The organism is Pseudoxanthomonas sacheonensis (genome assembly GCF_031455975.1).
Lineage (GTDB): Bacteria > Pseudomonadota > Gammaproteobacteria > Xanthomonadales > Xanthomonadaceae > Pseudoxanthomonas_A > Pseudoxanthomonas_A sacheonensis_A.
The window spans coordinates 910,425-1,015,000 of sequence record NZ_JAVDTT010000002.1; the positions used below are offsets into that span (position 1 = coordinate 910,425).

The window sequence follows — 104,576 nt, forward strand, 5'->3', positions numbered from 1 at the left end:
ACGAAAGGCCGGACGGATTAGGTCAACCGAGCTCGGTCAGCCAGTCCCGGGGGCGCAGGTAGCCAGCCAAGCGCGATTCCGGGCTGCCGTCCTCCGGTACGAATCCGTACTCCCAACGCACGCGGGGCGGCAGGCTCATCAGAATGCTTTCGCTGCGGCCGCCGCTTTGCAGGCCGAATAGGGTGCCGCGGTCGTAGACCAGGTTGAACTCCACGTAACGTCCGCGCCGATACAGCTGGAACTCGCGCTCGCGTTCGCCATAGGGCGTGTCCTTGCGACGTTCGACGAGGGGCAGGTAGGCATCGAGGAAGCCATCGCCGACCGCGCGCTGATAGGCGAAGTCGCGTTCGAAATCGCTGCCGAGATCATCGAAGAACAAGCCGCCGACGCCGCGCGTCTCGTTACGGTGCTTGAGGAAGAAGTAGTCGTCGCACCAGCGCTTGTGCGCGCCGTAGCGCTCGGCGCCGCCGAACGGTTCGCACAGCGCGCGCGCGGTGCGGTGCCAATGCAGCACGTCCTCGTCGAACGGATAGAACGGGGTCAGGTCGAAACCGCCGCCGAACCACCACGCCACGGTTTCGCCATCGCGCTCGGCGCGGAAGTGGCGCACGTTGGCGTGGGTGGTGGGCAGGTAGGGATTGCGGGGGTGGAACACCAGCGAGACGCCGACTGCGCGCCATGACGCGCCAGCGAGTTCCGGGCGGGCTGCGCTGGCGGAAGGTGGAAGCTTGGTTCCGGAAACATCCGAGAAACCCACTCCAGCCTGCTCGAACACCGTGCCCTCGCGCAGGATGCGCGTGCGGCCGCCGCCGCCTTCGACGCGCGTCCAGTTGTCTTCCACGAAGCGCGCACCGCCATCGGCAGTCTCGATGGCGCCGCAGATACGGTCCTGCAAGCCGGTCAAATAGTCGCGGACGTCTTCGATATCGTTCATGCGCACATTCTAGCGGTGCGTGGACGCGGCTGCCTTGACCAGAATCATCGGCGAGAGGGCGTAGCTCGAATTGCCTCTTAAACAGATACTGCTTGGCGTCAATCCTTGTTGGGTTTGTTCCCGTCTTCGCCGTCTTCGGTGGGCAACTCCGCTTCCATCGAATCGCCCAACTGCTGCAAAGCGTGGGCCATTCCCAGCATTTCCCAGTTGCTGGTTTCGCGCACGTCGCAGGCGACATGCTTGGGATCCGCGTCGCACAACTGGTCCAGCGAATCGATCACCGATTCGTCGCCGGCGTTGGCGTACACCTGGGTCAGGTTCTCGCAACCGGTGCGCACGCCCTGCGCGCAGACCTGCTGGTAATAGACCTTGGCGCCGGTCCAGTCGCCCTGCAGCGCACGCTGGTTGCCCAAGGCATTGCAGCCCTGCAGCTTGCCCGCATCGCAACAGGCCTTGGCGCCGCCTTCTTGCATGATCGCCGGACAGTCCTGCTCCAGCGGCTTCTCGACATAGGCCACCGGTGCGCTGCAGCGGTCGGCGCCTCCCTGACGTTGGTACAGAGCGAACTCGTTCCAGCTGTCGATGCCCAGCATGCGTTGTGCGTCGAGCACGCGGAACACGAAATCGCCGCCCTTGTCGTGGCGCATGCGCACCAAACCATTCTCCAGCCGCGCGCGCATGCGGCCGCCCAGGCCGGCTTCGACCATGCCGCGGTCGCCGAACTTCAGTTCCGACATCAGGCCGGTAGCGGCCGCATAGTCGCCGCAGGGCAGCTGCGTAGCCGACACGAAGCGCTGATCCTGATCGCTCAAGCCGAGCAGCGGTTCGGCCTTCTTGCAGGCGTCCGGGTCGCCGCCTTCGCTGCATGCGGTCTGCAAGGCGCTGCGCGCCTGCAGGTAGCGGCCGGCGCCCCACAATTTTCCGGCGGCGTTGTTGCAGACCACCGCCGAGCGGGTACGGTTGCACATGGCGATGCTCTGATCCAGGCGCGGAGCAGGCAACACCGCAGCATCGGCGTACATCGAGCCGAGCGCGCCGACCAAACTCTTGGCGATCTGCTCGCCCAGGATTTCCTTGGCCGCGGCCACGCATCCTTCCTCCGAGAAAGTCGGCGTGCCTTCCTGGCAGACGGGCGGCTTTTCGATCTCCGGTTCGGTCGGCCCCGACGCCTTGGCCTGCGTCTGATACAGATCGATCAATTTGTCGCAGGCGAAGGGCAGGGCTTCCGTCTCGCACCATCGCTGCAGGGTGGTTTCGTCGGCGCCGTAGGCGTTGTCCAGGCACTGCGGCAGATCGGCGCGGCAGGTGCCGGCGGCTGCCGCGGGCAGCAAGGGCGCGCAGGCCGCGGATTCGGACAGCACATACTCGTGGAAACCAAGGTCGTCGCTAATGCGGTTGTCGGCGTCGACCTTGTACTTGGAGATATAGCCCGCCTCCAGGTCCGCCATCTGCAATTCGGCGCCGGTGCGGCGGTACTCGAAGCGGCGCGGCGCGCTGCCGGCCGACAGTTGCCGTGCCTGCGAGTCGCTCTCGATCAGCAGCCGGGAGTCCTCATTCTTCTGATCCTGATAGACGCCGCATGCGAGTTTCGCGGCATAGGCATGGTCGGCGACAAGCAATAGCGCGGCCAGCAGGCCGAGCCTTCCAATTCCGTTTGGCATGGAGCACTCCGTAACTAACGTGGGGACAGCGCGACATTATCCATGATCGCCAGGCGCCAGCTGCTCGATTTGGGCCGGCGACCCGAATGAAGCGTCAGACGTCTTTCGACCACATCGGGGTCAGCGTCGTGACTTGCGGCGGACCGGACAGCAGCGGCTCGACTTCCTGCAGATAGGCAGCGTAGCTGTCCGTCTTCAGGAATTCGCCAGCCGCCTCGGCGCTGGCGTACTGCTGAAACGCCACGATCGCATCCGGGTCGGCATTATCGAAGCAATAGAAATAGGCGAGATGGCCGGGATTGGCCGAAACCGCCGGCGCCATGTGCCGTTCCCATACTTTCCTGACTTCATCCCGTTTTCCGGGCTGGGTCTTGTGTTTGATGATGAGTGCAAGAGAGGTCATTGAAGTTCCTTCTGTGGATCGATTAGGCGCTGTTATCGACGATCGAACTCGGCGCGCACCGCCGGCGTGCATAGTTTCCAGATGATCCAGGCGTGCAGGGCGGCGAACACCACGGCCACCAGGCCGCCCATTAGCATCGCCGCGGTCATGAAGGTCTCGAACTCCGGCGGCAGGGTCTGGCCCTGCGGAAGCGCACCGGCCTGGATGGCCAGCATGCCTTCGGTGAACTGTGGGATGGCCAGCACGCAGGCGAACTGCCACAGCGCGCCGAGCACCAGCACCGCGATGAATCCGACCCTGCCCCATTCCTTCCGCTTCAGCACGCCCCAGGACACCCATAGGAAGATCGCCGACAGCACCGTCATCAGCAGGCCCATCAGCAGGGTGTGGGTGTAGATCCAATGCATCAGCGGCGGCAACTGCGGGAGCTCGCCGCCATACGGATTGAGCATGCGCAGGTAATAGTCCTGCGGCATCACCAGTCCCATCACCGTCTGCACCAGGCCATACAGCACGCCAAGCAACGCCAGCGCGATCGAGATCCAGGCCAGCACGGTCACGAAGCTGTTGACCGGGCGCGCGAGGTGCGGAATGGGCGGCGGCAGGTTCATGTCAGGCAGGCTCATTTCAGGTTTTCCTCGAACAGCTTGAGCACGCGTTTGTATTCGTCCAGCCAGGAATCGGCGCGGGTGAAGCTGTGGCGCTCCAGCGGATAGGGCGCGATTTCCCAATTGTCCTTGTGCAGTTCTATCAGTTTCTGGGTGAGCACCACCGAATCGCGGAAGAACACGTTGTCGTCGATCATGCCGTGAGCGATGAGCAGGTGGTCCTGCAGGCCCGCCGCGTATTCGATGGGGGAGGATTTGCGGTAGGCCTCCGGGTCCAGTTCGGGCGTGTTGAGGATGTTGCTGGTGTATTCGTGGTTGTACTGGGTCCAGTCCACCACCGGACGCAGCGCCGCGCCGGCCTTGAATTTGCCGGGTTCGCGGAATAGCGCCATGAAGGTCATGAAGCCGCCGTAAGAGCCGCCGTAGATGCCGGCGCGGTCGCGGTCGCCTTGCTTGTTGGTCACCAGCCAGTCCAGCCCATCGAGGTAGTCGTCGAGTTCTGGATGGCCCATGTTGCGGTAGATCGCGGCGCGCCAGTCGCGGCCGTAGCCTTCGCTGCCGCGGTAGTCCATGTCCAGAACGATATAGCCGCGCTGCACCAGCAGGTTGTGGAACATCTGCTCGCGGAAATAAGCGGGGTAGCGTTCGTGCACGTTCTGCAGGTAGCCGGCGCCATGCACGAACATCACGATCGGATAGCGTTTAGCCGGATCCAGCGTCACCGGCCCGTAATACTTCGCCCACACCTTGCCGGCGCCGTGCTGCGAAGGCACCTGCACGAACTCCGGTTCGATCCAGGCGCGCGATTTGAACGCGGGGGTGCGCGTATCGGTCAGGGTCTTCGCATCGCCGCCCTTGCTGTCGACGACGGCGAGTTGCGACGGCAGATAGCTGCCGGAGCGATGCAGCAGCAGTTTCGATCCGTCCGGGGAGAGGGTGAAATCCTCGACTCCGCCCAACGCGGTCAGCTCGCGCACCTTGCCGCCGTCGACGCGGCAGATCTCGTAGGCGCCGGGTTTCTTGCGGTTGCACAGGAAAAAGAAGCCGCCATCGGTGGCCGGAACCGGCGATGAAACTTCCCAGTGGCCCGAGGTGAGTTGTTTGGGTTTGTCGGCGTCGCGCTGCGTGTACAGATGCGAATAGCCCGTCTGTTCGGACAGGAACCACAAGGTGCGGTTGTCGTCGAGCCAGCCGAAATCGTTGAAGCCCCAGTTGATCCATGCCGGGTCGGTCAGGCGGTGGCGCGGCTGCAGCTTGCCGCTGGCCAGGTCCACGCTGGCGATCCAGCGATCCTTGTTGTCGATGGCGCGCACCATCACCGCGACGTTGCGACCATCAGCGCTCCAGCGGAGGGTGGCGCCGTCGCCGTTGTCGCCGCTGGTCGCCACCTGCACGTCGCGGTTGCCTTTCAACGGGTCCTTGCCTGCGGCTTTGCGCAATGCCGCCAGCGGATCGTCGGCGATGCCAGGCAAGACATCGAACTTCAGTTCACGCGCGCTCGCGTTCGCCAGATCCACCAGCCACAGCGCCTGCGGCAGCGGCGCGTTGCGGCCGACTCGAGTGCGCACCTCCTGGAATTCCTCATAGCCCGATTCGGTCACGTAGCGCGGCAGTTTGCCGGCCTGCCCGGCATCGGCGCCTTTCTTCTGGGTTACCACCAGCAGCCAGCGCGCATCGGGCGACAGCGCGCTTTCCATGATCTGCACTTCATCGCCCAGATAGACCGGCGCCGGGGCGCGACTGGGGTCGGCTTTGCGCCAGCTTTCGTTCTGCGCCTGCAGAGCATCGCGCTGGGCCTTGTCGCGGGCCAGGGTCTCGATGGTGCGCAACTGCTGTTCCCGCAGCGCATCCGGCTTGGGCTTGGCATTGGGGTCTTTTTCGGCCTTGACGATGGCCGCCTGGGTCACGCCTGTGCCCTGGTTCCACCGATACCACTGGTTGGCCACGCGCCAGATCACCCCGCCATCGGCGGCGAACTGCGGTTGCGTGTCGTCATCGTTGCTGCGCGTCAGCTGGGTCAGTGCGCCGTTGCGCAGATCGCGCACGAACACGTCGCCGTTGCGCACGAACGCCATGCGTTGGCGCTGCGGGTCGTAGACGGGATTGTCCGCATCCAGGGTGTCGCGTTCGCTATCGCCCACGCGTTGTGCGGCGGCGCCGGAGACGGATTGCTGGAACGTATCGCGGATGGGGCTGTCCTGGCGCTTGAGCTGGTACTGCACCTGCTTGCCGTCCCACGCCCACCAGGCGGCCTCCACCGGTGGCCCGATCCAGTCGGGGTCGGCCATGACCTGTTCGATGGTCAGGGCCGGGGCGTCCTGCGCGGCGGTGGTGCCGGCGAAGGCGAGGGGAAGGGCGAGCAGCAGGGCGTTCAGGCGGGGGCGCATAAGGTTTTCCATGGCATACGCGAATCCGCAAGGTTACCAGCCGCCCTAGGTTAGACGAGCTTGGGGTGGACGACCCGGCCAGTGGTCATGCCCGGCCCGCGCGCGCAATTCCTTCGGCCAAGAATTTCCTCCACAATCGGCCACCTGTCGTTGATCGATGCGCACGCAAACGGGGCCAAGCGCGTCCAGGGAAGCCGTACCGTCACCAGGAGATCGCAGCACCATGTCGGCAGTCGTCAAAACTCCCATCGGATCGGCCGCGCGGCAACCGCTGGTCGTGGGCAACGGGGATCGCACCGTCGCCCTGGACGGCCGGCAGCGTATGGATCTGGAGACGTTCCTGGCCCAAGTGCGCGGGGTCGCGGCGATCCTGCCGGCGGGACAGCATGCGGTGAATCTGTGCGAAGACCGCTACCGGTTCCTGGTCGCCTTCTGCGCAGTCGCGCTGCGCGGGCAGGTCACGCTGATGCCGCCTTCGCGCGCGCCGGAAGTGGTGACCGACGTGCTGGCGCAATACCCGGAAAGCTACAGCCTGGGCGACGGATTGCTGGCGGCGGTGCCGTCGGACCACTGGACCCTGCCGGAGCTGCTGCCGGAGTTACAGGGAGACGTCCCGATGATCGATGAGGCGGCGGTCGTGGCCATCGGCTTCACTTCGGGCAGTACCGGCTCGCCCAAGCCAAACCCCAAGACCTGGTCCGCCTTCCGCGCCAGCACCGGGCAAAACCGTGCCGCATTGGAAAGCCTGTGGCAGGGATATGCGATGCCCCATGTGGTGGCCACCGTGCCGCCGCAGCATATGTACGGTATGGAGCTGTCGGTGCTGTTGCCCTTGCTGGGGCCGGCTGGATTGCATACCGGACGCCCCTTCTTCCCCGAAGACGTGTCGCGCGTGCTGGCGGAAACGCCGGAGCCGCGATTGCTGGCCACCACGCCCGTGCATTTGCGCGCGCTAGTCGAATCCGGCGTGGAGTTGCCGCCGTTGTGCGGAATCGTTTCGGCCACCGCGCCGCTTTCGCAGGAACTGGCGGCGGCGGCCGAGGCGCGCTTCGGCTGCGAGGTGCGGGAGGTGTTCGGTTCCACCGAGACCTGCGTCATCGCGCGCCGCCGTACCGCCCGCGAAGCCGCGTGGACGCCGTTGCCCGGCGTGCACGTGCATCCCAAGCCCGACGGCACCCTGATCTACGCCGCCCATTTGCCGTTGCCGGTGGCGCTGGCCGATCTGGTGGAACTGGAGAGCGACGGCCGTTTCCATCTGCGGGGCCGCCAGGCCGACCTGCTGGAAATCGCCGGCAAGCGCGCCTCGCTGGGCGATCTGACCCGACGCCTGCTCGCCATTCCCGGTGTGGTCGACGGGGTGATGCTGCAACTGGACGCCGCCGGCGACCGTGGCGTGGCACGCGTGGCCGCATTGGTGGTCGCGCCCGATCTGGAAGAGGCCGCGATTCTGGCGGCCCTGCGCGAGAGCATCGATCCGGTGTTCCTGCCGCGGCCGTTGAAGCGGGTGCCGGCGCTGCCGCGCAGCGAAACCGGAAAGTTGCCGCGCGCGGAGCTGCTCAAGCTGCTTTGACGCTGTTGTGGGTCGGCACTATGTGGCCGACGGCGTGATGTTTGGCACGCGCAGGACTGGGCCTGTAGGTCGGGGCTACGCCCCCGACGCGAAGAATCCGGATATCCGTGCGTCGGGGGCGTAGCCCCGACCTACCTAGCCGTGCACGCCGTCGATTTCCATGCTGAGTTCGCGCCGGCAGATCGCCGCGTGCAGCAGCAGCCGCGGCACCCGGTCGCCGAAACGCTGGTCGAGCGCCTGCGCCACCACCGGCAGGTCGGCGCGGTCGCGCACGTACACCTTCAACCGCGTGCCGGATCCGAACTGCGCCGGCAGCGACGGTGCGCGCAAGCGTGCCGCGCTCAGCAACGCATCGAAATTGGCGAAGGTCTCCTCGATCTGCGCCAGCAGTTCGCCCACGTGCTGCGAAGCGTGCCCGACCACGCTGGCCGTGCCCGACAGCAGCAGCGGCATCGTCCCGCCCGGCGGCGGCAGCATGGCGCGGGCGAAACTGGGCGATTGCCGGCCGTACTCGCGCGGATAGCGATAAGCGCTGACCTGGCGCGGATTCTCCACCGGGGTGCCGGCTTCGCGCGCGGCCAGCCAGTAGATCTGGATGGTGCGCTCGTCGTCGCAGCGGCCGATCGCGGTGGCGGCGGGCAGGCGCGAGGCGTCGAAGTCGCCCATGCCGCGCGCGCGCCCGACGCAGAACTGGCGGTAGCGTTCCGCATCGCCGTCGCCCAAGGTGATGGCGTCCAGGTAATTCCAGATGCGCAGCAGTTGCGGAGTATCGCTGCGGCGTACGAAATCGATCAGTTGCGCGTAAGCGATCTCGGCCGCGGCCTCGATGCCGATCACGCTCTCGTCTATCTCGATCGCGCCGAACAGCAGCTGTCCGTCGGTGGACCAGGCGATGTCGCCGTCGCGGCCGCAGGTGACCGGGGCGTTGGCGCGCCACACCTCGAACGGCGCGGCGCCGTGCGGCTGCAGCGGTATGCGCAGGTAGCGCGGATCGTCGCTGTACGGCGCATCGTTGCCGAAACCCAGTACGGCGAGCACGTCGTCGCCGGCCAGCAACGCGGCGGGCGAATCGGCGGCCACGTAGTCCACGTCCAACCGTGCGTGCGGGGTCGTGGCAGGCATGGAGGTCATCGGTCGGCTCACGGATTGCCTTCCTGCAGGGTGTCCCCGCCGAAACTTTCGCGCACCTGCCGCTTGCGCCGCAGCCAGCCCTGGAACGCACGTGGCGCCAGCTGCAGCGCGTTGAAGGCGTAGATCAGGCGGAACAGGCGCAGTCGCCGCAGCACCGGGCGATTGTCGAACACGTCGCCGGCCAGCATCGAGATCACCGCCTGTTCGATCTGGAAATCGTTGCGCGGGTTGGCGAACAGCCGCTGCATCACCGGCGTGGTGAAGCGGTAGATGAACCACGAGAAGTGCTTCAGGCCCCGCTTCAAGCGTTTTTCCATGGCCTGTTGCAACGCCGCCTCGCTGGTCGGATCGCGCAACGCGCCGTCGACCACGCTGGCGGCGTGCTCGCCGCTGTTCATGCCCAAATAGACGCCCGAGGAAAACACCGGATCGATGAAGGCATAGGCGTCGCCCACCATCACCCAGCCCGGTCCGGTCATCTGCGCGCAAGTGTAGGAATAGTTGCCGGTGACGTGAACGGGCGCTATGCGCTCGGCCTGCTGCATGCGCGACCACACCGAGGGCGTCGCTTCGAGCGTCTGCATCAGGAAGGATTCGTTGTCGCCCCGACGTTGTTTCAGGTATTCGGGGAAACACACCGCGCCCACGCTCATCACGTCGCCGCGCAGCGGGATCAGCCACATCCAGCCATGCGGGAAGCGTTCGACGGTGATGTTGCCCGCATCGGCGCCTTCGCGGCGGGTCACGCCGCGGAAGTGGCTGAAGATGGCCGCCGACTGGTGCAGGGCGTTCTTCTTTTTCAGTTTCAGCTTGCCGCCCATGAAAGTGTCGCGGCCGCTGGCATCGACCAGGTAACGTGGCGCGAACGCCAGCGTTTCGCCTTCGGCCGTGCGCGCCTGCACTGTGGCCGGACGACCATCGGCGCCAAACTCCACCTTCTCCACCGTCACCTGCATGCGCGCGTCCACACCGTTGTCCAGCGCGTTCTGGAACAGCAGGTGGTCGAATTCCTCGCGCTTGACCTGGTAGGCGTGCGGGAAAACCGGGTTGAGCGCGCGCTCGAACCTGAACACATTGATGCTGTTGGCATTGTCCTGCAGAGGGAAATCGGCCCCCGGCTTGAATACACCGATTTCCTTCACCTGCTCCAGCACGCCCAGACGCTGCAGGATCGGCAGGTTCATGGGCAACAGCGATTCGCCGATGTGGAAACGCGGGTGCACGCCTTTTTCCAGCAAAACCACTTGCCAGCCCTTACGGGCGAGCAGGGTCGCGGCGGTGGTGCCGGCGGGTCCGCCGCCGATCACCAGGACATCGACGGCTGCAGGGACCGGGGCCGACGATGCCGCGACCGGCGGATCCGGACGGGGCTGTGCGCTTGCAGGGTCGGCTTGGGTCATCCTGGCTGAACCATATACGTCGTTCGTTGAAGAACAGGCGAGCATGATAACTCGGGCTTTGCGGGTGACCATCGCCGCCGCCGGTTGCCAAGCGGGCACGGATGCCGGATCGTGTCGCCCCTGTCACTTACGGAAGTCACTGGATGCCCACGCAAACCGCCGCCGAGCGCGAACTCGCCGATCTGCTGGTCGAAAGCCTGAACCTGGAGGATGTCGAGGCCGGCGCGATCGATCCGGAGGCGCCGCTGTTCAACACCGGCCTGGGTCTGGATTCGATCGACGCGCTCGAGCTGGCGCTGGCGATCAGCAAGAAATACGGTTTCCAATTGCGTTCGGACAGCGACGAGAACCGTCGCATCTTCGCGTCGCTGCGCGCACTGTCGGCGCATGTCGAAACCAATAAGGTCGCTTGACCCCGCGCCCGTCGCTCCGGAGGTTTCCGGAGGGCTGCTGATGGGGCTGCGGGTGTTGCTGGCCCTGGCCTATCCGGTACTCGCCCACCTGGCCAGCGCCCGTGGCGATGGCGGCTGGGCGGCGCTGGCCCTGGCCGACATCGTGTTGCTGCTGTTGCTGGAGCCGTTGCTCAAGCGCCGTGTGTGGGCGTTGTCGCTACTGGGCCTGTGCTTGTTGGGCCTGTGGTGGGTCTCGCAGTCGCGCTATGCGCTGATGCCGCTGCTGGCGCCGCCGGTGGTGTTCATCGCGCTAGTGGCGTGGCTGTTCGGACGCACTTTGCACAGCGGCCGGGTGCCTCTCATCACGCGCATCGTGGAGGGCCTGTATGCGCAGGCGTCCATGCCGATGACTCCGGAGTTGTACGTCTACACCCGCCAGCTGACGGTGGCCTGGGCAGTGATGCTGACGGTGCTGGGGCTGTTGAATCTGCTGCTGGCGTTGTGCGCAGTGCCCAGCGGCGTGCTGCACCAGTTCGGGCATACGCCTGCCCTCTCGGTCACCGACGAACAATGGTCGCTGTTCGCCAATGTGCTGAATTACGGCATCGTCGGTGGGTTTTTCACTGTGGAGTACTGGCTGCGCAAGCGACGTTTTCCGCATCGTCCGTACCGCAATGTGGGCCAGTTCATCCAACAGATGGCGCGGTTGGGGCCGCGGTTTTGGAATGAATTGATGCGTTGAGTGGGGGCATGGGTCCCTCGCGCCACCCGCACCACTCTTGTCGTCATCCCAGCGAACGCTGGAAGTGCTCCTCAACAGCCGAATGGCTGGTCATCCATTTTGATCTTGGCTTCTGCACTTGCTTCTGCTTCTACCTCCTCCCTTGCGCGTAGCGCAGGGGAGGATTGAGGAGGGGTGCTCTGGCTTTGCTTTTGCGTCGAAGCATTAAAGCGTTTCGCGCTTTGCGCGAGTCACTTTTCTTTGAACGGCAAAGAAAAGTAACCAAAAGAAAGCCGCCCTAACGGCGCGCCCAGCGATGAAGCCGCTGGGTCCGCAAGCAGGCCAGGAATTTCCGTAAGGCGCTTCCTGCGCCTCCGGAAACGGCGCACATCCATGTGCGCCGCCCCTACGGGGTTTGCCTGGCCTGCTTGCCGCGCCTCACGGGGATAAGCAGAAGCCACGGCGCGTTCACCTTGGCCTCCGGTATCCTTGTGTGCAGGGGACAGTCGGGAAAATGCGGTATGCGGTTCATCATTCCAACGGATCATCCGAGCTTGCCGGGGCATTTTCCGGGCCGGCCGATCGTTCCAGGCGTCGTGCTTCTGGATCGGGTGATCGAGGCCATCGAAGCCGACCACGGCCCGCTGCCGCCGCTGCGCCTGCCGCAGGTCAAGTTCCTCAAGCCGTTGTTGCCCGAGGAAGCCGCGTCGGTGGAGCTGCTGGGCGAAGCGCCGCGCTGGCGTTTCCGGGTATTGCGCGAGCATGAGTTGCTGGCCAGCGGCGAGATCGTGGCCGAAGCGCGGGACGCCGCATGAGCGCCGACTGGAAACAGCGTCCGGAAGGCGGCGGCCGTTTCGCCATCTGGCTCATCCGCGGCATTGCGCGCCACGGCGGGCGTAGCATCGCCCGCGCTTTCCTGTATCCCATCACCCTTTATTTCCTGCTGGTACGCGGCCCGGAACGGCGCGCCTCGCGTACCTATCTGACCCGCGTGCTGGGTCGCAGGGCGGGGTTGTGGTCCGTGGCCAGACATATCCATACCTTCGCCGCGACCATCCTGGACCGCGTGTTCCTGCTCGGCGGTCGCTTCAACGGTTTCGACGTGCGCATCACCGGACTGCCGGAGCTGCACGAGGTGCTGGATCGCCGCCAGGGCGCGCTGTTGTTCGGCTCGCATCTGGGCAGCTTCGAAGTGATGCGGGTGCTGGCGCAGCGGCGCCCCGACTACAAGATCCGCGTGGTGCTGGACCGGGCGCACAACCCGGCGATGACCCAGCTGCTGGACGCGCTGAATCCGGAGATCGCCGCTGGGGTGATCGATGCCGGCCAGGACGGACCATCGATCGCCATGGCGATCAAGCAGGCCACCGACGAAGGCGCGCTGGTCGCGCTGCTGGTGGATCGTGCGCGTCCCGGGGAGCCCGCTCTGAATGCGCAGTTCCTGGGTCGCGAGGCGCCCTTCCCGACCGCGCCCTGGCTGATCGCCTCGGCGCTGAAAGTGCCGGTGGTGCTGGCTTTCGGCCTGTATCTGGACGGCCACCGCTACCACCTGGCGTTCGAGAGTTTCAGCGACAGCATCGCCGTGCCGCGGCAGCAGCGCGCCCAGGCCGTGCTCTCGCTCATCCAGCGTTACGCCTCCAGGCTGGAGCATCACGCCCGTGCCGCACCCTATAACTGGTTCAATTTCTATGACTTCTGGGGCAACGAAGATGAAGGCAGCACGCCATTCACGGCCGGCGCGCCGCGCATCGTGGCGATCGATCATGCCGATGCTGATGCTGCTGTGCAGCGCCGGGTTGCCGTGCGCCGCGGCCCCTGAGGCCGGCGCGGCCGTAGCGGTCGACGCGGGCTGGATCCTGCAGAAGCTGGCGCGGCCTGCGCCGATGCGCACCGCCTTCGTGGAGCTGCGCGGGTCGGCGATGCTGAAAGCGCCGCTGCGTATCGAGGGCGAATACCAGCGCCCCGACCAAGACACGCTGGTGCGCGAAGTGCGCTCGCCGTATGCGGAAACCACTACGCTTCGCAACGGCGAGGCGACCATCGTCCGCGCCGGCAAGACGCCGCGCAAGTTCTCGCTTTCGCGGGTGCCGGAACTGGCGGGCTTGCAGGCGAGTTTCGGCGCATTGCTGTCGGGCGATCGCGGCTCGTTGGAGAAGCACTATCGACTCACGCCGCAAGGCACGCGCCAGCGATGGACGCTGGTGCTCGCGCCTCTTGATGCACAGATGAAGGGCAGCGTGCGCGATATCACCCTGTACGGTCGCGGCGCCGAGTTGCGCTGCATCGAAACCCGTCCGCTTAAGGGAGACTTGCAACGCACGCTGCTCGCAGGCGCCGCCAAGGATGCTGCTAAAGCCAGCTCCGCCGAGGCGTTGGCCGCGTTGTGCCGCGTGGGCGCCACGCGCTGATGTTATCGAAGCGCCCACTGTCGGCGCGCAGCCGCATCGCGCTGGCCCTGCTGTGGCTGGCGGTGCTGGCGTTGGCCGCATGGGCGATCACCCAGCGGCTGCAACTCAGCGGCGACCTGCGCAAGTTCATGCCGGCCGCCGAAACCCCGGCGCAGAAGCTGCTGATCGACGAGTTGGGCGAAGGCCCGGGTTCGCGTCTACTGCTGATGTCGATCTCCGGCGCCGATGCACCGACCCTCGCCGCCCAATCGCAGGCGCTGCGCAGCGCCTTGGCGGCGCGTCCGGAGTTCGCACTGGTCGCCAACGGCGGCGATGCCAGTCTGGATGCGATTCCGCAACGACTGCGCCCGTACCGCTATCTGCTGACCGAGACATTCGATACGCGACCGCTCGATGAAGCGCTGTTGCGCGAGGAGCTCGACGCGCGCGTGCAGGACCTCGGCTCGCCGGCCGCCTCGTTGATCGAGCCGCTGCTGCCTTCCGATCCGACGCTGGAAACGCTGAAACTGGCCGAACGCTGGCAACCGGCCAACGCACCGCAACGCTTGCACGACGTGTGGTTCGATCGCGCCGGAGACAAGGTCCTGCTGGTGGCGCAGACGCGAGCGGCGGGTTTCGATCCTACCGGCCAGCAGGCGGCGGTCGACGCCATCCATTCGGACTTCGGCAAAATCGCCGCCGGCACTAGCAGCAAGCTGGTGCTGACCGGCCCCGGCGCGTTCTCGGTCGAGATCGGCGGACGCACCACCGCCGAAGCGCAATGGATCGGCATGGTCGACACGATCGGCCTGATCCTGTTGCTGGGGATCGCGTATCGCAGCTGGAAGATGCCGATCCTCGGCGCGTTGCCGCTGGCCACCGCCGGACTGGCCGGGCTGGGAGCGGTGGTGCTGCTTTTCGATGGCGTGCATGGCATCACCGTGGCCTTCGGCTTCACCTTGATCGGCGTGGTGCAGGACTATCCGATCCACCTTTTCAGCCATCAGCGCCCCGGCATGTCGCCCTGGGCCAACGCGCGCTCGTTGTGGCCGACGCTGGCGACCGGAGTGGCCTCCACCTGCATCGCCTACGTCACTTTTCTATTCTCCGGCGTCGACGGCCTGAAGCAGTTGGCGGTATTCACCATCGCCGGGCTGGGCGTCGCGGCGATCAGTACGCGTTTCTTGCTGCCGGCCTTGATAGACCCGGCGCCGCGCGACTTCGCCGATTCGCGCGCGCTGGCGAAGATGTGGCGGGGCATCGCGCAGTTGCCACGTCCGAAGGGATCGCTGGTGCTGGTGGCCGTGGTCGCGCTGGGCATCATCGCGCTCGCGCCCGGTCGGTTCTGGCAGAACGACCTCTCCAAGCTCACCCCGGTGCCTGCGGATGCGCTGGCCAATGACGCGGTGCTGCGCGATGAATTGGGCGCGCCGGATGTGCGCTATGTGCTCACGCTCGCAGGAAAAACCGAAGACCAGGTCTTGCAGGCTTCGGAACGCTTACGGCCCGCGTTGGACCGTCTGGTCGCCACGCGCGCGCTGGCCGGTTACGACCTGGCCTCGCGCTACCTGCCCAGCGCGCAGACGCAGCGTGCGCGCCAGCAGGCATTGCCGCCGCGCGATCGCCTGCAGGCGGTGCTGGCGACGGTGCTGGAAGATTCGCCTTTCAACAGCGATGCCTTCGATCCCTTCCTTGCCGACGTCGAAGCCGCCAAGCGCGCGCCGGCGCTCACGCGTGCCGACCTGCAAGGCACGCCGCTGGCGGCGAGCGTCGCGGGCTTGCTGCTGCCCGGCGGCGACCATGTCACCGCTCTGGTGTCGTTGAGTGGTCTGCAGGATCCCGCCGCGGTCGCGAAAGTGGCCATGGGCAACGGCGCGCAATTGTTGGACTTGAAGGAAGCCTCCGAATCGCTGGTGGCCGCCTACCGCAGTCGCGTGCTGGCAGCGCTCGCCATCGCCGCGTTGTTGCTTACCGCCACCGTGTGGATCGCGCTGCGTCAGCCGCGCCGCGTGCTGCGGGTGCTGTTGCCGATGGCGTTGACGACCCTGCTGATCCTGGCGGTGCTGCGCGGTCTGGGCGTCGAATTGAATCTGTTCCACCTGGTCGCGCTGATCCTGGCCGCCGGGCTGGGCCTGGATTACGCCTTGTTCTTCGACCATGCCGGCGACGACCGCGCCGACCAGCTGCGCACGCTGCACGCGCTGATCGTATGCAGCCTGATGACGCTGCTGGTGTTCAGCCTGCTGGCGCTGTCCTCCATTCCGGTGCTGCGCGCGATCGGCAGCACGGTGGCCATCGGCGTGTTCGCCAATTTCGTGCTGGCGCTGCTGGTATCGCGGCAACCGGCAGCGGAGGCGTCCGATGCTGTCGCGTGAGCAGATCGAAGCGATGATTCCGCACAAGGGCGGCATGTGCCTGTGGGACGAAGTGGTGGAATGGGATGCGCGGCGGATTGCCCTGCGCGCCGACAACCATCGCGGCGCCGCGCATCCGTTGCGTTCCCAGGACAGGCTGCGCGCCGTGCATCTGTGCGAATACGGCGCCCAGGCCATGGCCGTGCATGGCGGACTGCGCGCGCGCGCACGCGGCGGCGACGCCAGCCCCGGGCTGCTGGTCGCGCTGCGCGGCGTGCAGCTGCACGTTTCCTATATCGACGCACTGCCCGGCGCGCTGGAGTGCGAAGCCGAGGTGCTGGCCGAAGGCGAGGGCAGCCAGCAGTACGCATTCCGCATCCGCCATGCCGGAGACCTTCTCGCCGAGGGCCGAGCCGCGGTGATGTTGCAGGCCGTAGGAGCTGCGTAAGCTGCGACTTGTTATCGGCCTTCCTGGAACCTCTGCCGGGAAACATCCGGCTCGCAGCTTACGCAGCTCCTACGGGAAAGCGTTGTCGTGCAGAATCAGCGAACCTTGAACGCAAAGGCGACCCAATGAACCAGCCTAGCAAGCGAGCGCTCGTCACCGGCGGAAGCGGCGATCTCGGCAGTGCCATCAGCAAACGGTTGGCTGCGGACGGCTTGCATGTCATCGTCCACGCCAATGGCAATCATGCGCGCGCCGAGGAGGTGGTTGCACAGATTCGCGACAACGGCGGAAGCGCCGAAGCGGTCGCCTTCGATGTCGCCGATGGCGAGGCGACACGCGCGGCCATCGAAATTCTGCTCGAGGGCGGTCCTATACAGGTGATCGTCAACAACGCCGGCATCCACGACGACGCGCCCATGGCCGGCATGTCCGAAGCGCAGTGGAAGCGGGTGATCGACGTTTCGCTGCATGGTTTCTTCCACGTTACCCAGCCGCTGCTGCTGCCGATGGCGCGCACGCGCTGGGGACGCATCGTCAGCGTGTCTTCGGTCGCCGCGGTGCTGGGCAACCGCGGCCAGACCAATTACGCCGCCGCCAAGGCGGCGTTGCACGGCGCCTCGAAATCGCTTGCGCGCGAGATGGCCGCGCGCAATATCACCGTCAACGTGGTGGCGCCGGGGGTGATCGAAGGCAATATGACTTCGGAGCTGTTTTCGGCCGACTCGATCAAGCAGATCGTTCCTGCGGGACGCGCGGGAAAGCCGGAGGAAGTGGCGGCGCTGGTCGCATTCTTGTGCGGTGCCGATGCGGGCTACATCAACGGACAGGTGATCGGGATCAACGGCGGGATGGGTTGATCCGTTCGCGGACGACGACCTTTATTTTGCTAAGCAGCGTCGGCGTACCAAGGTGCTGCTAGGGAGGCTTCGGTGCCGCAGGCATCGACCAGTAGCGCATCCAACCCGTGCCCTTCAATCTCCGGATGCTCGGATCTCGCCCGCGCCAGTATCTCCCGCGCCAGCCACTCCATTCTTGCCACGTTGTCGCCGATGCGTTGTATGAAGCCCGCCTGGTCCAGTTCATCCAGCAACGCGCGATTCATTTCGTGGAACCAGTCCACGTCGTATTGGTTGAGGAAGCGGCCGTCGGGCGTCAGCGGCGCGGTATTGCGTTGGCCCCATTCGCGCAACAGCGCTTGCATCGCCAAATTCAACTCGCGGCCACGCAGGAATTGCGGCCGCAGTTTTCCGATCAGCGAAATATCGGTAAGCCGCTGCCCGAAGAACAACGGCGCCAGCAGCGCCCAGTAGTAGGTGTAGTCCCAGATCACCTTGACCGGCATCACCTGCGCGTCGCCGAATAGCGGGTACTGGTCCTGGTAGAGGGTCAGCGTGTTCTCGTAGAACGAGAAGTAGATCTGCTGGTAGATCTCCGCATAAGGCGCGAACTGTTGCCCTGCGCGGTCTTTGCCGACCAGGTCGCAGATGAAGGTGTTGCTCATGGCGATGAAGTCGCTGCCCGGCGAATAGAACGGATCCAGGAACAGCCCCGCCTCGCCGGTCAGCGCCCAGCGGTCGCCGCTGAACACCTGCTTGCAGCCATAGGAGAAGTGGCGCAGGAACAGGAAATCCTGCAGCCGGTGCTCGGGCTTTTCCAGCGAGCGCACCACCTGCGGCTGATGCTCATGTAGCCAGGCCATCGCCTTCTCGAAAGTGTTCATGGTGTCCAGCGGATGCATCTTCGCGTCGCAGACGATGCCCAGCGAATGCGCGCCCGACGCCAGCGGAATCAGCCAGAACCAGTAGCCGGGTCCGCACATGTGGTTGGTCGAGCGCCAGCGATCCGGCGGGGTGCAGCGCGCCAGCCACTGTGGGTCGTCGGACCATTGGTCGGGATCGACGAAGCCGTCCACGCGCCACCACACCGCATTGGCGTCGTGGTCGTTGGGCTGCGCGAGCCCGCGCTTGCGCTTGATCAGCCCCGCGCGCCCGGCCGCATCCACCACCCAGCGCGCGGCCAGGGTGGTGCTTACGCCCGCATGCTCGAAGGTCACCGCGTGCGGTTGATCCTTTTCGTCGAGCTCGATGCCGCGCACCAGCGCTTCATCGCGGAAATCCACGCCCAACGCGCGCGCTTGTTCGCCCAGGAAGTTCTCGAAGCGGCCCCGATCCAGTTGCCACGACGGCGCCGGCAACAATTCGCTGACGCCCAGCTCGGTGCAATGATCGATATCGTTGCGGCCTTCGGAAAAGAAGAAGCGGAAACCGAACTTGCGGATCTGTTCGGTTTCCAAGTGCTCGCGGAAGCCGAGCACGCTGGAGAAATAATGCGCGCCGATTTCCACCGTCGACTCGCCGACCTTGAACGCGGCCTCGCGGACCGGGTGCGCGCGCCGTTCCAGCACGGTGACGCCGATCTGCGGTTCGCGCTGCTTCAGCTGTATCGCCAGGCTCAACCCCGCCAGCCCGCCACCCAGAATCACGACATCGGTGGCGGCTGCGTTGTTCATGCGGTTTTCCTGATCTCGGAAGGAACAGGCGGGTCACCGAATTCCCCGCTGGGGTCGTCGATGATCGGCGGGTGGGCCTGGATGCTGCGGTAGACCGCGACAAGCCGGCCGTAACGCAGTGCTTGTAGCACTATGTGGCTGGTGATGCGGTAAAGATCCCGCAGCGGCCGGAAATGGCTGGCGCGGAACTGTTCGTCGCCGCCGGCGCAACGATAGCGCGATTCGATCGGCACCGAGATGCAGCGCGTGCCCAGGGTGCGGGCGGCTGAAATCACGATCTGGGCTTCGAACACGAAATCCTCGCCCGGGATATCGTCCAGCGCCATCACTTCGGCCGGATAGAAGCGCTGGCCGCTCTGGCTGTCGGCGATCTGGTAGCCGGTACCCCAGGCGATGCCCCAGTCGCCGAACTCATTGGCCAGCCGGCGGTAGGTCGGCTGCGAGGCGCGCTTGCGCAGGCGCGCGCCGATCACGATGCAGCCGGGATGGCGATTGGCCGCCTCCAGCAGGCGCGGCAGGTCGCTGGCCGAATGCTGGCCGTCGCCATCCATGGTCAGCACGCCTTTGAAGCCGCGACGACGCGCTTCGCGGAAGCCATCGCGCAGGGACTGGCCCTTGCCCTTGCGTTCGTCGTGACGCAACACGGTCACCGGCAGGTCCGCGATGCATTCGCTAGTGCCGTCGGTGGAACCGTCGTCGACCACGATCACGTGCGGGCACTGCGCCAGCGCGCCTTCCACCACTTCGCGGATACGCAGCGATTCGTTCAATGCCGGGATCAGCACCGCGACCTGGCCGCGTTCGAGCCGTTTCGACTCAGTCATAAGCGATCTCCATCCCTAAAATCTTCCCTGATCCGGCTGTTATCGCCGCGTGTGGGCGCAACAGGCCCAGCGCCTCGAACAGAGGCAGCATCGGCAGCATGGCATTGCCGGCGGCCAAGCGCGAAAGCGCGCCTTCGGTATCGATCGGAGCATTCACCCTTGCTTCCTGAATGCTTGCGCGCAGGCGCGGCATGCCCGGCTGCGGATCGGCGACCAGCAGCAGCGCGCCGCCCAGCAGGCCCTCGCTGCGGGAGATCTGGCCCAGCGGGCCCGTCGCGGCGCCGTCGTATCCGACCAGCAATACCGCATCGGTACCGGTAGCCAGTTGCGCCAGCGCTTCCAGCAGGCCCTGGGCGAAGCTGGCGTCGTAAGCGCTGATGGCGGTGGCCGGCGCCATCGCGCCAGCGCCGATGGTCCAATAGCCGGCCGCTGCGTTGTGCACCGAGTTGTGGAAGCGGGTGGGCGAGATGGTGCGCGGTTCGCTGGCCAGGGTTTCGCACATGTAGTCGGTAATGGCCAGATCGCCATGGGTGGAAGCGAACACCGAGGACAGCGTGGCCGGATCGCGGCGGGCGGCGGTGCAGGCAGCCAACGCGACTTCCAGCGCCACCGCAACGGTGTCGGGCGCGCGCCGCCGCTCGTTGGGCGCCAGCAACTGGGCAGAGGGCTTGGCCGGTGCATCGGCGGGCGGCATGCCGTTGGAGGGCGGGCCATCGGCCAGGTAGGCGCGCGCCGCCGCCCACGACGGCAGGCCACGGGTCCAGAAACCGATGCCGGCGATGCCAGCCGAAAGGACGGGCGAGGTCGTGCGTGATCCAATCATGCGTGACCGAATCATGCGCGACCGAACACCAGGCAGGCGTTGTTGCCGCCGAAGCCGAACGAATTGTTCATGGCGAAGCCGATGTCGCGCTGGGCGTTGTCGAAACGGATCTGCGGGCCGCAGGCCGGATCGGGCGTGGCGCTGTTGAGCGTGCCGGGCAGCAATCCGTTTTCCAGCGCCAGCAGCGCGATCACCGACTCGACGATGCCCGCCGCGCCCAGCGTGTGTCCGGTCCAGCCCTTGGTCGAACCAGCGTGCAGGCTGTCCGAAAACATGCCGGCGACCGCTAACGCCTCGATCGAATCGTTCGCCGGCGTGGCGGTGCCGTGCAGGTTGAGATAGCCCACCTCGCTGGCGTCGATGCCGGCGCGCGCCAGCGCATCGCGCATCGCCAGTTGCGCGCCCAGCCCTTCGGGATGCGGCGCGGACATGTGGTGGGCGTCGCTGGATTCGCCATAGCCGCGCAATTGCAGGCCTTCGGTTTCGCCGCCGGCCAAGCGTTCCAACACCGCGAAACCGCCCGCTTCGCCGAGCGACAGACCGACGCGGTTCGCATCGAAAGGCCGGCACGGCTCCGGCGAGACCAGTTGCAAGGCGTTGAAGCCGAACAGAACGCTGCCGCACAAGGTATCCACGCCGCCGACCAGTGCCGCGTCGGCCAGGCCCGCCTGGATCAGGCGCGCGGCCTGGGCGAACACTTTGGCGCTCGACGAGCAAGCGGTGGCGACGGTGATGCACGGACCTCGCAAGCCGGTGGCATGGCGCACGAAATCGCCGAGCGAATGCGGTGTGTGGATGATCGGCCGGGCCAGATCGGCCGGAAAACGGCGGGCCTCGCCGCTGTTTTCGCCCCCGTCCGACAGCCGCGTATAGGCTTCTTCGGTGGCGCCGATGCTGGAAGTGGAGGTTCCCATCACCACCGCCACGCGGTCGGCGCCATGACGGGCGATCGCTTCGGCGACCGCCTCTTGCAGGCCGTCCTGCTGCAGCGACATCCAGGCCAATCGGTTGTTGCGGCATTCCCAGTCCGACAGGGCGGACGGCAGCGGCGACTGTTCCAGTCCGTCCACGCGGCCGATCCAGCAATCCAGGCGTTCTTCGCCGCCGAAATCGTTGCGGCGCAGTCCGCTGCGGCGGCTGCGCAATGCTTCGCTCAGTGCGTCGCGGCCGCGGCCCAAGGCAGTAGTGGCGGTGTAGGCGCGGATCGCCAGGGCGGGCATGGGTGACGACGGCGATGGCTGCACGCGGTATTCCGTGGACTGACGTGGCGGAAGTATAGCCAGTGGGTCGAGCGGGAAATTCGCGCTGCCTTAATAGCGCCCATTGGATTCAGTGTTGTGAGACAAGTCGCGCCGCTCGTTCATCCTCCACTCGAATTGCGCTTTTTCCGCTGGTTCGGCGCGCTTGCATGCCGCGCTGCGGGTTTCGCTATCCCCGCGTTTCCTCCACAATCCATCCACCCCCAAACGCAGGACGCGTCACGCGCGGATGCAAGCCTACGTCTACAAGAGCCAGCGCAAGGCCGACACTTTTGTCTACCTCGCCGCACGCGACGATTTCGAACGCATACCGGATTCCCTGCGTGCGCCGTTGGGCGACCTGGCGTTCGTGCTGGAAGTGGCGCTGACGTCCGAGCGCAAGCTGGCGCGGGAAAACACCGAGACCGTTCGCCAGAACCTGGCCTCGCGCGGCTTCCATATCCAGTTTCCGCCGCAGATATTCGATCTGCAGAACGGCAATGCCGGTCGCTCGGATGGTTAGGAAAGTCTCCCTGGTCCGTGTCGCGCCCTGGATCGCCCTGGCGCTGGGCATGTTGCTGGCCGCGCTCACCGGCATAGACGGTGGCGCGTTGGCCGCACTGGGCGCGCTGCTGGCGCAGCCGGCGCTGGCGCTGGCGGTGTCTTGGCAGCGGCAAACCCGCGCGCGCCCCTCCGGTTCGGCCTGGCGCGGCGAGGCGCTGGCGCTGCTGTCTTTGTGGGCGGTGGGCTTCATCGCGTCCGCGTTGCTGGTGGCATGGCCGCTGAGCGCGTTGCGCCAGAGTGGCAGCCTGCCTGCGGCGCTGGGCTTGAGCGCCGTGGTGGGTGCGTTGCTGATCGGGCTGTGGCGGACCTGGCCGATGTGGCACCTGCTGGAACGCGAGGGAGGTTCGCTCGCCGACCATTGGCGCGGCCTGTCCGAGCGCGATATCCATGCCTGGCATGGGCTGGGGGTAGCGGCCCTGGTTGCCGTGGCCATCGGCTTTGGCGGAGTGCTGGCCTGGCCGGGGCTGGTGCCGCCGCAATTGCGTGTGGGCCTTGCCGCAGCCTACACGCTGTTGCTGCCGGTACTGCATTGGGCCTTGCAACGCGCCGCCGCGGCCAGAACCCTGCCGGTACTGGTGATGACGCCGGTACCGGCCAGTGCAAGTGGCGCTCCCGCCGTCGCACCGCTGGTGATGGAAGAAGACCTGGACGCGGCGCTGTTCGCCGCCGCGCGTGCGGGGCGGGTGGAGCGCGCACTGGAGCTGCTGGATGCCGGCGCCAATCCGCGCGCCGCGTCTTCCGATCCCCGCGACCAGCGCAGCCTCGCCACCCTGGCAGCGGTGCTGCCCGACCTGCGCCTGTTGCGCGCGCTGATCGGTCGCGGCATCGACCTGAATCAGGCGCAGGCAGGGATGACGCCCTTGCTGGCCGCCACCCGCGACAGCTGGCACGGAAGGCCCGATGCGGTGACGACCCTGCTGGCCAATGGTGCGGATCCGCGCGCGGCCGACAGCGAAGGCAACACGCCGCTGCACCACGCTGCGCGCAGTTCCGATCCCGGCGTGGCCGCGCTGTTGCGCGACGCGGCGGCGGAAATCGATGCGCTGAACGGCGAAGGCCTGACCCCGCTGGCGGTGGCCTGCGTTTCCGGCAATTGGCGCCTGGCCAAGTTCCTGCTCGAACGCGGCGCCAAACCCGAGCCGCAAGGTGGACAGCCGGTGTTGTTGGCGGCTGCGGCCACCGAAGAAGACGATCCTGCCGGCGTGCTGCTGCTGCTCAAGCACAAGGCCAAGGTCGACACGCGCGACGGCCGCGGCCGCAGCGCACTGCACGAGGCCGCCTTCGCTGGCCACATCGAAATCGTCGCCGCATTGCTCGGTGCGGGCGCGGATGTGCAGGGTCGCGACGAAGCCGGCCGTACGCCGTGGCTGGAGGCGGCGCGCGGCGGTCATGTCTCCGCGCTGGACGCGTTGGCCGAAGCGGGTTCGCTTGCCAGCGACGACGACGGAGAAGGCCGCAACGCCTTGATGCTGGCCTGCACCGGCGAATCGGTGCCCGCAGCGCTGGTGCGGCGCTTGCTCGAGCTGGGTGTCGATCCGGACCATGCCGACCAACACGGCAGGCGCGCGGTCGACCTGGCCGCCGAGGCCGGGCGCTGGGCCATCGTGTCCGCGCTGGATCCCGCCTATGCCTTGCCCTCTGCGGTAGCGGAGAGCGAGGAAGACCAAGCGCCGCCCGATCGAGCGCCCTTGGGTTTGGTCCGCGATGGTCTGCAAGCCGACCACCACGACGGCTTGGAAGCGCTAGCCAAACTCTGCTCCGCGCAGGAACTGGGTACGCTGCTGCACGATCCGGGCATCGTCGCCTCGCCCGCGCGCGTCGGCTGGTTGCTGGGGCAGGGCGCCGATGGCGAAGCGCGCGACAGCCAGGGCGATGTGCCGGTATTCGCACTGCTGGGTCGCGGGCCCGAAGCGCTGCCGCTGCTGAGGCTACTGCTGCAACGCGGCCTGTCGCCCGCCGGCGCTGGCGGCTTGTCGCGATTCCTGTCGGCTTGCTTGCAGGGGAATCCTTCGATGCGCGGCGCCGAAGCGTTCGCACTGGAATTGCTGGAGCGCGGCGCAGATCCGTTCGCTCCCTCGCGCAACGGCGATCCGCCGCTGTCGCTGGCGGTACGCCTGGGTTGGACGCGTTTGCTCGATCGCCTGCTCGACCTGGGCCTGGATCGCGAAGCGCGCGATGGCCATGGCATGTCCGCCCTGCACCTGGCCACCGCGCTGGGTCGGGAAGCGGTGCTGAAGCAACTGATCGCCAAGGGCGCCTCGCCCGATGCGCGCGCCGCCGATGGCCAAACTCCTCTCGGGGTGGCGCTCGCCAGCGGCCGTCGCGACCTGGCCGATTGGCTGGACTGGCGTGGCTGGCCCCTGCCCAAACGCGCGCTGCGTGCCTCGGACCTGCCGGCCGCGGCGATGGCCGGCGATGCGGATGCGGTACGCCGCCTGCTGGATCTGGGTTTCGCGGTCGATTCGCCCGATGCGCAGGGCTGTACCGCCCTGTTGCGCGCGGCGGGCGGCGGCCATCGCGCCACCGTCGATCTGCTGATCGGCCACGGCGCCGATCCGCAGCACGCGGCCAACACCGGCGCCACCCCGCTGTCGGCCGCGGTCAGCATGCGTCAGGCCGATATCGTCAACGACCTGCTCGCCGCCGGCGCCCAGATCGAACATCGCCTGCCGGGCGGAGTCACCGTATTGATGCTGGCTTCCGCGCTCGGCCTGCCGGATATCGCCGCGCGACTGCTCACCGCCGGTGCCAACGTGCATGCCAGCGACTCGCAGGGGCTGACGCCGCTGCATTGCGCCGCCCTGTTCGGTTTCATCGCGCGCGACAAGCCGCGTCTGGTGGCGTTGTTCGATACCTTGCTGCTGGCCGGCGCGGAACCGGAGCAGATCGCGGCCGGTGCGGTCACGCCGCTGCTGCTGTTGCTGGGCGCGCGTGCCGAACCCGGCACCGCCTGCGACGAGGAAGTGGTGCTGGCCGCGCTGGAGCGCCTGCTGGATGAAGAAGTCTCGTTGGACGTGCAGGATCCGCGCGGCTTCGGTCCTCTGCATCTGGCGGCGCTGCACGGGCTGCTGCGCGTGGTCCAGCGCCTGCTGCGCACCGGCGCCGATCCCGACTTGCGCGATTCGCTGAACCGCACGCCGCGCGAGATCGCGGTGATGCGCGGTTTCGTCGACGTGGCCGCCGAGTTCTCGCCTGCGGTTTCCGGGGCCTCGATGGCCCGCTTCCTGCGCGAACCGCGCTAGCTGGATTTTCCTTCTCCCACCGGGAGAAGGTGGCGCGCAGCGACGGATGAGGGCGTGGAAATGACTTGCCTTCCAACTTTCGCTGCAAGCTGGACTTCCATTCCCTCATCCGCCCTTCGGGCACCTTCTCCCGATGGGAGAAGGGAAGCGGGCAACCGTCCTCGTATCAAGTCTGTTTCGGCGCCTTGGCCACACCCATCGAATCGCTGTCGCTCTGATCCGCCTCGAACAGTTTTTCCAGATCGGCGCGCGCACCGCGCGCGGTTTGCAGCAGGGCCGTCTCATCGTCGTACACCAGATGCTGTTCGCGCAGCAGCTTTTCGTCGTGATCGCGGAAGCGGCGGGCATGATCGTTGGCCACTTTCGCCGACAGGCCCAGCGACACCAACACTTGTTCGCCCATTTCCAGGCTGGCGCTGAAGGTCTCGCGGAACACCTCCGCGCCCAGATCCATCAATCGCCATGCGTGCAGGCGATCGCGCGCGCGCGCGAACACCTTCGCCTGCGGATACATGCGCCGGATCAGGCGGGTGACGCGCACGCTGGTGTCGGGATCGTCCACCGCGATCACAAACACTTTGACCTGCTGCGCTCCGGCCGAACGCAGCAGCTCGGGCCGGGTCGGGTCGCCGTAATACAGGCGGTTACCGAAGCGGCGCAGCGTGTCGACCTGCTCGGCGCTATGTTCCAGCGCCACGAACGGAATGCGCTGGGCCACCAGCAACCGCGCCACGATCTGGCCGAAGCGACCCATACCGGCAATCAGCACCTCGGGATGGTCGTCGGGAATGGCATCGAATTCCCGCGTCGCCGGCCGTTCCGGAAAGCTGGCCAGCAGCCGCGCCATGCCGATCAGCAACAGTGGCGTCAACGCCATCGAAACGCCCACGATCGCGACCAGGCGGTCGTGGTCGGCAGCGCTCAGCAACCCCACCCGGGCAGCGTCGCTGAATACCACGAAGGCGAATTCGCCGCCCAACCACAACACGCTGCCCAGCATCAGCGCATCGCGTTTGATCAACCCGCCCGGGCGCAGGCCGACCAGGAACAGGATGGCGAACTTCACCAGCAACAGCACCACCACGCCACCGGCGATCACCTGCGGTTCGGCGATCACCCGGTCCAGATCGATGCCCATGCCCACGGCAATGAAGAACAGGCCCAGCAGCAAGCCCTGGAAGGGACGGATCTGCGCTTCCAGCTCATGACGGAATTCCGAATCGGCCAGCAGCACGCCGGCCAAGAACGCGCCCAGGCCCGCGCTCAACCCGGCCAGTTGCATGAACCAGGCAATGCCCAGCACCACCAGCAGCGCGCTGGCGGTAAACACCTCTGGCATGCGCGTGCGTGCCACCACCCGGAACACATTCCGCAACAGCACCCGTCCGCCCAGCACCACCAGCGCGATCGCGCCCACCGCTTTGGCCACGCTCAGCCAGTTGACGCTGGCGTGCTCGGTGCTGCCCAGCAGGGGAATCATCGCCAGCAGCGGAATCGCCACCAGATCCTGGAACAACAGGATGGCGAAGCCCAGGCGACCGTATTCGCTGGCCAGTTCCTTGCGCTCGCCCAGCAATTGCAGACCCACCGCGGTGGACGACAAGGCCAGGCCCAGGCCGATCACCAGAGCGGCCTTCCAGTGCAGATTGGTCGCCAGGACCACGCCGCCCAACACCAGCGCGGTGAGCGTGACTTGCAGGCTGCCGGCGCCGAACACCGGCTTGCGCATCACCCGCAGCCGCGATGGCGACAATTCCAGGCCGATGACGAATAGCAGCATCACCACACCGATCTCGGCCGCGCTGAGGATGCGCTCGGTGTCGTTGACCACGCTGAAGCCGTCCGGCCCCAGCACCACGCCGGTCACCAGATAGGCCAACACCGCGCCCAATCCGAACTTCTTGAATATGGGCACCGCCAGCACCGCGGCCAGCAGGAAAACCAACGCCAGTTCCAGACCACCACCGTGCATGCGCGCACCTCCGTGCCGGCATTATGCGTCGTTGACCGTTCACCGGTCCGATCCGCGTACGCTTGGATAACGAACGGCCGGGCCGAAGCGATGACGATGAAACGGATTTTCCTGATGGCCTCTCTTTTCGCGTCCTTATGGTCGATACCGCAGGCGGCTATCGCAGCCGGCAACGCCTCCGGTTACTTCCGGCTGGGCGAACAGCGCATAGAACCGCGCCATGCCGTCGCGGTGCAGGCCGACAGCGAAGCCGCGCCCGGCGAGGCCGAAACCTGGATCTACCTCAGCGTCTCGCCATTCGATGCCGCGCCGGTCGCCGCGGCGTTCGATCCCGACGACGGCGTGCGCGAGCAGGCCTCGGACGAACCCTCCGGCAGTTACGTGAAATTATGCGTAACCGCCGATGGCCACGAGTGCGGAATCGATTTCGCCCATCGCGGCCCCACCCGTAACTTCAGCAGCGGCGGCCATGGCGAACTCGCACTCGTCGCGCAAACCCCGCAGCGCATCGCCGGCACCTTCAAGCTGCCGGAGGCGGAGGACTTCTTCGAGGAGACCTACCAGTTCGACCTGACCTTCGATGTCGGCCTCACTCCGCCGCCCGGCACGGCATTGCCTGCAGGCGGCGGCGAGCCGGGCAAGGCCTATCAGATCTACCTGACCGCCTTGGCGCAGGGCGATTTCGACGTCTTGCGCGAGCTTGCCGGTGAATCGGGCGCGTATCGGTTCCCGCAAGACGATCCGACTTCGGCGAAGGAAACCCTCAAGTCCCTGCGCGACGAGCAACCCGTGGTCGCGGAGATCGCGCGCGGCCGGGTGAATGGCGATCAGGCGGTGCTATGGGTCAAGGGCGAAGATCGCGACGACATCATGCGGGCGGGCAGGGTGTTGATGAAGCGCACCGATGCGGGATGGCGCTTCGAGGAGGCTGAGCTGGATGCGGTCGATTAGTCGAATTCCCGCATGGCGTGAAAGCAAGCTTGGCGATATCCTGCTTTCTCGAACATCTACTTAAGGAATGGGGAAATGATTCGTGCCGTGGCGATACTGTTGGGGATGCTGCTTTCATTTTCCTGCTACGCGCGCGGCCCGGGCGTCGTACGCAAGACCGTCGAAGCCAGCATGCAGGTGACGGGGCAGGTAGTTATCGCGCCTGATGGCGCCTTGCGATCCTATGTTCTCGATAATCCCGGGGCGCTGCCGGTGGAGGTGAGGTCTTTGCTGGAGCTTTACTTGCCGGCTTGCGAATTCAATGTCACCACTGCAAGCGGAAAACCGGAAGAGGTAACGGCAAAGATGTCCTTGCAGGTGCTTGCCAGGCAAAATGGGAAGGGTGGCTCCGTACTTACGATTAACGACAGCAACTTCATGGATCCGGATACACCTGATCCTATCAGCATCGTGGACATGTCGCCTCCGCAGTATCCGATGACTGCGCTCCGACTCCGACTTGGACTGTCCGGAACGGTTTATGTCGTGCTGCGTCTCAACCCGGATGGGAGCGTCGCCGACACCCATGTTGAACAGGTGAACATGACCGTAATAGGAAGTGAAAGTGGGCTAGCGTCAGGTCGCAGCATCCTTGCTAAGGCCGCGCTGGCCAAAGCCCGTCTGTGGCGTTTCAAGGTCAGCGCGGCGGCGTTGGCGGAAGGCGAGCCGATCGATGTGCGAGTAGCGGTTGATTTCAAGTTCGACCCCAAGCCCCTGAAAAACCGGTCGGAATACGGAAAGTGGCAGGCTTACGTGCCGGGGCCGCACGCGCCGATTCCATGGCGGCCAGAAGCTGTGGTCAGCGAAGGTCTGGGTGCAATGTCGGCGGGCGGACTGTATCCGTTGGACCCAAAGATAAAACTTCGCCGTCCGCTCGCTGGAATCTGATCTAGACACGCTATACAGCAGACATTGCCCTGCAATGCAGCCGTTTGCCTTTACGAAAAAAATGGAAATCAGCGCTTCACCGGACTAAAGACTCTTTGCTGGATACGGCTTACGCCTGTCCATGTCCTTCCGAAGAAACCAAGGAACAGGATATGAAACGAATCATGGCGACGCTGTTCGGACTGCTGGTAGTGCCTGCCGGGCTTGCTAGCGACCCGATTGCGGTACGCACTACAGCCCAAGCGGAAGCGAGCATGCTGATTACCGGTTGGGCGCTGATCGAAACCGACGGTAGCGTCAGCGCGGTCGAACTCGATCAGCGCGAGAAGCTTCCGACAGGAGTGGTCAGCCTTGTGGAGGAAGCAGGACTTGGCTGGCAGTTCGAGCCCGTCGAAGTGGACGGTGTAGCGAGAAAGGCCAAGGCCCGGATGAGCTTGCGCGTAGTCGCCCGTAAAGCCGGTGCCGATGGTTATGAGGTAAGGATCGGCAGCGGATTTTTCGGTGAAGCCGCCACGTCCGAAGATGAGAAACGCCCGGATTTCGTCAAGAGTCTGAAGCGCAGAACCCCTGCTTATCCAGATGTCGTCCTGAAGGCCGGCGTTCGTGGAACCGTCTATGCCATCGTGAAAGTCGGGCGCCTGGGCACGGTCGAAGAGGCTTTCATCGAACAGGTCGACCTACGGGCCTTCCGGACTGGCAACGAGATGAAGCGTCTTCGCGATGCCCTGGCCAGTTCGACCCTCAGTGCGGTGAAAGCGTGGACTTTCCGCCTGCCTGTCGAGGGCAAACACGCCGACGCAGAAAACTGGACGGTACGGATTCCCGTCGACTACGCGTTCTACGGCGACCCAATGCCAAAATATGGCGAGTGGGATGCGTACGTCCCAGGACCGAAACGGAAAGCTCCTTGGATTACGGAGCAGCAGGATGATCACCAAAGTCCTGATTCGCTGGTCGCGGGCGAAGTTTATGGCGTAGGAGATGGCTTGCGCCTGCTGACGCCTTTACAACCCGGGGGTGGGTGAATCCGGAGCTTTTGAGTAAGCGATGATCAAAGGCGCGTTGGCAGTGTGCCGTAAAGAAGCCTGACGGTTTGCTTTCATCCCTCGCCCGCATAGACTGCGTCTACGTCCAGTCCGAGAAGGAAGCAAACATGAAGTTCGCATGGATCGTAGTCGCCCTGCTTTTGTGCCCGGCCATGGCCGGCGCCGCGGAACGTTCGGAAATACTCAAACAGGTCGAGTCCAGCATGCTGGTGACGGGGACGATCGAGACCCGCGCAGACGGCACTGTCAGTTCGACCGCCATCGACAAACCGGAGAAGCTGCCTGCAGGCGTCGTTGACTTCGTCAAGAAGCAGGTGGCTGCGTGGAAGTTCGAACCGGTGGTCATCGATGGCAAAGCTCATCCGACACGCAGTCCTATGAGCGTACGGCTGGTCGCCAAGCGGCTCGATGACAAGAACTACTCGATCGGGATACGCAATGCCAACTTCGGCGGGACAACGCCCAACGAAGGCGAAGTCCTGACCGGCGTCAAGATGACGCCGCCTCCCTATCCGCAAAGCGTAGCCATGCACGGCGCCTCCGGCGTCGTGTACGTCGTGGTGAAGGTCGGCAAAGACGGCCACGTGAGCGATGCGATCGTCGAGCAGGTGAACCTCAAGACCATCGGCCTTGAAAGTGAAATGACTTCCTGGCGCAAGTCCTTGTCCAATGCGGCATTGCAGGCAACCCGCAAATGGACCTTCGCCACGCCGATCAAGGGCGAACTGGCCGACGATGAGTTCTGGCTGGCGCGGGTTCCGGTCGCCTTCTACATGGACAAGCGCTTCGACGTCGCATACGGAAAATGGGAGATGTACATCCCCGGTGTCCGCCAAACCATTCCATGGTCGGATGAGGACCGCCCAGGATTCTCGCCGGATGGGCTGGCCGATGGCGGCGTTTATACGCTCGGCAAAAACGATGGCCCGAAGCTGCTGACGCCGTTGGGCGGGACCTGATTGGACGATGCGCCGCGCAAGAAAAAGCCCCGCATCGCGGGGCTTTTTTTGATGCATGAAGCGCAGGCTCAGCGCTTCATCGAACTGAAGAACTCGTCGTTGGACTTGGTGTTCTTCATCTTGTCCAACAGGAATTCCATCGCCGTGATCTCGTCCATCGGATGCAGCAGCTTGCGCAGGATCCAGATCTTCTGCAGCAGTTCCGGCTCGATCAGCAGATCCTCGCGGCGGGTGCCGGAGCGGTTGATGTCGATGGCCGGGTACACGCGCTTCTCGGCGATACGGCGGTTCAGATGCACTTCGCTGTTGCCGGTGCCCTTGAACTCTTCGTAGATCACCTCGTCCATCTTGCTGCCGGTTTCCACCAGCGCCGTGGCAATGATGGTCAGCGAGCCGCCTTCTTCCACGTTACGCGCTGCGCCGAAGAAACGCTTCGGGCGGTGCAGGGCGTTGGCGTCCACGCCGCCGCTGAGCACCTTGCCGGAGCTGGGCACCACGTTGTTGTAGGCGCGGGCCAGGCGGGTGATGGAGTCGAGCAGGATCACCACGTCCTTCTTGTGTTCGACCAGGCGCTTGGCCCGTTCGATCACCATTTCGGCGACCTGCACGTGGCGCGCGGCCGGTTCGTCGAAGGTCGAGCTGATCACTTCGCCGCGCACCGTGCGCTGCATCTCGGTCACTTCTTCCGGACGCTCGTCGATCAGCAGCACAATCATGTGCACGTCGGGATGGTTGGTGGTGATCGCGGTGGCGATCTGCTGCATCAGGATGGTCTTGCCGGCCTTCGGCGGCGACACGATCAGCGCGCGCTGGCCTTTGCCCTGCGGCGCCATCAGATCCATGATGCGGCCGGAAATGTCTTCGCTGGAACCGTTGCCGCGCTCCAGGGTGAAGCGGCGGCGCGGGAACAGCGCGGTCAGGTTCTCGAACAGCACCTTGCCCTTGCTGGCCTCGATCGGCTCGCCGTTGATGGTGTCGACCACCGACAGCGCGAAATAGCGTTCGCCGTCCTTGGGGAAGCGGATACGGCCGCTCAGGTGGTCGCCGGTGCGCAGGTTGAAGCGGCGGATCTGGCTGGGCGAAATGTAGGTGTCGTCCGGGCCGGCCAGGTAGCTGGCCTCGGCCGCACGCAGGAAACCGAAGCCGTCCGGCAGGATTTCCAGCACGCCGTCGGCGGCGACGCCTTCGCCGTGGCGGGTCAGCACTTTCAGCAGCGCGAAGATCACGTCCTGCTTGCGCGCGCGGGCCACGCCTTCATGGATGCTCAGCTGTTCGGCGATGTCCAGCAGCTTCTGCGCCGGCATGCGCTTGAGGTCGCTCAGCGAATACTGCGGGAAGCCTTCGGGGACGCCCGGGGCGGGGCCGCGCGGCACGAAGGCCTCGTTGGCGCCGTTGTCGGCGGGCATGCCATCGTTGCGCGGGCGCTGGTCGCGGTCGCGACGGTTGCGGAAACGGTCGCGACGGTTATTGCCGCCGCCGCCTCCGCCATTGTTGTTCTGGAAGCGGTTGTTGTCGCGCGGCTCGCCGTCCTGCTGTTGCCCGCCTTGCTGCTGGCCGCCCTGCGGGTTGCCTTGCTGGCCGGACTGGCCGCCGTCCTGCGATTCGCCGCCATAGGATTGGGGCTGCGCAGCGGCGGGAGGATGGGGAGCGGCAGCGGGCGGCTGCTGGGATTCGTGTCGCGGCGCAACGGGCGCGGCCGGAGCCGGTGGCGGCGGAGCGCTGGGAGTTGGTGCGGAGAGGGGAGCCGGGGCTGCAGGCGCTTCGGATTGGGGAGCGGCCTTGACGACACGCGGCTTGCGCGCACGCTTCTCGGCAGGAGCGCCGGCGTCGCCGGCTTCAGGGGTGTTCTCAGACAAAGGTGCGATTCCTCGCTATGGTTGCGAGCGCCAGCGAATGCGGGCGGGATGGGTGGGAGAGTGGATGCCCTGGGACGAGTGCGTCAGAAGGGTGCGGCGCAGACCCCGCGCCGGATAGAGCTGAAACTAGCACCGGGAAGCGGCGGCGGCAAGCGCCGCGCCGGAAAGCCGTTCAGGTAGTTGATCTGTAGGAGCGCCCCATGGGCGCGAGCCCTTGTCCTTGGGGCCGGAAAAGCTCGCACCCATGGGGCGCTCCTACGGAACGAGGGCGCTCAGGCCGCCGAAGCGGTCGAACCGATACCCTTTTCGATCATCTGGGTCAGCTGGCCCTTGCCCACGGCGCCGACCTGGGTGGCCTGGACCTGGCCGTCCTTGAACAGCAGCAGCAGCGGAATGTTGCGCACGTGGTACTTGATGGCGGTGGCGCGGTTTTCGTCCACGTTGAGCTTGACCACCTTCAGCTTGCCCTCGTAGGTCTGGGCCAACTCGTCCAGCACCGGAGCGATCATCTTGCAGGGGCCACACCATTCGGCCCAGAAATCGACCAGTACCGGTTCTTCGGACTGCAGCACGGCCGTCTCGAAATCGGCATCGCCGACGTGTGTCACCTTATCGCTCACTTTGGGGTCTCCTGCGGGGTCCGCGGAGGGCGGGGCCCGGTTGTGGGCCGAAATGCCGGCCTCTGCATTGCTGTAAACTGGGGCGTTCCGCGATTCCGTTCAAGGGTTTGGCCCTGGATTCGCGTACACCGGCATGGAACGCAGTGTGCGACGCCGGTGACGACGATGCAAGCGCATCGACCCGCGCAATGCGCGAAGAAAGCCCAAAGAAGAAAGCATGAGCGACAAGCCGTTAACCGACATCACCTTTTCCTCGTTCGACCTGCATCCGGCCTTGCTCGCCGGGCTGGAAGCCGCCGGGTTCTCGCGCACCACGCCGATCCAGGCGATGACGCTTCCGGTCGCGTTGCCGGGCGGCGATGTCGCCGGCCAGGCCCAGACCGGCACCGGCAAGACCCTGGCCTTCCTGGTCACGGTCATGAACCGTCTGCTTACGCGTCCGGCGCTGGCCGACCGCAAGCTGGAAGATCCGCGCGCGCTGATCCTCGCGCCGACCCGCGAACTGGCCATCCAGATCCACAAGGACGCGGTGAAGTTCGGCGCCGACCTGGGACTGCGTTTCGCCTTGATTTACGGCGGCGTGGATTACGACAAGCAGCGCGAACTGCTGACCCAGGGCGTGGACGTCATCATCGCCACGCCGGGCCGTCTGATCGACTACGTGAAGCAGAGCAAAGTGGTTTCGCTGCATGCCTGCGAGATCTGCGTGCTGGACGAAGCCGACCGCATGTTCGACCTGGGCTTCATCAAGGACATCCGTTTCCTGCTGCGCAAGATGCCCGAGCGCACCACGCGGCAGACGCTGCTGTTTTCGGCCACGCTCAGCCACCGGGTGCTGGAGCTTGCGTACGAGCATATGAACGAGCCGCAGAAGCTGGTGGTGGAAACCGAATTCATCACCGCCGCCAAGGTTCGCCAGAAAGTCTATTTCCCGGCCAACGAGGAAAAGATCCCGCTGTTGATCGGCCTGCTGTCGCGCAGCGAAGGCGCGCGCACCATGATCTTCGTCAACACCAAGGTCTGGGTCGAGCGCGTGGCGCGGTCGCTGGAGAAAGCGGGCTACCGCGTGGGCGTGCTGTCGGGCGATGTGCCGCAGAAGAAGCGCGAATCGTTGCTCAACCGTTTCCAGAAAGGCCAGCTCGAGATCCTGGTAGCTACCGACGTGGCCGCGCGCGGCTTGCACATCGACGGCGTGTCGCACGTCTACAACTACGATCTGCCGTTCGATGCGGAAGACTACGTGCACCGCATCGGCCGCACCGCGCGTCTGGGCGCCGAGGGCGACGCGATCAGCTTCGCCTGCGAGATCTATGCGCAGAGCCTGCCGGACATCGAGGCCTACATTGAGCAGAAGCTGCCGGTGGAAGCGGTGACCGGCGAATTGCTGACCGCTATCCCCCGTCCGCCGCGCGCCGCGCCGCAGCCGGGCGATGAAGTGGACGAAGACGCCGGCGAAAGCATCGGCACGATCTTCAAGGAAGCGCGCGAACAGCGCATCGCCGACGAGCAGCGTCGTGGCGGCGGCCGCAGCGGCGGCAGCGGTTCGGGCCGCAGCGGCAGCGGTTCTTCGCGTCCGCGTTCCGGCGCCCCTTCCGGCGATGGCAAACCGCGCGCGCCGCGTCCGCCGCGCAGCGTCAATGTGGCCGCTTCCAGCGAGGCGCCGGTCTCAGCGCCGGTCGCTGCAAGTGCGGGGCTTGCGCCTGCGGCAGCATCCGAAGCGGTGCGTCCGCCGCGCAAGCGCCGCCGCCGCCGTCATGGCGTGCCGGTCGACGGTGCAGTCGCGAACTCGGTCCCGGCGCAGGCGCAAACCGCCTCGGCGCCCAAGGCCACCGCACCCGCCGACAATTCTTCGTTCCTGACCAAGCTGGGGCGCAAGCTCAAGTCGCTGGTGTCCGGCAGCTAGTAGGTCGGGGTTACACCCCCGACCCATTGCACCCAGCATCGCGCACGTCGGGGAGGTAACCCCGACCTACGAGTGGAATAGGGAACAGGGCATAATCGCGGCATGAGCGTCCTGCGATTCGAAAACGTCAGCAAGCAATACCCGGGCGGCCATGAGGCGCTGGCCGACGTCAGCTTCGAAGTCGCGCAAGGCGAAATGCTGTTCGTCACCGGCCACTCCGGCGCCGGCAAGAGCACACTGCTGAAGCTCATCCATCTCAGCGAGCGTCCCAGCCGCGGGGCCGTGGTGTTCGGCGGGCGCAATCTGCTGAAAGTCCGCGGCGGCCGCATTCCGCTGCATCGTCGCGAAGTCGGCGCGGTCCATCAGGATCATCGCCTGCTGGCCGAACGCACCGTGGCGGAGAACGTCGCCCTGCCGCTGATCCTGCGCGGCGATCGCCGTGCCGACATCGGCAAGCGGGTGCGCGAGGTGCTGGCGCGGATGGGCTTGGGCCATCGCGAAAAGGCGTTGCCTTCGCAGCTCTCGGCAGGCGAGCAGCAGCGCGTGGGTATCGCACGCGCCATCGTGGCCGAGCCGCGACTGCTGGTCGCCGACGAGCCCACCGGCAACCTCGATCCTACCCTCGCCGCCGAAATCATGTCCCTGTTCGCCTCCATGCCCGAACGCGGCACCAGCGTGCTGGTGGTCAGCCACGATCTGGCGCTGATCAAGCGCATGAAGAAGCGCGTGCTGATCCTGGACCACGGCAAGCTGATGGACGACATCTCCCCGGCGGATTTGGCCGAATGACGGCCGGCAAGGACAACCTCATGGCCGCCGGGCCGCGTTCGGGTTTCGGGATCTGGCTGGACCAGCATCTCTACAGTTTCGTCGCCAGCCTGGGCCGCGTGCTGCGTCGGCCGTGGACCACGTTGCTGACCATCGGCGTGATGGCGGTGGCGCTGGCTTTGCCGCTGGGCCTGGGCCTAGCGCTGGAAAACCTGCGGCACTTCGCCGGCAGCGTGGAGCAGTCGCGCGAAATCGATCTGTTCCTCAAGCCCGAGATCGAGGTCGCGCGCGCGCAGGCGCTAGCGGCGGAACTGCGCGGCCGCGGCGACGTGGCCAAGGTGGAAGTGCGCACGCCGGAGCAGGGCCTGGCCGAGTTCCGCGCCCGCAGCGGTCTGGGCGATGCGATTGGCGCACTCGAAGAAAACCCGCTGCCCAGCCTGCTGATCGTGACGCCCGGCGAAGACGACGCCAGCCTGGTGGCAGCGCTGGATCACCTGCCGGAAACCGGCCTGCTGCAGCACGATGCGGCCTGGCGACAGCGCCTGCAGGGCTGGCTGGGTTTCGGCGAACGCCTGGCCTGGGTGCTGGCGGCGCTGTTCGGCCTGGGCGCGCTGCTGGTCGTGGGCAATACCGTGCGACTGGACATCCAGTCGCGGCGGGAGGAAATCGGCGTACTGCAGTTGCTGGGGGCCACCGACGGCTTCATCCGCCGTCCCTTCATCTACCTCGGTGCGTGGTACGGCCTGGCCGCTGGCGCGCTGGCCTTGGGTCTGCTGGCCGCGGCAGCGTATGCTCTGCGCGCGCCGCTGCATGTGCTGGCGCAGAGTTACGGGAGCGGTTTCGCACTCACTGGTCTTGATCCCCTGCGCGCGGCGGGTTTTCTGCTGGCGGCGACGGCGGTCGGCTGGCTGGGCGCGTGGCTGGTGACCGGACATTTCCTGCGTCAAACCCGACCCACGGAAACTTAGGCCCACTATGCATTCGCAGGAGCTTCGACATCTGATCAGCGACACCCCGCGGGTGATGGTGGTCGATGGCTCGAAGATGGTGCGCAAGATGATCGCCGACGTGCTGAAGCGCGAGCTGCCCGGCGTGGAAGTGATCGGCTGCGCCAGCATCGCCGAAGCGCGCAAGGCATTGGAGGAAGGCGCGGTACACCTGGTCACCACCTCGCTCGCGCTGAAGGACGGCGACGGGCTCGAGATCGCGCGCGCGGTGCGCGAAGCGGCCGGCCAGGCTTACGTGCCGGTGATCGTGGTCTCCGGCGATGCGCAACAGCATCTGGTCGAACGCCGCTTCACCGAGTACGTCACCGACTACTTCGATAAAGCGCTGGGCCATGAGGCGCTCGCCGCCTTCATCTGTGGCTACGTGCAGCCGCAGGCGGTGGTGGGCGCTACGGTGCTGTACGTGGAAGACAGCCGGGTAGTGGCCGAAACCACCAAACGCATGCTGGAACGGCACGACCTCAAGGTCGTCCACGTGCTCAAGGCCGAAGACGCCTTCGCCTTGCTCACCGCCGAATCGCTGGGCCTTTCCACCCACCGCTTCGACCTCGTGCTGACCGACGTGACCCTGAAGGGCGAACTCAGCGGCCGCGACGTGGTGCAGCGCGTCCGCGTCGACTTCGCTTACGGCAAGCGCCGCCTGCCCATCCTGGTGATGACCGGCGACGACAACCGCAACAACCAGTCCGAATTGCTGCAGGCCGGCGCCAACGACCTGGTGCTCAAGCCCATCGAAGAACGCCTGCTGATCACCAAAGTGCTGTTCCAGCTGCGCGTGGCCGGCATGGACGAAACGCGCGCGCTGGTCTGAGTCTGTGTGATGCTCCTGCGGCGTACCCGAACTTCATGACGTCATCCCAGCGAACGCTGGGATCCATTTTGATTTTCGCGCTTACCCGCATCGCGCAGAGCCAAAGTCAAAGTGGATCCCAGCGTTCGCTGGGATGACGATTCCAACCAACAAGCGCATCGAATTTCCTCTTCCTCATGCCCGACAACGACCACATCAAACTCGAAGCTTCCTGGAAGGCCAAGGTCGGCGACTGGCTACAGCGTCCGGAGATGCGCGAACTGTCGGCGTTCCTCCGCCAGCGGAAACAGGCGGGCGCGACCCTCTTCCCTCCCGGTCCGCAGATCTTCGCGGCTTTCGACGCCACGCCCTTCCAGGAAGTGAAAGTGGTGATTCTCGGGCAGGACCCCTATCACGGGGCAGGGCAGGCGCACGGGTTGTGCTTTTCGGTGCTGCCCGGCGTGCCGGTGCCGCCGTCGCTGGACAACATCTTCAAGGAAATAAACAGCGACCTGGGCATCGCGCGTCCGGACCACGGTTGCCTGTTGCCGTGGGCGCGGCAGGGCGTGCTGCTGTTGAATTCGGTGTTGACCGTCGAAGAAGGGCGCGCCGGTGCGCATCAGGGCAAGGGCTGGGAAGGATTCACCGACCGCGCGATCGAAATACTGGCCAGCGAACGCGAAGACCTGGTGTTTCTGCTGTGGGGAAGTTATGCGCAGGCCAAGGGCAAGGTGATCGATGCACGGCGCCATCGCGTGCTGCGCGCGCCGCATCCTTCGCCGCTCTCGGCGCACCGCGGATTCCTAGGTTGCAAGCACTTCTCGGCCACCAACCAATTCCTCGCGCAGAAAGGCAAAACAGCGATCGACTGGCGCCTGCCGCCCAAGGCCGAATTGGAACTGTAGGAACGGCTACCGCTTTTTCTTCTTCTTCGCGGGCGGAGTGACTTCGGGCGCCGGCGTTTCCTTGGTCGATTCCTTCAGCTCGGTCTGCAGCTCCTCCATCATCGGAATGATCTTCTTCTGGATCGCGCCCATCAGGTTCTGCATCAGCAACGGCGTCTTGTCCAGCAGGTTTTTCCCGGCCGGACTCTCGTAGAACTTGGCCATGGCCCTGACGTCCTCGGCACTGAAGGTCTGTTTGTAGACGTCGATATAGAGGGGACGCATCTCTTCCCAGGCCAGGGCCTTGCGCACTATCTCGTTGGTGCGCGACTGGATGCGCTGGACCTCGGCTTTCTGCTCGGCGCTCAAATCCTTGCCGCTGGTGATCTGCTCGAACTGCTGGCGTTGCATCTCTTCCATTTGCGGCAGGATCGCGTTGAGCATGCTTTGCGCGCGCGAAGCTTTGAGCAGGCGCTCGATATCGGCATCGCTCGGCGGGGCGGCCAGCGCGGCGGCGGCGCTCAAGGCGAGGCAGGCAGCGACCAGCAGGCGCGGAAGCAGGCGCAGACGCGGGCGTGAGGTCGACATGCCGGGAATTCCTGGGGCGAATGGACGAACGCACATAGTGCCCAGCGGAAAGTAAATGGGCGGTTAAACGCCGACGCGTCCGATTGCGGATGCCAGGGCGCCGCATCATGCCTACAATTAGCGCATGGGGAGCGACGCACTCGAAATCACGCCCACGCTGGCGATACCCGAGACCGAACTGGTCGAACGCTTCGTGCGCGCCAGCGGCGCGGGCGGGCAGAACGTCAACAAGGTTTCGACCGCGGTGGAATTGCGCTTCGATCTGGCCGGTTCTCCCTCCCTGCCGGAACCGGTACGCGAACGCCTGCTGGCCAAACGCGACCGCCGCATCACCGATGAGGGCGTGTTGGTGATCGACGCGCAGCGTTTCCGCACCCAGGACCGCAACCGCCAGGATGCGCGCGAGCGTCTGGCGGCCTTCATCGCCACCGGCCTGACCGCGCCGAAGAAGCGCATCGCCACCAAACCCTCGCGTGCGGCCAAGGCGCGTCGCCTGGACGCCAAGCGCGGTCGCGGCGAAATCAAGCGCGGACGTTCGAGCAAGGGAGTGATCGATTGAGCGATGCGACGGGTCTGATTCCCCCCATCCCGCCGTTGATGCCGCAGGTGAAGCCCAATCGGTTCACCCGCTGGCTCGGCCGCACCGCCCTGAGGCTGGGCGGGTGGCGCATCGTCGGCCCGATTCCCGATCTGGCCAAGGCGGTGTTGATCGTGGCCCCGCATTCGTCCAACTGGGACGGGTACTGGGGAATGGCGGCGAAAATCGCGCTGGGCCTGGAAGTGCGGGTGCTGGGCAAGGCGCAGTTGTTCTGGTGGCCGCTGGGCCCGCTGCTGCGGCGGTTGGGAGCGATACCCGTGAACCGCAGTTCGCCGCAGGGAACGGTGGAGCAGGCGATCGCGATCATCCGTGACTTCGACCGCATCTGGTTCACGCTGACCCCCGAGGGGACGCGCAAGCGGGTGGAGAAGTGGAAGACGGGCTTCTGGAAGATCGCGCGCGCGGCCGACGTCCCCATCGTCATGGCGTATTTCCATTATCCGGAGAAGATCATCGGCATCGACCGGGTCTTCCAGGCCACCGACAACCTGCAGCAGGACATGGCGCGTATCCGCGAGTATTACCGGCCGTGGCAGGGCAAGAACCGCGGTACCGTTTGACGCTATATGACCGTGGGAGCGGCGTCCCGCCGCGAGCTTTTGATTCTTCACTCGGCAAAGCGGAAAAGCTCGCGGCGGGACGCCGCTCCCACAACCCGCTCCCACACGCCGCTTCCACTGAACCGGGGCTTTGCGCCGCACCTTCGACACATGCGCAAGCGCCGCCGGCGCGCTAGGGTTGCCGACTTGTTCCCTGACCCTGGAAGCGTTCCATGTCGCGCAACTTCGTTCTTGCCGCCGCCATCAGCCTGGCCCTTGCGGCCTGCACCGGAAACACCCCTGAAGCCGTGACCGAAAAGACCCCAGCCACCGCTCCCTCCGCCGCCGAGAATCCGCTGCTGGCCGCCAGCACGCTGCCGTTCGGCGCGCCGATGTTCGACAAGATCAAGGATGCCGATTACCTGCCCGCGTTCGAGGAAGGCATGAAGCAGCACCTGGCCGAGATGCGCAAGATCGCCGACAACCCCGAACCGGCCACGTTCGAGAACACCATCGAAGCCCAGGAGCGCACCGGCGAGACGCTCAACCGGGTCGCCCGCATCTTCTTCAGCCTGGTCCAGGCCGATACCAATCCGGCGCGGCAGAAGATCCAGGAAGAGATCGCGCCCAAACTGGCCGCGCACCAGGACGAAATCGCGCTGGATCCGAAACTGTTCGCGCGCGTGAAGGCGGTCTACGACGCGCGTGCCACGCTCAAGCTCGATCCCGTACAGCTGCGCCTGGTCGAACGCGATTACCAGGAAATGGTCCGCGCCGGCGCGCAGCTGTCCGAAGCCGACAAGGTCGTCATGCGCAAGCTCAACGTGGAAGAGACCACGCTGTCCACCGACTTCCACAACAAGCTGGTCGCCGCCGCGGCCGCAGGCGCGGTGCAGGTCGACGACAAGGCCAAGCTCGACGGCCTGTCCGAAGGCGACATCGCTTCGGCCGCCGACGCGGCCAAGGAACGCAAGCTGGATGGCAAGTGGCTGCTGGCCCTGCAGAACACCACCCAGCAGCCGGTGCTGGCTTCGTTGAAGGACCGCGAATTGCGCGCCAAGGTGCTGGAAGCGTCGGAAACGCGCACCGAGCATGGCGACTCCAACGACACCCGCAAGATCATCCAGCGTCTGGCCCAATTGCGCGCGCAGAAGGCCAAGCTGCTCGGCTTCGATACCTACGCCGCCTACAGCCTGGCCGACCAGATGGCCATCACTCCGGACAAGGCGCTGAAGCTGCTGACCGATACCGTGCCCGCCGCCACCGCTAAGGCGCGTAGCGAAATCGTCAAGATGCAGGCCGTGATCGACCAACAGCATGCCGATTCGAAGACCGGAGACTTCAAGCTGACCGCATCCGACTGGGACTTCTACGCCGAACAGGTGCGCAAGGCCGAGTTCGACCTGGACGAATCGCAGATCAAGCCGTACTTCGAGATGGACAACGTGCTGCACAACGGCGTGTTCTACGCCGCCACGCAGATGTACGGCATCACCTTCAAGGAACGCAAGGACCTTCCGGTCTACAACCCGGACATGAAGGTGTACGAAGTCTTCGATAAGGACGGCAGTTCGCTGGCGCTGTTCTACACCGACTACTTCAAGCGCGACAGCAAGTCCGGCGGCGCATGGATGGACGTGTTCGTCGAGCAGGACGGCCTGACCGGCGCCAAGCCGGTGGTCTTCAACGTCTGCAACTTCACCAAGCCCGCCGCCGGCCAGCCGGCGCTGCTGAGCTTCGACGACGTCACCACCATGTTCCACGAGTTCGGCCATGCGCTGCACGGCATGTTCTCCAAGGTGAAGTATCCGTCCATCGCCGGCACCAGCACCTCGCGCGATTTCGTCGAGTTCCCCTCGCAGTTCAACGAGCACTGGGCTTCGGATCCGAAGGTATTCGCCAATTACGCCAAGCACTACAAGACCGGCGAACCGATGCCGCAGGCCTTGGTCGACAAGATCAAGAAGGCCTCCAAGTTCAACAGCGGCTACGGCACCACCGAGTACCTGTCGGCCGCGCTGCTCGATCTGGCCTGGCACACGCTGCCGGCCGACGCGCCGTTGCAGGATGTGGACAAGTTCGAAGCCGACGCCCTGAAGAAGTTCAAGGTGGACCTGGCCGAAGTGCCGCCGCGCTACCGCACCAGCTATTTCGACCACATCTGGGGCGGTGGCTACTCGGCCGGTTACTACGCCTACTTCTGGTCGGAAGTGCTGGACGACGATGCGTTCGAGTGGTTCAAGGAACACGGCGGCATGACCGCGGAGAACGGCCAGATTTTCCGCGACAAGATCCTCTCGCGCGGCAACACGGTCGACCTGGCCACCCTGTACCGCGATTTCCGCGGCAAGGACCCCAGCGTGGAACCGCTGCTGGAGAATCGCGGCTTGAAGTAAGCCTCGGTGGACTAGCTAGGTATAAGGAAACGGGATGGCTTCGCAGCCATCCCTTTTTTCTGATGCGTGATCTGTGCGGGAAAAGTGCGAACCCCACTGATCCTGTCATCCCGAGCACAGCGAGGGATCTGCTTGCGTGCTCGCGAGAAGCGAAAAACCAGTAGCAGATCCCTCGCTGTGCTCGGGATGACATCCGGGTTGTTCAGGGGGTTCCCTGGATCCGTCCACAAGCCTCAGAGCTCGCGGCGGGACGCCGCTCCCACCTGGGCCTGCCCCCACACGCGCTTCCTTCTGGTTCCACGCACTGATCAGCGTTGTGATTGCTTAACAGGCGAGGCGTCCCGTAGCATGCGGACTAGATGATCCGCATTCTCCGCTACCGCATTGTCAGGTTGCTGCGCCTTCCCGCGTTGGCATTGCTTGTGCTTGCGGTGCTGGTGAACCCCGTATTCGCCGCGGTTGGCGATCTGCACGAGTTCAGTCGCGGCGGTACGGGCCATGCGCAAGCGTCGGACTCGCACGACCATGCCGACGAGTCGGGCACGCAACAGGAAGGCACAGACCTGCTGCACGCCCTGATGCATGCGGCGCACTGCTGCGGCCATCTCACCGCGATCCTTTCCACACCCTTCGTAGCGCACACGCCGTCGTTTACCGATGCGGTGCCGGCGTCGGCGTTCGCCGCGCCCCATTCGCCCCCGCGCACGGATCATTTCCGTCCTCCGATAGCGATCTGACGCGATACGCCGGCAAAGCGCCGGTTCTTCGTCATCGATCCTTTGGAGAAACTCTCATGTGGTTGCGTTCGACGGCACTGGCCGTCTTCGCGGCTGCGTCATGCCTGTCGGCATGGGCGCAGCCGCCTGAAATATTGACTCTGGACGAGGCGTTCGCGCGCGTCGCCCAATCCCATCCCGATCTGCGCCTGATAGACGGCCAGCGCAAGGTGTTGTCGGTCGAAGCAGAGCGCGCTGCGCTGCGGCCAGTCTGGGTCGCCGGCCTGCAGATCGAAAATGCGTTCGGCACAGGCGACAGCAGCGGTTTCAGGCAAGCCGAAATCAGCCTGACCCTGGCCGGCGTGCTGGAGCGCGGCGGCAAGCTGGATGCGCGCCGCGCGCTCGCACAGACGCGCATCGATTCGCTGGCGCTGCAACGGGAAACCAAGCGGCTCGACCTGCTGGCCGAAGTCGCGCGTCGCTACCTGGCCATTAGCGCGGCGCAGGACCAGCGCCGCATCGCCGATCTGGATGTCGCGCAGCGGCAGCGTACCGTCGCAGGCGCAAGGCAGCGTCTCGCAGCGGGCGCATCGCCCGAATCGGTAGTGCTGACCGCGCAGGCCGCGTTGGCGCGCGCCGAATTGGACCGCGACCGCGCCCAACAACGCAGTGCAGCCGCACGCCAGCATCTCGCTGCTCTGTGGGGCGAACGCAATCCCGCATTCGGCGTGGTGGCGGGCGACCCGCTGGTGTTGCCGGAGATCGCGGATTTCGCCGCGCTCGACGCGTTGCTGACCAGCACGCCCGAGTTGGCGCGCTTCGCAGATGAGCAGCGTATCGGCGAAGCGCGCCTGCAACTGGCGCGAAGTCAGACCACGCCCGACCTGGACTGGCAAGTCGGCGTGCGGCGCCTGCAGGCGACGGATGATTTCGCGTTGGTCGGCAGCGTTTCCGTGCCGTTGGGAAGTTCACGCAGAGCCCAACCCGATATTCGCATCGCAGAAGCGGAACTGGCGCTGGTCGAAATCGAACGCGAGGCGCAGGGGCTGTCGTTGTATTCCACCCTGTCGGAAGCGCATGGCCGCTACCGCGTCGCCCAGCTCGAAGTGTCGCGATTGCAAGCGGATGTGTTGCCCAAACTGGCCAAAGCCGAGCGCGCGGCCGAACGCGCCTACCGCGGGGGTGCGATCAGCTACCTCGAATGGGCCCAGCTGCAATCCGAACGCACCAGCACGCGCAAGCAACAACTTGAAGCGGCGTTGGAAGCCCAGCGCGCACTGATCGAAATCCAGCGGCTCACCGGTCAGGCGTTCGTCGCCGGCCCCGCGTCGCAGATCAACCAGGAAACGACACCATGAAAGTGAAGAAACTGATCGGCGCACTGACGCTGGCGCTGCTGCTAGGCGCTTGCGGAAAGAACGCGACCGAAGAACACGGCCATGAGGAAGGCGGAGAGCACGCGGAAGCCGAGGAAGCCAAAAAGGGGGCGCACGGCGGAAGACTGTTGGAGCAGGGCGGCTACGCGGTGGAGCTGGCCATCGCCGAGGACGGCACGCCGCCGAAATATCAAGCCTGGTTGTACGAGGGCGGCGAGCCCGTGCCCGCGACCGCAGGCACCGTCGAAGTCAGACTGAAACGCCTCGGCGGCATCGCCGAGAACCACATGCTCAAACCGCAGGCCGATGGCAGCCTGATGGCGGCCAGCATCGTGGGCGAACCGCATTCGTTCGACGTCGAAGTGCTGGCGAAAATCGAAGGCAAGACCTTGCACTGGGAATACCCGAGCTACGAAGGGCGTACCGAAATCGCTGCGAAGACCGCCGCCGACTCCGGCATCCGCGTCGCACCTGCCGGCCCCGGCGTGATCGCCGACGAACACGAAGTGCAGGGCCTGCTCACGCCGATGGAAGGTCGCATCGCCAACGTGATGGCGCGCTTCCCAGGTCCCATCCGCAACCTGCGCGCGAACGTCGGCGACTCCGTGCGCGCGGGACAACCGCTGGCCTCGGTCGAAAGCAATCTCAGTCTGACCACCTACACCGTCAGCGCGCCGATCTCGGGCGTGGTGCTGGCGCGCAATGCGTCGGTCGGCTCGGTAGCGAGCGAGGGCTCGCCGTTGTTCGAGATCGCCGATCTGTCCTCGCTGTGGGTGGACCTGCACATCTTCGGTTCGGACGCCCAGCACATCCGTCCCGGCGTGCCGGTCAAAGTCACGCGCATGAGCGACGGCGCCACCATCGAAACCGTGCTAGAACGCGTGCTGCCGGGCACCGCCACCGCAAGCCAGAGCACCGTGGCGCGCGCGACCATCGCCAACGTCGACGGCCTGTGGCGTCCCGGTTCCGCGGTGAAGGCGCGCATCACGGTCGAGCGACAACCCGCAGCCATGGTCGTCCCGCTTTCGGCACTGCAGAACTTTCGCGACTGGGATGCGGTGTTCATCCGCGTCGGCGACCTTTATGAAGTGCGTCCCGTAGAACTGGGCAAGCGCGATGCCACGCATGTGGAAGTGCTGTCGGGATTGAAAGCCGGCGACGCCGTGGTCACCGAGCAGAGCTACCTGATCAAGGCCGACATCGAAAAGTCGGGAGCTTCCCATGACCACTGACCGCTCGCAGGAAACGAAACGAGGAGCGCTCGAAGGAATCATCCGTTTCGCCATCGCCCATCGCTGGATGATGCTGGCGCTGACTTTGGCGTTGATCGCGCTGGGCGCCTGGAGCTTCAGCAGGCTGCCCATCGATGCCACGCCCGATATCACCAACGTGCAGGTGCAGATCAACACCGAAGCCACCGGCTATTCGCCGCTGGAATCGGAGCAGCGCGTCACCTTCCCCATCGAGACCGCCATGGCCGGTCTGCCCGGGCTGGATTACTCGCGTTCGATATCGCGTTACGGGCTGTCGCAGGTGACGGTCGCCTTCAAGGACGGTACCGACCTGTATTTCGCGCGCCAGCAGGTGGGCGAACGCTTGCAGCAGGTGAAGTCGCAATTGCCAGAGGGACTGGAACCGGAGATGGGACCCATCGCCACAGGTCTGGGCGAGATCTTCATGTACACGGTCGAGGCCAAACCCGATGCCGTGAAGAAGGACGGCACGCCGTGGAACGCCACCGATCTGCGCACCTTGCAGGACTGGGTGGTGCGGCCGCAGCTGCGCAACACGCCGGGCGTGACCGAGGTCAACACCATCGGCGGCTACGCCCGTCAGATCCACATCACGCCGGAACCTTCGAAACTGGTGGCCTTGGGTTTCACTCTGCACGACGTGGTCGCCGCGGTCGCCGCCAACAACCAGAACGTCGGCGCCGGCTACATCGAACGCAACGGCCAGCAGTTCCTGGTGCGCGTACCCGGACAGGTCGCCGATCTGGATGCGATCCGCGACATCGTGCTGGATCGCCGCGAGGGCGTGCCGATCCGCGTGCGCGACGTGGCCGAAGTGGGCGAGGGTCCGGAGCTGCGCACCGGTGCGGCTACGCAGAACGGCAGGGAAGTGGTGCTGGGCACGGTGTTCATGCTGGTCGGCGCCAACAGTCGCCAGGTCGCGCAGGCGGCCGCCGCCAAGCTGAAGGAAGCCAGCGCCAGCCTGCCCGCCGGAGTGCAGGCGATACCTGTGTACGACCGCACCGCATTAGTGGACCGCACCATCGCCACCGTTTCCAAGAATCTGGTCGAAGGCGCGCTGTTGGTGATCGTGGTGCTGTTCCTGCTGCTCGGAAACTTTCGCGCCGCGCTGATCACTGCGGCGGTGATCCCGCTGGCGATGCTGTTCACCGTGTTCGGCATGGTCCGCGGCGGCGTCTCCGGCAACTTGATGAGCCTGGGCGCGCTCGACTTCGGTCTGATTGTCGACGGCGCGGTGATCATCATCGAAAACTGCTTGCGCGGCTTCGGCGAAATGCAGCGCCAGCTGGGTCGGGTGATGACCGAAGAAGAGCGCCATGACGCGACCGCTTCGGCCACCGCAGAAGTGATCCGGCCCAGCTTGTTCGGCCTGGGCATCATCGCCGCCGTGTACCTTCCGATCTTCGCGCTGACCGGCATCGAAGGAAAGATGTTCCATCCGATGGCGATCACCGTCGTGCTCGCGCTGACCGGCGCCATGCTGTTGTCGCTGACCTTCGTGCCGGCGGCGATCGCCGTGTTCCTCGGTGGCCGGGTCGACGAGAAGGAGAACCGGGTGATGCAGTGGGCCAAGCGCCGCTACGCGCCGTTGCTGAAAGGGTCGCTACGACGCGGCAAGTGGGTCATGGCCGGCGCGATGGCGCTGATGGCGTTGTGCGCGTTGCTAGCGATGCGCCTGGGTACGGAGTTCATCCCCAACCTGGACGAAGGCGACATCGCCCTGCACGCATTGCGCATTCCCGGCACCAGCCTGGAGCAGGCGGTAAAGATGCAATCCACTCTGGAAGCGAGAATCAAACAATTCCCGGAGGTCGATCGCGTATTCGGGAAGCTGGGGACCGCCGAAGTCGCTACCGACCCCATGCCGCCATCGGTGGCCGACACTTTCCTCATGATGAAGCCGCGCTCGCAATGGCCCGATCCGCGCAAGCCGCGGGATCGACTCGTGGCCGAGATCGAAGCGGCGGTGAAGCAGTTGCCGGGCAACAACTACGAGTTCACCCAGCCCATTCAGATGCGCATGAACGAACTGATCTCCGGTGTGCGTGCCGATGTGGCGATCAAGCTGTACGGCGACGATCTGGACACTCTCGTGGAAGTGGGAAAGCGCATCGAAGAAGTGGCCGAATCGGTCGCGGGCGCCGCCGACATCAAACTAGAACAGACGACCGGTCTGCCATTGCTGACCATCACGCCGGATCGCAACGCGCTGGTGCGCTACGGCCTGAATCCGAACGTGGTGCAGGAAACCGTCGCCACCGCAGTCGGGGGTGAGGTTTCCGGCCAGCTGTTCGAAGGCGACCGGCGCTTCGATATCGTGGTGCGCCTGCCGGAACGTCTGCGCCAGGATCCGGCCGCGCTCGCCGACCTCCCCATTCCGCTGGGCGGTAGCGACAACGCCGACGAATCCAGCCGCAGCGGCGGTTTCTACGCCGGCACACCGCGCACGGTGCCGCTGCGCGAGGTGGCGAAGATCGAAACCTTGCAAGGTCCCAACCAGATCAATCGCGAGAACGGCAAACGGCGCGTCGTGGTCACGGCCAACGTGCGTGGTCGCGACCTGGGCGGTTTCGTCGGCGAACTGCGGCAGCGGATCGAGGCCGAAGTGGAAGTGCCCGTCGGTTACTGGATCGACTACGGCGGCACGTTCGAGCAGTTGATTTCCGCCGGCCAGCGGCTGTCGGTCGTGGTGCCGGTCACCTTGATCGTCATCTTCGCGCTGCTGTTCATGGCTTTCGGTTCGGCCAAGGACGCGGCGATCGTATTCAGCGGCGTGCCGCTGGCGCTGACCGGCGGCGTGATCGCGCTGGCTCTGCGCGGCATCCCCCTGTCCATCTCCGCCGGCGTCGGATTCATCGCGCTGTCCGGGGTGGCCGTGCTCAACGGATTGGTGATGATCGCTTTCATCCGCAAGCTGAGGGAGGAAGGCGATGCTTTGGACGATGCCATCGTTGACGGCGCGCTCGGCCGGCTGCGTCCGGTGCTGATGACGGCATTGGTGGCTTCGTTGGGTTTCGTGCCCATGGCGCTCAATGTGGGCGCGGGATCGGAAGTGCAGCGACCGTTGGCGACCGTGGTGATCGGCGGCATCGTTTCGTCCACCTTCCTGACCTTGGTGGTGCTGCCGGTGCTGTACCGCTGGCTACACCGCGAAAGAGAGGTGCGAGCCGAAACGTAGCGGACGAAAGATCATTGTAGAGCCGGGCAAGCTCGGCTCTAACGGATCACGTAAGTCGGCAGTTCCGCGACCGCCTCGTTGAGCAACGCCCGCGTCTGCGTCTGCAGTTGCTTGCGGTGCGCGTCCGACGATACCAGCGAGGACAGATGGTCCATGGCCAGACCGACGATGGTGTCGCGCATGGCGGGCGAGGCGTCGTGCGGATTGGCCATCGCCGCCCACAGGCTGTGGCGCAAGGGTCCCCATGGATCGATGGGAATGGGTTTCCCCCCCACGATGATGACGCCACCGCCGTCTTGGATCACTCCGAACAGTATCGTCGCCACCGCGACCCAGCGCGACAGATCCAGCCTGTCGAACTTGAAGCAGAAATCGGGATCGAACGGGGTCAGGAATTCGTGGATCTCGCGCTGGCAGACCGCGCAGAAAGGCTCGCCCAGCACGCGCATCTTGCAGTTGTAGGAAGGCCGGTAGGCGCCGCAATGCGTGTAATGGGCGCCTTCGTAGGTGCCTACGACGAAATTCGGTGGTTCGGGAACCAGGTCCGGCGGACATTGGCTGCAGTTGGGATTGGATTGGGTCGGCAATGTCGAAACGTTGATCAGGTCGTCCCACTTGCCGGCGGCGGTCGGCGAGATCGTGACGTTGGGCTGCGAAGGTTCGATATTGTCATGCTGGTTCTGCGACGGTCCGTCGATGCCGCAACCGGCGTAGTAGAAATACTCGTCGGCCAGGCCGAAGATCGAATGCCCCATCTCGTGGATGATGATCTCGCGCCAGTCGATGTCGTTGCCCAGCGAGTTCTTGGTCGCCGTCGAACTGACGCCGACACTGCCGCCGGTTCCGCCGTATACATCCGAATTGACGATCACCTGCGCCGAATGGAATTGCGGAACGTGGGCGGCCACCGTGCTCAACACCAATGAGCTGTCGCACACCAACGCCCGCCTGATGCCGTTGTTGCAGAAGCGCGCATCGAAATAAGTGTCTGGCGTGGCCCCGGTGCCTCCGCAGCCGACGGGATCGTCGGCGCCGCTTTCGTCGGAGGCCACGTCCAGACGCCAGATGTTGATGGCGCAACGGTGGTCGTCGAATGGCGCGATGTCGAACAGGCCGTTGGCGAAATGCTGGGCGTCGGCGGCGAACTTGCCCAATTCGCTTTGGCGATAGCCTTCGGCGACCAACACCAGATTGAAGCGTTCCGCGGGGTCGCCGTTGTCGACGATCTTGACCGCGCCGATCACTGTGCCGTCTGCAACGCCCATGTCACTGCGCTCCCTTGTCGATGTCGGAAAGATCGAACTCGTGGGTGGCGGCGTTTCGCGCCGCTTTGGCCGCGTCGTCGCGGCTCCCCAGCCGTGGTTCGGCGTGCAGCACGAACTTGCGTGCGTCGGCGATGTCGGGCACGACCACGAAGAACGCGCGGAAGCCCTGGTCGTCGTCGATCCTGCGCAAGGCCTCGCCCGGTGCGTCGGCGACCACTTCGATGCCTTGCCGGGGATTGTCGATCGTACGGCGGTAAACCGGACGGCCCTCGCGATCGCGCAGCTCGAACCATGAGCCGCGGGTGGCGCGCTGCGGTGCGAGCGCCTGCGGAGGCGGCACGATCATGTTCAAGCGTTGCGTGGAGACGAGCTTCAGTTCGTCGCCGCGTTGTTCGAAGACCAGACGCAGGGCGCGTTGCTGCCGCCGGTGATCGCCTGTCGCACCCGATACTCCGCATTTGTCCACGTGTCCGCTCCATTGCCCGGTGTTATCCGATCAAACGCCGGAAATTGAGGACCCCGGACACGATTCGAGGTGTAAATATTTCCGCGGCCACAATGCGCGCTTCAGTGCGTTTTCCGGGCCTAACATTCCGCTCCTGCGCTATGCGTCGAACCGTCGCGGCGTATGTTTCGTTAACATCGCGTCGATGCGTCGTTATTGACGATCCTGCGGGTCGGCGCGGGCCAGTATTTCCTGCGCCAAGATATCGAACTGCGGCCAGAACTGCGCCTCGTGACGCAGCTTTTCGCGCCAAACCGGCAGCATGCGCTCCAAATTCTCCAAGTCCGCGTCCAGCCGATCGCGCGCGCTCGGCATACGTTTCATTGCGCGGACGGTCGCGGCCAGGTCGCTTCCACATGATGGATGGATTGGTCGTCCACTAACTGAAAGCGCAGGCCATGTTGGTCGAATCCATCCACGCTCAGTGTCGCTGTTCCGCCGTCGAGCTGCCTGATGTTGATCAGGTACAGGCTCTCGCCGTAGCGGTACTGCAGCTTGTACTCGGTCCAGTCGGCGGGAATGCAGGGCTTCAATGACAGATGATCGCCTTCCCGGTGCAGGCCTAGCAGCGACTCGGTCAGCAGCCGGTACATCCAGCCTGCCGAACCGGTATACCAGGTCCAACCTCCGCGGCCGACGTGCGGCGCGACACCATAGACATCGGCGGCGAGCACGTAGGGCTCCACCTTGTACACGGCGGCGGCTTCGGCGGTGCTGGCGTGGTTGATCGGATTGATCATGCCGGCCAGCTCCCAGGCCTTTTCGTGATCGCCCAAATGCGCGAAGGCCATGGCCGACCACACCGCCGCATGCGTGTACTGGCCGCCGTTCTCGCGTACGCCGGGGACGTAGCCGCGGATATAACCGGGATCGTGCGGAGTCTTGTCGAAGGGCGGATCCAGCAGTTGGATCAAGCCCGCCTCGCGCTTCACCAGATACCGGTCCAGCGACGCCATCGCCCGCCGCGCGCGCGTCGGATCGGCGGCGCCGGACAGCACCGACCAGCTCTGTGAAATCGAGTCGATCCGACATTCGTCGCTCTGCGTTGAGCCCAACGGCGTGCCGTCGTCGAACCAGGCGCGCCGGTACCAATCGCCGTCCCAAGCGTGTGCTTCCAGGTTCTCGCGCAGATGCACGGCCGACTCCGCGCAGTAAGTCGCGAATGCCTCATCGTTGCGTGCCAGTGCGATGTCGCCGAAGCGCGTCAGGATGTCGTAGAGGAAGAAACCCAGCCACACGCTTTCGCCTTTCCCCGCTTCGCCTACACGGTTCATGCCGTCGTTCCAGTCGCCGGTGCCGATCAGCGGCAGGCCGCGTTCGCCCAACAACTCGGTGCCGCGTTTCAAGGCGAGCGCGCAATGGTCGTAGAACGGCTGTTGGATGTTCGAGTTCACTGGAAGGTCGTAATAGGATTCCTCCTCCAGGTTGACCAGACGCCCTTCGATATAGCGCACCTTTTCGTCCAGCACGCCGAGGTCGCCGGTCACCTGCAGGTAGCGGCACGCCGCCAGCGGCAGCCATAGGAAATCGTCCGAGCAGCGCGTGCGCACGCCGCGGCCTTGCGGCGGATGCCACCAATGCATCACATCGCCTTGCGTAAACTGATGCGCGGCGCTGAGCAGCAGGTGTTCGCGGGTCAACGCGGGATTGGCGTGTACCGTGGCCATGGTGTCCTGCAACTGGTCGCGGAATCCGAACGCGCCGCCGGACTGGTAATAGCCGCTGCGGGCGACGTAACGGCAGGCGAGCGTCTGATACAGCAGCCAACCGTTGGCGAGCGCATCGACGCTGGGGTCGGGGGTCTTCACCCGCACCGCGTTCAAGGTGTCCAGCCAATGGATGCGCACGCTGTCCAAGGCGTCGTGCGCGGCGCCCGGGCCTTTGGTCTTCTGCGCCAGCTGGATCGCGCTGCGGTGATCGCTGCCGATGCCCAGACGGAACACGGTTTCCTGCGCTTCGTCGACGGCCAGGCGAATTTGTACCTGCAGCGCGGCGCACGGATCCAACCCCACCCCCAACTTGCCGGAAAGCTTCTCGCGCAGCATCGCCGCCGGCTCGCCGAGATCGCCGTTGCGGCCCAGGAATTCGGTGCGGTCGGTAGTGAAAGTGCGGCCATGCCCCACATCAGAAGCGGGGCCGTCCACGTCGAAGAACGCCACGCGTCCGCCGAACTCGGTGTTGTAGGGATTGCGCGCGGTCAGCACGTTGCTGCCGCCATCCAGTTCGCTGACCACGTGCATCTGCGATTTCACCCGGATGTCGCCCAGTATCCATTCCACATAGCCGGTCGCCGACAGCTTGCGCGTGCGCCCGGAAAGATTGCGCAGTTTCAGCACCGAGAACTTCACTGCGTCCTCCAGCGCCACGTACACCCATAATTCGCTGGCGATGCCGTCCTCGACGTGCTCGTACACGCTGTAGCCGAAACCGTGGCGCGTCCGATAGGCGCCGCTGCCGCGGCGCGGCAACGGCATCGGCGACCAGACCCGCCCGGTCTCTTCGTCGCGCAGGTAGAAGGCCTCGCCGCCGGCATCGGCGACCGGATCGTTGTTCCACGGCGTCAGGCGGAACTCGTGCGCGTTCTCGAACCAGGTGTAGCCCGGCGCGCTTTCGCTGACCACCGTGCCCAGCTTCGGATTGGCCATCACGTTGGACCAGGGCGCGGGCGTGGGTGCGCCTTCGCGCAAGGTGATCACGTATTCGCGCCCATCGGCGGAGAAAGCGCCGGTGCCGTTGTCGAACAGGAACTCTTCGGCCATCGCTTCGAACGGCCAGGGATCGTCTTCGCTCGATACGCCCGCCGGGGGCAATCCCAACAAGGGATCTTCGCTGGGCGGCATGTCCGGCAGCGGGACCGTGCCCTCGGCGAACAGCAGCGGAACAGTGCGCTCCGGCGCCATGTGGCGACCGACCTGCGCGGCCAGTGTGCCGCGCTGGTCGCTGATCACCACGCGCGACACCGTCTGCAGCAGGATGCGGTCTTCCTGCGAGATCTGCTGCGCGGGCCGCACGAAGATGCCGCCCGGGCGGTCCAACACATTGCCTTCCGGTCCGGCCGAAACCAATCCCAGGATCTGTTCCTGCAACTGCTGCCGATAGCCAGCCTGGTCTTCGTTCCAGATCACCAGATCCACGTTCAGGCCTTTCAAACGCCAGTACGCATGCGCCTGCACCATCTGCCGGACCAGTTCGATATTGGCTGCGTCGGCGATCTGCACCAGCACGATCGGCAAGTCTCCGGAAATAGAATGCCCCCACAGCCCGGACTGCCCGCGACGGTTCTGCATCAGCACCGCGCTGTCCGCGCGCAGGAACGGATGCGCGTACACCATCAGTCCGGCGATGCGCTCATAGAGTTGCGCGTCCGATTGCGAGGCATTGATCTGCCGGCGCACGACCTGGCTGTGCGTCCAGGCCAGATCGAACACGCGGTCGGCCAGACGGCGGTCGCGATACTTATCGATCAACGCCGCACATGCCGTGCGATCGGCGCCGACGCCGGTGACCATGTCGACCATGGCGGTTTGGTCCGGCGCCAAAGTGATACGGCAACGGATAGCGACGATGGGGTCCAGCACGGACCCTTCCGAATCGGACAAGGTCTCCAGCGAAGACAGGGCCTGCGGATTGCGCGGGGTATTGCCGCGGCCCAGAAAGCGCGCACGGTCGGTTTCGTAGGAGATGCTGTTAATGTCGGCGTCGTGCACCGCCACCAGATGCAGCATCCACGGCGGAACTTCGTCGTGCGAACGCGGCCGGCGCGTGCACAGCAGCGCCTGCTTGTCGCGGACGATCTCGCTCTGCACGAACAGGTTGCTGAAAGCCGGATGCATTTCGTCGGAGATCGACGGCGCCAGCACCACTTCGGCGTAGGTGGTGATCTCGATGGTACGGGCGCGGCGCGAACGGTTGCTGATGGTCAGGCGGCGCAGTTCGATGTCGTCCTCGGCCGAGATCGCGATCTCCAGGTGCGAGTCGTAACCGCGTTTGCGCCCGCGGAACTCGGCCTTGGCGTCGGAGAAGATCGCCTCGTACTGGTCCACCGGCACACAGGTCGGCTGATAAGCCGCGGACCAGAACTCGCCGCTGTAGACGTCGCGCAGATAGCAGAAACTGCCCCAGTGGTCGCGCGTGCCGTCTTCGCGCCAGCGGGTCACGGCCATGTCCCGCAGGCGGCTGTAGCCGCCGCCGGCGCTGGTCAACAGGCCGTGATAGCGGCCGTTGGACAACATCTGCACCGCGGGCCTGGCGGTGTTGGGATCGCGAAAAACGCGCAGCTGCGTTTCAGTCGCCGTCGGCGTGCTGCGCACGCCGGTGGCTTCGGCTTCGTGCGGATGGAAGACGCCGGTGCGCGGGATGCGTTCCTGCAACAGCAACAGGGTCGCCTGGAATTCGGCATCGGCCATGAAACGCTTTTGCATGGGCTGATCGCACAGCAGGTAGCCCAGCGCCAGGAAACCCATGCCCTGGTGGTGGGCCATGAACGAGCGGATCAACGCGTGATCCTGCCCTCGCGGCACCCGGCTCGGCGTGTAGTCGATGGCCTCGTACATGCCGTAGCGCCCGCTGAAACCGAGTTCGGTGAGACGCTGCAGGTTCTGGCACGACGCTTCCGGCGCCACCATCAGCGCCATCATGCTGGCGTAGGGCGCGATCACCAGATCCTGGCCCAGGCCGCGTTTCAGACCCAGGCCGGGCACGCCGAACGCGCGGTACTGATAGTTCATGCGCGCATCGACGGTGTTGTAGCCGGATTCCGAAATGCCCCAGGGCACGTTGCGCCGCGCACCGAAATGGATCTGCGCATCGACCGCATGTTTGGAGGTCTGGTCCAGCAAGGTGTCCGGATAGCTGGGCATCACCAGCTGCGGCATCAGGTATTCGAACATCGAGCCGCTCCACGACAGCAGCGTGGCATCGCCGTCCACTTCGGTCAGCAGCCGTCCCAGCGCGAACCACGTTTCCTGCGGCAGCTGGCCTTGAGCGATGGCGACGAAACTGCACAACCTCGCCTCCGAGGCCAGGAGATCGTAATGGCCAGGATCCAGGCGCCGTTCGTCCACGTTGTAGCCGATCGACAGCAGATGCCGGCCGCGGTCGTACAGGAATTCGTATTCCATCAGCGAATACTGGCCGGCCAGGTGCGCGAGCCGCTCGAGATCGTGGATGCGCGTGCGCGCACGGCTCTGCACCAGTGGGTCGTGCGATTGCGCGCGCAGTTCGCTCAGGGTCGGGATGCGCCCGGCGGTCGCCGCCTGCGGAGGTTCGCCCGTCGTCTCGTTCGGCGAGGCGAGCCAGGGCGCGAACAACAGCAGTTCCTCACGCGCGGCGCGACAGGCGTTGGCCAGCAGGCTTGGCCAGTGCGGCTCGGGATCGAACTCCGTCGCTTCCGGTATCGGCCATGCGGACAGAATCGTCGCGGCCTGGGCCGCCAACGACGCCAGCACGCGGTCTGCGTCCGGCAGCGATACCGGCGGTTGTTCACGCACGGCATGCAGTTGTTCGCGAAAAGCGTCGAGCGCCGCGTCCAGCTCGACGCCGCCGCTGATACCCGCAGTCACCCGTGCTTCTTCCAGTACGCCCAAAGTATCGGCCAGACCGGCGAAGGTGGAGCGGGCCAGGATCGGCGCGTCCAGCAGCGCCAGCAAACCTTGGCGCAAGGTCAGCAAGTGTCCGGCCAGATTGCCGCTGTCCACGGTGGAGATGTAGTGCGGCGGGAGCGGCCGCAGGGTTTCGGTGTCGTACCAGTTGTAGAAATGCCCACGATGGCGCGGCAGCATTTCCATGGTGGCCAGCACGCGCTGGGTGCGTTCCATCAGCCCGCCCATTTGCAGGTAGCCGAAGTCGAACGCCGACAGGTTGGCCAGCAGCGACAGGCCGATGTTGGTCGGCGAGGTACGCCGCGCGACCACCAGGGTGGGGTGCTCCTGGATATTGTCGGGCGGCAACCAATGGTCTTCCTCTCGGATCCAGGTCTCGAAGAAGGCCCAGGTGCGGCGCGACAGGCGCCCCAGGAAGGCGAGCTGCGGACGCGACAGTTCGGCGAACTTCTGTCGCGGCGGTCTGCCCATCCACGCCATCAGCGCCGGCGAGACGAACCACAGGACTAGGATCGGCGTGGCGACCCACAGCGCCATCGGATTCAACTTCACCAGCAAGGCGGCGGTGGCGAGGGAGAACGCCGGCGCGAACCACATGCTGCGCAATTCCGCGCCGAAGCCGCTGCCCAGGCTGCGCTCCACCTCGCTGGAGGGATTCCATTGCAACAGATGGCGATGGCTCAAACCCATGCGCCACAGCGAGCGGAGGATGGCGCCAAGGCTGAAGTACGCTTCGTAGGGCAGGCAGGCCAGGTTCACCGCGGCGCGCAGCAGTTGGCGCACGCAGGATTTCAGCACCTGCAGCAGGTGCGTCTCCAGCGCCATGTCCACCGGCTTGGCGAACACGTCGCGCAATGCCGGCACCAGCACCGGCAGCAGCAACAGGCAAAGCACCCACAACGTCCATACCAAGGCCTGCGGCAGCAGCGCCCAGCCGAGCACCAGCAAGGTGGTTGCTGCGGCAGGCACCAGGCTGCGGCGCAGGTTGTCCAGCAGCTTGCCTCGCGACAGCCACGACAGCGGATTGCGCTCGAATCCGCCTCCGTGACGCGGCACCCACGGCAACAACCACGGCAACAGCTGCCAGTCGCCGCGGATCCAACGGTAGCGGCGCTTTACATCGGCGGCATAGCGCGCTGGATAGTCCTCGAACAGACGCACGTCGCTGACCAGTCCAGCCCGTGCGTAGCATCCTTCCAACAAATCGTGGCTGAGGATCCGGTTCTCGGGAAAGCGGTTTTCCAGCGCGCGCTCGAACGCATCCACGTCGTAGATGCCCTTGCCCACGAACGAACCTTCGCCGAACAGGTCCTGGTACACGTCCGACACCGTGCGCGTGTACGGATCGATGCCCGGCTCGCTGCCGTACATGCGCGCGTAGCGCGAAGCGATGCGTCCGCTCATGCTGCTGCCCACGCTGGGCTGCAGGATGCCGTAGCCGCGCGTGACCCGACGCTTCTTCTCGTCGAAGCGCGCGCGGTTGAGCGGGTGAGCCAGAGTACCGACGAACTCGCGCGCGGCATCGCGCGGCAGGCGGGTATCGGTATCCAGGGTGATCACATAACGCACGTTGGTCAGCACGCCGGTATTGCCGGCGACCTTCAGGAAGGCCTCGCCGCCGCCGGTGCGCAGCAGATGGTTCAACGCGGCCAGCTTGCCGCGCTTGCGTTCGCGGCCCATCCACACGCTCTCGCGCGGATTCCATTCGCGCGGACGGTGGAACAGGAAGAACAGGTCGTGGCTCTCCGGCGCGTAGCGCGCATTGAGGCGTTCCACCTGATGCACCGCATGCGCCAGCAGTGCCTGGTCGCCCGGCAGTTCTTGCTGGTCGGCATCCAGGAAGTCCGTCAGCAAGCCGAAGTGCAGATGGGCGTCGCGATTGGCCAGGAAACGCACTTCCAGCCCTTCGACCAGCGCATCGATGCCCTGGATGCTGCCGATCATGCTCGGCACCACCACCAGCGTGCGCGCGCTGGCGGGAAGGCCTTCGGAGTAATCCATGCGCGGCAGCGGCTGCGGCGCCACCAGCACCGTCGCCGTCCAGTTGATGAGAGCGATGCCCAATTCGCTGAAGGCGATAACGCCCAACGCGCCGATCAGGCACAGCCAGGCCCAATCGAAGCGGCCGGCGCTGGCCTCGGCCACCAAGGCCCAGGTGAAGGCCAGGGCGACCACGAGGATGGGCACCAGATAGACCGCCAGCGGAATCCTGCGCGGCCGCAGGCGCACTGGTTTGCGCGCGGTTTCCAATGCGGCCACCGCCGCTTTCGTCTGCGCGATGCCGTCGTCCACCAGGTAGTAGCCCACGTGCGAGTGGATATCGCGTGCGGTGGCGTTCGCCTGCGCCAATTCCATCACGCAGCGCGCCACTTCCATTTCGCTGGCGCCGCTGAGCCGCGCCACTTTTTCCACCACATGCCGGTAGGTGTCGCGGGTGCTGAAGTCCATGGACGCGTAGGTGCCGGCCGGATCCTCACGCAGGGTCTCGTCGACCAGGCTCATGGTTTCCACGAACTCGCGCCAGTCCATGTTGGCCAGGAAACGCAGGCTGCCGATGCTGTTGCTTATCGACACCTGATCCGACGCCTGCTGCTGGCTCTCGGCGTGCACCAGCGCCTCGATGCTGTGGCCGCTGTCGGTCACCCATTGCTCGATCCAACTCATCGGCATGGCCAGCACCGCGCTGCGCCCGTGTATGCCGCGGGTCAGTTCGGCCACGAATGCGCCGGACAGCGGCGGGCTGGAGCGCGCCATGTCGGCCACCACCAGCACCACATTCTTGGGAACGTTGTCGGCCGTTTGGTTGAGCAGGTCGGCCCATTCGCCGGCCAGGCGATGGTCGACGCCGTCGCGCATCACCCGCACCGCCATGCGCCGCAGATTCTCGATCAGCGCCAGCCGCAGCATGATGGGAATGGCCCACAGTTCGCCCATCTTCAGCGGCGTGACCGACTGATAGGCCGCCACGAACAGGCTCAGGGTCTCGGCGTCGATGCGGCCGTCGCCGTGGGCGATGGCTTCCATCGCCAATTCGTAGACGCGCGGCAGTCCGGCCGAAGGGCCTTGACTCAAAGAAGGCAGTTCCCGGCTATAGCCCTTGGGCAGATGCCGGCGCGCGGTGCGGATCTGTTCTTCGATCAGGTAGTAGTTGTCCAGCAGCCACTCGCCCGCGGGGGTGATGCGCACATCGTCCTGCACCATTTTGGTAAGCAGGGTGTTGGCGTCGTCCAGCAGGCCTTCGTTTTCCTTCAACCGAGACAGCAACAGGTCCGGCTGCGGGTGCAGGTGCACGCGATGCTCGCGCGCCAGCGCCTTGCCGTGCCATTCCATCTGCTCGGCACTGAGCAACTGGGAACGCAGCGGTTCTTCGGCCGGCAGCGGCTTCTGCATGGCGATCGGCTGCCAACGCCGGATCCGCCGGCGCAAACGTAACCAACGACCGAGGATCCGCCAAACCGTGGGCATACCGAATCCGTCACCGCAAACCAATGGGGCTTCGATCATTGCATTTGCGGGGGAAGTGGTTTGTGAATACGCGGCTGGCGGGTCTGCGGCCTTTGAGTCGCCGATAATTCATTCGAACCGAATCTGTGTCTCGCCTTCGTCGAAACGTTCGGATTCTGCTGTAATCTCGGCTCATAACCGTCCCGTTGCGGGTCGGCTCAACTCAGGTGTTAGGTGCTATTAGGGATATCCGGAGAAGTACAGCACCCGCTGCTTCTGGCTTTGTCGGTTGCCGCGTCGATTCCGCTCTGCCGGGCTTGGGTTTCGCTGCTATTCGGATCCTGGCAGAAGACTCTGGCTTCCGTGCGCTGGGTCTTTGTCCGCGACACCAAATCATTTGAGCGCGGCGACTATGTCGATGACAAATTCGCGGAGATACGCCTTGCCACGCTGCTTGTCCTTTGCGGGGTTACTATCTGGGGCGTATACGCAGGGGCATCCCGCATTGCGCATTGGCTGGGTGCTTAGCGATTCATTCCAGCCGAACCCGCTTCGCGGGTCGACCTAGTTCGGGTGTTAGGTACCATGACTGAGATGTCAGATGCGGCCATAGTTAATGGCACTAAGAAATTGGCCTTTGCTTCATGGTTGTGCGCTCTTGTCTGTGGCTTGTCGTCATGGGTTGCTAGAGCGATCGATCTTGACGCTACTGCTTCTGTTCTGTTTGGCTTGGTCTGGCTCTTCGGGCTGGTCTATGTGCTTTGCTGGGTGGTACTCGCGATATCGACTCTTCTGCTTATTTTCGGTGGGTCGCGACGTGATAATGGCACCTAACAGTTCACTAGAGCCGGACGCGCTTAACAGATCGGCTTAGCTCAGGCGTTGTATTTCGACATTGTGAGATCTTTATGAAGATGACCCGCCTCATCCCGATGTTGCCAGTCAGAAGCATGCCTGCGAGCGTCGAGTTCTATCAAAAGCTCGGTTTCAGCGTCGAGCAGAGAAACGACGATTGGCGTTGGGCGATGCTGTGTTTCGGCGAGTGCCGTCTGATGGTGGATCAGTCGATCAACGTCCACCCGGAGATTCCCCGCACCTCCGTTCTCTATTTGTATCCGGACGACATAGGCGAGTACCACCGGCAATTGCGCGAGAATGGGTTGGATATTCCCGAGCTGGAGGTGTCTTTCTACGGCATGAAGGAATTCCGCTTCGATGATCCGGATGGAAATCGGTTGTGGATAGGGCAGAGCACTTCAGCGGGTACGTAGCGCATTGTTCCGTCGCTACCCGCTATGAAAGTACTCGCTACGCTCAAAGCCCAAGCCAAGCAGCTGAAGCGGCATACGCTTACCGTGTATTTCGCGGCCCGCGATCCGCGAACGCCGTTTCTGGTCAGAATTTTGGCGGTGTTGGTTGCGGCATATGCGCTCAGCCCCATCGATCTGATTCCGGACTTCGTACCGGTCGTCGGCTATCTCGATGATCTTCTGCTGATTCCGCTGGGCCTGGCCTTGGTGGTGCGACTCACGCCGCCCGAGGTGATTGAAGCGGCGCGGGCGCGGGCGGAACAAGCCGCGATCAAACCAGTGAGCTATTCCGCAGCCGCGGCCATCGTTGGCGTATGGCTTATCATTGCGTGGCTCTTCGCACGCTGGGCGCTCGGCTTGATGCAACAAGGAAGTACATGAATCACCTGCAGACCTTGACCCGCTACAAGGCCTGGGCCGACGAATTGTTCCTGTCGACGGTCGCCCAACTGCCCGAGCAGGAGTTGATCGCGCCGCGGCCGATCCTGTTCGGCAGCATCCTCCGCACGCTTCATCACTCCTATGCCATGGACCGGGTATGGCAGGCCCATCTGCTCGGAGAGGCGCATGGATATACGACGCGCAATCCGGATGAGCACCCGGCATTCGAGGAACTGCGGACGAATCAACTCGCCATGGATGCCTGGTATGTGGGTTACGCCGACTCTCTGGATACCGATCAGCGGGAGGAGATCGTCGACTTCGAGTTCATTGGCGGTGGCAATGGTTCCCTGTCGCGCAACGACATCCTGCTGCATGTGGTCAACCACACGACCTATCACCGAGGCCATGTGGCGGACATGCTCTATCATCTCTCTGTCTTTCCGCCGACCACGGATCTTCCGGTGTTCCTGAGAGAGATCGCCAAAGGGGCCTGACGCGTCATCCAGCGATCGTCAGGTGCGGGCGCCTTGGCAGGCGTTGATTTTGTCGCAGCCAGTTTCGGCATCAACTACCAACTCGCACAGCGCTCCTTCAAGCTCTGGCTCATAGACGGCGGCTACCATGCCGCTCAGTTCGTCCTGTTCGGCCGTGTTCTCGGTCTATGGCACTGAGGTTGAGGTCCGAGACGGTCCCGAGTTGCTAGCGTTCCGAAGGCCCGGTGTCGTCGTAGCTGCGGCGCGTGAACAGATCCGGCTGGATCAGTTCGATGAAAGCGCGGGCCTGCGGCGAAAGATATTTCCCTTTGCGCACCACCACGCCATAGCTGCGGGCAGGGAACCATTGGCTTAGCGAGCGCGCGGCCAGGCGGTCGCGATCGGCATCGGTCAGGCAGATCGAAGTGATGATGGAAATGCCCATGCCCATGGCCACGTACTGCTTGATCACCTCCCAGCCGCCCACTTCCAGCGCCACCGTATAGGGCACGCGGTTCTGCTGGAACACCAGATCGACCAGACGATAGGTCACCAGTCTTTTCGGCGGCAAGATCAGTCCATAAGGCGACAGATCCTCCAGCTTCAACGTGCGCTGCCTGATTAGCGGGTGATCGGGCGGGGCGATGAGCAGGGGCTCGAAACGGTAGACCGGTTCGTAGCTGAGGTCCTGCGGCACGTCCAGCATCGAGCCCACGGCCAGATCCACGGCATCGGACCGCAGCAGGTCGGTGCCGTCGGCGCTGACCGCGTTGTGCAGGGTCAGGCGCACTTCGGGATGCTGGCTGCGGAAGTGCTCCACGATCTTGGGCAGCAGGTAGAGGATCGTCGAACTGTTGGCGGCGATGTTGAGTTCGCCCGCGTCCAGGCCGCGGACTTTTTCGCGGAAGCTGCCGCCCAGCCCATCCAGGCTTTCGACCAGCGGCTGGGCCAGTTCGTATAACAGTTGGCCTTCGCGGGTCGGGGTCAGGCGCCGGCCGCTGCGCTCGAACAACCCCACCCCGAGCTCGCGCTCCAGCGCCTGCAACTGCAGGGTGATGGCCGGCTGGCTGACATACAAGGCCTCCGAAGCGCGCGAAACCGAGCCCAAACGCACGGTCTGGCAGAAGGCCCGCAAGGGCTTGAGCCGGTCCGATTTGTAAGGAAATCGGGGGGTTGCGATGGGCTTGTCAGGCATTGCGATGCACCATATAAGCTGAGCTTATTAATTGCATTGATAAAACTGTGTTGTCAAATAGATAGTGCGGGAGCACGGTACGGGCCCAGCTTGAGAACACCAGGAGCCTGTCATGTCCGCAGTACTCGCCCACCCCACCCACGGCCCCAATGGGGTCGAAGTGACGGCCAGCGCGCCCGGGCAGGACGCCTTGCTCACTCCGGCCGCGCTGGAGCTGCTGGCCTCGCTGCACCGTTTGATCGAACCCCAGCGCCAGGCCCGCCTGGCCGCTCGCATCGAACGGCAGGCTTTCTTCGACGCCGGCGGTCTGGCGGATTTCCGCGAGGACACCCGCGGTATCCGGGAGGGCGAGTGGAAGGTCGCCGCCTTGCCGAGCGCGTTGCAGGACCGCCGCGTGGAGATCACCGGCCCGGTCGATCCCAAGATGGTCATCAATGCGCTGAACTCGGGGGCCAAGGTGTTCATGGCCGATTTCGAGGACTCCACTTCGCCGACCTGGGCCAACCTGGTCGCCGGCCAGCAGTCGCTGATCGGTGCCGTGGCCGGCACCTTGCAGTTCACCGTACCCGCTGCCAATGGCGCTCCCGGCAAGCAGTACGCCCTGAAGCCGTTCGAGGAACAGGCCGTGCTGATCGTACGTCCGCGCGGCTGGCATCTCGACGAGAAGCACGTGTCGGTCGACGGCACCCCGATCGCCGGCGGTCTGTTCGACCTGGCTTTGTTCGCCTTCCACAACGCGAAGCTGCTGGCCGCCAAGGATCGCGGCCCCTATTTCTACCTGCCCAAGCTGCAATCGATGGAAGAAGCGGCGCTGTGGGAAAGCGCGCTATCGCATATCGAAGCCGCACTGGGTCTGCCGCAAGGCCAGATGAAGGTGACGGTGCTGATCGAAACGCTGCCGGCGGTGTTCGAGATGCACGAAATCCTGCATGCGCTGCGCAGCCGCATCGTCGGCCTGAACTGCGGGCGTTGGGACTACATCTTTTCGTATCTGAAGACCTTCCGCCGCCACCGCGACAAGGTGCTGCCCGAGCGCGGCCAGGTCACCATGACCCAGCCGTTCCTGAAGGCCTATTCGGAACTGCTGATCCAGACCTGCCACCAGCGCGGCGCGCATGCGATGGGCGGCATGGCCGCACAGATTCCGATCAGTGGCGACGAGGCCGCCAACGAGCAGGCGATGGCTCGCGTGCGCGCCGACAAGCTGCGCGAAGTCAGCGCTGGCCACGACGGCACCTGGGTCGCGCACCCGGCGCTGATCCCCATTGCGCGCGATATTTTCGACGAACACATGCCGGCGCCGAATCAGCACGGCGTGTTGCGCGATGACGTCAAGGTCGGTCGCGACGATCTGATCAAGCCTTCGCTGGGCACCATCACCACCGCCGGTTTCGAGGGCAGCGTCGAAGTCTGTGTGCGCTATCTGGCCGCGTGGCTGGACGGCAACGGCTGCGTGCCCATCCACTGGCTGATGGAAGACGCCGCCACCGCGGAGATCTCCCGTACGCAGCTGTGGCAGTGGCTGCATTCGGAGAATCTGCACCTTGCCGACGGCACCCTGATCGATTTCGCCTTATTGGAGCGTGCGCTGCTGAACTTGCCGGCGCGGCTGGGCGATACCGATGCGCTGCCGGGCGGCAAGCGCATCGCCGAAGCCATCGCTTTGCTGGACAAGCTCAGCCATGACGACGAACTGGCCGAATTCCTGACCTTGCCCGCGTACGAATACCTCGATTGAGCGACGAAGGAACGTGGGAGCGGCGTCCCGCCGCGAGCTCTTCTTCCGAGTGAATCGAAAAGTGAAGACGCGCTCCCACGAGGTAATCAGAGCAAGACATTTTCTGCCACCGACCAAGAAGCTCGCGCCGGGACGGCGCTCCCACGAACTACCACCTCTACGGAACAACGACCATGACCACACAGCAGACCGCCGAACAGATCCAGAAAGACTGGGACAGCAGCCCGCGCTGGGCCGGCATCACCCGCAACTACACCGCTGCTGACGTGGTGCGCCTGCGCGGCACCGTGCACGTGGAGCATTCCATCGCCCGCCTTGGCGCCGAAAAGCTGTGGGGCTATCTGCACAAGGAAGACTTCGTCAATGCGCTAGGCGCGCTCACCGGCAACCAGGCCATGCAGCAGGTCAAGGCCGGCCTGAAAGCCATCTATCTGTCCGGCTGGCAGGTCGCCGCCGACGCCAACCTGGCCGGGCAGATGTACCCGGACCAGTCGCTGTACCCGGCCGACTCGGTGCCGGCAGTGGTCAAGCGCATCAACAACACGCTGCTGCGCGCCGATCAGCTGAACCATGCCGAGGGCGACGACAGCGTCGATTACCTGCAGCCGATCGTGGCCGACGCCGAAGCCGGTTTCGGCGGCGTGCTCAATGCGTTCGAGCTGATGAAGGCGATGATCGAAGCCGGCGCCGCCGGCGTGCATTTCGAGGACCAGCTGGCCAGCGTGAAGAAGTGCGGCCACATGGGCGGCAAGGTGCTGGTGCCCACGCGTGAGGCCATCGAGAAATTGAATGCCGCGCGCCTGGCCGCCGATGTGTTGGGCGTGCCGACTTTGCTGGTCGCGCGCACCGACGCGGAAGCCGCCGATCTGCTGACCAGCGACATCGACGCCAACGACAAGGCCTTCGTCACCGGCGAACGCACGGTCGAGGGCTTCTACAAGACCCGTAATGGCCTGGACCAGGCCATCAGCCGCGGCCTGGCCTACGCGCCCTATGCCGATCTGGTGTGGTGCGAAACCGGCAAGCCGGACCTGGAGTTCGCCAGGAAATTCGCCGAGGCCATCCACGCCAAGTTCCCGGGCAAGCTGCTGGCCTACAACTGCTCGCCCAGCTTCAACTGGAAGAAGAACCTGGACGACGCCACCATCGCCAAGTTCCAGAAGGAAATCGCCGGCTATGGCTACAAGTTCCAGTTCATCACCCTGGCCGGCTTCCACGCCCTGAACTACTCCATGTTCAACCTGGCCCATGGCTATGCCCGCCGCCAGATGAGCGCCTTCGTCGAGCTGCAGGAAGCCGAATTCGCTGCCGCCGACCGCGGCTTCACCGCGGTCAAGCACCAGCGCGAAGTGGGTACGGGCTATTTCGACGCCGTGACCCAGGCCATCCAGCAGGGTCAGTCTTCGACCACAGCGTTGAAGGGTTCGACCGAGGAGGAACAGTTCCACGGCGACAAGGCCGCCTGAGGCCCGGCTCTCTCGCGTATTATCGGTTACTGTACGGGTGAAATTCCCCACGGGCCGCTATGTTTGGCGGTTTACCAACGAGAGCAGGAGGAAACATGAGCTTGAAAATGAAAATGGCCGGATCGCTGTTGGCAGTACTAGTCCTCGCGGCCATGTCCGACTCCCAGGCCGGTACGATCAATACCAAGCAATCAGTCGGCGAGTTCGTCGCCCAGCAACAGAAAATCCGAAAAGACGTGCAGACCGAAGCGCGCGGTTGGGATGCGATCCCACAATCCAAGCGAGCTGAGCTCCTCGCCAAGCAGGACCAACTGTTCGCATTGCTGGAGGGCAAGCAGACGCTCGGCGATTTGAACGAGATGGAGCAGAAGGAAGTGGCCGACAAGGCCGAGTGGATCAGGAAGCTCGCCAACAACGCCGAAGAAGAGCGGCAGGTCTGCAGGCTGGAGCGCCCAACCGGAAGCAGGCGTGCCGTAACCGTATGCAGAACGGTGGCCGACATCAACAGAGAACGCGAGCGCGCCAAGAGCGGTTTCCGCCAGGGCACGCAATCAACCCGGACGCTGCCCTCAACGGGGGAGCGGCTCTGAGGCAGCAGGCTCATCCCGAAATTCCGTAGGGTCTTGGAGCACCCAAGGCCCTGCTATGTCCCCCTAGCCACACATCCGAATCCGGCCGTCACAGCACTTCCGGGCGCACTTTCTGATGATATCCTCCGGGTTCGCGAATTGGGGCGTGAGATGAACCCGGAGACCGCAGCGTTGGTCGCTGGCTACCCGCCAGTGCATCCGGCCGCAGAGGAACTGCCCAACGATCCGACCACTTCGGTGTTGTCGGCGGAAGAGTGCGAGCTTTTCGCACAGGTCGGCCGCGTGCGTGCGGTAACCGTGGGCGAGAGACTTTTCGCCCGCGGCGAGCTGGGTACCACCATGTTCGTCATCCTGCAGGGCGGAGTGGCGCTGGACTTCGGCGAAGACCTCAACGAAAAGCATCTGGGCGCGCGCGAATTCTTCGGCGAGTTGGGATTGCTGATCGGCGATCACGCGCGCACCGCGTCCGCAACGATCATCGCCGAGGGCGTGCTGCTGGAACTGCAGAGCCAGGAATTCCAGGTGCTGGTCGATCGCAATGCCGGGCTGGTTTCCCATTTCCTGCGTCGCGCCATCATGCGCGTGGTGTCCAACGAGCAGGGCCTGATCCACCGTCTGCGTCGCCGCAATCAGGAATTGCAGGCCGCGCTCGACAGCCTGCGGGTCACCTCGCACCGCCTGGACAAGAGCGAAGAACTCAACCGTACCGACGAACTGACTTCGTTGTACAACCGCCGCGGCCTGGCCATGTTCCTGGAGCAAGGGCGCAATAATGGCGGCTATCACGGCTATGGCCTGTTGCTGATCGATTGCGACCGTTTCAAGGACGTCAACGACCTGCATGGGCATCTGCTCGGCGACCGCGTACTGCAAAGCGTGGCCAACATCCTGCGCTCGCTGTCCGCTTCGCAGGATTTCGCGTGCCGGCTGGGTGGCGACGAATTCTGCCTACTGCTCAGGGCCCATAACCGCGAAGAGATGCTGCGCTATGCCGATTTCGTGGTCACCACCGCGCGCGCGCTGCAGCAGATGCAACCCTCGCCGCCGCTGATCACCACCCTGAGTGTCGGTGCCTGCCTGATCGATCCCAGCCGCGACTGGAACGACTGGTACGCGCAAGCCGACCAGGCGCTGTATCGCGCCAAGAGCGTCGGCGGCGACCGCGTCGAGTGGCAGGACTGAAGGTGGAGTCCTGACGGGATGAACGATATCGGCCGTCTCCCTCTCGAAGGTCCGCAACTGCGGACGCTGCTATTGACCGATCTTGTCGATTCCACGGGCTTAGTGGAACGTCTGGGCGATACGCCGGCTTCGGAACTGTTCCGCGAACACGATCGCCTGGTGCTGAAGCTGCAGCAGGAATGGCGCGGGCGTCTGATCGACCGTTCCGATGGGCTGTTGTTGCTGTTCGAGCGGCCCATCGACGGACTGGGTTTCGCGTTGGATTACACGCGCGGCCTGCGCGAGCTCGGTAAGGCGCGCGAGCTGGAGCTGCAGGCGCGCGCCGGCCTGCATGTGGGCGAGGTGCTGACCTGGAAGAACAGCGATGCGGCGGTGCTGGTCGGGGCCAAGCCGCTGGAAGTGGAAGGCCTGGCCAAGCCGATGGCTGCGCGCCTGATGACCTTGGCGCGCCCTGGCCAGATCCTGCTCTCGGCCGTGGCCGAATCGCTGACCCATCGCGCCGCGCGCGAGCTGGGCGAACGTGGGCAGAACCTGCTGTGGAAGTCCTACGGGCGCTGGCGTTTCAAAGGCGTGCCGGAAGCGCAGGAAATCTACGAAGTAGGCGAAGTCGGCATCGCTCCCCTGCGCTCGCCGTCCAGTATCGCCAAGGCCTGGCGCGACACGCCGCTGTGGCGGCGGCCGGCGGCGCTGGCGGTGGAGCTCCTGCTAGTGGCCGGCTTGGGCATCGGCGCCTGGTTCCTGACCAAGCCGCAGCCGGCCATCGCCTTCGCCGAGCGCGACTGGGTGGTAGTGGGCGATCTGCGCAACCTGACCGGCGAGAAGGTGCTGGACGATTCGCTGTCGCAGGCGTTCCGCATCAGTCTGGAGCAGTCCCGCTATGTCAATGTGTTGAGCGACATGAAGGCGCGCGACACGTTGGCGCGCATGCAGCGTAAGCCGGGGACTTTGCTGGACCGTTCGGTGGCGTCGGAGATCGCGCTGCGCGACGGCGTGAGGGCGGTGATTTTGCCGACGGTGTCGGAAGTGGGCGGGCGGGTGCGGGTCAGCGCGGAGGTCATCGATCCGCGTACGCAGACGACGGTGTATGCGGAAACGGCGGATGGTGTGGGCGCGGGAACAGCGTTGGATTCGATTGATACAGTCACAGCTAAACTTCGAGGAAAACTCGGAGAAGCCCTGGCTTCCATCGAAAAGGATTCCGAGCCGCTTCCGCAAGTAACTACCCGGAATCTCGATGCTCTGAGGGCTTATGCCTTAGGACAAAAGTCTTTCGCGCGTAGCCGGTATAAAGAAGCGCAGGATTTCTATGCGCGCGCAACGAAAATAGATCCAGAGTTCGCGTTGGCCTATATCGGCCTGTTGCGCGCACATAACGCGATTAACGACCTGTCAGGCGGCGTCCCATACCTTCGGACGGCATTGAAGCTGCGAGAGAGTCTGCCGCCACGAGACCAGCTGTACCTGGAAGCGTGGGCTGCCGAAGTGGACGACCCAGCAAGGGCGCTTGAAAAATGGCAACTGATGGCCAACCTCTATCCTGACTTCTTCCGCGCATCCGCCAATGTTGGCTACGCGTTGCATGGGCGCAATCGCTGTTCGGAAGGACAAAGTTTCGCCATTCGAGCGACGTCACCGAAGAGTGAATTTTCTTCTCTATCCTGGGATCTGGTGGGGCGACTAGCGTTATGCCTTGAGCAGTACGAAAAAGCCGAGCAGGCATTCCGAAAGGCTGGTGCGGCGGATGGCACTTCGGCCGCATTGCGGCTTGCGAATACCTATGCTTCGCAACGTCAGTTTTCTTTCGCAGAAAAGGCTTGGCCCAGGAATGCAGGTTCCGGCGTTCCATTCGATCTAGTAAGTATTTACCTGGACCAGGGTCGTTGGAAAGAAGCCCGCAAGGAAGCTGATGGACTAAAAGCACTTGCTGGCAATCGTTTATTGCGGGCGCGAGAGGCTACGTATCCACTCGCTGTTGTGCATTGGCTGGAGGGCGAATCTGAGGCATCTCTGAGTCTACTGAATTCGATTGTGGATGAATCCCTTGCCGCTGTTCCTGCGTCCCCGGCAAATTCCGAAGCGGTCGATGATATGTACTTGACTCTTTCTGCCGGTCTTCTCGCCCAGCGTATGGGCGATACTCGACTGGCACGTCGGATTATGCGGGCGTTGCAAGAGCGTCGGCAATTGCTTGAGGTTCCGCCGCTTGGGTCCCTTTACGTGGCGCTGAAAGCGAACGATCTGCGCATGGCTGGAAAGACCGATGCGGCCGTGAGCACGCTTGAAGCGACGGTGGATGGCAGCGAGCCGTTCCAGACTCACCAGGCTCTGCTCGAAGCTTATGCGGGGGCTGCGAAGAACGAAAAAGCGTTGAACGAGGCGGCCTGGCTTACCCGCAATCGTGGCCGCGCGTACAGCGAACTCGGTTGCTCCTGGTGCCAGCAGGCATTGAACGTAGCCGATACGACGCTCGCACACCTGCGCACGGCTGAACTTCAGGCGTCACTGGGACGCACTGAAAAGGCAAGGCAAGCGCTTGCGCAGTTTGACCGGCAGTGGCAAACCGCCGGTCTACCGGATCACTTGCGTGTGCGTCGCTCCGCACTGCTGGCTACATTTAACTGAATGGGGCTCTGCCCCAATCCTTTGGTCATCGAATCCAGTAACGCTGCACGAGCCTCGACGATGGCAGCCTTGGGGGCAATGCGATCAATCTTGCAGCAGTCATAGATCCGTTTGAGGCCGGTGCCCCCTTGGGGTTCTTTGTATCCGACGCTTGAAAGCGCAGCTTTTGGGTCTTTCTTGAACAGCCGGCGAAACTCGTTGTCCGTGCTCAGCTTGTCCAGCAGCTTGCCCGCGACCTTCGGATCCAGAGGCGCGGCCTTCCCCGACGCGCCCGTCTTCTTCGTTGCCATGTTGTTCCCCTTGCCAAGGCCCGTTGCAGGCCTGTCGGGCAACAATCTAGCCTTGTCCGTGTTTCTAAACAACCATAACTGTGGATTACGTCAAAAAAGAAAAGCACCACGAAGGTGCTTTTCTGGTCGGTCCTGTCAGATGCGACCGGGCGAAGAGATTGAATCTGCTGTTCGCGGAGCACTTGGACGTTGTCTATCTACGCAGTCTGGGAGAAGCGGAGGGAACGTTCAACTGAATGGGACTTTGCATGAGCCCAGAAGTCAGCATAGTCCTCAGTTCTGCCCTTGACCCCAAAATTTCAGCCTTGGAAGCTAGCTTTTGTATGCCCGTGAAGCAGTCCGCAGGCGAACCTTCAGATGCTGACTCAATGAAACCCACTTTTTGCAATGCTTGTCGCGGATCACTCTTGAAAAGCTGACGAAACATATCGTCCGTTCCCAGCAGCTCAAGCAGCCGGTCGGCCACTTACGGGTCGATACGTGCGGATGTCTTTTTTGACGATGGTGCCGTTGAGTCAAACTTGATAGCGTTCGCGTGCATGCTCAGCTCCTGTCTGTTGGGCGTTTCATTGGGGCGAGGAACAAGCTGGTTAACATGGCGAATTTGGCCTGTCAACGAATACCGTTCTAAAACTATCTGAGGTGTGCGCTGATGCGGATTCGTCGTTGTAAGGTCGTGTACTTGGAACCACGTGAGGCGGTCGAGTTTGACCTGGGTACATTACTAAAAGGTGGCAACGGACTAATTCGTGAGCGTCGCTGGGTGGCGCTTGCCCCGCATCTTGGGGAAGAGATCGAAGTCGACGCCGCCGAGCGCGAACTCCTCGGCATGCTGAGTCCGGATGAGTGGGTCGACAGTAATCAAGTCTCCGGAGAAGCGTCGGCTCTCAAGGAATTATTGAAGAGCGGGCTGGTAATCGGTTCGGGCAAAGCCCACATCGCCCACCGCGAACGCGACGAAGCGCTGCGTGAAGTGTACTGGCACCCGCTAGCCGCGACCCTGCATACCTTCACCCGCTGGCAGGAAGCCGACGCCGTGCAGGCGATGCAGGACACCGGCACCGAAACCGCGAGCGAACTGCGCCAGGTCCTCGGCGCGCCCCCGGTGGAAGCGATGGGCCGTGGCGACGAAGGTCAGCGCATCCCGCTGCCGCGGACCGCCCGCACCGACTTCGACCACCTCCTCGCGCGCCGCGCCACCTGCCGCAACTTCGATGCGGACCGGCCATTGCCGTACGCCCTGTTCGCACAACTCATCGAGCGCGTCTTTTCCGCCCAATCGCACGTGCGGGTCAGCGACGACACCGTCTTCCTCAAGAAAACCAGCCCTTCGGGCGGCGGCCTGCACCCAGTCGAGGCCTATCTCATCGTGCAGAACGTCGAAGGTCTCGCGCCCGGCCTGTACCACTACCACTCCACCACGCACGCGCTGGAACCGTTGCCGTGGCCCGAGCAACCTCTACGCGACCTGGCCATGCAGGCCGTCGCCCAGCAGGACTGGTTCGCCAACGCGCACGTCATGGTGTTGATGGCGCCGCGCTACGACCGCTCCTTCTGGAAATACCGCAATCACGCCAAGGCCTATCGGGCCATTACGCTGGAAGCGGGGCATCTATCGCAGACCTTGTACCTGTCCGCCACCGAGGCCGGCCTGGGCGCCTACATCACCTGCGCTATCAACGAAGTGCCGCTGGAGCAGGTATTCGGCCTGAACCCCATCAGCGAAGGAGCGCTGGCGATCTGCGGCTTCGGCTGGCGTGGCGAGGAGATGGTGACGATGGAGCTGGACCCGGCGGGCGAGGTATGGCGGATCGAGGAATCATCGTAGGAAGTCCGGCAACCTATGGACACGCCGGTTGTCAGGGCGGGCATGCCAAGAAGACTTTTTCGGAGTGTTTCGCCACAAGCCATCGTCGGAGCCCACATTCGACCTGGCAGAAATTTCTCCCAGCAACAGTTCCCTCGTCATCCCTGCCTGAGCAGGGATGACGACCAAAGTGAAGCGCTGTTACTTCTTGATTTCCTGCTTGTGCGTCTTCAGCGCCTCCGCCAATCCCGGCACGCCGTCCGCGCCGGTCGGCACACTGATGCTGGAACCTTCGAAATCGTTGCCGATCGGTTCCGCGCGCCCACCCAGGCACTGGCCGAGAAAGCCTTCCGCGACCGCATTGAAGGCTTTGCTATTGGCCGGCCGGGCGAAGCCATGGCCTTCGTCGGGGAACAGCACATAGGTGACCGGGATGTTCTTGGCCTTCATCGCATTGACGATCTGGTCGGCCTCGGCCTGCTTCACGCGCGGGTCGTTGGCGCCTTGGCCGATCAGCAGTGGTTTGGTGATCTTATCGGCGCGAGTCAACGGCGAACGCTCCACCAGCCATTTCTTGCCGTCCTCGGTACGCGGATCGCCCATGCGTTTGGCCAGCTGCTCGTAGAAACTGGCCCAGTACGCAGGCACCGTGCTCAGCAGCGTGTTGAGATTGGACGGACCCACGATGTCCACACCGCACTTGAACGCATCTGGTGTGAAGGTGACGCCGACCAACGTGGCGTAACCGCCATAGCTGCCGCCCATGATGGCGACCTGGTCCGGCGTGGTGACGCCTTCCTTCACCGCCCACTGCACCGCGTCCAGCAGATCGTCGTGCATCTTCGCCGCCCATTCGCCGTTGCCGGCGTTGGTGAACGCCTTGCCGAAGCCGGTGGAGCCGCGATAATTCACCTGCAGCACCGCATAGCCGCGATTGGCCAGCCACTGCGGGGTGCCGCTGTAACCGTAGCCGTCGCGCGCCCACGGACCGCCGTGGACCATCAGCACCATCGGCACCGCGGCATCGGCCTTGCCATCGCCGTTGGCGTCGGCGCTCTTGGGCAGGGTCAGGTAACTGACCAGGGTCAGGCCGTCGCGCGATTTGATTTCCTGCGGCCATTGCGGAACCAGCGGCTTACCATCCAGCGCCGGACGCGCGGAGAACAGCTTGGTCAGCTTGCCGTCGCCGCCGCGGTCGTAGCGGTAATACACGACCGGCGCTTCCGCCGCCGAATACGCCACGATCCAGGTCTTGTCGTCGTAGGTGCGGGCGTTGACGCCGACCTCACCCGGCCCGATCGCTTCCAGCTTCTTCAGATCGGCGGCGATGCCGGCGTCCAGCGGCGACCACTGCTCGCGCAAATAATCGACCGCGACCGCCTGCACCACGCCGGTCTGGGGGTCGGCCAGCGAATTGCCCACATCGGCGCGTTTGTCCTCGAACACCAGGGTTTTCTTGCCGCTGGCGACATCGATTGCGTATAGCGCCGCGGTGTTGCGGCCGCGCGAGTCGACCATGTACAGCGTCTTGCCGTCGGTGGTCAGTCCGGCGGGCTGAGTGGAAAGCGAATCCTCGAACGGGATGTCGTCGTACTTCTTCCAACCGCCCTTGCCGTCGGACTGAAGCACGTCCTGGCCGCCGTCGGGACGCGACTTGGTCGCGTAGCGTAGGTTGTAATCGTCGTCGACCAGGTAGCCGCCGATCTCGTCCTCGTTCTTTTCCACCAGCGTGCGTTTACCGGTGGCCAGGTCCACGCGATAGAGGTCGTGCCACTTGGGGTCGCGGTCGTTCATGCCGACCAGGATCGACTCCGGGTGCGCGTGACTGGTGCCGGCCACCTGTGCGGTGGTCTTCGGAAACGGCGTGAGGTCGGTAGCCTTGCCGGTGGCGACATCCACGCTGAAAAGATGGAAATCCTCATCGCCGCCGCTGTCGCGCAGGTACAGCAGAGTGTCGGGCTGGTACGACCAGAAATAATTGCGGATACCGCGCGCCTTGTCGCTGGTCACCGCGCGCGCCTTGGAAGGCTCGGCTGCGGGAGCGACCCACACGTTCATCACGCCGTCGACCGGCGCCAGCCAGCTCAGGGTCTTACCGTCGGGACTGATCAGCACGCTCGAGCGTTCGGGGTTGCCGAACAAGGCATCGCGCGGAATCAGCTCGGTGCCAGCGATCCGTTGCGCGGCGGTCGCCTTGTCCTGGGCCAGCGCGGTGGAAATGGAAAGCGACAGCAGCAGAGCGGTAGCGGGGAACAGGAAGCGCTGGGCGGGTTTGTTCGACATCTGACGGCTCTCCAAAAGCGAGGGTAGAGGTGCGGATGGCGAGCATCCGGCAGGCGTGGTTAAAGCGGGGTGGCGATGGGCAATACGCGGGGCAGTGGAGCATGCGGCGGTGGCTGGCGCATGTGACGCAAGGCAGGGGGTGTGCTCTGCCCCCTCCCTTGTGCGCAGCACAGGGGAGGGTTGGGGAGGGGTGCTTTTGATCTTGATCTGTTTCTCAGGGGATAGAGCTGATCAAGCGAAGGGCAGGTGCGGAGGGTTGTTCGCGAAGAGCACCCCTCCCCAACTCTCCCTGCGCCCCGAAGGAAGTCCCCTTTGGGGGCTTCGCAAGGGAGGGGCAGAGCTACGCTGCGCTTTGGATCGCACCACGATCCACGCGCCGGTAACCCAGCGCCTCGGTCAGGTGCGCCGTGCCGATCTTCTGTTCGCCGGCCAGATCGGCGATGGTGCGCGCCACCCGCAGGATGCGGTGCATGGAGCGCGCCGAGAGCTGCAGGCGCTCGATCGCGCGCTCAAGCAGCGCCTGATCGCGGTCTTCCAGGCGGCAGAAAGCCATGGTTTCGGATTGCCCGAGTTGTGCATTGGCCTTGCCCGCGCGCGCATGCTGGAGCGTGCGCGCGGCTTCCACGCGCAGCCGCACCGCAAGGGTGGGTTCGCCCGTGGGCGCGTCCGGGCGCAGGTCCTGCGGCGGCAGCCGCGGTACTTCGATATGCAGATCGATACGGTCCATCAGCGGGCCGGAAATTTTGGCGCGGTAACGGCGGACATTCTCCGGACTGCAGCGGCAGCGTCCCGACGGATCGCCGGCCCAGCCGCAGGGGCAGGGATTCATCGCTGCGACCAGTTGGAAACGCGCGGGGAATTCCGAACTGCGCGCCGCGCGCGAAACGGTGACGGTTCCCGATTCCAACGGCTCGCGCAGAACTTCCAGCGCCTTGCGATCCCACTCCGGCAATTCGTCGAGGAATAAGACTCCGTTGTGGCTGAGCGAAATCTCGCCGGGTCGCGGATCCGCTCCGCCGCCCACCAAGGCAACGGCGCTGGCGGTGTGATGCGGCGAACGGTATGGGCGTTGCCGCCAGCGGGCCGGATCCAGTCCGCGTCCGCTCACCGAGGCGATTGCCGCGGTCTCCAGCGCTTCGGCCTCGCTCGCTTCAGGCAACAACCCCGGTAAGCGCGACGCGAGCAAGGTCTTGCCGCAACCCGGAGTGCCGATCAGCAGGAGATGATGATTTCCGGCCGCCGCCACTTCCAATGCGCGGCGCGCATGCAATTGCCCGCGCACGTCGGCCATGTCGGGAATCAGACTGGGTTGTGGGCAGGGCGCTACGGCGAAGGGTAGCTGTTTGGTGCGGTTCAACGCCGCGCAGACTTCCAGCAGGGTGCGCGCCGTATAGGCCTCCACTTCTCGCGCCAAGGCGGCTTCCGCGCCGCTGCCCAAGGGCACGATGAGCTTGCGGCCAGCCCGCGCCGCCGCCAACGCGGCGGGCAGGATGCCGTCGACAGCACGCAGTTCGCCGGTTAGTCCCAGTTCGCCCAGGAATTCGTATTCGTTCAGCGCATTACGATCGATCTGACCGCTGGCGGCCAGGATGCCAAGCGCAATGGGAAGATCGAAACGCCCGCCATCCTTGGGCAGGTCCGCAGGGGCCAAATTCACGGTGATGCGGCGTGCGGGGAACTCGAATTGCGCGCAGAGGATGGCAGCGCGCACGCGGTCGCGGGATTCGCGCACCGCTGCTTCGGGCAGGCCCACGATATGCGTCTGCGGCAGGCCGCCGGACAGGTGCACTTCCACCCGTACCGGAGGCGCGGACACGCCGGCGCGTGCACGGCTGTGCACCAGCGCAAGACTCATGGCGGCGGGCGCTTAGTGCTGCGGAGGTTGCGGAGAAGCGGGGATCTCCAGCGCGGCGACCGCGCGCTCCAGCGCTTCGAGCTTTTCGCGGGTGCGCAGCAGCACCGCGCGCTGCACGTCGAACTCCTCGCGCGTCACCAGATCCAGTTTGGACAGGCCCGATTGCAGGGCGCTCTTGAAGGTCTGCTGCAGTTCTTCCTGCGATTCGCGCAGGCCTGGCGGCACCAGGTCGCTAAGGCGGCGGGCGAGGTCGTCGATGGTGTTGAGGTCGATCATGTAGGTTTCTCCGGCTGTGGGGGCAGCCTGAACGTATCGCCGCTACCGCGCCATCGGTTTTGTCTGCGGCGCGGCGTCAGTTTATCCCGACGCCGGGTGAGGATCGCATTGAATCCGACCGTCCCGCGGCCCGCAAGCAGGGCCCGCTGAACCGGGATATCCTTCGGTCAGACTTCTGGAGGCAATACACGCATGAAAATGATCATGGCCATCATCAAGCCGTTCAAGCTGGACGACGTGCGCGAAGCCCTGGCCGAGGCGGGCATCACCGGCATCACGGTCACCGAGGTAAAGGGTTTCGGCCGCCAGAAGGGGCATACCGAGCTCTACCGCGGCGCCGAGTATGTGGTGGATTTCCTACCCAAGGTGAAGGTGGAAGTGGCGGTCTCCGACGACCAGGTCGACAAAGTGACGGAAGCCATCGTCAAAGCCGCCGGCACCGGCAAGATCGGAGATGGCAAGGTGTTCGTGTATTCGTTGGATCGGGTGGTGCGGATCAGGACCGGCGAATTGGATTCGGACGCTTTGTGAGGAGTTCTTTCTCGCTCCGAATGCCGTTCTCCGCCATCGGTGTTCTGATTGCCTTCGCGATGACGAGCACCGCCATCGCTGCGGTGGCGGCGACGCCACAGGACGAATTGATTGCCCTAGCTGAATTGAACGGTTTTGCGCTCGGACTCGAGCAGGCGAATCAATTTTCAGGAGTGGTCCTGGTCGCAAGAGACGGTCGAATTCTCTTCGAGAAAGCCTATGGAAAGATCGACGAGAAGAAGGATGTTCCGACAACGCCTGATACCCGTTTCAATCTTGCCTCGGCGGGCAAGATGTTCGCAGCCGTCGCCGTGCTGCAGCAGGTAGCATTGGGGCGGCTCACGCTCGATACCACCGTGGGTGATGTGTTGAAGGACTACCCCAACAAGACCTTCGCAACGACGGTGACCGTGCGGCATCTGCTGACCCACACTGCCGGCGCGGGTGACATTGATCTGTTCGGTGTCGAAAATGCCGGGAAACGAGAGCAAGCGCGTAGCGTTACCGACATGCTGGCCATGCATGGCGATCGCCCGCCGGCATTCACGCCTGGGTCGAAACAGGAGTACGGGAACTTCGGCCATGTCGTGCTCGGACGCATGGTCGAGGTGCTTTCAGGGGAGGATTACGAGGGCTATCTGCAGCGACACATCTTCATCCCCGCCGGCATGTTGCGCACCGGTGCCGTCGATTGTGTCGACCAGGCGCCGGACATTGCCCGTGGCTATACAACAGTCAACGGGGAGCGAGCCTCGAACTGCCTGACCCAACCCCCCCGTGGTTTCCCCGCAGGCGGGCAACTGTCGACGGCCGGCGACATGTTCCGCTTCGTTCAGGCGTTGCAAGCCGGCAAGCTGCTGCCGCTTTCGTTGTTCGAACAGGCCGTCAGTAGCCAGCGCGAGTTCATGGGGCTCGGCTTCTTCGCAACGGGCTATGGCCCTGGGATACCGGATCGCGACTTCCGCTGGGGCCATGGCGGCAGCAGTGATGGCGTCTGCACCGATGTCAGGACCTACCCGAAGACCGGAGAGACGATTGTTGTCCTGGCCAATGTGGATGCTCCGGCCTGTTTCCCAGTGTCGAACTTCCTCCACGAGCAGTGGAACAAAAGAATCGCGGCGAAGTAGTCGGCCTCGAAGGCGTAGATCTCGCAGGGCGGGTCTTGACCCGTCAATCCGGAATATCGCGAAATCCCCGGAAGGCGGGTCAAGACCCGCCCTACGGATTGATTACTCTCCCAGCGCCTTGGCCACGAACGGCGGCGCCACCAGCGCGCCGGTATGCAGGTGTGCGCTGTAGTACAGCGTCTCGAACGTCTTGCTGCTGGCATCGCCCTCGCGGAAATCGAAATTGCCGCCCTTTCTGGCCAGGGTGACGCTCCACCAGCCGGTCGGGTAGCACGGCTGCGGGAACGGCAAGGTCCTGAAGGTGCTGAAGCCGGCCTTGCGCATTTCGCCGCGCATTTCGTTGATCAGGTCCAGCAGCGCCAACGGGGACTCCGACTGCTGCACCAGAATACCGTCGTCCTTCAGCGCGCGGAAGCAGGATTCGTAGAACGCCTTGTTGAACAAGCCCTCGGCCGGACCGACCGGATCGGTGGAATCCACGATCACCACGTCCACGCTGCCGGCCGGGCAGTTGGCCATGTAGGCCACGCCGTCATCGAACAGCAGCTCGGCGCGCGGGTCGCCGTTGCTGTCGCACAGCTCGGGAAAGTACTTCTCCGACATGCGCGTGACCTGCTCGTCGATGTCGCACTGCGTCGCGCTCTGCACGCCCTGATGCTTGAGCACCTCGCGCAGCGTGCCGCAATCGCCGCCGCCGATGATCACCACGCGCTTCGGGTCGGCGTGCGTGTACAGCGCGGGATGCGAAATCATCTCGTGATAGAAGAAATTGTCGCGCGTGGTCAGCATCACCGCGCCGTCGATCAGCATCAGATTGCCCCAGTCGGTGGTGCCGTAGATCTCGATCTTCTGGAACGGCGATTGCACTTCGTCCAGCTTGCCGGTGGTGCGGAAGCCGATGGCCGAGCCGGTGGGCTGGAAGTGTTCGATGTACCAGGTGCTGTCGTTCGTCATCGCCGGGGCTCAACGGTCAGGGGGCGCGAATTGTACCGGATGCCGCGTTACAGGCCGGCTGCGATGGCTTAGCATCCGGCGGGAACTGTAGGGGATCCATCGAATGCAATCAGCGCAAGCGCGGCGACGACTGGTCGAGCGGTTGGAACGCGAGGCCGAGCAGGCGCCGGGCCGTTATCTGCTGAAACTGGCGCTGCTGGCCGCGCTGGGCTATGCGGTGCTGGCGGCGACGCTGCTGTCCACGCTCGGCGCATTGGCCTTCATGCTCCTGTACCTGCTGGTGGTGCGGCCGGCGGTCGATCCTTACATGGCTTTCCCCCTCGTCGTCCTGGGCGTGGCCAGTACGGTGGTGCTGCGCGCGCTGTGGATCCGCTTCGTGCTGCCCGAAGGTCACGAGCTGCAAGCGGACGAAGCGCCGGAACTTCGCGCCGAGGTGGAGCGCGTGCGCAAGGAGGTGGGCGCCGCCTCGCTGCATGGCATCGTCATCAACCGCGAACTCAATGCCGCGGCCGCGTTCGTTCCGCGAGGACTGGGCCTGTGGGGCCAACGGCACTATCTGATTCTGGGCCTGCCGCTGCTGCAGACGCTGGACCGACGCGAACTGGCGGCGGTGGTCGCCCATGAGTTCGGCCATTTCCATGGCGGCCATGGGGATTTCAGCGGGTGGATCTACCGGCTCCGCCTCAGCTGGCATCGCCTGCTGGAAGGTATGGCCGGCGGCGGCGTTTGGGGCGGACAGCTGTTGTGGGTATTTTTCCGGTGGTACGCCCCGTACTTCGAGGCCTACAGCCAAGTGCTGGCCCGACGCCAGGAATACGCCGCCGATGCAGTCGCCGCGCAGGTCGCCGGCGCCGACGCGGCGGCGAGTGCGCTGGTGCGCATCGAACTGGCCTCGGACTGGATGCAGGGCGAATTCTGGCCCGAAGTACGGCAGTTGGTGCGCGGGCAGTCTTATCCGCCGATCGCGGTGCACACGCAGTTGGCGGAACAACTCTTGCGGGAACTGCGCCGGGATGCACGGCTGCCCGCAGGTGTGCTGACCCGGCAGCCTGCGTTGGAAGACACCCATCCGACCCTGCTCAAGCGAATAGCGGCGATGCAGGCGGAGCCGCGGCAATTCACGGGCGAAGCGGTGCCGGCTTCGGGCTTGTTGGGCGAACTCGACGCGCGTCTGCAGCAGCGTTTCAGCCTGGAATGGCGCAAAGAGGAAGAATCCGACTGGAAGGCGCGCTACCAGCAAGCGCAGCGCGAGCGCGCACGCCTGGCCGAACTGGAAGCGCATCCCACGCACACCCCGGGCGAGGCCGTGGAACTGGCCTGCCTGGCCGAAGACTATCAGCCTGGCGTCGACGCCTTGCCGCTGTACCAGGCAGCGCTGCTGCGTGCGCCCTCCCATGGCCATGGTCATTTCCGGCTGGGCGCGTTGCTGCTCAAGCGCGATCGACAGGAAGAAGGCCTGCAGCATCTGCAGCGGGCGATGGAACTGGACCCGGCACTGATCGATCCCTCCTTGCGCGCCCTCGATGCGCATGCGCGTGGACAACCGCAGCAATCGCCCCTGCACGCCACCCTCGAAAGCCTGCACACGCGCTACGCCGCCAGCGCCGGGCAAGCCCAAAGCTCCGACACCGAAGCGCTGCAGCCGCATGCGCTGGACGCCGCACAGTTGCGCGTGCTGGCGCGGACGCTGCGCGGCTACGACAAGGTCCGCCAGGCCTGGGTGGTGCGCCGGCCGCTCTCCGGCTTGGAAGTGCTGCCGCATTACCTGGTGCTGCTGGATTGGGCCGGTTCGGTGGCCAGCGAACGCGGCGCCTTGCCGCGCATCGCTTCGCAACTGCAGTTGCCGGGCAGCTGCACCGTGCTCAGCGCTGCCAGCGACGCCGAACAGGCGCGAGCGATCCGCAGCAGCGCGGGCGAGCCCGCCTACCGGCGGCCGTAACCGGAGCGGCACGACGACGGCGTTAGAATGCGCGTCCGTTTTCTCCGACAGAGCCTGCCCCATGTCCACCTGGTCCCTAGACCAAGCCCGCAAGACCTATTCCATCCCGCATTGGGCGGAAGGGTATTTCGACGTGGATGCGGCCGGCCATGTGGTGGTCAGTCCGAAAGGCGCGCAAGGTCCGTCGATCTCGCTGCCCGAAGTGGTGGACACCGCACGCGCCAACGGCGCACGCATGCCGCTGCTGGTGCGCTTCCCCGACATCCTGGGCGATCGCCTGGGCAAGCTGCAGGCCGCCTTCGGCCAGGCCATGCAGGAGTGGGAATACGCGGGCGGCTACACCGCCGTGTACCCGATCAAGGTCAACCAGCATCGCGGCGTCGCCGGCACGCTGGCCTCGCACAGCGGCGAAGGTTTCGGCCTGGAAGCGGGCAGCAAGCCGGAGTTGATGGCGGTGCTGGCGCTGTCGCGGCCGGGCGGGTTGATCGTCTGCAACGGTTACAAGGACCGCGAATACATCCGCCTGGCCCTGATCGGACGCAAGCTTGGCCTGCAGACCTTCATCGTCATCGAGAAGCCGTCGGAACTGGCGTTGGTGATCGAGGAAGCGAAGGCGTTGAAGGTGAAGCCCGGTTTGGGCGTGCGCATGCGTCTGGCCTCGCTGGGCGCCGGCAAGTGGCAGAACAGCGGCGGCGACAAGGCCAAGTTCGGCCTGTCGCCGCGCCAGGTGCTCGACCTGTGGAAGGAACTGCGCGACAACGGCTTGCAGGAATCGCTGGGCCTGCTGCATTTCCACATGGGCTCGCAGATCTCCAACGTGCGCGACATCGCCAACGGCATGCGCGAGGCCACCCGCTACTTCGTCGAACTGTCCAAGCTGGGCGCCAAGATCAGCCACGTCGATGTCGGCGGCGGCCTGGGCATCGACTACGAGGGCACGCGTTCGCGCAGCTATTGCTCGATCAACTACGGCCTGAACCAGTACGCCTCCAACATCGTGCAGCCGCTGGCCGAAGCCTGCGAGGAGCACAAACTGGCGCCGCCGCGCATCGTCACCGAATGCGGCCGCGCCATGACCGCCCACCATGCGGTGCTGATCGCCAACGTGTCGGAAGTGGAGCAGGCGCCGGAAGGCCGCGTGCCGCCGTCGCATGCCGACGAGCCGGCGGTGATCCGCCACCTGCGCGAGATCCACGACGAACTGGATTCGCGCCCGGCGGTAGAACTCTTCCACGACGCCCAGCACCACCACAGCGAAGGCCTGTCGCTGTACGCGCTGGGCCAGATCGACCTGACCCATCGTGCGCGCATCGACGACTTGTTCTACGCCATCGCCCACGCGGTGCGCGCCCGCCTGAGCAGCGACGAGCGCAACCACCGCGACCTGTTGGACGAGCTCAACGAACGCCTGGTCGACAAATACTTCGTCAACTTCAGCGTGTTCGAATCGATCCCCGACGTCTGGGCCATCGACCAGGTGTTCCCGATCCTGCCGATCGAGCGCTTGAACGAAGCGCCGCTGCGCCGTGGCGTGATCGCCGACATGACCTGCGATTCAGACGGCATGGTCAAGACCTATGTGGAGAACGAGGGCCTGGATTCCTCGCTGCCGCTGCACGCGTTGAAGTACGGCGAAAGCTATCGCCTGGGTTTCTTCCTGGTCGGCGCCTACCAGGAGATCCTGGGCGACATCCACAACCTGTTCGGCGATACCGATACGGTGGAAGTGAGGCGCGACGGCGCTGGCTTCAACATCAGCCAGCAGCGCAGCGGCGATACCACCGACGTGATGCTGGATTACGTGGGTTATGGGCTGGCCGATCTGCGTGCGGCGTACGCCGAACGAGTGGCGAAGGCGGAGTTGGGTTCGGAAGAATCGAAGTTATTGGCGGATGCGCTGGAAGCTGGGTTGACTGGCTATACGTATCTGTCGGACGAACCACTGGCCTAGCTTTTCCTTCTCCCACCGGGAGAAGGTGCCCGAAGAGCCTGCCCCGTACTTGATACGGGGGCGGATGAGGGAATGGGCCGTCAGTGGCGAGGGAACTATCCCTTGGGAGTAATTCTCATGCCCTCATCCGTCGCTGCGCGCCACCTTCTCCCGATGGGAGAAGGGAGGAGCTCACTTCCTATCCACCTGAAACCCCGCAAACGACTGCGTCACCGGCATGATCTCCAGCCGATTGATGTTGAGGTGCGGTGGCAGGGTGGCGATGTAGTACAACTGCTCGGCGATGTCCTCGGCGGTCATCGGCGTGGCGCCGCCATACATCTTGTCCGACGCGGCCTGGTCGCCATGGGTACGGACCAGGGTGAATTCGGTTTCGGCCATGCCGGGTTCTATCGAAGTCACGCGCACGCCCGTGCCGTGCAGATCCGAGCGCAGGCCCAGCGAAAACTGCTTCACGAAAGCCTTGCTGCCGCCGTAGGTATTGCCGCCCGGATACGGATAGCTGGCGGCCACCGAACTCATATTGATGATCACGCCTTTGCGCTCGATCAGATCGGGCAGCAAACGATGGGTCAGCGTCACCAGCGCGGTGATGTTGGTATCGATCATGGTGCGCCAGTCCTGCAGGCTGGCTTTCTGCGCGGGTGCGGTACCCAGCGCCAGGCCGGCGTTGTTGACCAGCACGTCGATGCTGCGGAAGGCTTCCGGCAATGCCGCCAGTGAGGCTTCCAGCGCGGCTTCGTCGCGCATGTCGAATACGGCGGCATGCACTTTGTCCGCACCGAACCGGTCGACGAGGCCTTGCAGGCGCTCGGCCCGGCGGCCGGTGGCGATCACGCGCCAGCCTGCCTCGGCGAAACGTTTGACGGCGGCGGCGCCGAAGCCGGAAGTGGCGCCGGTGATGAGGATGGTTTTGGTCATGGGGTTTATCGGCAACAAGAGTAGGGGGAATAGTCGACTTTACCGAACCGGGATGCGCGGTGCGTGCTGCGATCGAGCGGAGCGATATCGATGAGGAACATTTAACCCTTCCCCCGTTTACGGGGGAAGGTGCCGAAGGCGGATGGGGGTGCTCTTGGCGTGATGCTTCGATATAAAAGTGTTTCGCGCTTTGCGCGAGTCACTTTTCTTTGAACGGCAAAGAAAAGTAACCACTGCGCCGCAGGAGCGGCGCGAACGGCGCAGCCGGCCCGAAGGGCGTAGGGCAGGATGCCCGGAGTAAAAGAAAGCCGCCCTAACGCCGCGCCCCACGATGAAGCCGCTGGGTCCGCAAGCGGATCGGGAATTTCCGTAAGGCGCCTCCTGCGCCTCCGGAAACGGCGCACATCCTTGTGCGCCGCCCCTGCGGGGTTATCCCGCCCCGCTTGCCGCGCCTCACGGGATTTTTCTGGCAACAGCAACAGCAATTTGCATGCCATCACCAAACGAACGGTATCAGTCGTTTGGTCTGCCGGACATAGTCGGGATACTGCGTGGGGAACGCCTCGGCCAGCACACGTTCTTCCACGCGGATCCGCCATACGAATGCGAGAATCACCGGCACCAAAAGCACCAGCAACGACCACACATTGCCCAGCGTCAGCCCGAAACCCAGGAAGGTCATCAGCGAGCCGGTGTAGGACGGGTGGCGAAGCAGGCGGTACGGTCCGTGACGGATCAATTCGTGGCCGGGCTGGATGTTCACGTCGACGGTGAAGAAACGTGCCAGCACGCGAATCGCCCAGAATCGCAGCGCAAGCCCCGCCGCCATCAATAGCAGTCCGACCCAGAACGCCGCTTGCCGGATACCGACATCGTCGATGCGGCCCTCAGGACGATACGAGAGGAAGACCGCCACGCCGATGCATGCGTAAACGGTCGCCAGCAGCAGGCGCAGCGTGCCGCGATCGCGCATGCGCGAGCGGTCTTCGGAACGGCGTTTCCAGCCTAGCCAGAGTTCGCTAAGCGCCCAGATCACGACCAAGGCAGCGAACAATTTTCCGGAGAGCGTGCCCACAGGTATCACGGGAAACCTGCCGAGAGGAAAAGATCCACCGCCACGATACAGGGAGCTACGGCGCGCGCCTTATTGCGCCTTGATCGCCATCGCCGGCAGCCCGCCGCTGGAGAGTTTCTGCTTGGCTTCGGCCAGTTCGCTGGCGGTGCCGTAAGGCCCCATGCGCACGCGATAGACGGTCTTGCCGCCGATCTGCGCCGACTCCACGCGCGCCGACAGCCCCAGCAGGGCGATTTTCGCCTTGGTGGATTCGGCATCGCCGGATGCGCCGAAGGCGCCGGCCTGAAGGATGTAGCGCGCGTCTTTGCCGGCCGATGCGCTGGCGACTGCCGGCGCAGCGACTGCGGTTGTCGGCGTTTCCGGAATCGGCTTTGGATTAGTCGTTGCGGTGTCGGGAGTTGCGGTCGCTGCGGCTACCACGGCCGCCTGCGGCTCGCGCGCTTCGCGCGCCTTCTCCGCGCGCGCGCTGGCGGCGAGTTCGGCGTCGGACATCTGCACTTCCTTGCCCGGAAGCAGGGTGTAGAAGTCGTATTGGGTTTCCTTGTTCGCCGCTTCATCCGCTTTGGGGTCGGGCTGCGACGTGGCGGTGGAGGTTTCCGGCGCGATGGCCTCGGCACTGCTGTCGGCGTCGGCCACCTGGGCCGGCAACGCGTCGGGGTTGGGTTGCGGGCGGAAGAAGCCATCGCCGTCCTTCTTCATCAACCCGGGCACGATGAAGAACGCGGCCGCACCCAGCACCAGGCCTGCGACCAGCCATACCCAACCGGGCGTGCCGTTGCCCGAGTTGCGTCGCGCCTGGGTTTTGTTGCGTCGTGCCGCCATCTAACTGCTCTCCAATTACATCTTTTCGGGGGCGCTGACGCCCAACAATTCCAATCCGTTCGCCAACACCTGCCGCGCCGCGCTCGCCAGCGCCAACCGCGCGTCGCGCGTGGCGGGGTCTTCCACCAACACGGGCGTGGCGTGGTACCAAGTGTGGAAAGCATAGGCCAGTTCGCGCAGGTATTGCGCGATGAGGTGGGGTTCCAGCAGCTGTCCCGCGTTCTCCACCACCTCCGGAAAGCGCGACAGCTCGACCATCAGCAATTGCGAGTTCTCGTCGTCCAGCAACGCGAGGTTGCCCAGTCCGTTGGCTTGGTCGTAGGCGTATCCCTTTTCCACCCCCTGGCGCAGCAGGCTGCACACGCGGGCGTGCGCGTACTGCACGTAGAACACCGGATTGTCGTTGCTCTGCTGGCGTGCCAGGTCGATGTCGAAGGTGAGCTGCGAATCCGGTTTGCGCGCGATCAGGAACCAGCGCGTGGCGTCGCGCCCGGCTTCCTCGATCAGATCGCGCAGGGTGAAATAGCTGCCGGCGCGCTTGGAAAGCTTCACCTCCTCGCCGCCGCGCATCACCGTGACCATCTGGTGCAGCACGTATTCGGGCCAGCCCTGCGGAATGCCGAGGTCGAGCGCCTGTAGCCCCGCGCGTACGCGCGCCAGCGACCCGTGGTGGTCGGCGCCCAGCTCGGTGATGGCGCGTCCGTAGCCGCGCTGCCACTTGGACAGGTGGTAGGCGACGTCTGGCAGGAAGTAAGTGAACGTGCCGTCGGACTTGCGCATGACGCGGTCCTTGTCGTCGCCGAAGTCGGTGGTCCTGAGCCACAGCGCGCCGCCTTCCTCGTAGGTGTGGCCGGTGGCGCCGAGGCGCTGCACGGTTTCGGCGACCTTGCCGTCGTCGTACAGCGAACTCTCCAGAAAGTAGGTATCGAAAGACACATCGAAGGCGGCCAGGTCGCCGTTCTGTTCGCGGCGCAAGGCGGCCACGGCGAAGCGGCGGATCGCGTCGAGGTCGTCTGCGTCCTTGGCGCCGGTGATGGCGTGGCCGTCGGATTCCACGGTCTCGCCCCGCAGATACGCATCGGCGACATCCTGGATGTAGTCGCCGCGATAGCCGGCTTCCGGCCAACCCGCTTCATCGGGCTTGAGTCCTTTCGCGCGCGCCTGCACCGAGCGCGCGAGATTTTCGATCTGCACACCGGCGTCGTTGTAGTAGAACTCGCGACGCGTTTCCCAGCCGTTGGCCTGCAACAGGCGAGCGATGCAATCGCCGATAGCGGCGGCGCGACCATGGCCCACATGCAGTGGGCCGGTGGGGTTGGCGGAAACGTATTCCACGCCGACCATTTTCCCCTCGCCGGAGGTATTGAGGCCGTAGGCATCGCCTTGTTGCAGAGCCGCGGCGATTTCACGCTGGTAGGCGGCCGGACTCATATGGAAATTGACGAAACCCGGACCCGCGATTTCAACCTTGGCAATGTCGTCGCTGGCCGGCAGTGCCGCGACCAGGGCCTGCGCCAATGCGCGTGGATTGCTGCGTGCCCCGCCTTTATTGGCGTGTTTAGCCAGCAGCATCGCCGCATTGCTGGCGAAATCGCCGTGTTCGCGGGTTTTGGGACGTTCGACCACGAAATCCGGGGTGGCGGTGTCGGCCGGCAAGGTGCCGGCGCTGCGCAGGGCGTCGATGCCTTGGGCGATCAGGGCGCGGAGTTGGGATTTCAAAGGAGTTCTGCTGAAGACGCGGATAACGCGGAGTCCGGGGATTTTAGCCGAGTACGGTCTTGTGGTCTCAGCCAATGGCCATTCTGGCGATGTAGCCGGAGCGAGTTTCACCTGCTTCCCTGGCCTTGCTGTCGAGCCGGCGCAGGATCCGGCGCGGCAAGGTAATGTTGACGCGTTCGATGGTGTCGTCCAGTTGCGCGGGATCCACGGTCACCAGACCGAACAGCCAGCCGGCATAGTCTGCATGGTTGCGGATGGCCTCTACGGACGAAGGTTTCGGAATGGCCTGGCCGGCGTCGAGTGCGGCGTCGATCCACAAAGTAGCGGCGACTTCGGCATTGTCGATGGCTTCATCGAGCGTGTCGCCCGCGGAAAAACAGCCGGGCAGGTCGGGGATGGCGACTCCGAAGACGGTGCCGCCGGTTCCCGCTTCGATGGCAATGGGGTAACGCATAGGCTGATCTCGCTATAGCCCGGCTTGCTTGCGGATGGCGGCAACCAGTCCCTTGCCTAGCTCTTTCTTCGGGTGTGGCACCACCAACGTGCCGGGACGCAGTGGATGCTGGAACGCGTGGTGCGACCCACGAATGCGAACGAGTTTCCAGCCAGCCGCCTCCAATTCGCGGATAAGCGCCTTGCTGTTCACTCGGTGTGTATCGTACGCATCATGGAGTGAGTGTCAACAATACACACTCAGACCCAGCCCCGCGACGCCAGCGACACCGGCGCCCCGTCGCCCACCACGAAGTGATCCAGCAGCCTCACCTCCATCAAGGACAGCGCCTGCTTCAAACGCGCGGTGACGGCGCGATCGGCAGCGGACGGCTCGGCGTCTCCCGAAGGGTGGTTGTGGCCGACGATCACGGCAGCGGCGTTGTGGGTCAGGGCCCGGCGCACGATTTCGCGCGGGTGGACCTCGGTGCCGTCGACCGTGCCCTGGAACAGTTCCTCGAATGCCAGCGCGCGGTGCCGCGTGTCCAGGAACAGGGCGGCGAAAACCTCGTTTCCGCGTCCACGCAGGCGCTGGGCGAAATAGCGGCCGGCCGAGTGGGGGTCGCTCAGCACTTCGCCGCGTTCCAACGCAGCGGCAAGGTGGCGATGGCTCAGTTCCAGCGCCGCCGTCAGCTTGCAGGCCCGGGCCGGACCCAGGCCGGGCAGTTTCGCCATTTGGGTTGGGTTGTTTTCCAACAGCGCGCGCAGCGGGCCATGGGCGGCGAGCAATTCGCGGGAGGTCTGCACCGCGTCGCGCCCGCGCAAGCCGGACCCCAGGAAGATCGCCAGCAACTCCGCATCCGACAATGCGCTGGCGCCACGGGCCAGAAGCTTTTCACGAGGTCGTTCTTCGGTAGGCCAGTCGCGTATGTGCATAGGACCAGCTTGCCTTGCTTCATGCCTGCCGGGCATAAGGCAGGGAGGGTGCATCGGGTAAGCTAACTGCCTGTACGGCGATAGGACTTCCCCGACGTGGCGGACGACAAATTGATTGGCCAGCACGTGTTGCTGTGCGTCGGTGGAGGCATTGCCGCCTACAAGGCGCTGGAACTGGTCCGCCGACTGCGCGAGGCCGGGGCGGAGGTGCAGGTGGCGATGACCGCTGGCGCCCAGCATTTCGTGACCCCGCTGAGCTTCCAGGCGCTGTCCGGCAACCCGACCCGCACCACGCTGTGGGACAGCGCGGCCGAGGCCTCGATGGGCCATATCGAACTGGCGCGCTGGGCCGACCGGATCCTGATTGCCCCGGCCACCGCCGACTTGTTGGCCAAGCTTGCGCACGGTTTCGCCGATGATCTGGTCACCACCCTGTGTCTGGCGACGACCGCGCCGATCGCTGTGGCGCCGGCGATGAACCACCGCATGTGGGGCCACCCGGCCACGCAGGCCAATATCGCGACCCTGCGCGGGCGAGGAGTGCAGGTCATTGGGCCGGAAAACGGTCCGCTGGCCGAAGGCGAATCCGGCCCCGGGCGCCTCAGCGAACCCGACGCCATCGTGGTGGCCCTGCTGTCCACCGCGACCGTCGATCAGGCGTTGAAAGGACTGAAAGTGGTGGTGAGCGCCGGCCCTACGTACGAAGACCTGGATCCGGTGCGTTACCTGGGCAACCGAAGCAGCGGCAAGATGGGTTTCGCGGTGGCCGACAGCGCAAGAAGGCGCGGCGCCGAGGTGGTGCTGGTCGCCGGCCCCGTGCATCTGCCGACCCCGGCCGGGGTGACGCGGGTGGACGTGCGTTCCGCCGCGCAGATGCATGAGGCGGTGTTCGCCGCGTTCCCCGCCGATATTTACATAGGCGCGGCGGCCGTGGCCGATTACACCCCGCGTGCGCCGGCCGCCAACAAGATCAAGAAGTCGAACGAATCGCTGGCGTTGGATCTGGTGCGCACGCCGGACATCCTGTCCGAGGTGGCCGCGCAAACCCAGGGGTTGAAGCTGGTGGTCGGTTTCGCCGCCGAAACCGAGAACGTCGCTGGCTACGCGCGCGGCAAGCTGGTGGCTAAGCGCCTGGATCTGATCGTGGCCAACCGGGTCGGTGTGGTCGACGGCGGCTTCGAGAGCGACCAAAACGCGATGACCGCTTATTGGCAGGATGGCGAGCGCGTCTTCGATCCGGGCGCCAAAACCCGGCTGGCCGACGACTTGATCGAACTGATCGTGGAGCGCCTGAACGCATGACCCCAACTGTCGCGAAGTCCGCTTCTCTCCAGGCCATTGAAGTGAAGCTGCTGGATCCGCGCTTCGGCGATGAGTGGCCGTTGCCGGCCTACGCCACCGAAGCCAGCGCCGGTATGGACCTGCGCGCCGCGTTGGAGGCGCCGCTCACCCTGGCCTCTGGCGATACCGCCTTGATTCCCAGTGGCATCTCGATCCATTTGGCCGATCCGCACCTATGTGCGGTCGTGCTGCCGCGCTCGGGCCTGGGTCACCGGCACGGCATCGTGCTGGGCAACGGCACCGGACTGATCGACGCCGATTACCAAGGTCCGCTGCTGATCAGCGTGTGGAACCGCAGCCAGGAAAGCTTCACCATCCAGCCCGGCGACCGGATCGCTCAGCTAGTTGTGTTGCCCGTCACGCGCGTAAGCTTGCAGGTAGTGGATACTTTTGCGGATAGCGCGCGTGGCGAAGGGGGCTTCGGCCACACAGGCGTCCGCTGAAAAAGGCAATACACCATGGCTGAGAACAAACCACGCAAGTCGCAGTCGTCGACTTCGGACCTGCGGCGTGCGCTGCCGATGCTGGCGGCGTTGCTGGCGTTGCTCGCCCTCTGGTTGGGATGGGGCGGAGTGCAGCAATGGCGCGATATGCGTCGCGACGAAGGTCTGCAGCAGGCGCGCGACTCGGTGTTGTCGGCCACCCAGCAAGCCCTTGCCGGACAGCTCAAGCAACTGGCCGACCGGATCGCCGCCACGCCAGTGCAGACCGCATTGCGGGCCGGCGATAGCACGGCTGCAGCCCAGGCGATTGGAGAGGGCTGGAAGGACGCCAACTCGGTACAGGTCCTGCCCGCAGGGCTGGAGGCCGCTTACGCGGCGCCAGCGGATTTCGGCTTCAGCAAGCTGGCCCTGCTGGAAGCGGCGCTCAGCGAAAACGCACCGGTGGCGCGCGTAGTGAAAGAAGGCAAGCAGAGCCAGCTTGGGTTGGCCGCGCCTGCCGGAGACGGAGTCGCCTATCTGTATGTCCCCCTGTCTCTACTGACCGACAGCTTCGATCGGGCCGCAGTTCCGGCGGAGGCTTATCTTGCGATAAGACAGGGCGCTTACACGGTTCGCGAAACCGGCAATCACAGCCTAGCGGACGGAGCCGAGAGCCTGGCACGACCGATAGGCAAGACCGGCATGCGCGTGGTCGCGGCTACCCCAGACGGCACCGAAGGGCCGATGGGCCTGGGCGCGATTTCCAGCTTGGTGACGGCGGTGTTAAGCGGAGTGCTGGCAGTATTGATACTGCTGGTCGCACGCGGCCGATTGAATTTGGATCCGCGCGCCAAGCGCGCCAGCGCCGACGACAACGAACCCACTCTGGTCCAGGCCCTGCAACGCGAGCCGCTGCCGCGCGCGCCGGCCCGCGAGACCACCGAAAAGGATGCAGACGCAGTGACCTCTAGCGACAAGCATATTGAAGTTGACCCCGGTATTTTCCGCGCCTACGACATTCGTGGCGTGGTCGGCGAGACGTTGAGCGTGGACGTGGCCGAACGCATCGGCCAGGCCATCGGCACAGTACTGGAGGAGCAGGGGCTGACCGATATCGTGGTGGGCCGCGACGGACGCCTGTCTGGCCCCGAGCTTTCAGACGGCCTGATCGAAGGCTTGCGCAAGGCCGGCCGCAACGTGATCGACATCGGCATGGCGCCGACGCCGGTGGCCTATTTCGCCGCCTATCACCTGCGTACCGGCAGCAGCGTCGCCGTCACCGGCAGCCACAATCCGCCGGACTACAACGGCTTCAAGATCGTGGTCGGCGGGCAAACCTTGTCCGGCGATGCCATCACCGACCTGTACGCGCGCATCAATGAGAAGCGCCTGCACCGGGCCGATGGGTACGGCACCTTGCAGCAGCGCGACGTGGCGGCCGATTACATCCAGCGTATCGCCGACGATGTGCAGATGGATCGCCCTCTCAAGGTGGTGGTCGATGCCGGCAACGGCGTGGCCGGCGATATCGCCCCCAAACTGCTCGAGGCCATCGGCGCCGAAGTCATCCCGCTGTATTGCGAGGTGGACGGCAACTTCCCCAACCATCATCCCGACCCCAGCGAACCGCACAATCTGGAAGACCTGATCCAGACGGTGAAGCGTTTCGACGCCGACATCGGCCTCGCCTTCGACGGCGACGGCGACCGTCTGGGCGTGGTGACCAAGGAAGGCGAGATCATCTTCCCCGACCGCCTGCTGATGCTGTTCGCCGCCGATGTGCTGGAGCGCAACCCAGGCGCGTTGATCATTTACGACGTCAAGTGCACCGGCAAGCTGCAGGGTTGGGTCCTGAGCCATGGCGGCACGCCGCTGATGTGGCAGACCGGCCATTCGCTGATCAAGGCCAAGATGCGCGAAACCGGCGCCGAACTGGCCGGCGAGATGAGCGGGCACTTCTTCTTCCAGGAACGCTGGTACGGATTCGACGACGGCCTTTATTCGGCCGCGCGCCTGCTGGAAGTCCTCGCTGCGCGTGCCGAGACGCCCAGCGAAACGCTCAATGCTTTGCCCAATGCGCTGTCCACACCCGAGATCAAGGTGCCGGTGGCCGGCAGCCCGCACGAGATCGTGGCGAAGTTCGTCGCCAGCGCGCAGTTCGAAGGCGCTCGCCTGACCACCATCGATGGCCTGCGCGCCGATTGGGAAGACGGTTGGGGGCTGGTGCGCGCGTCCAACACGACTCCAATCCTGGTGCTGCGCTTCGAAGCCGACAACAAGGAAGCGCTGACCCGCATCAAGGACGAGTTCCGCGCGCACCTGTCGAAGGTGGCACCGGAAATCACTGCAACGTTCTAATTGCTAGTTGAAATTATGTGGGAGCGGCGTCCCGCCGCGAGCTTCTGACTTTGCTCGATTATCCGAAGGCTAGAAGCTCGCGGCGGGACGCCGCTCCCACTAGCTGGCATCCGGCCCTGTTGCGACCCGAGTATTATTTTGCGGGAACGCTCGCTACGGCTGCGGTTGAGTTCGCATCCACCGCTTCGATGCCTTTCAATTCGCGGTAACGGCGCAGGATGTCGGCGATTTCCGCGTCCAGTTCCACGCGTTGCCGCTCGAAACTGGCCTGCAGCAGACGTTGGCGCTGCAGTTCGCGATGGCGGCTGGCGATGCTGTCGGCGATCTTCGGCACCACCGGTTTTCCCGCAAGTTCCTGATCGCCAGCGGTCCGCAGCAGGCTGACCAGCCCTTCGCGCAGGCTGGCCACGTTGTAGCGTGCGGTGCGGATGCTGTTGTCGACGATGCCGGTGCGTTCGTTGAATACGCGGCGCAGTTCTTCTTCGGTCTGGTACGACGACAGCAGGGCTTGCTCGGTACGGCGACGGGTATCGGCGGCGGCCTGGTCGACCTGGCGCTGTTGTTCGTCCGAGGCCGCCAGCGCGCGCTCTTCCTCGGTCAGTGCGCGGTCCACTCCGCCGGTACGCATCCCGCTGCGCGCATTGATCTCTTCGCGGGCGCGGTTGACCGCCTCGGCCGGCAGCGCATCGCTGCAGACGCGCTGGCCGTTCTCGTTCCAACAATAGAGTTTCTTGGCAGCGTCCGGCGCGTTCTGCGCCATGGCCAAAGGCGCCAGCGCCGCGCACAGGGCTATCAACAATAATTGGCCCCGCTGTAATCGGTATGTCGGCATCGTCGCAGGCCCCTCTTGCCTTAGTCGGACGGACTGCTGCCGTAGCTGGCGCGGTAGGCAAGCAGGCGGTCGCGGTGGGATACAAGTTCAGCGCTTTCGCCGGCGAAAGCAAGCAGGTCGTGCAGGTTTGCGACCGCAATCACGGGCACTCCCGTCTCCGCAGCCACCGATTGCGCGGCCGAACGCCGCGTCGCAGCCGCTTCGGCGCCCTCACCCAGCACTTCCTGCCGATCCAGCGCCACCACGATGCCAGCGGCACGGCCGCCGCCCGCCTGGATCAGGCCTAAGGCTTCGCGAATCGCGGTTCCCGCGGTGATCACGTCATCGACGATCAGTACGTTCCGGTCCTCCAGCGGTGCACCGATCAGCATGCCGCCTTCGCCATGCGCCTTGGCCTCCTTGCGATTGAAGGCCACAGGCAGGTCGCGGCCGCGGCGCGCGAATTCGCAGGCCAGCGCCGTCGCCAAGGGGATGCCCTTGTAGGCGGGGCCGAACAGCAAGTCGAAGTGCACGCCAGCCGCTTCCACCGCATCGGCGTAACAGGCGGCCAGGTCGGCCAGCTTGGCGCCGCTGTCGAAACGGCCGGCATTGAAGAAATACGGGCTCAAGCGCCCGGATTTCAGAGTGAATTCACCGAAGCGCAGTGCTTGGGAATGCAGGGCCAGTTGCAGGAAGCGGCTTCGATGATCGCTCATGGGCGTGCTCTGATGTGCGTGTTCTGCGGTGGAATGCCTGCAAGCCTAGCCCATCGCCACCGGGGCCGGCCACCGTGCGGCGCAGTTCGGGCACAATCGAACTTTGATCGGCGGCAACCCTGCCCATGAGAAACACTCCATGAGAATCATCAGTTTCAACGCCAATGGCCTGCGTTCGGCGGCCAGCAAGGGTTTCTTCGACTGGTTCGCGGCGCAGAAAGCCGATGTGCTGTGCGTGCAGGAAACCAAGGCCCAGGAGCACCAGCTGGCCGGCCCCGAATTCCTGCCCGCCGGCTATAAGGCCTGGTTCCGCGACGCCAGCACCAAGAAGGGCTACAGCGGCGTGGCGATCTACAGCAAGCGCGAGCCGGACGAAATCCGCACCGCATTGGGCTGGGCGGAGTTCGACGAGGAAGGCCGTTATCTTGAAGCGCGTTTCGGCAATCTGAGCGTGGTCTCTTTCTATATCCCGTCCGGTTCTTCGGGCGAACTGCGCCAGGGCTTCAAGTTCCAGGTCATGGACTGGCTGGCGCCGATTCTTGAGGAATGGCGCAACAGCGGCCGCGATTACGTGCTGTGCGGCGACTGGAACATCGTGCGCTCGCGCCTGGACATCAAGAACTGGACGTCGAACCAGAAGAATTCAGGCTGCCTGCCGGCCGAGCGCGACTGGCTCAACGGCTTGTGCATCGACAGCAACCCTGATGGAAGCCGCGGCTGGGTCGACGCTTACCGGGCGCTGCATGCCGAAGGCCAGGACTACACCTGGTGGAGCAACCGCGGCGCCGCGCGCGCCAACAACGTGGGTTGGCGCATCGATTACCAGATCGTCACGCCGTCACTGCGCGAGAAGCTGAAGGCGTGTTCGATCCACACCGCCTCGCGGTTCTCGGACCATGCGCCGTTTATCGTGGATTACACGCTGTGAGCGAAGCCGCAGCGAAACCCAAGCGCCCGGGCTGGCGACAGGTTCTGATCAACTTGCGTCAGCCCAAGGTGCTGGTGATGTTGTTGCTGGGCTTCAGTTCGGGCATCCCGATCTACCTGGTGGGCAACACACTGGGTTTCTGGATGCGGGAAAACGGCATCGAGCTGTCCACCATCGGCTTCCTGTCATGGGTCGGCCTGGCGTACTCGCTCAAGTTTTTGTGGGCGCCGCTGGTCGACAAGCTGGACGCGCCGTTGCTGGGCCGCTGGCTGGGACGGCGTCGCGGCTGGATGCTGCTCTCGCAACTCGTCGCTGCCGCAGGTTTGGTCGGCATGGCGCTGGTGCAGCCGGTCGAGGGACAGCTGCTACTGGGCGGTGTCGTGCTGGACCAGTTGCTCGTGTTCGGGGTGCTGGCGCTGGTCGTTGCGTTCGCTTCGTCTACCCAGGACATCGTGATCGATGCTTGGCGCATCGAAAGCGCCGACAGCAACGAACAGCAGGGGCTGCTGACCTCAACGTCGACCCTGGGCTATCGCGGCGCGCTGCTGGTCACCGATTCGCTGATCCTCATCTTTGCCGCGAGCATCGGCTGGGCGCTTTCCTATGAAGTGATGGCGCTGTTGCTGGGCGTGGGCGTACTGGCCACGCTGATGGCGCGCGAACCCGTGGCTACGATGATCGCCTCGGCTACACCGCATCCCTCGCTGTTGACGCCGCAGGGCCTGTTCGACGCCTTGATCGGTCCGTTCCTGGCCTTCTTCCGCCAGCACGGCAGCTGGGCGCTGCTGATCCTGCTGACGATCAGCCTGTATCGCCTGCCCGACTTCGTGATGGGGCCGATGGCTAACCCGTTCTACGCCGACCTTGGCATCGCCAAGGAAACCGTGGGCGCGGTGCGCGGGTCGGTCGGCCTGATTGCGACCATCGTCGGCATCGCGGCGGCAGGGCTGTGCGCAGTGCGCTTCGGCTTCGTTCCCACACTGCTCGCTGGCGCGCTGCTTGGCCCGGGTTCAAATCTGGCTTTCGCTTACCTGGCCCTGCACGGCGCCGACGCCGGCGTTTTCACCGCCGCAATGGTCATCGACAACTTCTGCAACGGATTCGCCGGCGTGGCCCTGGTGGGCTACATGTCCAGCCTGACCAGCGTCGGCTACACCGCGACCCAGTATGCGCTGCTGAGTTCGTTCTATGCCTTGCTCGGCAAGGTATTCAAGGGGTTTTCGGGCGTGGCGGTGGAGCACCTCGAAACCGGGAGAACCCTGTTGGAGGCCTATTCCCTGTTCTTCGTCGGCACGGCGTTGATCGGCATTCCCGCATTTCTGTTGTGCATTCGGTTGGCCACGCGTAAATATGGACCCACGGGCGGAACGGAGCCCCGGGGGGCGACATGACCGATATCGTGATGAAGGACATCGACCCAGTCCTGGCCGACCGCATCCGCCGCGTGGCCGAGGCGCGCGGCTGGAGCATGCACGACACCCTGTTTCATTTGCTGGAGCAAGGTCTGTTCGCCACCGAGGCCGAAGTCCGCAGCGGTTTCAACGACCGAGAAGTCGACGTTTTGTCCGCCGCCATCACCGCGTTGAAGGACGTGCCGCGCGGACACGGATTCTGATGATCTGCGCGTGGGAGCGCCGTCCCGGCGCGAGCTTTGGAGGAGCGGCATAGGAGCTCGCGCCGGGACGGCGCTCCCACCTGGCGTTATCTGTTCAAAATTCAAGCTGGATAGATCGTCCCCAGCACCCTTGGCCCCTTCGCGCCCGTCACGCTAGGCAAATTGCCCGGCCGTCCCGCCAGGGTTTCCCGCGCCAGCCAGGCGAAACCCATGGCCTCCACATAGTCCGGGTCCAGCCCGTACGCTGCGGTGGATTCCACCTCCACGCCGGGCAAGTGCGCCGCGATCCGCGCCATCAGCGCCGCGTTATGCACGCCGCCGCCGCATCCCAACACGCGCGCCGTGCCGGGTTGGGTCGCGTGTAGTGCGTCGGCCACGGTAATCGCGCTGAGTTCGAGCAGGGTCGCCTGCACATCCGCAGGCGAGAGCTTCGAGGTGCCCAGTTGCGCTTCCAGCCAACGAAGATGGAACTGTTCCCGTCCCGTACTCTTCGGCGGCGGCAGCGCGAACCACGGATCGCCCAGCAACCGCGCCAGCAATTCAGCATCCACCGTGCCGCTGGCTGCGAATGCGCCGCCCGCATCGTAAGCCCGACCGGTATGGCGCTCGCACCAGGCATCCATCAGCGCGTTGGCCGGGCCGGTATCGAAGCCACGCACTTCGCCCGTCCTAGGTAAGAGCGTGAAATTGCCGATGCCGCCCAGATTCAACACCGCACGGTCTTCCTGGTTCGAACGCAGCATCGCCGCATGGAAGGCGGGCATCAGCGGCGCGCCGTGGCCGCCGGCGGCCACATCGCGCCGACGGAAATCGGCCACCGTGGTCAGTCCGCTGCGTTCGGCGATCACATTGCCGTCGCCCATCTGCCAGGTGAAGGCTGCGGAGGATTCGGGACGATGGCGCACCGTCTGCCCATGCGAACCGATCGCGCGCACCTGGCTTCGGTCCGTTCCCGAATCGGCGATCGCCTGCGTCGCCGCATCGGCGAAGGCGCGGGCCAAGGAGGTATCCAGCTCGCCCAGTTCGTCCAGCGAAGTCGCTTCGCCGCCTTGGCCCAGCGCGATCAGGCGCGTGCGCAGCGTTTCGTCCCAGGGATAGGTGTGGCCGAACACAAGTTCGCAGCGCGGCTCGAAACGCACCAGCGCGGCATCGATGCCATCGGCGCTGGTACCGGAAATTAGGCCCAGGTAAAGCTGGGCGGAGTCGTCAGGCATGCGGTGACCGGGGAGGGCGCGATGGATTTCGCGCCGCAAGCATCGCCTCCCGCGTCTGCTCCTACAAGAGCGGACAGCAGGTGCGGGCGAGGATCAGCGCTTCTTGGAAGCGAGCGCGGTGGCCAGTGCGGTCGTTGCCGGCGCTGGTGCGGTATCCACGTCGGCGTAGATGATGTTCTCGACCGTGCGGATACGCGCCAAGGCATTGGCGGTATAGGTACGGTACGCCGCCAGCTGCGCGCCAGCCAAAGGTTCCGGCGGCGGCATGGTGATGGACAGCGGATTGCGATGCACGCCGTTGACGCGGAATTCGTAATGCAGGTGCGGGCCGGTGGACATGCCGGTGGAGCCCACGTAGCCGATCACCGTACCCTGCGCGACCGATTGGCCTTTACGCAGCTTGGCGGTACGCGACATGTGCCCGTACAGCGTGGTGTAGCCGCGGCCGTGGTTGAGGATCACCACGTTGCCGTAGCCGCGCTGCCAACCGATGAATTCCACCCGCGAATCGCCGGCGGCCATGATCGGCGTGCCGGTCGAGGCGGCGTAGTCCACGCCCTTGTGCATGCGCATGGTGCCCAGCACCGGATGCCTGCGCGCGCCGAATTTGGAGCTGAGGCGCGCGTACGGAATCGGCATGCGGATGAAGGTCTTCTTCAGCGGCCGGCCCTGCGCGGTGAAGTATTCGGGCTTGCTGTTCGGGCGCGAAAAGCGGAAGCCCGAATGCAGCTTGCCATCGACAGTGAAGGTGGCGGCCAGCACCGGACTGGTGCTGATGAGCTCGCCTTCGCGCCAGGTCTGATCGACCACCACGCTGAAGCGGTCGTCGGCGTCCAGGTCCGAATCGAAGTCGATGTCGTATTTGAAGATCTCGTCGGTCAGCGAGTTGATGTTGGCCGAGGTCAACCCGGCCTTGCGCGCCGAACGGTTGAGCGAACGTCCGACCTTGCCGCTGAGCACGACGGTGCGCGTGGTGCTTTCGCGCGCGACTACTTTTTCGGTGAGGGTATCGCCGGCCAGCGACAGCTCGACGCGGTGGTCGGCGTCGCGGTCGTAGCGCAAGGTGCGCAGGCTGCCGGTGACGGGCAGGTCGAATGCCAGTTCCGTGCCGGGCTTGAGTTTGGTCAGCGTGGCCTTGGCATCGGCGTTTTTGAGGATGCGCTGCATGGTCTCGCGGGGAATGCCCAGATCTTTGAACAGCGAACCCAGGGTCTGTCCCGGCCTGACCTTGACGATCTGCCAGCTGTCGCCGACGGTCCCTGCCTGCCGCTCCTTGGAGAGCTCGGGCAGGTCCAGCGCCAGCACTGCGTGCGGCGCGGCCGCCGGGGTCTGCACGACGGTGGAGAAACCCGGCACGATGGTCGCGACCATCACGCCGATGGCGGTGAACAGGCTGGCGTGGATCCATTGCCGCCGCGTCCAACGCCTTGCCGAAAGGTGCTCCCTCACTTGATGATGCAGGGCCGAATCGCGAAGAACTTCCAGGCGTTGTTTAAAACGCTGCTTGCGGCCGGGGCCGTCACCGTGAGTGTGCATCTGTTGACTTCCCCCGGACCCAAGACGGCGAGTCCAATCCGGGTACCATAATCACGCGAATAGTCGGCGTCAAACCCTTGAGCGGATTGACTTTTTTGACTAGCGTCACGCTTAACTTTGGTTTAACTTTAGATTCATCTTTGTCAGCAGCTCTGCTGCGCCTATTCATTAATTGGATGCGACCTTGCCACACGCAGCAGCACTAGAACTGATCGGCCGCGGCGCCGACGAAATCCTCAAGCGCGAGGAACTGGAAGCCAGGCTCAAGCTAGGCCGGCCCCTGCGCATCAAGGCCGGATTCGACCCCACCGCCCCGGACCTGCACATCGGCCATACCGTGCTGCTGAACAAGATGCGCCAATTCCAGGACCTGGGGCATCAGGTGATTTTCCTGATCGGCGACTTCACCGGCATGATCGGCGACCCCAGCGGCAAGAACGTCACTCGCAAGCCGCTGACCCGCGAGGACGTGGAGGCCAACGCCCGCACCTACGCCGACCAAGTGTTCAAGGTGCTGGACCGGGAAAAGACCGAGCTGCGCTTCAATTCGGAATGGTTCGGGCAGATGTCGGCCGCCGACCTGATCAAGCTGGCCGGCCAGCACACCGTGGCGCGCATGCTGGAGCGCGACGATTTCGCCAAGCGCTACGCCGCCCAGCAATCCATCGCCATCCATGAATTCCTGTATCCGCTGGTCCAGGGCTACGACTCGGTAGCCCTGAAGGCGGACGTGGAGCTGGGCGGCACCGACCAGAAGTTCAATCTACTGATGGGTCGCGGCCTGCAGGAACACTACGGCCAGCCGCCGCAGATCGTGCTGACCATGCCGCTGCTGGAAGGCCTGGACGGCGTCAACAAGATGTCCAAGTCGCTGGGCAATTACATCGGCATCAGCGAGCCGCCCATCGACATCGTCACCAAGACCATGAAGATCGGCGACGAGTTGATGTGGCGGTGGATCGAACTGCTCAGCTTCGACATCGGCGTAGCCGAAGCCAAAGCCTTGCAGGCCGAAGTGGCGTCCGGCGCGGTCAATCCGCGCGATATCAAGTTGCGCCTCGCGCGCGAACTGACCGCCCGCTTCCACGATGCCGTTCAGGCCGAACAAGCCATCGCCGGCTGGCACGCCGTGGTTCGGGGCGAAGGCGACACTTCGCTGTTGCCGCTGCAGGAAGTGAACGTCCCCGCCGAAGGCCTGCGCATCGCCGCGCTGCTGACGGCCGCCGGCATCACCCCCAGCAACGGCGAAGCCACGCGCAAGCTCAAGGAGCGGGCGGTGCGGGTGGACGGCGCCGTGGTCGAAGACCCGCAGACCCATTTCGCCCCGGGATTCGAAGGCGTGCTGCAGGTGGGCAAGCGCAACTTCGCGCGCGTGCGTTTGCGGACGAGCTGAGAAAACAGGCCTCCACGCGCATGCAAAGCGTGGTCAGCCGATGGTTCGGCGCCGGATTCGAACGGCTGCATCCTTTATTGCAGGCGCTTCATCTGCACGGCGGCGTCCTGGTCGGTCCGATAGAAACAGCGCTGGGGCAGGGCCTGGCGCGTCCGTTCGGCCGCGCCATCGCGCGCAAGCTCGGGATTCCGCTGCAAGCGGGCCGGCACACACTACGGGTCGAAATCGCCCACCGGCCCGACTGCCTGCTGTGGAACCGGCGCTTCGACGATCGCCAACGCATGGATTCCACCTTCCGCCCGGTCGGCGCCTGGCCGGGCGGCATATGGTTGGAGCAGACCGGCCCGGTGCGGCTGGGCCTGGCGGTCGAAGTGATCGATGGCGGCTGGTATTGGCGCTGTCGCAAGGCCTGGCTTTTTGGGGTCAGGCTGCCACTGGCGTCATTCCCGCAATCCATCGGCTATAAACGCATCGAAGACGGGCGGTATCGATTCCAGGTGACTTTCACGATGCCGTTGCTGGGCAAAGTGCTCTCTTACGGTGGCCTGCTGGAAAGTCGGCCCGCGCGCGCGGCTGAGTAGTAGCTGTCTCAGCTCTTCGCGGACAGGATCTGGCAAACCGCCTGGCACAACGCCACGACCTTGCCCTCCGGGTTGCGCGCCTCGCCGGTCAGGTACAGCGTGCCGCGCGTGCGCTCGGTCAAGCGTGCCACGCAAGTGATGAAGCTGGTTTCGGGCGTCACCGGCCGCAAATACTGGGTATTCAACGAGCTGGTCACGCTGGGCGGCGCAATCAGGTATGAGAACGGCCCCAGCGTATTGTCCAGCGCCGCCACGAGGTAGCCGCCTTGCATATGCCCCAATGGATTCGCATAGCGTGGCAGTACCGGGAAACGAACGGCAAGCGAGACGTTCTCTTCATATTCCAGCGGTTCGCCCTGCATGTCGATCAGGCAGGGAGGAGGAATCTGCAGGCGCACACCCTCCGGAACCATGGATTGCAGGCGTTCGCTGATTGTCTTGCCGGTTAGGACAGCCATAAGAGGATTCGTTCCGAGGCGGGGATTTGCCGATTGTGACCCAGCGGATGGGCCGAAACCCTTATCCCGCCTGGGCGACCGTTCGACCCAGAAAATTATTTCAATTAACCCCTTCCCAAAAGGATTCTTGCCGCCCATAATTCGCCCCCCTTGCAGCGGCGGCGGCGGTTTCAGCCGGTAAGCAGCGACAAGGGCGAAGCGGCAAAATCTTGGAAACGAGGTGTTGACGTTCTCGGAAGCCCCCCTATAATGGGCGGCTCACTCGGATGGATCGGCGCCTCGCGGCGAAGATCGAAACGAGGGAAGCGAAAAAATCTTGAAATAAGATGTTGACGCTTTCAGAAACCCCCGCCATAATGTGCGGCTCACCTCGACGGAAACGACGGGGTCAACGAAGGAAGGCGCTGAGGCCGACTTCGAAGCTCTTTGACAGTGTGCGCAGGTGACTTGTGTGGGCGCCTGCAGGAAGGACATGCTGTCCATCTTGCAGACGTTCGATTCATGAGCATCTTGTAATTAGTAATTTGCAAGCGATACGTATAGCTAAGAATCAAACGTTCTGCATTTTCAAAGTATTGGCCGCAAGGC

At 64.7% G+C, this 104,576-nt stretch carries 87 protein-coding genes and 1 pseudogene (1 of these 88 only partly in view); 50 read left to right on the forward strand and 38 right to left on the reverse strand.

Annotated features, from left to right (window positions below; genetic code table 11):
- Positions 1-21 carry the 3' end of a DUF421 domain-containing protein gene (locus J2W94_RS11280; RefSeq protein WP_310093256.1) on the forward strand. The gene continues 474 nt to the left of window position 1, outside the view, so 21 of the gene's 495 nt are visible here — the last part of the coding sequence; its start codon lies off the left edge, out of view; it ends in the stop codon at positions 19-21.
- A gap of 1 nt (position 22) precedes the next feature.
- Here J2W94_RS11280 and hemF read toward each other — a convergent pair whose 3' ends face one another.
- From hemF to J2W94_RS11305, 5 genes are all read right to left on the reverse strand, one after another.
- Positions 23-934, reverse strand: coding sequence for an oxygen-dependent coproporphyrinogen oxidase (gene hemF / locus J2W94_RS11285; RefSeq protein WP_310093258.1), 912 nt, complete (start codon positions 932-934; stop codon positions 23-25).
- 98 nt (positions 935-1,032) lie between these two features.
- Positions 1,033-2,595: a hypothetical protein gene (locus tag J2W94_RS11290; protein WP_310093261.1), complete on the reverse strand. Its 1,563-nt coding sequence runs from the start codon at positions 2,593-2,595 to the stop codon at positions 1,033-1,035.
- Between the two features lie 94 nt (positions 2,596-2,689).
- The gene (locus tag J2W94_RS11295; RefSeq protein WP_310093263.1) at positions 2,690-2,998 is read right to left on the reverse strand and encodes a putative quinol monooxygenase; all 309 of its coding nucleotides are present in this window, start codon (positions 2,996-2,998) and stop codon (positions 2,690-2,692) included.
- Between the two features lie 32 nt (positions 2,999-3,030).
- Positions 3,031-3,624 carry a hypothetical protein gene (locus tag J2W94_RS11300; RefSeq protein WP_310093266.1) on the reverse strand — a complete coding sequence of 198 codons (594 nt, stop codon included), beginning with the start codon at positions 3,622-3,624 and terminating at the stop codon, positions 3,031-3,033.
- On the reverse strand, positions 3,621-5,993 hold the full coding sequence (locus J2W94_RS11305; RefSeq protein ID WP_310093268.1) for a S9 family peptidase: 2,373 nt from the start codon (positions 5,991-5,993) through the stop codon (positions 3,621-3,623). Before J2W94_RS11305 ends, J2W94_RS11300 begins: the two co-directional genes overlap by 4 nt.
- Positions 5,994-6,216: 223 nt before the next feature.
- On the opposite strand from J2W94_RS11305, the gene J2W94_RS11310 reads away from it, so the two are divergent.
- Entirely contained in the window at positions 6,217-7,563 is a 1,347-nt protein-coding gene (locus J2W94_RS11310) for an AMP-binding protein (protein ID WP_310093270.1), read from the forward strand.
- A 135-nt stretch (positions 7,564-7,698) separates the two neighbouring features.
- On the opposite strand, the gene J2W94_RS11315 is transcribed toward J2W94_RS11310, so the two are convergent.
- Positions 7,699-8,694, reverse strand: a complete 996-nt coding sequence (locus J2W94_RS11315; protein ID WP_310093272.1) for a pteridine-dependent deoxygenase — start codon at positions 8,692-8,694, stop codon at positions 7,699-7,701.
- A gap of 8 nt (positions 8,695-8,702) precedes the next feature.
- Positions 8,703-10,094 carry an NAD(P)/FAD-dependent oxidoreductase gene (locus J2W94_RS11320; protein ID WP_310093274.1) on the reverse strand — a complete coding sequence of 464 codons (1,392 nt, stop codon included), beginning with the start codon at positions 10,092-10,094 and terminating at the stop codon, positions 8,703-8,705.
- A gap of 143 nt (positions 10,095-10,237) precedes the next feature.
- Here J2W94_RS11320 and J2W94_RS11325 point away from each other — a divergent pair, with 143 nt between their 5' ends.
- The 8 genes from J2W94_RS11325 to fabG all read left to right on the forward strand — a co-directional run bounded on the left by J2W94_RS11325 (position 10,238) and on the right by fabG (position 17,253).
- Positions 10,238-10,507: a phosphopantetheine-binding protein gene (locus J2W94_RS11325; protein WP_310093276.1), complete on the forward strand. Its 270-nt coding sequence runs from the start codon at positions 10,238-10,240 to the stop codon at positions 10,505-10,507.
- Positions 10,508-10,544: 37 nt separating this feature from the next.
- The gene (locus tag J2W94_RS11330) at positions 10,545-11,228 is read left to right on the forward strand and encodes a ketosynthase (RefSeq protein ID WP_310093728.1); all 684 of its coding nucleotides are present in this window, start codon (positions 10,545-10,547) and stop codon (positions 11,226-11,228) included.
- 500 nt (positions 11,229-11,728) lie between these two features.
- Positions 11,729-12,022: a hypothetical protein gene (locus tag J2W94_RS11335; RefSeq protein ID WP_310093278.1), complete on the forward strand. Its 294-nt coding sequence runs from the start codon at positions 11,729-11,731 to the stop codon at positions 12,020-12,022.
- Positions 12,019-13,026, forward strand: coding sequence for an acyltransferase (locus J2W94_RS11340; RefSeq protein WP_310093280.1), 1,008 nt, complete (start codon positions 12,019-12,021; stop codon positions 13,024-13,026). The genes J2W94_RS11335 and J2W94_RS11340 overlap by 4 nt, the downstream gene beginning before the upstream one ends.
- The gene (locus J2W94_RS11345; protein WP_310093282.1) at positions 12,971-13,615 is read left to right on the forward strand and encodes a LolA-related protein; all 645 of its coding nucleotides are present in this window, start codon (positions 12,971-12,973) and stop codon (positions 13,613-13,615) included. Before J2W94_RS11340 ends, J2W94_RS11345 begins: the two co-directional genes overlap by 56 nt.
- The gene (locus J2W94_RS11350) at positions 13,615-15,969 is read left to right on the forward strand and encodes an MMPL family transporter (RefSeq protein ID WP_310093284.1); all 2,355 of its coding nucleotides are present in this window, start codon (positions 13,615-13,617) and stop codon (positions 15,967-15,969) included. The genes J2W94_RS11345 and J2W94_RS11350 overlap by 1 nt, the downstream gene beginning before the upstream one ends.
- A complete protein-coding gene (locus J2W94_RS11355) occupies positions 15,956-16,396 on the forward strand; it encodes a phosphotransferase (RefSeq protein ID WP_310093287.1) in 441 nt (146 codons plus the stop codon). The genes J2W94_RS11350 and J2W94_RS11355 overlap by 14 nt, the downstream gene beginning before the upstream one ends.
- Positions 16,397-16,521: 125 nt before the next feature.
- On the forward strand, positions 16,522-17,253 hold the full coding sequence (gene fabG, locus J2W94_RS11360) for a 3-oxoacyl-ACP reductase FabG (RefSeq protein ID WP_310093289.1): 732 nt from the start codon (positions 16,522-16,524) through the stop codon (positions 17,251-17,253).
- A gap of 29 nt (positions 17,254-17,282) precedes the next feature.
- Here the strand turns inward: fabG and J2W94_RS11365 are convergent, their stop codons facing one another.
- Genes J2W94_RS11365 through J2W94_RS11380 form a run of 4 tightly spaced genes read right to left on the reverse strand, consistent with a single transcriptional unit; the run spans position 17,283 to position 21,772 of the window.
- Positions 17,283-18,905 carry an NAD(P)/FAD-dependent oxidoreductase gene (locus J2W94_RS11365; RefSeq protein WP_310093291.1) on the reverse strand — a complete coding sequence of 541 codons (1,623 nt, stop codon included), beginning with the start codon at positions 18,903-18,905 and terminating at the stop codon, positions 17,283-17,285.
- The gene (locus J2W94_RS11370; RefSeq protein ID WP_310093293.1) at positions 18,902-19,729 is read right to left on the reverse strand and encodes a glycosyltransferase family 2 protein; all 828 of its coding nucleotides are present in this window, start codon (positions 19,727-19,729) and stop codon (positions 18,902-18,904) included. The genes J2W94_RS11365 and J2W94_RS11370 overlap by 4 nt, the downstream gene beginning before the upstream one ends.
- Positions 19,722-20,552 (reverse strand): beta-ketoacyl synthase chain length factor, encoded by an 831-nt coding sequence (locus J2W94_RS11375; protein WP_310093295.1) that lies wholly within the window; start codon positions 20,550-20,552, stop codon positions 19,722-19,724. The genes J2W94_RS11370 and J2W94_RS11375 overlap by 8 nt, the downstream gene beginning before the upstream one ends.
- 11 nt (positions 20,553-20,563) lie before the next feature.
- Positions 20,564-21,772 carry a beta-ketoacyl-[acyl-carrier-protein] synthase family protein gene (locus tag J2W94_RS11380; protein WP_310093730.1) on the reverse strand — a complete coding sequence of 403 codons (1,209 nt, stop codon included), beginning with the start codon at positions 21,770-21,772 and terminating at the stop codon, positions 20,564-20,566.
- A gap of 268 nt (positions 21,773-22,040) precedes the next feature.
- Between J2W94_RS11380 and J2W94_RS11385 the strand changes: the two genes are divergently transcribed.
- Positions 22,041-22,313 (forward strand): YcgL domain-containing protein, encoded by a 273-nt coding sequence (locus J2W94_RS11385; protein ID WP_310093296.1) that lies wholly within the window; start codon positions 22,041-22,043, stop codon positions 22,311-22,313.
- Positions 22,306-25,596, forward strand: coding sequence for an ankyrin repeat domain-containing protein (locus tag J2W94_RS11390; RefSeq protein WP_310093298.1), 3,291 nt, complete (start codon positions 22,306-22,308; stop codon positions 25,594-25,596). The genes J2W94_RS11385 and J2W94_RS11390 overlap by 8 nt, the downstream gene beginning before the upstream one ends.
- Positions 25,597-25,762: 166 nt before the next feature.
- On the opposite strand, the gene J2W94_RS11395 is transcribed toward J2W94_RS11390, so the two are convergent.
- Entirely contained in the window at positions 25,763-27,568 is a 1,806-nt protein-coding gene (locus J2W94_RS11395) for a monovalent cation:proton antiporter-2 (CPA2) family protein (protein WP_310093300.1), read from the reverse strand.
- Positions 27,569-27,682: 114 nt separating this feature from the next.
- Here J2W94_RS11395 and J2W94_RS11400 point away from each other — a divergent pair, with 114 nt between their 5' ends.
- The 4 genes from J2W94_RS11400 to J2W94_RS11415 all read left to right on the forward strand — a co-directional run bounded on the left by J2W94_RS11400 (position 27,683) and on the right by J2W94_RS11415 (position 31,451).
- Positions 27,683-28,519, forward strand: coding sequence for a hypothetical protein (locus J2W94_RS11400; protein WP_310093302.1), 837 nt, complete (start codon positions 27,683-27,685; stop codon positions 28,517-28,519).
- Between the two features lie 75 nt (positions 28,520-28,594).
- The gene (locus tag J2W94_RS11405; protein ID WP_310093304.1) at positions 28,595-29,446 is read left to right on the forward strand and encodes an energy transducer TonB; all 852 of its coding nucleotides are present in this window, start codon (positions 28,595-28,597) and stop codon (positions 29,444-29,446) included.
- Positions 29,447-29,598: 152 nt separating this feature from the next.
- Positions 29,599-30,471, forward strand: a complete 873-nt coding sequence (locus tag J2W94_RS11410) for a protein tonB (protein ID WP_310093306.1) — start codon at positions 29,599-29,601, stop codon at positions 30,469-30,471.
- A 128-nt stretch (positions 30,472-30,599) separates the two neighbouring features.
- A complete protein-coding gene (locus J2W94_RS11415) occupies positions 30,600-31,451 on the forward strand; it encodes a protein tonB (protein ID WP_310093308.1) in 852 nt (283 codons plus the stop codon).
- A gap of 68 nt (positions 31,452-31,519) precedes the next feature.
- Here the strand turns inward: J2W94_RS11415 and rho are convergent, their stop codons facing one another.
- Both rho and trxA read right to left on the reverse strand, forming a co-directional pair.
- Positions 31,520-33,307: a transcription termination factor Rho gene (gene rho / locus J2W94_RS11420; protein ID WP_310093310.1), complete on the reverse strand. Its 1,788-nt coding sequence runs from the start codon at positions 33,305-33,307 to the stop codon at positions 31,520-31,522.
- A gap of 272 nt (positions 33,308-33,579) precedes the next feature.
- Positions 33,580-33,927, reverse strand: a complete 348-nt coding sequence (gene trxA / locus J2W94_RS11425) for a thioredoxin TrxA (RefSeq protein WP_163839253.1) — start codon at positions 33,925-33,927, stop codon at positions 33,580-33,582.
- Between the two features lie 217 nt (positions 33,928-34,144).
- Here trxA and rhlB point away from each other — a divergent pair.
- From rhlB to ung, 5 genes and pseudogenes are all read left to right on the forward strand, one after another.
- Positions 34,145-35,764: pseudogene (gene rhlB, locus J2W94_RS11430) on the forward strand (ATP-dependent RNA helicase RhlB); the annotation flags it as partial.
- Between the two features lie 168 nt (positions 35,765-35,932).
- Entirely contained in the window at positions 35,933-36,619 is a 687-nt protein-coding gene (ftsE, locus tag J2W94_RS11435; protein WP_310093316.1) for a cell division ATP-binding protein FtsE, read from the forward strand.
- Entirely contained in the window at positions 36,616-37,566 is a 951-nt protein-coding gene (gene ftsX / locus J2W94_RS11440; protein ID WP_310093318.1) for a permease-like cell division protein FtsX, read from the forward strand. Before ftsE ends, ftsX begins: the two co-directional genes overlap by 4 nt.
- A 7-nt stretch (positions 37,567-37,573) precedes the next feature.
- Positions 37,574-38,416, forward strand: coding sequence for a response regulator (locus J2W94_RS11445; RefSeq protein ID WP_310093321.1), 843 nt, complete (start codon positions 37,574-37,576; stop codon positions 38,414-38,416).
- 176 nt (positions 38,417-38,592) lie between these two features.
- Positions 38,593-39,300: a uracil-DNA glycosylase gene (gene ung / locus J2W94_RS11450; RefSeq protein WP_310093324.1), complete on the forward strand. Its 708-nt coding sequence runs from the start codon at positions 38,593-38,595 to the stop codon at positions 39,298-39,300.
- A gap of 6 nt (positions 39,301-39,306) precedes the next feature.
- Here ung and J2W94_RS11455 read toward each other — a convergent pair whose 3' ends face one another.
- Positions 39,307-39,867, reverse strand: a complete 561-nt coding sequence (locus tag J2W94_RS11455; RefSeq protein ID WP_310093326.1) for a DUF2059 domain-containing protein — start codon at positions 39,865-39,867, stop codon at positions 39,307-39,309.
- A 124-nt stretch (positions 39,868-39,991) separates the two neighbouring features.
- On the opposite strand from J2W94_RS11455, the gene arfB reads away from it, so the two are divergent.
- The 7 genes from arfB (at position 39,992) to J2W94_RS11490 (ending at position 49,923) form a co-directional block, all read left to right on the forward strand.
- Entirely contained in the window at positions 39,992-40,426 is a 435-nt protein-coding gene (gene arfB, locus J2W94_RS11460) for an alternative ribosome rescue aminoacyl-tRNA hydrolase ArfB (protein WP_310093328.1), read from the forward strand.
- Positions 40,423-41,025, forward strand: a complete 603-nt coding sequence (locus tag J2W94_RS11465) for a lysophospholipid acyltransferase family protein (protein ID WP_310093330.1) — start codon at positions 40,423-40,425, stop codon at positions 41,023-41,025. The genes arfB and J2W94_RS11465 overlap by 4 nt, the downstream gene beginning before the upstream one ends.
- Positions 41,026-41,237: 212 nt before the next feature.
- On the forward strand, positions 41,238-43,400 hold the full coding sequence (dcp, locus tag J2W94_RS11470) for a peptidyl-dipeptidase Dcp (RefSeq protein WP_310093332.1): 2,163 nt from the start codon (positions 41,238-41,240) through the stop codon (positions 43,398-43,400).
- A 359-nt stretch (positions 43,401-43,759) separates the two neighbouring features.
- Positions 43,760-44,137: a hypothetical protein gene (locus J2W94_RS11475; protein ID WP_310093335.1), complete on the forward strand. Its 378-nt coding sequence runs from the start codon at positions 43,760-43,762 to the stop codon at positions 44,135-44,137.
- A 56-nt stretch (positions 44,138-44,193) separates the two neighbouring features.
- Positions 44,194-45,474, forward strand: a complete 1,281-nt coding sequence (locus J2W94_RS11480) for a TolC family protein (protein WP_310093338.1) — start codon at positions 44,194-44,196, stop codon at positions 45,472-45,474.
- On the forward strand, positions 45,471-46,724 hold the full coding sequence (locus J2W94_RS11485; RefSeq protein ID WP_310093341.1) for an efflux RND transporter periplasmic adaptor subunit: 1,254 nt from the start codon (positions 45,471-45,473) through the stop codon (positions 46,722-46,724). The genes J2W94_RS11480 and J2W94_RS11485 overlap by 4 nt, the downstream gene beginning before the upstream one ends.
- A complete protein-coding gene (locus tag J2W94_RS11490; protein ID WP_310093343.1) occupies positions 46,714-49,923 on the forward strand; it encodes an efflux RND transporter permease subunit in 3,210 nt (1,069 codons plus the stop codon). Before J2W94_RS11485 ends, J2W94_RS11490 begins: the two co-directional genes overlap by 11 nt.
- A 38-nt stretch (positions 49,924-49,961) precedes the next feature.
- On the opposite strand, the gene J2W94_RS11495 is transcribed toward J2W94_RS11490, so the two are convergent.
- The 4 genes from J2W94_RS11495 to J2W94_RS11510 all read right to left on the reverse strand — a co-directional run bounded on the left by J2W94_RS11495 (position 49,962) and on the right by J2W94_RS11510 (position 60,683).
- Positions 49,962-51,188, reverse strand: a complete 1,227-nt coding sequence (locus J2W94_RS11495) for a M64 family metallopeptidase (protein WP_310093345.1) — start codon at positions 51,186-51,188, stop codon at positions 49,962-49,964.
- 1 nt (position 51,189) lies between these two features.
- Complete coding sequence (locus J2W94_RS11500) at positions 51,190-51,654, reverse strand: hypothetical protein (RefSeq protein WP_310093347.1); 465 nt, start codon at positions 51,652-51,654, stop codon at positions 51,190-51,192.
- A gap of 192 nt (positions 51,655-51,846) precedes the next feature.
- Entirely contained in the window at positions 51,847-52,017 is a 171-nt protein-coding gene (locus J2W94_RS11505; protein WP_310093352.1) for a hypothetical protein, read from the reverse strand.
- On the reverse strand, positions 52,014-60,683 hold the full coding sequence (locus tag J2W94_RS11510) for a GH36-type glycosyl hydrolase domain-containing protein (protein WP_310093355.1): 8,670 nt from the start codon (positions 60,681-60,683) through the stop codon (positions 52,014-52,016). The genes J2W94_RS11505 and J2W94_RS11510 overlap by 4 nt, the downstream gene beginning before the upstream one ends.
- A 962-nt stretch (positions 60,684-61,645) precedes the next feature.
- On the opposite strand from J2W94_RS11510, the gene J2W94_RS11515 reads away from it, so the two are divergent.
- The 4 genes from J2W94_RS11515 to J2W94_RS18185 are packed head-to-tail and all read left to right on the forward strand — an operon-like array spanning position 61,646 to position 63,102.
- Positions 61,646-62,008, forward strand: a complete 363-nt coding sequence (locus J2W94_RS11515) for a VOC family protein (protein WP_310093356.1) — start codon at positions 61,646-61,648, stop codon at positions 62,006-62,008.
- Between the two features lie 24 nt (positions 62,009-62,032).
- Positions 62,033-62,428 carry a YkvA family protein gene (locus J2W94_RS11520; RefSeq protein ID WP_310093358.1) on the forward strand — a complete coding sequence of 132 codons (396 nt, stop codon included), beginning with the start codon at positions 62,033-62,035 and terminating at the stop codon, positions 62,426-62,428.
- Positions 62,425-62,925, forward strand: coding sequence for a DinB family protein (locus J2W94_RS11525; RefSeq protein ID WP_310093360.1), 501 nt, complete (start codon positions 62,425-62,427; stop codon positions 62,923-62,925). The genes J2W94_RS11520 and J2W94_RS11525 overlap by 4 nt, the downstream gene beginning before the upstream one ends.
- Before the next feature lie 33 nt (positions 62,926-62,958).
- Positions 62,959-63,102, forward strand: coding sequence for a hypothetical protein (locus J2W94_RS18185; RefSeq protein ID WP_430540587.1), 144 nt, complete (start codon positions 62,959-62,961; stop codon positions 63,100-63,102).
- 28 nt (positions 63,103-63,130) lie between these two features.
- Here the strand turns inward: J2W94_RS18185 and J2W94_RS11530 are convergent, their stop codons facing one another.
- On the reverse strand, positions 63,131-64,099 hold the full coding sequence (locus J2W94_RS11530) for a LysR family transcriptional regulator (RefSeq protein WP_310093363.1): 969 nt from the start codon (positions 64,097-64,099) through the stop codon (positions 63,131-63,133).
- 112 nt (positions 64,100-64,211) lie between these two features.
- Here J2W94_RS11530 and aceB point away from each other — a divergent pair, with 112 nt between their 5' ends.
- The 5 genes from aceB (at position 64,212) to J2W94_RS11555 (ending at position 71,697) form a co-directional block, all read left to right on the forward strand.
- On the forward strand, positions 64,212-65,837 hold the full coding sequence (aceB, locus tag J2W94_RS11535) for a malate synthase A (RefSeq protein WP_310093365.1): 1,626 nt from the start codon (positions 64,212-64,214) through the stop codon (positions 65,835-65,837).
- Positions 65,838-66,010: 173 nt separating this feature from the next.
- Complete coding sequence (aceA, locus tag J2W94_RS11540) at positions 66,011-67,303, forward strand: isocitrate lyase (RefSeq protein WP_310093367.1); 1,293 nt, start codon at positions 66,011-66,013, stop codon at positions 67,301-67,303.
- 95 nt (positions 67,304-67,398) lie between these two features.
- Positions 67,399-67,893, forward strand: coding sequence for a hypothetical protein (locus tag J2W94_RS11545; protein ID WP_310093369.1), 495 nt, complete (start codon positions 67,399-67,401; stop codon positions 67,891-67,893).
- Positions 67,894-68,043: 150 nt separating this feature from the next.
- Positions 68,044-69,075, forward strand: coding sequence for a GGDEF domain-containing protein (locus J2W94_RS11550; RefSeq protein ID WP_310093372.1), 1,032 nt, complete (start codon positions 68,044-68,046; stop codon positions 69,073-69,075).
- An 18-nt stretch (positions 69,076-69,093) separates the two neighbouring features.
- Positions 69,094-71,697 carry a putative peptide modification system cyclase gene (locus tag J2W94_RS11555; protein ID WP_310093375.1) on the forward strand — a complete coding sequence of 868 codons (2,604 nt, stop codon included), beginning with the start codon at positions 69,094-69,096 and terminating at the stop codon, positions 71,695-71,697.
- Here J2W94_RS11555 and J2W94_RS11560 read toward each other — a convergent pair.
- A complete protein-coding gene (locus tag J2W94_RS11560; RefSeq protein WP_310093376.1) occupies positions 71,652-71,987 on the reverse strand; it encodes an NHLP-related RiPP peptide in 336 nt (111 codons plus the stop codon). The two genes, J2W94_RS11555 and J2W94_RS11560, sit on opposite strands and share 46 nt — an antisense overlap.
- Positions 71,988-72,180: 193 nt before the next feature.
- Positions 72,181-72,453 (reverse strand): NHLP-related RiPP peptide, encoded by a 273-nt coding sequence (locus tag J2W94_RS18190; RefSeq protein ID WP_430540588.1) that lies wholly within the window; start codon positions 72,451-72,453, stop codon positions 72,181-72,183.
- Positions 72,454-72,639: 186 nt separating this feature from the next.
- On the opposite strand from J2W94_RS18190, the gene J2W94_RS11565 reads away from it, so the two are divergent.
- On the forward strand, positions 72,640-73,815 hold the full coding sequence (locus J2W94_RS11565; protein ID WP_310093378.1) for a putative peptide maturation dehydrogenase: 1,176 nt from the start codon (positions 72,640-72,642) through the stop codon (positions 73,813-73,815).
- A 180-nt stretch (positions 73,816-73,995) separates the two neighbouring features.
- Here the strand turns inward: J2W94_RS11565 and J2W94_RS11570 are convergent, their stop codons facing one another.
- The 3 genes from J2W94_RS11570 to ubiK form a co-directional block, all read right to left on the reverse strand.
- Complete coding sequence (locus J2W94_RS11570) at positions 73,996-76,077, reverse strand: S9 family peptidase (protein WP_310093380.1); 2,082 nt, start codon at positions 76,075-76,077, stop codon at positions 73,996-73,998.
- Positions 76,078-76,417: 340 nt separating this feature from the next.
- Positions 76,418-77,932, reverse strand: coding sequence for a YifB family Mg chelatase-like AAA ATPase (locus J2W94_RS11575; protein WP_310093382.1), 1,515 nt, complete (start codon positions 77,930-77,932; stop codon positions 76,418-76,420).
- A 12-nt stretch (positions 77,933-77,944) separates the two neighbouring features.
- Positions 77,945-78,208 carry a ubiquinone biosynthesis accessory factor UbiK gene (gene ubiK / locus J2W94_RS11580; RefSeq protein WP_310093385.1) on the reverse strand — a complete coding sequence of 88 codons (264 nt, stop codon included), beginning with the start codon at positions 78,206-78,208 and terminating at the stop codon, positions 77,945-77,947.
- 192 nt (positions 78,209-78,400) lie between these two features.
- Between ubiK and J2W94_RS11585 the strand changes: the two genes are divergently transcribed.
- Together J2W94_RS11585 and J2W94_RS11590 are read left to right on the forward strand one after the other, a co-directional pair.
- A complete protein-coding gene (locus tag J2W94_RS11585; RefSeq protein WP_310093387.1) occupies positions 78,401-78,739 on the forward strand; it encodes a P-II family nitrogen regulator in 339 nt (112 codons plus the stop codon).
- A gap of 20 nt (positions 78,740-78,759) precedes the next feature.
- Complete coding sequence (locus J2W94_RS11590) at positions 78,760-79,866, forward strand: serine hydrolase domain-containing protein (protein ID WP_310093391.1); 1,107 nt, start codon at positions 78,760-78,762, stop codon at positions 79,864-79,866.
- A gap of 102 nt (positions 79,867-79,968) precedes the next feature.
- Here the strand turns inward: J2W94_RS11590 and speE are convergent, their stop codons facing one another.
- Positions 79,969-80,820, reverse strand: a complete 852-nt coding sequence (gene speE / locus J2W94_RS11595) for a polyamine aminopropyltransferase (RefSeq protein ID WP_310093394.1) — start codon at positions 80,818-80,820, stop codon at positions 79,969-79,971.
- A gap of 103 nt (positions 80,821-80,923) precedes the next feature.
- Here speE and J2W94_RS11600 point away from each other — a divergent pair, with 103 nt between their 5' ends.
- Together J2W94_RS11600 and speA are read left to right on the forward strand one after the other, a co-directional pair.
- Positions 80,924-82,759: a M48 family metallopeptidase gene (locus J2W94_RS11600; RefSeq protein ID WP_310093396.1), complete on the forward strand. Its 1,836-nt coding sequence runs from the start codon at positions 80,924-80,926 to the stop codon at positions 82,757-82,759.
- 61 nt (positions 82,760-82,820) lie between these two features.
- On the forward strand, positions 82,821-84,710 hold the full coding sequence (gene speA / locus J2W94_RS11605) for an arginine decarboxylase (protein ID WP_310093399.1): 1,890 nt from the start codon (positions 82,821-82,823) through the stop codon (positions 84,708-84,710).
- A gap of 171 nt (positions 84,711-84,881) precedes the next feature.
- On the opposite strand, the gene J2W94_RS11610 is transcribed toward speA, so the two are convergent.
- The 7 genes from J2W94_RS11610 to radC form a co-directional block, all read right to left on the reverse strand.
- Positions 84,882-85,631, reverse strand: coding sequence for an SDR family NAD(P)-dependent oxidoreductase (locus J2W94_RS11610; RefSeq protein WP_310093401.1), 750 nt, complete (start codon positions 85,629-85,631; stop codon positions 84,882-84,884).
- Between the two features lie 496 nt (positions 85,632-86,127).
- Positions 86,128-86,706, reverse strand: coding sequence for a methyltransferase family protein (locus J2W94_RS11615; protein WP_310093403.1), 579 nt, complete (start codon positions 86,704-86,706; stop codon positions 86,128-86,130).
- A 69-nt stretch (positions 86,707-86,775) separates the two neighbouring features.
- Positions 86,776-87,528 (reverse strand): SPOR domain-containing protein, encoded by a 753-nt coding sequence (locus J2W94_RS11620; RefSeq protein WP_310093406.1) that lies wholly within the window; start codon positions 87,526-87,528, stop codon positions 86,776-86,778.
- Positions 87,529-87,543: 15 nt separating this feature from the next.
- On the reverse strand, positions 87,544-89,247 hold the full coding sequence (gene argS, locus J2W94_RS11625) for an arginine--tRNA ligase (protein ID WP_310093409.1): 1,704 nt from the start codon (positions 89,245-89,247) through the stop codon (positions 87,544-87,546).
- A gap of 67 nt (positions 89,248-89,314) precedes the next feature.
- Entirely contained in the window at positions 89,315-89,701 is a 387-nt protein-coding gene (locus tag J2W94_RS11630; RefSeq protein WP_310093411.1) for a type II toxin-antitoxin system HicB family antitoxin, read from the reverse strand.
- 12 nt (positions 89,702-89,713) lie between these two features.
- Complete coding sequence (locus J2W94_RS11635; protein ID WP_310093413.1) at positions 89,714-89,893, reverse strand: type II toxin-antitoxin system HicA family toxin; 180 nt, start codon at positions 89,891-89,893, stop codon at positions 89,714-89,716.
- Positions 89,894-89,940: 47 nt separating this feature from the next.
- Positions 89,941-90,615, reverse strand: coding sequence for a RadC family protein (radC, locus tag J2W94_RS11640; RefSeq protein WP_310093417.1), 675 nt, complete (start codon positions 90,613-90,615; stop codon positions 89,941-89,943).
- A gap of 96 nt (positions 90,616-90,711) precedes the next feature.
- Here radC and coaBC point away from each other — a divergent pair, with 96 nt between their 5' ends.
- Genes coaBC through J2W94_RS11655 form a run of 3 tightly spaced genes read left to right on the forward strand, consistent with a single transcriptional unit; the run spans position 90,712 to position 94,736 of the window.
- On the forward strand, positions 90,712-91,917 hold the full coding sequence (coaBC, locus tag J2W94_RS11645) for a bifunctional phosphopantothenoylcysteine decarboxylase/phosphopantothenate--cysteine ligase CoaBC (RefSeq protein ID WP_310093419.1): 1,206 nt from the start codon (positions 90,712-90,714) through the stop codon (positions 91,915-91,917).
- Positions 91,914-92,399: a dUTP diphosphatase gene (gene dut / locus J2W94_RS11650; protein WP_310093421.1), complete on the forward strand. Its 486-nt coding sequence runs from the start codon at positions 91,914-91,916 to the stop codon at positions 92,397-92,399. Before coaBC ends, dut begins: the two co-directional genes overlap by 4 nt.
- 15 nt (positions 92,400-92,414) lie before the next feature.
- Positions 92,415-94,736: a phosphomannomutase/phosphoglucomutase gene (locus J2W94_RS11655; RefSeq protein WP_310093424.1), complete on the forward strand. Its 2,322-nt coding sequence runs from the start codon at positions 92,415-92,417 to the stop codon at positions 94,734-94,736.
- 133 nt (positions 94,737-94,869) lie between these two features.
- Here the strand turns inward: J2W94_RS11655 and J2W94_RS11660 are convergent, their stop codons facing one another.
- The gene (locus J2W94_RS11660) at positions 94,870-95,511 is read right to left on the reverse strand and encodes a hypothetical protein (RefSeq protein WP_310093732.1); all 642 of its coding nucleotides are present in this window, start codon (positions 95,509-95,511) and stop codon (positions 94,870-94,872) included.
- Positions 95,512-95,588: 77 nt separating this feature from the next.
- Positions 95,589-96,263, reverse strand: a complete 675-nt coding sequence (pyrE, locus tag J2W94_RS11665; protein WP_310093426.1) for an orotate phosphoribosyltransferase — start codon at positions 96,261-96,263, stop codon at positions 95,589-95,591.
- Positions 96,264-96,402: 139 nt separating this feature from the next.
- On the opposite strand from pyrE, the gene J2W94_RS11670 reads away from it, so the two are divergent.
- Genes J2W94_RS11670 through J2W94_RS11680 form a run of 3 tightly spaced genes read left to right on the forward strand, consistent with a single transcriptional unit; the run spans position 96,403 to position 98,806 of the window.
- Complete coding sequence (locus tag J2W94_RS11670; RefSeq protein ID WP_310093428.1) at positions 96,403-97,191, forward strand: exodeoxyribonuclease III; 789 nt, start codon at positions 96,403-96,405, stop codon at positions 97,189-97,191.
- Positions 97,188-98,582: an AmpG family muropeptide MFS transporter gene (locus J2W94_RS11675; protein WP_310093430.1), complete on the forward strand. Its 1,395-nt coding sequence runs from the start codon at positions 97,188-97,190 to the stop codon at positions 98,580-98,582. The genes J2W94_RS11670 and J2W94_RS11675 overlap by 4 nt, the downstream gene beginning before the upstream one ends.
- Complete coding sequence (locus J2W94_RS11680) at positions 98,579-98,806, forward strand: hypothetical protein (protein WP_310093432.1); 228 nt, start codon at positions 98,579-98,581, stop codon at positions 98,804-98,806. The genes J2W94_RS11675 and J2W94_RS11680 overlap by 4 nt, the downstream gene beginning before the upstream one ends.
- Positions 98,807-98,907: 101 nt before the next feature.
- Here J2W94_RS11680 and J2W94_RS11685 read toward each other — a convergent pair whose 3' ends face one another.
- Entirely contained in the window at positions 98,908-100,020 is a 1,113-nt protein-coding gene (locus tag J2W94_RS11685) for an anhydro-N-acetylmuramic acid kinase (RefSeq protein WP_310093434.1), read from the reverse strand.
- Between the two features lie 93 nt (positions 100,021-100,113).
- Complete coding sequence (locus tag J2W94_RS11690) at positions 100,114-101,556, reverse strand: M23 family metallopeptidase (RefSeq protein ID WP_310093436.1); 1,443 nt, start codon at positions 101,554-101,556, stop codon at positions 100,114-100,116.
- A gap of 184 nt (positions 101,557-101,740) precedes the next feature.
- Between J2W94_RS11690 and tyrS the strand changes: the two genes are divergently transcribed.
- Complete coding sequence (gene tyrS, locus J2W94_RS11695) at positions 101,741-102,949, forward strand: tyrosine--tRNA ligase (RefSeq protein WP_310093438.1); 1,209 nt, start codon at positions 101,741-101,743, stop codon at positions 102,947-102,949.
- 20 nt (positions 102,950-102,969) lie between these two features.
- Positions 102,970-103,530 carry a DUF4166 domain-containing protein gene (locus tag J2W94_RS11700; protein WP_310093440.1) on the forward strand — a complete coding sequence of 187 codons (561 nt, stop codon included), beginning with the start codon at positions 102,970-102,972 and terminating at the stop codon, positions 103,528-103,530.
- A gap of 8 nt (positions 103,531-103,538) precedes the next feature.
- On the opposite strand, the gene J2W94_RS11705 is transcribed toward J2W94_RS11700, so the two are convergent.
- On the reverse strand, positions 103,539-103,988 hold the full coding sequence (locus J2W94_RS11705) for a PaaI family thioesterase (protein WP_310093442.1): 450 nt from the start codon (positions 103,986-103,988) through the stop codon (positions 103,539-103,541).
- Positions 103,989-104,576: the final 588 nt, after the last annotated feature.

Bases quoted from the DNA above. Each gene is read 5' to 3' on its own strand.
- hemF (WP_310093258.1), bottom strand. From the start codon at position 934: ATGAACGATATCGAAGACGTCCGCGACTATTTGACCGGCTTGCAGGAC.
- J2W94_RS11290 (WP_310093261.1), bottom strand. From the start codon at position 2,595: ATGCCAAACGGAATTGGAAGGCTCGGCCTGCTGGCCGCGCTATTGCTT.
- J2W94_RS11295 (WP_310093263.1), bottom strand. From the start codon at position 2,998: ATGACCTCTCTTGCACTCATCATCAAACACAAGACCCAGCCCGGAAAA.
- J2W94_RS11300 (WP_310093266.1), bottom strand. From the start codon at position 3,624: ATGAGCCTGCCTGACATGAACCTGCCGCCGCCCATTCCGCACCTCGCG.
- J2W94_RS11305 (WP_310093268.1), bottom strand. From the start codon at position 5,993: ATGCGCCCCCGCCTGAACGCCCTGCTGCTCGCCCTTCCCCTCGCCTTC.
- J2W94_RS11310 (WP_310093270.1), top strand. From the start codon at position 6,217: ATGTCGGCAGTCGTCAAAACTCCCATCGGATCGGCCGCGCGGCAACCG.
- J2W94_RS11315 (WP_310093272.1), bottom strand. From the start codon at position 8,694: ATGACCTCCATGCCTGCCACGACCCCGCACGCACGGTTGGACGTGGAC.
- J2W94_RS11320 (WP_310093274.1), bottom strand. From the start codon at position 10,094: ATGACCCAAGCCGACCCTGCAAGCGCACAGCCCCGTCCGGATCCGCCG.
- J2W94_RS11325 (WP_310093276.1), top strand. From the start codon at position 10,238: ATGCCCACGCAAACCGCCGCCGAGCGCGAACTCGCCGATCTGCTGGTC.
- J2W94_RS11335 (WP_310093278.1), top strand. From the start codon at position 11,729: ATGCGGTTCATCATTCCAACGGATCATCCGAGCTTGCCGGGGCATTTT.
- J2W94_RS11340 (WP_310093280.1), top strand. From the start codon at position 12,019: ATGAGCGCCGACTGGAAACAGCGTCCGGAAGGCGGCGGCCGTTTCGCC.
- J2W94_RS11345 (WP_310093282.1), top strand. From the start codon at position 12,971: ATGCCGATGCTGATGCTGCTGTGCAGCGCCGGGTTGCCGTGCGCCGCG.
- J2W94_RS11350 (WP_310093284.1), top strand. From the start codon at position 13,615: ATGTTATCGAAGCGCCCACTGTCGGCGCGCAGCCGCATCGCGCTGGCC.
- J2W94_RS11355 (WP_310093287.1), top strand. From the start codon at position 15,956: ATGCTGTCGCGTGAGCAGATCGAAGCGATGATTCCGCACAAGGGCGGC.
- fabG (WP_310093289.1), top strand. From the start codon at position 16,522: ATGAACCAGCCTAGCAAGCGAGCGCTCGTCACCGGCGGAAGCGGCGAT.
- J2W94_RS11365 (WP_310093291.1), bottom strand. From the start codon at position 18,905: ATGAACAACGCAGCCGCCACCGATGTCGTGATTCTGGGTGGCGGGCTG.
- J2W94_RS11370 (WP_310093293.1), bottom strand. From the start codon at position 19,729: ATGACTGAGTCGAAACGGCTCGAACGCGGCCAGGTCGCGGTGCTGATC.
- J2W94_RS11375 (WP_310093295.1), bottom strand. From the start codon at position 20,552: ATGATTGGATCACGCACGACCTCGCCCGTCCTTTCGGCTGGCATCGCC.
- J2W94_RS11380 (WP_310093730.1), bottom strand. From the start codon at position 21,772: ATGCCCGCCCTGGCGATCCGCGCCTACACCGCCACTACTGCCTTGGGC.
- J2W94_RS11385 (WP_310093296.1), top strand. From the start codon at position 22,041: ATGCAAGCCTACGTCTACAAGAGCCAGCGCAAGGCCGACACTTTTGTC.
- J2W94_RS11390 (WP_310093298.1), top strand. From the start codon at position 22,306: ATGGTTAGGAAAGTCTCCCTGGTCCGTGTCGCGCCCTGGATCGCCCTG.
- J2W94_RS11395 (WP_310093300.1), bottom strand. From the start codon at position 27,568: ATGCACGGTGGTGGTCTGGAACTGGCGTTGGTTTTCCTGCTGGCCGCG.
- J2W94_RS11400 (WP_310093302.1), top strand. From the start codon at position 27,683: ATGGCCTCTCTTTTCGCGTCCTTATGGTCGATACCGCAGGCGGCTATC.
- J2W94_RS11405 (WP_310093304.1), top strand. From the start codon at position 28,595: ATGATTCGTGCCGTGGCGATACTGTTGGGGATGCTGCTTTCATTTTCC.
- J2W94_RS11410 (WP_310093306.1), top strand. From the start codon at position 29,599: ATGAAACGAATCATGGCGACGCTGTTCGGACTGCTGGTAGTGCCTGCC.
- J2W94_RS11415 (WP_310093308.1), top strand. From the start codon at position 30,600: ATGAAGTTCGCATGGATCGTAGTCGCCCTGCTTTTGTGCCCGGCCATG.
- ftsE (WP_310093316.1), top strand. From the start codon at position 35,933: ATGAGCGTCCTGCGATTCGAAAACGTCAGCAAGCAATACCCGGGCGGC.
- ftsX (WP_310093318.1), top strand. From the start codon at position 36,616: ATGACGGCCGGCAAGGACAACCTCATGGCCGCCGGGCCGCGTTCGGGT.
- J2W94_RS11445 (WP_310093321.1), top strand. From the start codon at position 37,574: ATGCATTCGCAGGAGCTTCGACATCTGATCAGCGACACCCCGCGGGTG.
- ung (WP_310093324.1), top strand. From the start codon at position 38,593: ATGCCCGACAACGACCACATCAAACTCGAAGCTTCCTGGAAGGCCAAG.
- J2W94_RS11455 (WP_310093326.1), bottom strand. From the start codon at position 39,867: ATGTCGACCTCACGCCCGCGTCTGCGCCTGCTTCCGCGCCTGCTGGTC.
- arfB (WP_310093328.1), top strand. From the start codon at position 39,992: ATGGGGAGCGACGCACTCGAAATCACGCCCACGCTGGCGATACCCGAG.
- dcp (WP_310093332.1), top strand. From the start codon at position 41,238: ATGTCGCGCAACTTCGTTCTTGCCGCCGCCATCAGCCTGGCCCTTGCG.
- J2W94_RS11475 (WP_310093335.1), top strand. From the start codon at position 43,760: ATGATCCGCATTCTCCGCTACCGCATTGTCAGGTTGCTGCGCCTTCCC.
- J2W94_RS11480 (WP_310093338.1), top strand. From the start codon at position 44,194: ATGTGGTTGCGTTCGACGGCACTGGCCGTCTTCGCGGCTGCGTCATGC.
- J2W94_RS11485 (WP_310093341.1), top strand. From the start codon at position 45,471: ATGAAAGTGAAGAAACTGATCGGCGCACTGACGCTGGCGCTGCTGCTA.
- J2W94_RS11490 (WP_310093343.1), top strand. From the start codon at position 46,714: ATGACCACTGACCGCTCGCAGGAAACGAAACGAGGAGCGCTCGAAGGA.
- J2W94_RS11495 (WP_310093345.1), bottom strand. From the start codon at position 51,188: ATGGGCGTTGCAGACGGCACAGTGATCGGCGCGGTCAAGATCGTCGAC.
- J2W94_RS11505 (WP_310093352.1), bottom strand. From the start codon at position 52,017: ATGAAACGTATGCCGAGCGCGCGCGATCGGCTGGACGCGGACTTGGAG.
- J2W94_RS11510 (WP_310093355.1), bottom strand. From the start codon at position 60,683: ATGCAGAAGCCGCTGCCGGCCGAAGAACCGCTGCGTTCCCAGTTGCTC.
- J2W94_RS11515 (WP_310093356.1), top strand. From the start codon at position 61,646: ATGAAGATGACCCGCCTCATCCCGATGTTGCCAGTCAGAAGCATGCCT.
- J2W94_RS11520 (WP_310093358.1), top strand. From the start codon at position 62,033: ATGAAAGTACTCGCTACGCTCAAAGCCCAAGCCAAGCAGCTGAAGCGG.
- J2W94_RS11525 (WP_310093360.1), top strand. From the start codon at position 62,425: ATGAATCACCTGCAGACCTTGACCCGCTACAAGGCCTGGGCCGACGAA.
- J2W94_RS11530 (WP_310093363.1), bottom strand. From the start codon at position 64,099: ATGCCTGACAAGCCCATCGCAACCCCCCGATTTCCTTACAAATCGGAC.
- aceB (WP_310093365.1), top strand. From the start codon at position 64,212: ATGTCCGCAGTACTCGCCCACCCCACCCACGGCCCCAATGGGGTCGAA.
- aceA (WP_310093367.1), top strand. From the start codon at position 66,011: ATGACCACACAGCAGACCGCCGAACAGATCCAGAAAGACTGGGACAGC.
- J2W94_RS11545 (WP_310093369.1), top strand. From the start codon at position 67,399: ATGAGCTTGAAAATGAAAATGGCCGGATCGCTGTTGGCAGTACTAGTC.
- J2W94_RS11550 (WP_310093372.1), top strand. From the start codon at position 68,044: ATGAACCCGGAGACCGCAGCGTTGGTCGCTGGCTACCCGCCAGTGCAT.
- J2W94_RS11555 (WP_310093375.1), top strand. From the start codon at position 69,094: ATGAACGATATCGGCCGTCTCCCTCTCGAAGGTCCGCAACTGCGGACG.
- J2W94_RS11560 (WP_310093376.1), bottom strand. From the start codon at position 71,987: ATGGCAACGAAGAAGACGGGCGCGTCGGGGAAGGCCGCGCCTCTGGAT.
- J2W94_RS11565 (WP_310093378.1), top strand. From the start codon at position 72,640: ATGCGGATTCGTCGTTGTAAGGTCGTGTACTTGGAACCACGTGAGGCG.
- J2W94_RS11570 (WP_310093380.1), bottom strand. From the start codon at position 76,077: ATGTCGAACAAACCCGCCCAGCGCTTCCTGTTCCCCGCTACCGCTCTG.
- J2W94_RS11575 (WP_310093382.1), bottom strand. From the start codon at position 77,932: ATGAGTCTTGCGCTGGTGCACAGCCGTGCACGCGCCGGCGTGTCCGCG.
- ubiK (WP_310093385.1), bottom strand. From the start codon at position 78,208: ATGATCGACCTCAACACCATCGACGACCTCGCCCGCCGCCTTAGCGAC.
- J2W94_RS11585 (WP_310093387.1), top strand. From the start codon at position 78,401: ATGAAAATGATCATGGCCATCATCAAGCCGTTCAAGCTGGACGACGTG.
- J2W94_RS11590 (WP_310093391.1), top strand. From the start codon at position 78,760: ATGCCGTTCTCCGCCATCGGTGTTCTGATTGCCTTCGCGATGACGAGC.
- speE (WP_310093394.1), bottom strand. From the start codon at position 80,820: ATGACGAACGACAGCACCTGGTACATCGAACACTTCCAGCCCACCGGC.
- J2W94_RS11600 (WP_310093396.1), top strand. From the start codon at position 80,924: ATGCAATCAGCGCAAGCGCGGCGACGACTGGTCGAGCGGTTGGAACGC.
- speA (WP_310093399.1), top strand. From the start codon at position 82,821: ATGTCCACCTGGTCCCTAGACCAAGCCCGCAAGACCTATTCCATCCCG.
- J2W94_RS11610 (WP_310093401.1), bottom strand. From the start codon at position 85,631: ATGACCAAAACCATCCTCATCACCGGCGCCACTTCCGGCTTCGGCGCC.
- J2W94_RS11620 (WP_310093406.1), bottom strand. From the start codon at position 87,528: ATGGCGGCACGACGCAACAAAACCCAGGCGCGACGCAACTCGGGCAAC.
- J2W94_RS11630 (WP_310093411.1), bottom strand. From the start codon at position 89,701: ATGCGTTACCCCATTGCCATCGAAGCGGGAACCGGCGGCACCGTCTTC.
- radC (WP_310093417.1), bottom strand. From the start codon at position 90,615: ATGCACATACGCGACTGGCCTACCGAAGAACGACCTCGTGAAAAGCTT.
- dut (WP_310093421.1), top strand. From the start codon at position 91,914: ATGACCCCAACTGTCGCGAAGTCCGCTTCTCTCCAGGCCATTGAAGTG.
- J2W94_RS11655 (WP_310093424.1), top strand. From the start codon at position 92,415: ATGGCTGAGAACAAACCACGCAAGTCGCAGTCGTCGACTTCGGACCTG.
- pyrE (WP_310093426.1), bottom strand. From the start codon at position 96,263: ATGAGCGATCATCGAAGCCGCTTCCTGCAACTGGCCCTGCATTCCCAA.
- J2W94_RS11670 (WP_310093428.1), top strand. From the start codon at position 96,403: ATGAGAATCATCAGTTTCAACGCCAATGGCCTGCGTTCGGCGGCCAGC.
- J2W94_RS11680 (WP_310093432.1), top strand. From the start codon at position 98,579: ATGACCGATATCGTGATGAAGGACATCGACCCAGTCCTGGCCGACCGC.
- J2W94_RS11685 (WP_310093434.1), bottom strand. From the start codon at position 100,020: ATGCCTGACGACTCCGCCCAGCTTTACCTGGGCCTAATTTCCGGTACC.
- J2W94_RS11690 (WP_310093436.1), bottom strand. From the start codon at position 101,556: ATGCACACTCACGGTGACGGCCCCGGCCGCAAGCAGCGTTTTAAACAA.
- J2W94_RS11700 (WP_310093440.1), top strand. From the start codon at position 102,970: ATGCAAAGCGTGGTCAGCCGATGGTTCGGCGCCGGATTCGAACGGCTG.
- J2W94_RS11705 (WP_310093442.1), bottom strand. From the start codon at position 103,988: ATGGCTGTCCTAACCGGCAAGACAATCAGCGAACGCCTGCAATCCATG.